Here is a 112,755-nt window from a genome sequence, read left to right on the forward strand (position 1 = left end):
TCCTGCAAGGCCAACGACGAGCGATGTGACGACAGTGGCGAGGGTGGCGTGGGGTGGTGGATCGGATTCCCACAATGACGTCATGATCGGCAGACCCGCCCAGAAGGCGCCGCCAAACGCCGCGCCCGCATAGATGCTCACTATCCAATCTCTATGCGTCATTCCGGCAGCCTACTTTCGGGGGAGGATGATTGGATCTGTGACGGGGATGGTCGGCGCGCTCCCCAAGGGGCCAAGGGCCGTCGTTCCTAGAGGCGATATGACCAAAGGCGGCATGCCTCCGGAGGCGACCGGACCGCGTGGAATGTCGGGTATGCCGGCCGGCTCGCTCATCCCGGGAACAGCGGGGAGCACGTTGTTGAACGCGTAGGGCAATTGCAGATCGCCGATACCGCGTTCGGGAAAAGTGAGAAGTGCTGGATTGTCAACCAGTGGTGGCCTGGGCTGCCTTTGCAGCAGCGTCGTCGGTCATGTATCCGGTATCGGCGGCGACAACAGAGTTAGTGCTCATATCGATGTCCATAGCCGGCTCACCCCCATCGGACGCGTGGGCGTCCGCGGAAAGTTCATCGATCATCCGTGCTATGCGCAACGCTTCCTGATGTGCCTCATTGGCGCCGGCCGCCAAGGCCAGCGCCTGTAAGCCGGATTTTTCGAATTTGGTCACCGAACGTGTCATGGCGTCACGGGCAGCATCACAGGCGCCGCCCTCCCATGTCGAAATGTCGACTATGGACTCAGCCCTTGATGGATCCGGTGCGCTTGTCCTCGGTGGTGGCGATGCAGACGATGGCCCGGTCGCCCTGACCCCAGGTCTCGGCGGTGGGGTAGAGCACGAACACGCCGACCGACGAGTCCTCCATGGCGGACGGGGAGTACGACTCGAGTTCGGCGGGGCACTTGTTCTGCCAGTCCGTGATGACCGCTTCACCGGGGTAGGCGCCGTCGGGCATGGTCAGGACCGCGTATGCCTCACCGGCGTGCGGCTTGCTGCAGTCGGTCTTGGGCACCAACTGGACCAGCGAGGCGTCCGGGATCTCGGTGAGGCAATCGCCGACGGCCAGATCGGTGGCGATGACCTTGTCCTTGGTGGCGACGATGAAGAACACCGCGGCTCCCGCCACGCAGGCGGCGAGCAGGAAGGCGGCCACCGACAGCCCGATGATGAGGCCCTTGCGCGACTTCTTCGGTGGTGGGGCATAGGGGTAACCGGGCTGCGGTTGGCCGTACTGCCCCGGCGGCGGACCGTAGGGATTCTGCTGATAGGGCAGAGGTGGCGGCGGCGGGTACTGCGGACCGGGGTGCTGATACGCAGGCGGCTGATTCGGGTCTCCCGACGGCCAGGTCATCCCCGGAAGATAGCAGGATCAGGGCTGCAATGACCGGAGTGCGGCGTCGACGGCCAACGCCGGGACGTTCAGCGTCTTGGAGCCGAGGTCGTGGCGGGCACCCGTCACCTCGACGACCTCGGTGGGACCCGCGACAAGGGCCGCGGCCGACCGAATTTCGTCGATCGCGCCGAACGGGTCGGAGGTGCCGTGGGTGAACACCGTCGGAACGGTGATGCGGGGAAGGTGTTCGGTGCGTGCGCGTTCGGGCTTGCCTGGCGGATGCAGCGGATAAGAGAACAGCGTCAGCACGTCGACCGCCAGCCCGTCGGCGACTGCCATCGAGGTCATCCGGCCACCGTAGGAATGGCCACCGACGAGCACGGGTCCCGTGGTCAGCGAGCGGGCCAACGCAACCGCCTCACCGACACCGGCCTGATCGGAGGCCGCCGAGCCCGACGGCGGACCTTTGGGGCGACGCCGACGGAACGGGAGGTCGTAGCGCACCGCCAGCCAGCCGCGCGTCGCCCACTCGTCGCACAGCCTGACGAGCATCGGTGACTCGCGATTGCCGCCCGCGCCGTGGGTAAGCAGGACGATGCCGGTGGCCTCACCCGCCGGTGCGTGGGTGACGCCCGCGATGGCCTCGAAGCTCACGTGGTGAGCCGGAAGAGTGCCGACACCGGGCCGTGCCCATGCCCCAACGGGTATGCGGCGCGCAGACATTCGGTGATCCAGCGCTTGCCGAAGGCCACCGCATCTGGCACCGAGTAGCCGTGGGCCAGCGCCGTGGCCGTTGCGGCGGCCAGCGTGTCACCCGCGCCGTGATCGTGGGGGGTGTCGATGCGCTCGGCGTCGAATTCGTGAAAGTCGGTGCCGTCGAACAGAAGATCGGGGCTGTGCGACGACGACCGAAGGTGCCCGCCCTTGACCAGCGCCCACTTCGGCCCGAGGGCATGAAGGGCCTTGGCCGCGTCGCGCTGGGTGGTGGCGTCCACGACCTCGATTCCGGTGATGAGGAGCACCTCGTCGAGGTTCGGGGTGACCAGCGTGGCCAACGGGAAGAGCTCGTTGCGCATCGCGTCCAGCGCCGAGGGATGCAGCAGCGGGTCGCCGTGCATCGAGGCGCAGACCGGGTCCACGACCAGCGGTGGCGCCAAGCCCTCGGCGGACAGGTCGCCCCACGTCTCGGCGACGGCGCCGATGATCTCCGAGGACGCCAGCATGCCCGTCTTGGCGGCCTGGAAGCCGATGTCCTCGGCCACGGCCCTGATCTGCCCGGCCACCACGTCGACGGGGATCTCGTGAAAGGCCTTGACGCCCACCGAGTTCTGCACCGTGACGGCGGCGACCGACACGCAGCCGTGCACGCCGAGCAGGGCGAACGTGCGCATGTCGGCCTGAATGCCCGCGCCACCACCGGAATCGGATCCGGCGATGGTCATCACACGCAGCGGGGCCTGCCCCGGCGGGGTCAGCGGAAGGAAGTTCACGTGCTCAAGGGTAGATAGATGCGGTTGCCGTGGTCGGCGAACTCCTGGGATTTGGCAGCCATGCCCTTCTCTCGGGCATCTAGGGCGTCCCGCACGTCGTGGCTGATCCGCATCGAGCAGAACTTGGGACCGCACATCGAGCAGAAGTGCGCGGTCTTCGCCGGCGCGGCGGGCAGTGTCTCGTCGTGGAACTCACGGGCGGTGTCCGGGTCCAGCGACAGGGCGAACTGGTCATGCCAGCGGAATTCGAAGCGCGCCTTCGACAGGGCGTCGTCACGCTGCTGGGCGCGGGGATGTCCCTTGGCCAAATCGGCTGCGTGAGCGGCAATTCGGTACGCGATGACGCCGTCCTTGACGTCCTTGCGGTCGGGCAGCCCGAGGTGTTCCTTCGGGGTGACGTAGCAGAGCATCGCCGTGCCGGCCTGGGCGATGACGGCCGCACCGATCGCCGAGGTGATGTGGTCGTAGGCGGGCGCGATGTCGGTGGTGAGCGGGCCGAGCGTGTAGAACGGCGCCTCCTCGCACAGCTCCTCCTCGAGCCGGACGTTCTCGACGATCTTCTGCATCGGCACGTGGCCAGGACCCTCGATCATCACCTGGACCCCATGGCACTTCGCGATCTTGGTCAGCTCGCCGAGGGTCTGCAACTCCGCGAACTGCGCCTCGTCGTTGGCGTCGGCGATCGACCCGGGACGCAAACCGTCACCGAGGGAGAACGTCACGTCGTAGCGGGCGAGGATCTCGCAGAGGTCGGCGAAGTGGGTGTAGAGGAACGACTCGGTGTGCCGGGCGAGCATCCACGCCGCCATGATCGACCCGCCTCGGCTGACGATGCCCGTCACCCGGTTCACCGTGAGCGGGATGTGCCGCAGCAGCACCCCCGCGTGCACGGTCATGTAGTCGACGCCCTGCTCGCACTGCTCGATTACGGTGTCGCGGTAGGCTTCCCACGTCAGCGCGGTCGGGTCGCCGTTGACCTTCTCCAGGGCTTGGTACAGCGGAACGGTCCCGACGGGAACCGGCGAGTTGCGCAGAATCCACTCGCGGGTCGCGTGGATGTCGCTGCCGGTGGACAGATCCATGATGGTGTCGGCACCCCAGCGGGTGGCCCACACCATCTTCTCGACCTCTTCGGCGATGGACGACGTCACCGCCGAGTTGCCGATGTTGGCGTTGACCTTGACCCCGAAGGCCTTGCCGATGATCATCGGCTCGCTCTCGGGGTGGTTGTGGTTGGCGGGGATCACGGCTCGGCCTGCGGCCACCTCGGCGCGGACCAACTCGGCCGGGACGCCCTCGCGTTCGGCGATGAAGGCCATTTCGGCGGTGACCTCGCCGGCGCGGGCCCGCTGCAGCTGGGTGCCACGGTCGGCGACCACTCCGGGCCGCCCCGGCAGGCCGGCCGACAGGTCGATCACGGCCGTCGGGTCGGTGTACGGGCCGGACGTGTCGTAGAGGTCGAGGTGCTCGCCGTTGGTCAGGTTGACCCGGCGAAGGGGCACTCGGCCCCCGTCGGGCAATTCTCGGTAGACCTTCGTGCTTCCGGTGATGACACCGGAGGTGACGGAAACGGGGTCGGAAACAGAATTCATCGCAGACACTCCCTACGCCGGCATTACCCGGTCAGGTTCATACGGTCGACGGCGCTTGTTCCTAGCCGTCCTCTCAGCGCACTTGCGTGCGCTCCCGCGCGGACGGAAGTCAACGTACCTCAGGATCTGGCCGGTGCGCGAGGGGAGTGGGAATAGGAATTGCCACGAGATGTTTTGTATAGCTAACATATGTGTTTTGGGCAATGTGGCCCGCTGGAGCGGATGTCGCCGCCGGGGCGGCTCCGTGCACCGATTTGTCGATACGTGAAGCGAACTGATGACGACTGAGATCGAGATGACGAAGACCGACGAAGCGCTCGCCCAGACCGCCACCCGACGGCGTCGGATGGATCACGACCACCCGCACTACAAGTGGGTTGTGCTGTCCAACACGACACTTGGCACGCTGCTGGCGACCATCAACGCGTCCATCGTGCTGATCTCGCTGCCCGCGATCTTCCGCGGCATCGGGCTCAACCCCCTGGCGCCCGGCAATGTCAGCTACTTGCTGTGGATGCTGATGGGGTACCTGGTGGTCACCGCGGTGCTGGTGGTCCCCTTCGGTCGGCTCGGCGACATGTTGGGCCGGGTGAAGATCTACAACTGGGGCTTCGTGGTGTTCACCGTCGCCGCGGTCGCGCTGTCGTTCGACCCGTTCCACCTCGGCGGTGGCGCCCTGTGGCTGATCGCCTGGCGCGTGGTGCAAGGCGTCGGAGGCGCGATGCTGATGGCGTCGTCGTCGGCGATCCTCACCGACGCGTTCCCCGCCAACCAGCGCGGCATGGCCCTCGGCGTCAACATGGTCTCGGCCGTCGCCGGCTCGTTCCTCGGCCTGCTGATCGGCGGATTCCTGTCCGAATGGCACTGGAAGGCCATCTTCTGGGTTGGCGTGCCGATCGGCATCCTCGGCACCATCTGGAGCATCCGGTCGCTGCGCGAGCTCGGTGCCCGCACGCCAGGAAAGTTGGACTGGCCGGGCACGCTGACCTTCGGGCTCGGACTGACGGTGCTGCTGGCAGGCATCACTTACGGCATCCAGCCCTACGGTGACAACACCACCGGCTGGACCAACCCAATGGTGCTCGGCGCCATCGGAATTGGCCTGCTGTTGCTGGTGGCATTCTGCTTCATCGAGCTGCACGTGGACTCGCCGATGGTCGACATCCGGCTGTTCAAGTCCGCCTCGTTCGGCATGGGCAACCTCGCCGGCTTGATGTCGTCGATGGGTCGCGGCGGCCTGCAGTTCATGCTCATCATCTGGCTGCAGGGCATCTGGCTTCCGTTGCACGGCTACAGCTTCGAATCCACCCCGCTGTGGGCGGGCATCTATCTGCTGCCCATCACCGTCGGCTTCCTGGTGGCCGGGCCCATCGCGGGCTCGCTGTCGGACCGCTTCGGCGCCCGGCCGTTCACCGTCGGCGGCATGCTGCTGATGGCCGCGACGTTCATCGCGCTGGTGCTGATCCCCGTCAACTTCGACTACTGGGTCTTTGCGGTGTTGGTCTTCCTCAACGGTCTTGGCGGCGGCATCTTCACCGCCCCCAACACCGCGGCGATCATGTCGAGCGTGCCCGCCGCCCAGCGCGGTGCGGCGTCCGGCGTGCGTGCGACGTTCTTCAACGCGGGCTCGTCACTGTCGATCGGCGTGTTCTTCTCCCTGATGGTCGTCGGCCTGGCCAACACCTTGCCGTCGGCGATGAGCAATGGGCTTCAGGCGCAAGGGGTTTCGTCCTCCGTCGCCAACGACGTGGCGAGTCTCCCGCCGGTCGGCAGCCTGTTCGCGGCATTCCTCGGCTACAACCCGATGGGTGAGTTGCTCGGGCCGTCGGGCGCGCTGACCCAGCCAGGCGTCAACGCCGACGTGCTGACCGGAAAGACGTTCTTCCCGCAGCTCATCACCGAACCGTTCCACTCCGGGCTGAGCGTGGTGTTCATCGCCGCCGCGGTGATGATGCTGCTCGGCGCGGCGGCGTCGCTGTTCAACCCGGGCCGCTACGGCTCGGAGGCGGGCGCCGACAACGCGGCGTGACCTATCCGGAGAGATCCACCCACACCGGTGCGTGATCACTCGGCGCGGGGGTGCCCTTCTTGCCGGGCTTGCGTTCGTCGCGCGCGATCTCGGCGTGGCTCACCTGGGCGGCCAGCGCCGCCGAACCGAGGATGAAGTCGATGCGCATGCCTTGGCGCTTGGGGAATCTCAGCTGCGTGTAGTCCCAGTAGGTGAAGTTGCCCGGCGGCGGCGTGAACGGCCGGACCACGTCGGTGAACCGACTCTCGATGGAGCGGAACGCCGCCCGCTCTTGTTCGGTGACGTGGGTGCTGCCCTTGAACACCTCGACGTCCCACACGTCGTCGTCGGTCGGCGCGATGTTCCAGTCTCCGACCAGTGCGATCGGCGTCGACGGGTCGTCGGCCAGCCAGCCGGAGGCGGTGTCGTCAAGTGCGGCAAGCCATTCCAGCTTGTACGCATAGTGCGGGTCCTCGATCGTGCGCCCGTTGGGCACGTACAGGCTCCAGACCCGCACTCCGCCGCACGTCGCGCCGATCGCCCTGGCCTCGTCGGCCTCGTTGAACGCGGGCTGGCCCGCGAAGCCGAGCGCGACGTCGTCGAGCCCGACCCTCGACGCGATCGCGACGCCGTTCCACTGGTTGTGCCCGACGTGCGCCACCTCGTAGCCCAGCGCGGCGAACGGCATCGTCGGGAACTGGTCGTCCTTGCACTTGGTTTCCTGCATGGCCAGCACGTCGACGTCGGCGCGCTCCAGCCAGCTGGTGACCCGATCGATTCGGGAGCGGATAGAGTTGACGTTCCAGGTGGCCAGTCGCACGCGGTTACCCTAGCGACACGTAGCGGGACCGGTGGTGCACCCCGAAGCCCGTCGACTCGTAGAGCCTGGTCGCGGGGGCATTGTCGGCCAAAACTTGGACGTAGGCGCGGGTCGCCCCCTGCTCGAAGGCCCATGCCAGCAGCCCGTCGCACAGCGTTCGCGCGAGCCCCCGGCGGCGGGCATCCTCGGCGACGTGCACCGATGACAGCCCGGCCCAGCGGGTGCCGTCGGGCGCCGCGGTGACGGCCACCCGACCGACCGCGGCGTCCTCCAGGGTCCCGAACGCGACGACGCCGTCGACGACCGCGGTGAGCACGTCGACTGGCACCTGCCGGGGATGCAGGCGCAACCACGCGTCGTCCGGCCGTGGCGTCACCCACAGTGATGCGCCGACGGCGCCATCGGTCAATTGCCGTGCCATGACCACGTTCTCGCCGTCGGTCGGCTTATCTGTCGGGAGGCGGAAGAGCCGGTCCGGCACGGCGAGCAGTGCCCGAGCTCCGCGGGCGGCGTACCAGTTTGCGATCTCGTCGAGGTGCTCGCCGGGGGTGGGCAGCAGCGGCACCGCCGAGTTCGCCCGCCTGGTGACGCCGTGGCCGAACCGCAGCAGCCAGCCGTCGAGCCACTCGTGCTCGACCCCGGGCCAGCCCAGCGCCGCTGCGTGTTCGAGGTTGCGGATGTCGCGATTGCGTACCGGCGCGGTGGACAGCGGCCTGATCGACACCACGTCGGCCGTCGAGACGGTCACCACGTCGCCGGCCTTGGTCTCGACCAGAAGCGTCGGTCCGACCTCGCGCAGATGCCCGACGGCGTCGCTCATCGGCGGCACCGAACCCGCAGGCAGGCGGTAGCGCAGGCTGACCCTGGTGCCGACCTCCGGAAGCTCAACCACGGTGGAACATCAGTGTCCGAACGGGTCGGGATCCTCGCCCGGCGTCCACGACAGCCCTGGCACACCCCACCCGTTGGACTTCACGGCCCGCTTCGCCGCACGGGCGTGCCTGCCGATCAACTTGTCGACGTAGAGGAACCCGTCGAGGTGTCCGGTCTCGTGCTGCAGCATCCGGGCAAACAGGCCGTTGCCCTCCAGCGTGATGGGCGTCCCGTCGGCGTCGAGTCCCGTCACGCGCGCCCAACTGGCCCGGCCCGTCGGGAACGACTCGCCGGGAACCGACAGACAACCCTCGTCGTCGTTGTCGGGATCGGGCATCGTCTCCGGCACCTCGGAGGTCTCGAGCACCGGGTTGACGATCACGCCACGACGGCGGGTCGCGCGACCGCGCTCGTCGGCGCAGTCGTAGACGAACACGCGCTTGGAGACCCCGATCTGGTTGGCGGCCAACCCGACACCGTTGGCTTCATCCATCGTGTCGTATAGATCTTGGATGAGATCTGCCAGCTCTGCGGGCAACGACCCGTCGTCATCGACGGGGATCGGACTGGTCGCAGTGTGCAGGACGGGATCTCCCACGATGCGGATGGGTACGACGGCCATGCGGAGAAGATTAGTGGGCGAGCTCTCGGCTGCCGACTCGCGGGCAAGGGTCACGGCTCCAACGGGTCTGCCGTGGTTGAATGTGGGCCGTCACCACCGGAATGTCTTGAGTGTTTGGAAGGGTCCACAGAGCAAATGGACGGCGCCATTGCGCGGACTGAAAAGTCCGGGGACGACGAGGCTCTCGCCGACGGCCTGAACCGCCGCGAACATGACATCCTTGCGTTCGAACGGCAGTGGTGGAAGTACGCGGGTTCCAAGGAAGACGCGATCAAAGAACTCTTCTCCATGTCGGCGACGCGCTACTACCAGGTGCTCAACGCACTTGTCGACCGTCCCGAAGCCCTCGCTGTCGATCCCATGCTGGTGAAGCGACTCCGACGCGTGCGGGCCAGTCGCCAAAAGGCCCGGGCCGCGCGCCGCCTCGGCTTCGACGTGACGTGATCGGTACCTAACGGTTTTCGCCCTTCGGGGGCGGCTCGATACAGTGAGTGCGATGAATCAACGAGACTCCTCCGGGTTGCCGCTGCGCGCCATGGTCATGGTGCTGCTGTTTCTCGGTGTCGTGTTTCTGTTGGTTGGCTTCCAAGCCCTCGGCTCCGGTGACGACGACGACGCCAGCTCGTCGGGTGCCACCACCACCGTGACCACCACCACGGCTCCGACATCGGAGACCTCCGAACCGGCCGCCGCCAAGCCCGACGTCCGGGTGTTCAACACCTCCGAGATCGCCGGCCTGGCCGATCAGACCGCCACCCGACTGCGCGACGCGGAGTGGAACGTCACCGAGACCGGGAACCTCACCCTGGAGGGCGTCACCGCGACGACCGTGTACTTCGGCGAGGCGCCGGGGGAGAAGGAAGCCGCCGACGAGATCGGCACGCTACTCGGCGCGGCCGTTGAACCCAGGACACCCGCGGTCGCAGAACAACCGCCCGGCGTGATCGTGGCAGTCACCGGTTAGGCTTTCCGGCATGCCGATCTCTGCCCCGCTCCGCCTTCTCGCCGCCGCGGCACTCATCGTTCCCATCGCGGCCGCGTGCTCCCCGTATGAGCCCGTCGCCACACAGCCTGGAACCACTCCACCGGTGTGGACCGGTTCGCCGCCCCCGTCGGCCGCGGGCGAGGCAGGAGAGGGCGCCGAAGGCACCACGACCACGACCGGCGAGACGCTCACCGCCGACCTGAAGACCGCGGACGGCACGTCGGTGGCAACCGCGGAGTTCGTGTTCTCCGGCGGGTACGCCACGGTCACCGTCAAGACCACCGCGTCGGGCCAGCTGACGCCCGGTTTCCACGGCATGCACATCCACTCGGTGGGCAAGTGCGAGCCGGCCTCGGTCGCCCCGACCGGCGGCGCGCCCGGCGACTTCAACTCCGCGGGTGCGCACTTCCAGGTCGGCGGCCACTCCGGGCATCCGGCCAGCGGCGATCTCTCGTCGTTGCAGGTGCGCACCGACGGTTCGGCGATGTCGGTGACCACCACCGACGCCTTCACCGCAGCCGATCTGGAGGCCGGCACCAAGACGGCCATCATCATCCACGAGAAGGCCGACAACTTCGCCAACATCCCGCCGGAGCGCTACCAGCAGGTGAACGGCACGCCCGGCCCCGACGAGACGACGATGGCCACCGGTGACGCCGGTAAGCGGGTGGCGTGCGGTGTCATTTCCCCCGAGTGAGTCGACGGTTGGTCCGAGACCCCAACGGATCGACTTCAAGGGGTCGGCCCGGCCAACCATCGGGGTTGAGTGGGAGTTCGCGCTCGTCGACCGCGAGACGCGTGAGCTGAGCAACGAAGCGGCGGCGGTGATCGCCGAAATCGGCGAGAGTCCGCACGTCCACAAGGAATTGCTCCGCAACACCGTCGAAGTCGTCACGGGGATCTGTGACAACGCGAATGAGGCGATGGACGATCTGCGGGCGACCCTCGCGCCGGCCCGTCGGATCGTGCGGGCCAGGGGGATGGAGCTGTTTTGCGCGGGCACCCATCCGTTCGCCAAGTGGTCGGCCGAGCAGTTGACCGACGCTCCGCGCTACGCCGAGCTGATCAAGCGCACTCAGTGGTGGGGCAGGCAGATGCTGATCTGGGGCGTGCACGTGCACGTCGGGGTTTCCTCTGCGCACAAGGTCATGCCGATCATCACCTCGCTGCTGAACCACTACCCGCACCTGCTGGCGCTCTCGGCCTCGTCGCCGTACTGGGACGGTGGCGACACCGGGTACGCCAGCAACCGAGCGATGATGTTCCAGCAGTTGCCGACCGCCGGCCTGCCCTTCCACTTCCAGGAGTGGTCGCAGTTCGAGCAGTTCGTTCATGATCAGAAGAAGACCGGCATCATCGATCACATGAACGAAATCCGTTGGGACATAAGGCCTTCGCCTCATCTGGGCACCATCGAGGTGCGCATCTTCGACGGAATCTCCAACATCGCCGAACTCGGTGCGTTGGTGGCGTTGACCCACTGCTTGATCGTCGACCTGGACCGCCGCCTCGACGCAGGCGAACACCTGCCGACGATGCCGCCGTGGCACGTGCAGGAGAACAAGTGGCGGGCCGCGCGATACGGCCTCGACGCGGTCATCATTCTCGACGAGGACAGCAACGAGCGTCTGGTCACCGAGGATCTCGACGACCTGCTGAACAAGTTGGAACCGGTGGCGAGGTCTTTGGGCTGCGCCGACGAGTTGGCGCAGGTGTCCAGCATCTACCAGACGGGCGCGTCGTATCAGCGCCAGCGGCAGGTCGCCGATGACAACGACGGCAATCTGAAGGCCGTCGTCGACGCGCTCATCGCCGAGCTGGTTCTGTAGCTTCGCGGGCGGGTAACCGACACCTGTGACGATCAGCCCGATGTTCCCGCTGGAGTCCGTGCGCCTGCCGGGTGAAGATCTGCCGCTACGCATCTTCGAGCCCCGCTATGGCGCGCTGGTCCGCGAATGCCTGAACGGTGCACGTGAGTTCGGCGTCGTCCTGATCGCCGCTGGGCGTGAGGTCGGCGGCGAGGACGCCCGATGCGACGTGGGCTCGATGGCGCACATCGTGGACTATCAGGACCTTGGTGAGGGCCGTTACCTCTTGGCATGCGAGATGCGCCAGCGGATCCGCGTGACGTCGTGGCTCGACGACGACCCGTACCCGCGCGCCGACGTCGAGGTGTGGCCCGACGAGCCGGGTCCGACGATCACCGGTGACGACATCGCCGCGGTGGAGGACCGTCTGATGGCGATCTTCGAACGGGTCGCCGCCGCGCAGGAGGCGACACTTCCGTCGCGTTCCGAACTGCTCGGCGAGCCGGAGCCCGGAGACGACGCCGGAAAGCGGTTGTACGCGTTGTCGTCCCGCGTACCGATGGGCCAAGCCGACCGGTATGCGGTGCTCGCGGCACCCTCTGCGGCCAAGCGGTTGGACGCATTGCGGGACGCCGTCGAAACCGTCGCCGCGATGATCGAGTTTCAGCTCGCCGAAGGTGAATAGTCCCACGTCACCGTCGGTCTGACAGCTGATTGCCAGCAACGTCCCGGCAAATTGACTGGCCCGAGGTGAGAGGCTTTTTGGGTTGCTGCGGGAAGGAGCAAGCCAATGGTCGCGCACAGTCTGGAAGTGGACGTGACGCATCTGCATGCCGGTGCAGACCGGTGCGTCGATGCGGCCGGGATCGCGTTGTCCGGCGCCGGCAATCTCGAATCCAAGAGCCCGACAGCGGGGATGTTCGGTGACTTTCCCGCAGCCCATGCATTTCACGGGGCACTCGCGACGGCTCACCAGTCGCACGTCGAGCGGTTGCGAGAACACCACCGGTCGCTGACCGGAATCAGTGACAAGAGTCGTTCTGCGGCAGATGAATTCACGGCTCAGGACGCCTCTGGAGCCGAGTACCTTCGGGCGACCGAAGCTCGTATTGACTCGGTCTGATGCCGCAGCCAACGGGATTCGTCAACTTCTCCGCCGGTGAATTGACCAGTGCGGCTGGCGGTGATCCGTGGCAGGTGAACGACGAACTTCAAGCCGGTGACGCAGATGCGATCAACGCCCAGGCCGACGCCTATCACGCCGCCGCAGGTTGTGTCGCGGAGGTCGAAGACGATTTCGTCTCTGCCAAACAACGTTTCGAGAAAGGGTGGCGGCGCAACGGGACCGAACATCCGATCAACGACTCCCCCGAGGCAACCCAGGCTGCCGCAACCATGAACCTGCAGAAGCCGCAACTGGCGAAGATCGCAGTCGACTTGGAGGATGTCGCGGCGGCGTTGGCGACGGCGCAGCGGACCTCCGACGGTGACATCGCCGGGCTGGACAACCTGCTGCACGGAATCGACGACGCAATCAGCCGCGCGAAGGCCGATAAGCAGGACCCCCAGCATTTGCACGACACTGCGGTCGCCGCGGTGCGGACGACTCTGGGCTCCGTGCAAGGCATTCGCAACACCTATGTGGGCACGATGGCTTCGGCCGAGGCGGCGATGAACGCCGTGACGGGTCAAGCGCCGGCCGCCGCGCCAGGTGGCGAGCCGGACGCAGGCAAACCGTCTGAGGAGGGCAAGCCTCCGACGGTGACGAAGGGAGACGTAGCGATCACGGCCGCGGGTGCAGTGGCAGGAGGCACCGCAGACGGCGTACGTCAGACGACACTGCGGCTGATCGACCAATCGCCAGGAACAGGGCCCGGCAAAGCCGACCCGGGATTGCTGAAGTGGCTGGAGGATCCGAAGATCGGCGGCGTCGAGCTGAAGGGCTTCTCGCGCGTCGGCGGGCTGACCGCCGCGGCCAGCGCCGTGCCCGCCGTCTTGTCCGACGTCCACGACGGCAACTCGGTGCCAGAGGCTGTGACGCGGGAGGGTGCCGGGACCGCCGCGGGCTTATACGCGGGTGCGGTGGGCGGTGGCTTCGTGGCGGATCTCGTCGCGGGTGGGGCAATCGGATCGGTGATCCCGGGGGCTGGAACAGCGGTTGGTTTGGTCGTGGGCGCCGGGGTCGGGGCGGCGACGGCCTTGGGTGCGTCCAAGGCGGTCGAGTGGGCCTGGAACCCTGTCTCGGACGCCGTGGGCAGCGCCGTCCACGGCGTGGAATCACTGTTCGGGTCCGGCTAGGCGCGGGCCGATGCGATTCGACGAGTTCATGCAGGAGTCCGGCGTCGGCGTGCACCCGGCGGACGTGCTCCCCGGTTTGGTCGTCGACGTTGGAGCGCAACCGGGCTGGACACTGTTGAACTCGGCTGTCGGGTTCCGGGTCTGGATTTGCCGTACCGATCCGTGCTTCGACGAGTTCTGCGCCAACGCGGTGCTGACGATGCATCGCGTCGAGGCGGTATTGGATGCGGGTGAGGTGTTCGGCATGCTGGTCGACCAGCAGGTGCAGGGAGTGCCAGGATGTCGAGAGGTGCAGCGCGGACTGGTGGCGGCGACCGAGGGCCCCGGCGTCATTGGTTCGCTCGACATGGAGATCGTCCACGAGCGAGGCGTGATCGACGGCTCGTCGCGATCGCGGATCGTCACGGCTGGAGAGGAGACGCTCATCGCGCAGCTCACGGTGACCGCCCTTCGCCGTTCACCAATGGAGCGGGACGGCGTCTGGCTGACGGTCCGAACTGGCGTTCCGCCGGATCGCGTGCGCGAGGTCAGCGATGTCGGGTAGCAAGTCGAAGGGCCGTATGAGACGGGTGGCACGATTCGCCGTCGGTGGTGTCACGGGTCTGCTCGCGGTGGTGGCAACGGCCACCGGGATCCAGTGGTACTGGTCTGCGATCGTGTTCAGCGCGGCGATCGTCATCATGTTGGGCAGGCGGCGGATCTTCCGCGCAGGTGTCACCCGAAGGCCGGACGAACTCGTCTGCCGATACATTCCCTGGTTCGAGTCGAACGCATTGTTCGGTTTCGTGTTGCTCCCACTGATTGGAATCTCTGCTCTCGCAGCGGGGAACGCTCCCGACAATCCAACGTGGGTGCGCTACGTCGGCTTGGCGTTGCTGATCGTCACGCCGGTGATCATGTTCAGCGTCGTCAGCATGTGGCGGCGGTGCATTCTTGTCTTCTCCCCGTCGGCGTTGACGATTCGCACGGCCGCGCCCAAGGACTTGCTGACCGAGGTTCCGCGCCACCGCGTCCGGACCATCACGCCAAAGATCGTCCCCAACGGGGTCAGCGGCGAGTCCTTGCAAGTCGAGATCGTCTACGAGACATCGGATTCGAACCCCGACACCAAGACGGTTCTGCTGGGTTTGCAACTGACCGTGCAGCCAAGCAACCTTCTCGACGCGCTCGTCGCGTGGAAGGACGCCACCGGCGACAACCCTGACGAGCTCTTGGATCGGATCGAGGGGATCCTTCACGGTCGCTCGTCAGCCGTCGTCTGACGGTGCGTGTGCACTCACGCCACCTGGTCGGCGGGCGGTGCCGGTCCACCAGGTTGATCGGGATCGTCGTTGTGCCACAGCGCTTCTGCATCGTCTGTCGGATACAGCAGCCGTTCAGGGCGATGGTAGTGGTTGATCCGCGCCTGACCGGTGTCCAGCTGTGGCGGCGGCGCCCACTCGACGTCGCCACGGGCGTTGACGGTGGTTGTCCAGCCGCCCTTGGCGTCGACCAGGCGGTTGTCGGGCCCGCAGGCCAGTGCCAGATCGTCGACGTTGGTGAGTCCACCCGCAGCCCAGTCGCGCCGGGCGTGATGGATCTGCGAGCCATACGCTCCGACCGTGCAGCACGGTTTGGTGCAGCCGCCGTCGCGGGCGATCAGCATGATCCGCTGCGCCGCTGACGCCACCCGGCGGGTGCGAAACAGATCCAGAGCCGATCCGGTGGCGCCGTCGAACACCGCCAGGTAGTGGTTGGCATGGCCGGCGAGCCGGACGACGTCGCCGACCGGCACGACCGTGCCACCGCCCGTCACCCCCACCCCGGCGCGGGACTCCAAGTCTTGCAACGTCGTTCGGATGATCACCGACACCGGCAGCCCGTTGAGCCGACCAAGATTGCCGCTCATCAAGGCGATGCGGCCGACGGCGACCATCGCATCGTGCTGACGTTGGGCGAGACTGCGGTGGTCGTTGTCGATCTGCTCCTGTGACGGTGTCCCGGAGGTGCAGGGTTCGGCATCGGCGGGATTGCACATCCCTGGTGCGGCGTACTTCGCGAAGATCACCTCCCAGACGGCCCACGCCTCGGGGGTGAGGTTGGCGGAGATCGGCGTCATTCCGTCGTGACGCTGTTTACCCTTCGACATCCCGCGCTTGCGGTCGCGCTCGGTCTCGTCGGGTGGGGGACCGTCCTGGTCGAGCAGGAAGAGTGTCAGGTCGGCGGAGTCCTTCAGTTCCTTGGGGCCCACACTGGTTGCCGTACGAACCAGGTCCACTTCGATCTGTCCGCGAGTTTGCGGGTCGACGAAGCCTGGCATGCGCGCCATTGCCTTGCGGATTACCTCGACGTGCTCGGAGTTGAGAAGTCCCAGCGCCTGCCCCTTGGCGGTCGCGGGGAGCACCGGCTCGAGCGGCTCGCCGCTGAGTGCGCCCCGCGGTCCAAGCAGCGCGGCATCGCTCAGTCGACGACCGGCCTCGGCGCTCGAGATGCGCCACCGGATCCTGAGCACGTCCCGCCAGGACTTGGCGCCGAGTTCCTTCGCCGTGGTCTCCAGCTGGAGCCGGGCCAGCAATCGGTGCGATTGGGTGGGCAGCTGGCAGGTCAGCGTCTCGAGCTCGTCGAGGGTCTCCAACAGCTCTTGGCGGGTGAGCAGGTCTACGTCGCAAGCCGCCAGCGCGTCGTAGGCGACGCGCAACGCCGCCAACGCCTCTCGCACGGCCACTCCGGACATGGTTCGAACATACATTCGACCACTGACAAGCCTTAGTCTTCGGTGCGCTCCGCCATGTCGTCCTTGGTCAGCAGGTCGTCACGGAAGCTCTGCTCCCGATACGCGAGTTGCCCAACCCGGTTGGCAACAACCGGAGCGGTGATGAGGGTGAAGAGGCCGGCCAGGATCAGCATTCCGACGTCCGGATGGCCGCGCAGGCGCAGTGCGGCACCCATGAGCACCAGCAAGAGCCCGAGGACCTGCGGCTTGGTGGCGGCGTGCATACGCGACAGGGTGTCGGGGAACCGCACCACACCGATCGCCGCGGTCAAGGCCAACGTCGAACCGGCCAGCACCAGCACACCGGCCAGTACGTCGAGGATGCCGCTCATTGGGGCTCACCGTCCGCCCGGTCGGTGTCCCGAACGCGGAAGCGGGCGACGCTGACCGAGCCCACGAAGCTGATCAACGCCAGCGCCGTCAGGCTGTAGGTCACGGTGGTGTCCAGGCTGTAGGCCGCCCACGTGCCGATCGAGCACATCGTGACCGCGACGAAGGTGTCCAGCGCGACGAGGCGGTCCAGGGTTCCAGGGCCGGCGAGCAGTCGGAACATGGTGATGGCGATGGCGGCGATCAACATCACCGCCGAGATGGTCCACACGGTGTTCATTCGGCGCCCGCCTCCCTCTCCGCGCTCGGCCGCCAGTCGGCGTCCTTCTCGAAAGCCGCAATCATCAAGCGCTCGATGTCGGCGACCTGACGGTAGAAGCGTCCAACGGCCTTGTCGGTACCCGCGTCGATCACGTGCACGTAGATCATCCGTCGCGTCTGATCGATCTCCAGGACGATGCCACCGGGAATGAGGTTCAGCACGCTCACCGTCAACGCCAGCACCAGGTCGGACTTGATCGCCACGTGCGCACGCAGCACGGCGCTGTGCGGTGGCGGCCCCGGCTTGATCGCGAGCCAGGCCACCTGAACCGACGACAGCACCAGGTAGTAGGCGATCAGCACGACCAACCGGACCAGTGACAGTGGATGCAGCTTGCCCTCGACGGGCACCTGCGGCAGCGGCAACAGCAGCGTGATCACCAACGCGACGGCAACGCCACCCAGCACGTTGGCCGCAGACACGTTGCCCCACAACAGGACCCACACCAGCGTCAGCCAGCACACCACCCAGGCCCGCAGCAGTACGGTTCGCATCACGGCTTCAACACCGCCGATACGTACTGACCACGGTCGACCACCTCGGCCGCCGCCCGCTCGCTGAAGGCGAAGATCGGACCGGCGAACACCGTCAGCGCCAAGCCGACGGCGATGAGCGCCGCGGTCGGCACCAGCATGCCGACCGGCATGCGCCCGACGTCGTCGCGATCGGCGTGGGCGATGTCAACCTCGGAGTCGTCGATCAGGGACGACGGAGACACGTCAGCGAGATCGCCCTCTGGGGCGTCGGCGCGGGCCCGCCAGAACGCCTTGGTCCACACCCTTGCCATCACGTAGAGCGTCAGCAGGCTCGTCACGACGCTGCCCCCCACCAGGATCCACGCGAGCACCGAGGCGTCCTGGGTGCCTGCCTCGAGCAGGGCGACCTTGCCGATGAAACCCGAGAACGGGGGGATGCCACCAAGGTTGAGCGCGGGTATGAAGAACACCAGGGCCAGCAGCGGGCTGGCTGCCGCCAAACCGCCGAGACGCTGCAGCGTCGACGCCCCCGCCTGCCGCTCGATCAGGCCGACGACGAGGAACAGCGTCGTCTGCACGACGATGTGGTGCGCGACGTAGTAGATCGCACCGGACATGCCGAGCGCACTTCCCAGCGCGATGCCGAACACCATGTACCCGATGTGGCTGACCAACGTGAACGACAGCAGCCGTTTGATGTCGCTCTGGGCGATCGCGCCGAAGATGCCGACCAACATCGTCACCAACGCCGCGACCATCAGCACGTTGTCGAGCGCGCCGCCGGGGAACAGCAGCGAGTGGGCCCGGATGATCGCGTAGACGCCGACCTTCGTGAGCAAGCCCGCGAAGACGGCGGTGACCGGCGCGGGCGCGGTGGGGTAGGAGTCGGGGAGCCAGGTCGACAGCGGGAACACCGCGGCCTTGATGCCGAACGCGACCATGAGGACGGCGAACATCGCGTTGCGGGTGCCGGACGGGATGTCCTCCAGTCGCAGGGAGAGCTCGGCCATGTTCAGGGTGCCGGTTGCCGCGTAGATCATGGCGAGGCCGATCAGGAAGATCAGCGACGACACCATCGACACCATTACGTACGCGATGCCGGCCCTGACCCTGTCGGTGCTGGCGCCGATGGTCAGCAGCACGAAGCTCGCCGACAACAGCACTTCGAAGCCGACGAACAGGTTGAACAGGTCACCGGCGAGGAACGCCGTGCACACGCCCGCGGACAGCACCAGGTAGGTCGGCAGGAAGATCGACACCGGTTGCCGCTCGTCGCCGTCGCGGATGCCCTGGCCGATGGCATAGAACACGACGGCCAGCAGCACGATGGCCGACACCAGCAGCATCAGCGACGAGAGCCGGTCCACCACCAGGGTGATGCCCAGCGGTCCCATGCCGGGAACCGACTGACCCCACCCGCCGACGTGGAGCGCGATGGTGCCGTCGCGGTCGGCCAGATAGACCAGCGCCGCGCAGACCGCGACGACCGCGGACAACGCCGCCACCGCGATCGAGCGTTGCAGCCGTGGCGTGCGGCCCGCGAACAGCGTGACCGCCGCGGCGAGGGTGGGAATCAGGACGGGAAGCGGGGTGAGTACCGCGGACAGACTCGTCATCGGGAGCCCTCGTGTCCGGGCAACGCGTCCAGTTCGTCGGGCGCGTCGGTGTCGCGGTGCGGATCGTGGGTGACGAGGTCTTCGTCGATGGCGACGGCCGACTTGTCGGACAGCTCGGAAACTCTGGTGTCCTCTGGGTCGTCGGCGACGTCCTCGTCACGCGACAGCCGATACGAGCGGTAGGTCAGGGCCAGGACGAACGCGGCGATGCCCATCGTGATGACGATGGCGGTGAGGATCATGCCCTGCGCCAACGGGTCCGCGGTGGCAGTCTGTCCGTCGGAGACTCTGCCGCGGATGGGCGGATTGCCGGCTGGCCCACCGACGGTCAGGATCAGGATGTTCACGGCGTTGCCGACGAGCAGCAGCCCCAACAGCATTCGCGTGAGGTTGCGCTCGAGTAGGAGGTACACCCCTGCCGTGGTGAGCCCGCCGATGAGGATCAGCGGCACGATGGCGGTCATCGGCGGGCCGCCTGATTCTGCTGCGCCATCTCCACGTCGACCCGCGCGCCGAGGCTGCGCAGGACGTCCAGAACCAGGCCGACGACGATCAGATACACCCCAAGGTCGAAGAAGAGTGCCGTGACGAGCTTGATGTGGCCGAGCACGGGGACGTCGAATTCGAAGACCGCAGAAGACAACACCGGCGCACCCAAGAACAGCGACGTGACGGCCGTACCCGCCGACAGGGCCAGGCCAACCCCGAGCACCTTGCCCGCGTCGACGGGGAGCGCCTCGCCGAGCTCGAATCGACCACCGGCCAGATAGCGCAGCACCAGCGCCAAGCCCGCGGTCAACCCTCCGGCGAAACCGCCGCCGGGGGTGTTGTGGCCTGCGAAGAAGAAGTAGAACGACAGCACCATGATGAGGGGGAAGATGATTCGCGTCGCCACCTCGAGCACCAGTGACCGGTACCGGGGGTCGCGAAGCTCGCTGCCGCGCAGCCAGGTGATGTCGCCGACGGCGGGGCTGGTCGGCAGCACCGGGATGCGGCCGATGTCGGGTTGGCCAGCATCTCGAAGGTCCCTCGGCACTCGCGGCGCACTACCGAACCGCCTGTTGCGGAACACCATTGACGCCACACCGGTTGCCGCCACCAGGAGTACCGAGATCTCGCCCATTGTGTCCCAGGCGCGGATGTCGACCAGCAGCACGTTGACGGTGTTCGAGCCCTGGCCGCGGTAGTAGGCGGCATCGGGAAGGAGGTCGGCGATCGGACGGGTGGTGCGCGCCGCCATCGCGAACACGGCGAGCGTGCTCACCGCGGCGCCGACCGCGAGCGACAGCGCCAGGCGTGGCAGCCGATGCCGGTTGATGTTGCCCTGGTCGGCTTCCGCGGGAAGCGTTCGCAGCACCAGGACGAAGATCACCAAGGTCAGCGTCTCAACCAGGAACTGGGTCAGGGCGAGGTCGGGTGCGCCGTGGAAGACGAAGATCGCGCCGCAGCCGTAACCCGTCACGCCCACGACCAGTACGGCGGCGAGCCGGTTGCGCAACACCGTCGCGCTGATCGCCGCGGCCAGGATGATGAGGCCGACGACCGCCTGCAGTGGCGAGTCCCACAACTTGAGTTCAGGACGATTCCGCGCGCCGAGCACCAGCATGACGGTCGGCAGCAGCACCAACGTCGACAGGATGACGGCCTGGGTGGCGGGGATCGAGCCGCGCTGCGTGAGCGCGGTGAGCCGGACCGCGAAGACGTCGGTGCCTCGGATTACGGAGTCGTAGATCCGGTCGGCGTTGCCAAGGGGGAGGTATCCCAACCGTGCGCGCCGCAACCGGTTCCTGGCGAAGAACGCGACGACGCCCGCGGCCAGCACCAGGATCGACAGCAGCAGTGGCACGTTCACGCCGTGCCACAGTGCGAGGTGGTAGTCGCCGTCGCCGGGCAGCGTGCCCGAGTAGTCGTCGAGCACGTCGTCGAGCCCGCTCGGCCAGACCCCGAACACCAGCCCCGCCAGCGCCAGGATCGCCGGCGGTACGAGGAATGTGATTGGCGGACGGTGCATTTCGGCGACGCGCTGACTTGGCTCGGTCCGACCCTTGCGTGCGAACGCGCCGTAGATGAAGCGCAGGCTGTAGATGGTGGTGAACACCGACCCGAACACCACGCCGCCAACGACCCAGTAGGCGGAGACGCCCAGCGCCGCACTCTCGGCCAACGTCGCGAGGTCGGCTTCCTTCGCGACGAACCCCAGGAACGGAGGTAGTGCGGCCATGCTCGCCGTCGCGCAGACGGCCACGATCAGCAGTGGCCGATGGCGGTCGCCGAGCCAGGCCAGGCGGCGGATGTCGCGCGTACCGGTGGCGTGGTCGACGATGCCGACCACCATGAACAGGGCCGCCTTGAACATCGCGTGAGCACAGAGCATGGCGAGGCCGGCGAGCATCACGTCGCGACCGCCGACGCCGACCATCAGGGTGATGAGCCCGAGCTGGCTGACGGTGCCGAACGCGAGGATCAGCTTCAGGTCGTACTCCCGCACGGCCCGCCACCCGGCAAGCAGCATGGTCCCAAGGCCGAGCGTCACGATGATCGGCCGCCAGGCGGGCGAGTCGGCGAAGCCGGGGGCCAACCTCGCGACGAGGTAGACGCCCGCCTTGACCATCGCTGCGGCGTGCAGATACGCGCTGACCGGTGTCGGCGCGGCCATGGCGCCGGGTAGCCAGAAGTGGAACGGCACCAGGGCGGACTTCGACACCGCGCCGATCAGGACCAGGACGACGGCGACGCTCGCGGTCAGGCCGGTGGGCGGCGCCTCGACGAGTTCGGAGAGCCGGTAGGTGCCCGAAAGCTCGCCGAGCATGATGATGCCGACGAGCATGGCCAAGCCGCCGGCGGTGGTGACCAGCAGGGCTTGCGTGGCGGCCCGACGGCTGGTGGCGCGTTCGGCGTAGTGACCGACCAGCAGGAACGACAACACCGTCGTCAGCTCCCAGAACAGGTACAGCATCAGCATGTTGTCGCTGATGACGAGCCCGAACATGGCGCCGGAGAACGCGACGAGTTCGGCGGCGAAGCTGGGCAGCCTGCGTTCGGTGTGGCCGTCGTGGTGGTGGAAGTATTCGGCGCAGTAGAAGAGGACCAGTGCGCCGACGGCGAGGACGAGCACGCTCATGATCGCGGCAAGCGCGTCGAAGCGGAACGTGATGTCCATGGAGAGCTCGGGGACCCACTGGAGGTGGACGGTCTGCTCGCCGCGGCCCGGCCAGTTCATCGCGACCCACGGCAGTGACCCGAGCGGCACCAGCGCCAGACCGTAGAAGGCGTGTCGTCCCCAACGCTGCACGAGAACGGGCGCCACGAGGGCGGCCACCGCGTGGGCGTAGAGAATGGCGAGCATGGCACTCCGGTTCTGGCGGGCGCCAACGAGCGCATCCGACAAGTGGGGTGTCAGCCGTCTAAGGCTATGTCTTCGCCTAGTTTACGTGGGCGGTCATCCCGCTCGCCCCGGTGTTCGCGTGCAGTGACCGCGGGCGGACGTGCTAAGAGAAATGTCGCGTAACCCGTCCGACGGAAACCTCGATTGATCGTGCAAAAGTTCAACGCCCGACCGACCTGGTGATCATGCTGAGAACAGCAGGAATACCGCTATGTCGGGACGAGGCATGATCATGACCGTTGACGAAGGCAAGCTGAACGACTTCCTCGGCAAGGCGGTGGGTGATCTCGGCGCGGCGATCAGCGCGACCCTGATCCTCGTCGGCGACCGCCTTGGCTTGTACCGCGAGCTGGCAAAGGGCGGGCTGACTCCGGCCGAGCTGGCGGAGCGCACCGGCACCAACGAGCGCTACGTCCGAGAATGGCTCGGCAACCAGGGTGGCGGCGGATACGTGCAGTTCGACGCCACATCCGGGCAGTGGTCGCTGAGCCCAGAGCAGGCGCTGTGCCTGACCGACCCGAACGGCCCGGTCGACATGCCCGGCGCCTACAACATCGTCGAAGCGACATTCCACGCACTCGGGCGCACGCTCGAGAACTTCACGTCCGGAAGCGGCACGGAGTGGGGCGAGCACCATCCCTGCCTGTTCGAGGGGACCGAGCGGTTCTTCCGTGCCGGCTACAACGCCCACCTGATCGAATCGTGGCTACCTGCGCTGGACGGCGTCGTCGACAAGCTGCAGAGCGGCGCGAAGGTGGCCGACGTGGGCTGCGGCCACGGTGCCAGCACCATCTTGATGGCGAAGACCTACCCGAACTCGGAGTTCATCGGCTACGACTACCACGCGGAGTCGGTCCGCGTCGCCACCGAGAAGGCCGCGGCGGCGGGGGCGGCCAACGCTCTCTTCGAGGTGGCGGACGCGAGCAGCTACGAGGGCGACGGGTTCGACCTGATCGCGTTCTTCGACTGCCTCCACGACATGGGTGATCCCACCGGCGTGTCCAGGCACGCCCGCCAAGCGATCAAGGACGACGGCACGGCGATGATCGTGGAACCCTTCGCGAACGATGAGGTGCAGGACAACCTGAACCCGGTGGGCCGGGTGCTGTACGGCGCGTCGACGCAGATCTGCGTTCCCGTTTCGCTCGCCCGTAACGGGCCTGCGCTCGGCGCTCAGGCAGGTGAGGCGCGGCTGCGGAGCGTCGTCGTCGACGGAGGCGGCTTCACGCGGTTCCGCAGGGCTGCCGAGACGCCGTTCAACCTCGTGCTCGAGGCCCGGCCCTGAGTTGGACGTCGAGACGGTAGACGGTTCAATGGGGCCATGGGACAGGACGGCAAGGTGGCCAGCGCGACCCTCGAGATAGACGCACCGGCCGACCGGATCTTCGAGCTCATCGCCGACCCGGCCGAGCAACCGAGCTGGGACGGCAACGACAACCTCGCCGAGGCGGCCACGGGTCAACGCGTGCGCGGAGTCGGGGACGTCTTCCTGACGACGCTTAGCCAAGGCGGCGTTCGGGAGAACCACGTCGTCGAGTTCGAGGAGGGGCGGCTCATCGCCTGGCGGCCCTCTGAGCAGGGCTCGCCACCACCCGGGCATCTCTGGCGGTGGGAGCTGACACCCGTCGACGACGCGCACACCCGCGTCACCCACACCTACGACTGGACGCAGCTGACCGACGAGAAGCGGATGGTGCGAGCCCGCGCCACCGGCGAGGACGCGCTGATGTCGTCGCTGAGGCGTCTTGCCGCGGTCGCCGGACGGGTGTGAGGTCAGCGCTTGTCGGCGGACGCGCGGAACGCTCCGTCGGCGACTTCAGAGTCCATGCTCGGCTTTGATGGACTCGGCCGCTCGCTCTCCTATCACGACGCAGGGCGCCATGGTGTTCGCCGTGGTAATACGGGGCATGATCGAGCCGTCGGCGATTCGGAGTTTCTCCACGCCGTAGACCTTGAGGCTGCCGTCGACCACCGACATCGCGTCGCGTCCCATTTTGGCTGTTCCAACCTGATGCCAGTACGTAGTGGCCGCGTTGCGGATGAAATCCTCCAGCGCCCCGCCTTTCAGGCAGCCCGGCATGACTTCTCGTTTGACGTGTGGCCGGACCGGCGCAGCATTGCCGACTTCACGGATGAACTCGACGCAGGCGGTGGCGGCCCGTAGATCGTCCGGATGCGACAGTGCGTTCACGTTGATCTCGATTGGGTCGTCTGGGTCGGCGCCGGTCAATCGAATTCGCCCGCGGCTCTGTGGACGCGACAGCGCGCCGAACAAGATCCAACCGGCGTCGGGGATCCCGTATCGCGCGGCGTTCTCCGGCGTCGTCTTGACAATGGCGCCCGCGCACGCGAATAGGTCCGGGGCGTCGAGTTCAGGCTTACTCGTCCACGTCATCGTCGCCTCAGCCCTGAAGTTTGGTGGTGGCGGCTCCTTGAACTCCCACATGCAGTCGAAACCGATGTGGTCCTGGTAGTTCTGTCCGACACCGGGCAGGTGTTGGCGCACGGGCACCCCGACACGGCGCAATTCCGTCTCGTCGCCCACGCCCGATTGCATCAACAGCTTGGGGGTGTGGATGGCACCGAGTGAGAGCACCACCTCGGTGCCCGCCGTGAAGTGACGGGTCTGCCCGCCGTGGGACACCTCTACGCCGGTGACCCGGTTGCCCTCCCAGGCAAGCTGTTTCACCATCGCGTGCGTGAGGACCGTCAGGTTTGGGCGGTCCATGTAGGGATAGGTGTATGAGCGGAACACCGATTCCCGTGAGCCGTCGTCGTGCACCCGCAGATCGGTAATGGATGCGCCGGCCTTGGCTTCCATCATCGAGCCGTTCGCGCTCGCGAAGGTGGGGATGCCCAGTGAGCCCGCCGCGTCGACCACCGCTGCGGCAAGTGGGTGGCGATTGGGCGCCGGCTGGATGAACACCGGACCGGAGGTGCCTCGATAGCGCGGATCAGGTTCGCCACGCCAGTCCTCGATTCGGCGATAGATGTTCAACACCGATTCGTAGTTCCAGGCTGGCTCGCCGCTTTCGGCGGCGAAGAAGTCCCAGTCGCTGCGGTGTCCGCGCGCCCAGATCATCACGTTGATGCTGGAGCCGCCGCCGAGCACCTTGCCCATCGACAATGGCAGAGTGCGGCCGTACAGGTTGGGGTCAGGAGCGCTTTGGAATCCCCAGTCCCGAGGGCTGCCCAGATTGGTGGGCCATTGGTCCGCCGACCACACGCTCGGGAGGTCGTCGCTGCCGCCGGCCTCCAGCAGGAGCACACTGGCATCGGGGTTCTCAGCGAGGCGGCGAGCGACCACCGAACCTGACGAGCCGGCCCCGCAAACGATGAAGTCGTATTGAGGCATCAAATCGGCGGTCAATCGTTTCTGGTTGGTCCGAACCCGTTCGGCTAGCTCGAAATCCGCCGTTGTGTCGTTGTACGTGGGGGTGTTCACAACCGAACCTTTCGTAGCGGTGATATGCCATTCCAGTATCGAGGATACGCTCAACGTATCAGTGTCACGCTCCTGTGATATCGCTGATAACATCACTCGGATGGACATCCGGATCCGCATGTTGAAAGCGGCTGAGGCCCAGCTCGCCGCGTCACCGCACGGCGACATCTCAACGCGTGAGGTGTGTGACGCGGTCGGCGTCGGATCTCCGGTGCTCTACCGGCTGTTTGGAGACAAGAGCGGCTTGCTGACCGCGGTCATCGACCACGCATTCGAGCGGTATCTCAGCGCGAAGCGTGCCGAGCCGCCGTCCGACGATCCGGTAGACGACCTCTACACGGCCTGGGACAACCACGTCGCGTTCGCGGTGGACAACCCCACCGTGTACCGGCTGGTGTACGCCCCATCGCTGACGGAGGTGCCGGCGGCCGCCGAAGAGGCACGGCAGCTGCTTTACGACCGGCTGATCCGCTGCGCGGAAGCCGGCACGCTGAAAGTCACTCCGGACGAGGCCGCCCAGGCCATCATGGCCGCCTGCTCCGGCGTCGCGCTGAACGTCCTGTCGCAACCCGCCATCTACGACGACCCCGGCTTGTCGGCGCGGGTTCGGGACGCGGTCCTTCACGAAGTGGTGGTCGGAGCCGCAACGAAACCCACCACGAAGCGAATGCCCCAGGTGAAGCCTGTTGCGCTGCAGTTGGCGGCCCTCATTCGACGCACTGGCACACCGTTGACGGACGCGGAGGCCGGTCTCATGCTGCAATGGCTCGACGCCATCGCCACCGCAGACCACCCGGACGACGGTTCGACACGGTGATTGGCAATCTGATCGACACCCAAGAGGTGACTACGCCGATGACGATTCTCGGCGGGGAGAAAGCCAGGTTTGCAGCTTCGACGAGGTAGCGCAGACGGCACGTGCAGATTGAATCCTGGCTGCGCCAAAGGGGACTCGAGAGCCCGAACCTATCGGCCAGCGGCGAATGCGCGGAGCGCGTCGACCTGTGCCGGATCGAGTGAGGGGCGCACTGTCGCCCTGGCCTTCGCGACGTCGGCGGCGGTGACGTCCGCGGTGTCGATCGAGCGCCGCATCGCCGTCAGCGCCGATTCCCTGAGCAGCGCAACGCAATCGGCGGCGCTGTAGCCGTCGAGGGTGTCGGCGAGTTCGTCGAGGTTCACGTCGGCGCTCAGCGGAATGTTCTTCCCTGCGGTGCGCAGAATCTCGCGGCGCGCGTCGGCGTCGGGTGGCTCGACGAACACCGACTTCTCCAGTCGTCCCGGCCGCAGCAGGGCCGGGTCGATGAGGTCGGGTCGGTTGGTCGCACCGAGCACGACGACGTCGCGCAGCGGGTTGATGCCGTCGAGCTCGGTCAGCAGGGCGGCCACGACGCGATCGGTCACGCCGGAGTCGAAGCTCTGACCGCGCCGCGGTGCGAGTGCGTCGATCTCGTCGAGGAAAACCAGCGACGGCGCGGAATCCCTTGCGCGGCGGAACAACTCGCGCACCGCCTTCTCCGAGGAGCCCACCCACTTGTCCATCAGTTCGGCGCCCTTGACGGCGTGCACCGACAGTCGCCCGCTGCTGGCCAGCGCACGGACGACGAACGTCTTTCCGCATCCCGGCGGACCGTAGAGCAGGACGCCACGCGGCGGTTCGACGCCGAGTCGTTCGAAGGTGTCGGGATGCTGAAGGGGCCACAGCACCGCCTCGGTGAGCGCCTGCTTCGTCTCGACCATGTCGCCGACGTCGTCGAGCGTGATCGACCCGACTGCGACCTCTTCGGTGGCCGATCGCGACAGCGGGCGGATCACCGACAGCGCGCCGGTGAGGTCGTCCTGCGTCAAGGCTGGTGTCTGACCGTCCGAACTGGCACGGCCGGCGGCCCGCAGGGCAGCCTCCCGAACCACCGCGGCAAGATCGGCGACGACGAAACCCGGTGTCCGATCGCCGATTTCGCCTAGGGTCAGATCCTTGGCGGGTACGCCGCGCAGCAAAACCTCGAGAAGCGCCTTGCGCGTCGCCCCGTCGGGAAGGCTCAGCCCGAGCTCACGGTCACACAGGTCGGGTGCCCGCAGCCTGGCATCGATCGCGTCGGGCACCGCAGACGTCGCGACGAACGCCACCCCTGGCGTGTCCACCGCTGTGCGCAATTCGGTGAGGATCAGGGTCGCGACGGGTTCGGTCGAACCAGGCAACAGGGCGTCGACGTCGGTGATGAGCAGAACGCCTCCGCCGTCGCGAACGGTCGCCACCGCCGACGCCACCCTGGCCAGTCGGTCCTCGGCGCGCAACGAGCCCACCTCGGGCCCGTCGAGTTCGACGAGGCGTCGCTCCGCGCACACGGTGCGCACCAGCGTGGCCTTGCCGACGCCCGCAGGACCGGAGACCAGAACGCCGAGACGGGGTTTCGCGCCGAGCGTTTCGAGGAGCTCGGGCTGGTCGATGGCGAGCTTCAACCACTCCGCCAGGCGGCCTGCCTGGGTGTGGGCGCCGCGAAGGTCGTCGAACGACACCGGGGGTCCTGCGGACGGCTGCGGGCGGGGCTCTGAGATCGTGTGCGCACCGGAGCCAGCGTCGGAAAGCGCAGTGCCGTCACCCCAGGCCACCACTGAATTTGGCTGCACGCTCACCGGACCGGCGGGATCGACGCCCGTCACCGTCAGCAGCTCCGAGGTCCAGGTGATGCCCACCGACGACGTCAGCGCCGAGGACGCCTGCGACGTCGAGGTGCCGGGCCCGAGGTCACGCGGCAGCAGCGACACCGTGTCGCCGACCGTCATCACCTTGCCGAGCAGCGCCAGCCGCAGGGTCGCCGACGAGATGGACTGGGTGGCCAGCTTGGAGCCGCTGACGGTCACCGACCGCGCGCCGTACACCGTCGCGGGCGCGACCAACACGGTGGTGTTCTCGCGCAGCCCGGCGTTGGACAGCGTGACGTCGTCGAGCAGCGCCGTGCCCGCCGGTGTCTCGGGACTCGCGACTCCGACGACGGCGGAGGTGGTGCGCGACCCCGTCAGCGACACCGCATCCCACTCCCGGATGCCCAGCGCGGCCAGCGCCTCGGGATGGAGCCGCACCACCCCGCGCCGGGAATCCGTCGCCGAGGTGTTCAGTCGGGCCGTCAGCGGGAGGCGACCACGTGGAGGCTCGTCGAAGGCATCGGACACTAGGTCGGTCACGCCTAGCCCCGCGAGCCGGGCTTGCGCAGGCCGAGGCGCGCCACCGAGCGCCGGTTGGGCGCTGCCCGCCGCGCGGCCCTGCGAACCGCCCGGCGCTGCTGCGGTTTGGTATCCCAGGCCTCGGGGCGCGCGGCCACCCAGCGCTGGCTGCGGATCGTGAACGGCATGATGGCGACGTATCCGGCGATGATCAGCAGCATCAGGATGTACGGGAACAGCAGCAGACCCGCCGCCCCCGCCGCCACCAGGATCAGCAGGATCGGCGCGGCGTTCTCGGGCACCGAGATTGCCTTCAGCGCCAGCGTCGGCACCCGGCTCACCAGCAGCGCCGCGTTCGCGGCCAGCCATGCGCACACGAACCAGTGCGACGTCCACCAACCGTGCCCGAATTGCATGTAGGCGACCAGCGGGCCAATCGCCCCGACGGCGCCGCACGGAGCGGGCATGCCGGTGAAGAACTCGCGCGTGTACGCGGGGCGAGTGTCGTCGTCGAGCAGTGCGTTGAACCGGGCCAGCCGCAGCACCACGCAGACCGCGTACAGCAGCACGAAGATCCAGCCGAGCTGAGAATTCGGGAGCAACGTCAGGTACACGACCAGTGCCGGTGCCACGCCAAAGTTCACCGCGTCGGCCAGCGAGTCGATCTCGGCGCCCATCCGCGACTGGGCGTTGAGGGCACGGGCGATGCCGCCGTCGATGCCGTCGAGGATGGCGGCGGCCCCGATGAGGGCCAGCGAAATCCACGGCTTCTCGTCGAGGGCGAACTTGATCGACGTCAGCCCCGCGCAGATCGCGAGAACGGTCGTCGCGCTCGGCAGGATGCGTAGACCACGGGCGGGTTGGCCCTTGGGACGGCTCACGAGAGCTCCGCGAGAACCGTTTCGCCGCCGATGGCGCGCTGGCCCAGCTCGACCATCACCCGGGAGTCCTGCGGAAAGTAGGTGTCCAGGCGCGACCCGAAGCGGATCAGCCCGTAGGTCTCACCGAGGCCGACCCTGTCCCCGGCGCTGACGGAGCAGACGATGCGGCGGGCGATCAGCCCGGCGATCTGGACGGCCGCCACGTCGACTCCCTCGGGGGTGCGGAACCACACCGCGTTGCACTCGTTGACCTCGCTCGCACTGTCCTTGTCCGCCGACTGGAACTGGCCGGGCCGGTACTTGACGGTGAGCACGTCACCGCCGACGGGCGCGCGCTGCACGTGGGCGTCGAAGATCGACAGGAAGATGCTGACCCTGGTCATCGGCACGTCGGGCATGCTCAGCTCGGCGGGCGGGCGGACCTGTTCGATCAGGGTGACGAGTCCGTCGGCCGGGGCGACGACGATGCCAGGCCTGGTCGGCGGCACCCGCGGCGGGTGCCGGAAGAACAGGGCACAGGCCCCGGCAGCAGTCAGGCCCGCATTGCGCAGCCAACGGTGCTTGCGACCGGCGGCGGCGACTCCCAGCCCACCTGCGATGAACGGCAGGCCAGCGGAATGAACGGGCGGAACGGTGGAACGGACCAACTCAACGAAACGGGAGAACTCGGACTCGTTGGCGGCATCGGCGGGTCGCGCGGGTCTGGCCATGGGGTTCCGATTCTACGGGTTCAGCTCAGGTCCCAAACCTGCACGGGTGATCCGGCCGCCAGTTCCGTGACGTCCTCGCCGATTTCCAGCAGGCAATCCGCCGACGCCAACCAGCGCAGATGATGCGACGCGGGCGGTCCGTAGCTGGTGACCGTCCCGCCGTCGTGGTCGACGACCCCGCGGCGAAACTGTCGCCGTCCGCGCGGTGACGTCAGATCCTCGAGCAGCGTCGCCGGACGACGGGGTCGGCCGGGGTGCGGCAGCCCCATCGCCGCCCGCAAGGGGGCTCGGATGAACACCTCGAACGACACGAGGGCGCTGACGGGATTCCCGGGGAGGGTGACGATCGGCGTCCCCCACACGACACCCGAACCCTGCGGCATGCCCGGCTGCATCGCGACCTTCACGAATTCGACCTCGTCGGCGAGGGAATCCTTGACCACCTCGTAGGCTCCCGCGCTGACCCCGCCGGTGGTGATCACCAGGTCGGCGTCGCCGGCGTGCTTCTGCAGCTCGGCCCTGAACAGGTCGACGTCGTCCTCGGTCGTCGACGACGTCACCACGTCGGCACCGGCGTCGCGCACCGCCGCGGCGAGCATGACGGCGTTGGACTCGTAGATCTGTCCCGGCTGCAGCGGCGTACCGGGAGCCACCAGCTCCGACCCCGTCGACATCACCAGAACACGTAGCCGTGGAACGACTCTCAACGAGCCGAGGCCAAGCGCGGCGGCGAGCCCAAGCGCCGCGGGGGTGAGCACCTGGCCGGCGTGCAGCACCGTGGTGCCCGGGGTGACGTCCTCGCCTGCGCGTCGCACGTGTTGGCCCGGCACCACACTGGCGCGGATCGACACGATCTCCGTCGAGCCGTCGGTGGCCTCCACCGGAATGACCGCCGTCGCCCCGGCGGGCAGCGGCGCGCCGGTCATGATCCGGTGCGCGGTGCCCGGTTCCAGGACCAGCGGATCGGTGCGGCCGGCCGGAATGTCTTCTGCCACCGGCAGTTTCACCGGGCGTTCTTCGGTGGCGTCCGCGATGTCCTCGGCGACGACGGCGTACCCGTCCATCGCCGAGTTGTCGAAACCGGGAAGTGCAAGCGGCGCAACGACGTCGGCGGCGAGAACGAGGCCGAGCGCGTCACCAATGGCGACGTCGACCGGCGCGCGCGCCGTGATCAGGCCCGCGACTGCCCGCTGGTGCTCGTCGACGGATCTCATAGCGGAAAGGTGACGCCGGTGAGTTCTTCGGACACCGTCCACAGGCGTGCCTGGACGTCCTGGTCGTGGGACTGCTTGCTCGACTGGACCCGCTTCGGGTGGCCGCGCAGTTCGCGGATGCCGTCGGGCCCGTAGTACTCGGCGCCCCGCACGCCCGGGTCGGTGGCCGCCCTCAAGGTGGCCAGCGCACCCACCTCCGCGCTGTTGGTGACCAGGCTGGCAAGTGCGCTGAAGCCGGGCAGGCTGGAACCGGGGACGTGGCGCATCAGTTCGGTGTTGGAGATGCCGGGGTGCGCCGCCACGGCGATGGTGGCCGCGTCGCGTGCGGCCAGCCTGCGGTTGAGTTCGTAGGTGAACATCAGGTTGGACAGCTTCGACTGGCCGTATGCGGCGACGCGGTTGTACTTGCGTTCCCACTGCAAATCGTCGAAGTGGATGGCGGCCTGGATGGTGTGCGCGATGCTGGCGACGGCGACGACGCGCGAGCCCTCGACGGGCAGCAGATTCTCCAGCAGCAGGCCGGTCAGGGCGAACGCGCCGAGGTGGTTGGTGCCGAACTGGAGCTCGAAACCGTCCGCGGTCAGCTGCTTCGGCGGATACATCACGCCGGCGTTGTTGATGAGCAGATCGACTCGCGGGTAGGCGCTCTTGAGCTCGTCGGCGGCCGCCCGCACGGACTGCAGCGACCCCACGTCGAGCGACTGCACCGTGACGTCGGCCCGCGGTACCCGACCCTGGATCCTGGCCGCCGCGGCCTTGCCCTTGTCGACGTCGCGGACCGCCATGACGACGTGCGCGCCACGGGTCGCGAGAACCAGCGCCGTCTCGTAGCCCAGGCCGGTGTTGGAGCCGGTGACGATGGCGACGCGGCCGGTCTGATCGGGTACGTCGGCGGCCGTCCACTTGGTGTTGGCGCTCATGGGCACGACCATACTCAGGGTGATGGTGACACTCGTCGACCCCGCCAACCCACCGAGCCGCAAGGCGCCGATGGTGTGGGCACTGGCCGCGGCGATCCCATGGGCCGTGCTGTCGGTGGCCCAAGCGGCGTGGCTGGTGTTCGACGGCAGCCGCGGGTGGTGGCACGCGCTCGCGGCCGTCGTCACCGTGTTCGGCATCGTGACCTTCGTGGTGGTCGCGCCGCTGTGGCGATACCGGGTGCACCGCTGGGACGTCTGCGTCGACGTGCCGACGCCCGCGGTCTTCACCAGGACCGGCTGGCTGGTACAGGAACGCCGCATCGCGCCGATCTCCCGGGTCCAGACCGTCGACACCCACCGTGGCCCGCTGGACCGCGTCTTCGGACTGGCCAACGTCACCGTGACGACCGCGTCGTCGGCGGGGGCGGTGCGCATCGTCGCACTGGACGTCGACGTCGCCGATCGGATCGTCGCGCAGTTGACCGACGTCGCCGCGATCGGCGACCGGGACGCCACGTGACCTCGCCCGACGTGCAGTGGCGCAGGCTCAGCCCCCGCATGCTGCTGGTCCACCCGGTGCACGAACTGCTGGGTCAACTGCCCCTGCTGATCGGCTCGGTGGTGCTCGGGTCGGCGACGGGCAACCAGATGTGGTCGGTTGCCGTGCTGGTGCTGCTGATCGTGTTCGGCGTTGCGCGCTGGTTCACCACCACCTATCGCATCGACGGCGAGCAGATCCAGCGCCGCGAGGGAGTGCTGCAGCGCACGGTGTCGTCGTTGCCGCGCAACAGGATTCGATCGGTGTCGACCGACGCCCGGCTGCTGCACCGGCTCCTGGGGTTGACCGTCGTCAAGGTCAGCACCGGCCAGGAGGTCAGGGGTGACGCGGAATTCGCCCTCGACGCCGTTCGGACGAGCGACGTGCCGGAGCTGCGGGCGATCCTGCTGGCCGACTCGCTGGCGGCGGACTCCCCAGCGGGGCCGCCGCTGGACCGGGTGATCGCCAGGTGGCAGCCGTCGTGGCTGCGCTACAGCCCCTTGAGCTTCACCGGTCTCGCGATGATCGCCGCCGCAATCGGGCTGGTGTATCAGACGGGAGCGGCTGTGGCACTGCAGGATTCGACGCTGGCCCGGGAGGGGGTCGACGCCGCCGAGCGCGTCGGGATCGTGGTCACCGTGGCGGTCGCCGTCGTCGTGGTGCTGGTGCTCTCGGTCGTGCTGTCGGTCGGCAGGTCCCTGGTGACGTTCGGCAATCTGGTGCTGTCACGGCGCGACGACCACGGCGGCGCGGGCGTCCTGCACCTCGAGCACGGCTTGCTGCGAGCCCGCGAGCACACCTTCGACATGCGCAGGCTGCGCGGCGGCACCATTCGGGAGCCGCTGCTGGTGCGAATGTTCGGCGGCGCCCGACTGGACGCGGTGATGACCGGGGTCAACGGATCGGGTGAGGCGTCGCTGCTGTTGCCGCCGTGCCCGGCGGACACGGTTGTGGGCGTGCTGACCGAGCTGATCGGACGACCCGACGTCGTCGGCGGTGACCTGCTCGGGCACGGTCGCGTCGCGACCCGTCGGCGGTGGACGCGAGCGCTGTCCATTCCCCTGCTGCTGGGGGTCGCCATGGCCGGGGCCACGTTCGTCGTCGCGATACCGCCTATCGCCTGGGTGGCGTGGGCGGTGGTGACGGTCGTCGCCGCGTTTCTGGCCGCCGATCGTGCGCGTGCGCTTGGTCACCGCAGCGGCGGTGGTTGGTTGGTGGCGAGGGCCGGGAGCCTGGAGCGCCGCCGCGACTGCATCGCCACGGCGGGCATCATCGGCTGGACGGTGCGTCAGACGTACTTTCAGCGGCGCGCGGGCGTTGCGACCTTGGTGGCGGCGACCGCAGCGGGCGTGAAGGGATACCGGGTGCTCGACGTTCCCGCGGAGCTGGCGTGGTCGGTGGCGGCGTCGGCGTCACCATGGCTCTACGACAACGACTGGGCCCGCGATCGACGGGGCCCGAGTTGCGCTGACACGTATGCCGTTTAACCTCGGCACCATGGCTATCGGTGGAGTGCTGTTCGACATCGATGGCGTCCTGGTGACGTCGTGGAAGCCCATCGAAGGTGCGGCGGACACGCTGCGGGTCCTCGCCGACCACCAGATCGCAAGGACGTACCTGACCAACACCACCACCAAGACCCGCGCTCAGATCGCCGAACTGTTGACCGAAGCCGGGATGGAGGTCGCCGCGGACGAGGTGATCACCGCGGCCGTGCTGACCGCCAACTACGTCAGAGACCGCTATCCAGGAGCCAAGTGCTTTCTGGTCAACAGCGGCCAGATCGCCGAGGACATGCACGGCGTCGACGTCGTCTACCCCCACCAGGTGACCGGTGCCAACCCGGACACCCCCGACGTCGTCCTGCTTGGCGGCGCCGGATCGGAGTACGACCACGTCACGCTGAGTCGGGTCTACGACTGGATGGCGCGGGGAGTTCCGGTCGTGGCGATGCACCGCAGCACGGCGTGGAACACCACCGAGGGGCTGCGCGTCGACACCGGCATGTACCTCATCGGCATGGAGCAGACGTCGGGTCGCAAGGTCACCGCCGTCGGCAAGCCCGCGCCGGAGGGCTTCCTCGCCGCGGCGGGCAGGCTCGGCGTCGACCCGGAGGAGATGTACGTCGTCGGCGACGACCTCAACAACGACGTCCTCGCCGGGCAGGTGGTTGGCATGGCCGGCGTGCTGGTGCGCACCGGGAAGTTTCGGCAGGACACGTTGGATCGTTGGGCGGCAGACGAATTCGCCATGCAGCCCAACTACGTCATCGACTCGGTTGCAGACCTGCCGGAGCTGTTGGGGCTCTAGGCCCGCAGCGAGCGGACCGCCTCGATGCGCGCCGTGATCTGGTCGGAGTTGGCCGCCGCCAACACCGGCCCGCCGCAGATCCGGCGCAGCTCGTTGTGAATCCAGCCGTGCGGCTTGCCGGTGCGATGATGCGCGAGGGTCACCAGAGCGTTGAGTTCACGACGCAGATCGCGCAGCTGACCATGGGTGGTTGACCGCACCGGAACCGTGCCGCCTGCGGCCGTCCGCTTGTCGAGCTGCTCTTCCTGCCTGCGCCGCAACAGATCTCGCATCTGCGTTGAGTCCAGGAGGCCGGGGATGCCGAGGTAGTCGGCCTCCTCGTCGCTGCCCGACGGCGTCGCCGTGCCGAATGACGAGCCGTCGAAGATGACCTGATCCAATTCGGCTTCCGCGCCGAGCATCTCGAAGCCGTTGTCCAGCTCGCTCGGCTCGTTCTTCTGCTTCTCTTCGTACTCCTCGTCCCACTCGTCGCCTTGGGACTCGCGATGCGGCTTTCCGAGCACGTGGTTGCGCTGCGCCTCCATCTCGCTGGCCAGCTGCAACAAGTTGGGCACCGACGGCAAGAAGATGCTCGCGGTCTCGCCGGGGCGGCGGGAGCGCACGTAGCGGCCGATGGCCTGGGCGAAGAACAACGGGGTCGACGCGCTGGTCGCGTAGACGCCCACCGTCAGCCGGGGCACGTCGACGCCTTCGGACACCATGCGTACCGCGACGAGCCAGCGGCTGGTGCCCTGGGAGTACGCGGTGATGCGATCCGAGGACCCGGGGTCGTCGGACAGCACGACCGTCGGCGCCTCGCCGGTGATGGTGGTGAGCAGGCCGGCGTAGGCCCTGGCCGCCGTCTGGTCCGAGGCGATGATCATGCCGCCGGCGTCCGGGACGTGCTGGCGCTTCTGCTGCAGTCGTTTGTCGGCTGCGGCGATCACGGCGGGCATCCACTCACCCGCCGGGTTGAGCACCGTGCGCCACGCGCGGGCGGTCTGTTCGGCGTTGAGCGGTTCGCCGAGGCGGGCGGCGTGTTCTTCGCCTGCGCTGTCGCGCCACCGAGATTCACCCGAATAGGCCAGGAAGACGACCGGCCGCACCACTCCGTCGGCCAGCGCGTCGGCGTAGCCGTAGACGTGGTCGGCCTGCGAACGTTCGAGACCGTCGGGCCCCCGCTCGTAGTTGACGAACGGGATGGGGCTGTCGTCGCTGCGGAACGGTGTACCGGTCAGCGACAGCCTGCGCGTCGCGTCGTCGAACGCCTCGCGAATCGCCTCGCCCCAACTCTTGGCGTCGCCGCCGTGGTGGATTTCGTCGAACACGACCAGGGTCTTGCGGTTCTCGGTGCGCACCCGGTGACGTCCCGGGTGGCTGGCCACCTGTGCATAGGTGACGACGACGCCGTGGTACTCGTCGGAGTTGTGGGCCGAGCTGTTGCTGAACTTGGGGTCCAAGTTGATGCCGAGCGTGGCGGCCGACTTCGCCCACTGAATCTTGAGGTGTTCGGTGGGCACCACGATCGTGATGCGTTCGACGGTGCCGTCGCCGAGCAGTTCCCCGGCAATGCGCAGCGCAAAGGTCGTCTTACCCGCGCCAGGGGTCGCCACCGCGAGGAAGTCCCGAGGCGCTGCCGTCAGATACTTCACCATGGCCCGACGTTGCCAGCCCCGCAACGCTTGGGTGCTGGGCGCTGCATAACCCTGCACCCGGAGACTCCTATCTGATCGAAGGGCAGTCTAGGGCAAGGGGTTACGTGATCGCATTCCCGCAGGGCGTGTCCTGTGGATAGCCAGGCGTGTCACCGTCGCAAAGCGCACGTGAACCCTGCGCCAGGAGGCGTGACTGCGACGGTCGCCGCGGCGAGTCCGACGGCGCCGAGCAAATTGGCCGGATGGTCGACAACGGTCGTCCAGGGGTTTGCCACCTCGCTGGCATAGAGGGCTCAGGCTGCCCGCCTACGGTTCGCCCATGGTCACCCGCAGGACGTTCCTGACGACGCTGACGGGCGCGGCTGTCGTGGTGGGGACGGGCGTCCATATGCCCGCGGCGGCCGCTGCGTCGGGCATGGGCCCCAGCGCGGTGCCTGTGGCGGATCTCGCCCGTCAACCGACGCAGTGGGGGATGTCCCTGCCGGGGATCGTGACGACGTTCAGTCCGACCGGGCGCCAGCTCGCCCTGACCTTCGACGCCTGCGACCGGGCGTGTGACGACGGGTTGCTGGACACCCTCCAACGCAACGGCGTCCCGGCGCTGCTGTTCGTGTGTTCGAAGTGGATCGACGCGAATCCGGGTCGAACCGAGCAGTTGGCCGCCAATCCACTGTTCGAGATCGGGAACCACGGCACTCGACACGTCCCCCTGTCGGTCACCGGGCGGTCGGCCTACGGCATCGCGGGCACGGGGTCAGCGAGCGAGGTGGTCGACGAGGTGTCCGGCGAACAGGCCCGGCTGACGGCGCTGACCGGCAAGGCGCCGACCTTCTTCCGTACGGGCACCGCGCACTACGACGACGTCGCCGTGCAGATCGTTCACGACCTGGGTCTGACCCCGGTCGGCTTCTCGGTCAACGCCGACGCCGGTGCGACGGCGCCTGCCGCCGCGGTGAGCGCCGCGATCGCGCACGCGGCGCCGGGGTCGATCGTGCTGGCCCACGTGAACCACCCCCGCTCGGGCACCGGCGCCGGCGTCGCCGCCGCAGTTCCGGCGATGCTGGCGGCCGGATGGCAGTTCGTCCCGCTGGCCGGCCAAGCGCTTCGGTGAGTTGACCGCTCAGACGAAGTGGTTGTCGTTGGCGAAGAACCACGCCGCGCGTTCCTCGTCGGTCAGCTCACCAAGGTGTGCCAGTCCCTCGAAGTATTGCTCCCGTGGTGCGCCAGGGGCGAACAACATCAGGATCGACGCCGGTTCGTCGGCCTCGTTGCGGAAGCCGTGGATGCCGCCGGGCGGCACGTAGAGGAAGTCGCCTTGGTGTCCGTCGACCCAGTCCTTGCCGTCGTGGAGCCGCATCCGCCCGGACAGGACGAAGAACGATTCGGACATGGCGCGGTGGAAGTGCGGCCCCGGTCCGCCCGCCTTGGCGGCGAGGTCGACGCGGTACAGCCCGTAGTCGCCGTCGGTCTTCTTCTGGTCGGCGAGGTAGTGGTACTGAACGAGCCCGAAGGAGTCGTGGTCGGCGGGTTGGTCGGCGCGGCGCAGCGACGCGGAGACCTCCGGTTCGTCCTCGGTGTAGCGGGCCGGGGGATAGGGCGGCACGATCAGCGACACGCCTGCCAGTCTGCTCGATCTCCGCCGGGGGTAGACAGGATTCGATGACCAACGCCGAACGACCGCTGAGCCCGCTACCCACCGCCGGCTACGTCTACCAGACGTCGTGGCCGGTGGCGACCGGTGACGTCGACGACCAGTTGCGGCTCCGCCTGGACGGGGTGGCCCGCTACATCCAGGAGGCCGGCGCGGAGAACCTCGTCGACGCCGGCGAAGCCGAAGCCCACCCGCACTGGATCGTCAACCGCACCGTCGTCGACGTGCACGAGGCGATCGAATGGCCCACCGAGGTCACCCTGCGGCGGTGGTGTTCGGCGCTGTCGTCGCGGTGGTGCACCATGCGCGTCGACCTCGTCGGCGCCGAGGGAGGGCGCATCGAGACCGAGGGATTCTGGATCGCGATCAACGAGAAGACCCTCACCCCGTTGCGGGTCTCGGACAGCCTGATCGCGAAGTTCGCCACCACGACCACCGAACACCGGCTCAAGTGGGGCAAGTGGCTCGCCGACCCCGGCGACGTGGACACCACCATGGCATTTCCGTTGCGCCGCACCGACGTCGACGTCTTTCAGCACGTCACCAACACCGCGTACTGGCACGCCATCCACGAGGTGATGGCGCTTGAGCCCGACGTCTGTGTCCCGCCCTACCGGGCGGTGGTCGAATACCGCCGACCCATTCAGTACGGGGAGGACGTCACCATCGGCTACGTGCGGCGCGGCGACGACGTCCACATCGGCTTGAGCGTCGGCGCGGACGTGCGCGCCGCGGCGCTGTTGCGCAAGCTGTAGACGGGGCTAGACCGGGAAGGTCACGCCCGTCAGCTCCTCGGACACCGTCCACAGTCGGCGTTGCAGGGCGAGGTCGTGTGAGCGGTCGCTGGAGGAGACGATCTTCGGGTAGCCGCGTGTCTCGCCGAAACCGTCGGGACCGTAGTACTCGCCGCCGAGGACGCCGGGATCGGTTGCCGCCCGCAGCGTGGGCAGCGCACCCATCGCGGGCGACTGCCCGATCAGCGGGACGACCAGATTGAAGATCGGCAGCAGCGGGGCAGGCACGTTGCGGCCCAGTTCGGTATTCGAACCGCCGGGGTGAGCGGCCGCGGCAAGCGTCGTGCCGTGGTGGGCGAGCCGTCGCTGCAGTTCGTAGGTGAACATCAAATTGGCGAGTTTGGCCTGGCCGTAGGCCCGGACCCGGTGGTAGCCGTTGTCCCACTGCAGGTCGTCGAAGTGGATGTCGGCGAGGATGCGATGGCCGAGGCTACTGACCGTGACCACACGCGAACCCGCCACCGGGAGGAGCCGCTCGAGTAGTAGTCCGGTCAGCGCGAAGTGCCCGAGATGGTTCGTGCCGAACTGGAGCTCGAAGCCGTCCTTGGTGGTGGCTTTCGGTGTCCACATGACCCCGGCGTTGTTGACCAGCAGGTCGAGGTGGTCGAACCGGGACTTCAGTTCGTCGGCGGCGGTGCGGACCGAGGCCAGGGACGTCAGGTCGAGCTCGACGACCGAGACGTCGCCACCGATGCGTGCGGCGGCCTGCTTGCCCTTCTCGAGGTTGCGTACGGCGAGGACGACGTGGGCGCCGTTGGCGGCGAGCGCCGCAGCTGTCTCATAGCCCAGGCCGGTGTTGGCTCCGGTGACGACGGCGATGCGACCGGTCTGGTCGGGGATGTCAGCGGTGGTCCAATTGCTCATGAGTGGTTCCTCGAGTCGGGGTGGATGTAGGGGTTTTAGGACGCGGGCGGCAGGTCGAACGTCACGCCGGTGAGTTCCTCGGACACCGTCCACAGCCGGCGTTGAACGGAGGTGTCGTGCGAGCGGCGGTTCGACGAGACCACCTTGGGGTTGCCGCGCATCTCCATGAACCCACCTGGGCCGACGTACTGGCCGCCGGTGATACCGAGGTCGGTCGCCGCGCGCAGGGACGGCAGGGCTCCCGTCTCGGTGTCCTGCTCCAATGCCCCGAAGGCCGCCTTCAGTGGGCCAGGGAGGTGGCGGCTCAGTTCCGAGCTTGAGCCGCCGGGATGGGCGGCGACGGCGACGGCGTTGCCGCCTGCCAGCCTGCGCTGCAGCTCGTAGGTGAACAGAAGGTTGGCCAGCTTGGACTGTCCGTAGGCGCTGAAGCGGTTGTAGCCGCGTTCGGACTGCAGGTCGTCGAAGCGGACGCGGCCGAAGCGGTGGCCGATGCTGCTGACGGTGACGACTCGGGAACCGGGGTTGACCAGCAGCAGGTCCAGCAGCCGGCCGGTGAGCGCGAAGTGGCCAAGGTGGTTGGTGCCGAACTGGAGCTCGAAGCCGTCCTTCGTCGTCCCCTGGGGCGTCATCATGACTCCCGCGTTGTTGACCAGGAGGTCGACGCGGTCGAGCGCGGCGTGCAGTTGGTCGGCTGCCTCGTGGACGGAGGCGAGCGACGTGAGGTCGAGCTGCTGCACGGTGACGTCGGCGCCGGGGGTGCGCCTGGCGATCAGGTCGGCGGCGGCCTTGCCCTTGTCCAGGTTGCGGACGGCGAGCACGACGTGGGCTCCCTTGGCGGCGAGTGCGGCGGCCGTCTCGTAACCGAGGCCGGTGTTGGCCCCCGTGATGACGGCGGTGCGACCGCCTTGGTCGGGAATGTCGCCGATGGTCCAACGCATGATGGCCTCCTGGGTAAGATCGAACCGGAACGTGCACTCCGGTTGTTGAGAACTATACGGAACGCACACTCCGTTTTGTCAACCGAAGGAGGCATGATGACCGAAACCGCTCGGCCGATGCGTGCCGACGCCGCCCGCAACCGGGCCCGGGTGCTCGAAGTGGCCTACGAAACCTTCGCCGCCGAAGGGGTGGCCGTCCCCATCGACGAGATCGCTCGTCGCGCGGGCGTCGGCGCGGGCACGGTGTACCGGCACTTCCCCACCAAGGAAGCCCTCTTTCAGGCCGTCTTCGAAGACCGGGTGCGCCACATCGTCGACGACGGACGGGCGCTGGTGGCGTCCGAGGGGCCCGGCGAGGCGCTCTACGCCTTCATGCGGGGCATGCTGCAGACCGGTACCGCCGACCACGGCCTATTCGACGCACTGGCCAGTTACGGCTTCGACGTCGAGGCCGCCACGACGGGCGCGGAGAAGGAATTCCTCGGCGTGCTCGACGAGTTGTTGGCAGCCGCCCAGGCGGCGGGCACGGTGCGGGCCGACGTCGGCGTGCCGGAGGTCAAGGCGCTGCTGATGGTCTGCAAGTCCAACTACGAGTACGGCAACGGGGTCGCCGAGCGGGTCGTGGACGTCATCATCGACGGTCTGCGGGCATAAGCGAACCTTGCACTCGCCATGGCCGAGTGCTAAAAATGACGTTGGCACTCGCGATCGGTGAGTGCTAGGTCGGGACGGTGAGACTGGGGCCGCAACTGCGGTCGCACACTCCAGTCGTCCGTCGCGGGCACTGAGCCCGACCGAGATACGTGCCATCCCCAATCCGGAGGAACACTTCGCAATGGCCAAGACAATTGCGTATGACGAAGAGGCCCGCCGCGGCCTCGAGCGGGGCCTCAACGCCCTCGCCGACGCGGTAAAGGTGACGCTCGGCCCCAAGGGTCGCAACGTCGTCCTGGAGAAGAAGTGGGGCGCCCCCACGATCACCAACGATGGTGTTTCCATCGCCAAGGAGATCGAGCTGGAGGACCCGTACGAGAAGATCGGCGCAGAGCTGGTCAAGGAAGTCGCCAAGAAGACTGACGACGTCGCGGGCGACGGCACCACCACCGCAACCGTGCTGGCCCAGGCGCTCGTGCGCGAGGGACTGCGCAACGTTGCGGCAGGCGCCAACCCGCTCGGCCTCAAGCGCGGCATCGAGAAGGCCGTCGAGAAGGTCACCGAGACCCTGCTGGCTCAGGCCAAGGCCATCGAGACCAAGGAACAGATCGCTGCCACCGCCGGCATCTCCGCCGGTGACCAGTCCATCGGCGATCTGATCGCCGAAGCCATGGACAAGGTCGGCAACGAGGGTGTCATCACCGTCGAGGAGTCCAACACCTTCGGACTGCAGCTCGAGCTCACCGAGGGCATGCGCTTCGACAAGGGCTACATCTCGGGCTACTTCGTGACTGACGCCGAGCGTCAGGAAGCCGTCCTTGAAGAGCCGTACATCCTGCTGGTCAGCTCCAAGGTCTCGACCGTCAAGGACCTGCTGCCGCTGCTGGAGAAGATCATCCAGTCCGGCAAGCCGTTGCTGATCATCGCCGAGGACGTCGAGGGCGAAGCCCTTTCCACCCTGGTGGTCAACAAGATCCGTGGCACCTTCAAGTCCGTCGCCGTCAAGGCGCCCGGCTTCGGTGACCGTCGCAAGGCCATGCTGCAGGACATCGCCATCCTCACCGGTGGTCAGGTCATCAGCGAAGAGGTCGGACTGTCCCTCGAGACCGCCGACGTCGCGCTGCTCGGCAAGGCCGACAAGGTCGTCATCACCAAGGACGAGACCACTCTCGTCGGTGGCGCCGGCGACGCCGAGGCCATCGCGGGCCGGGTCTCGCAGATCCGTGCCGAGATCGAGAACAGTGACTCCGACTACGACCGCGAGAAGCTGCAGGAGCGCCTGGCCAAGCTGGCCGGCGGTGTTGCGGTGATCAAGGCCGGAGCTGCCACCGAGGTGGAGCTCAAGGAGCGCAAGCACCGCATCGAGGACGCCGTTCGCAACGCGAAGGCTGCCGTCGAAGAGGGCATCGTCGCCGGTGGCGGCGTGGCCCTGCTGCAGGCGGCCCCGTCGCTGGACGAGCTCAAGCTCGAGGGTGACGAGGCAACCGGCGCGAACATCGTGCGCGTCGCGCTGTCGGCACCGCTCAAGCAGATCGCCTTCAACGGTGGTCTCGAGCCTGGTGTCGTGGCCGAGAAGGTCTCCAACCTGCCCGCGGGTCACGGCCTCAACGCCGCGACCAACGTGTACGAGGACCTGCTCAAGGCCGGCGTCGCAGACCCGGTCAAGGTGACGCGCTCGGCGCTGCAGAACGCAGCCTCGATCGCGGCGCTGTTCCTCACCACCGAGGCCGTCGTCGCCGACAAGCCGGAGAAGGCGTCCGCTCCCGCGGGCGACCCGACCGGTGGCATGGGCGGCATGGACTTCTAAGTCCCAGTACGAAAGGGAGCCCGGCGTCGCGTGCGACGCCGGGCTCCTTCGTGTTCATCCACAGTGTGGGTCTCGTGCACAGCTTCGCCCCGATTGCCGTACGCGGGGCCCACAGTCGTCGGAGACCGCCGCGACGGTCTCGGCATGGAACCCTTCATCGGCAGCACGGCCATCCGCAACGGCGCCCTGACCCGTCGCTCCCTCGCCCGCGACAACGTTGCCATCCATCGCGACGTGTACCTGCCACGCGACGTCGAGATGACGGCCTTGATACGAGCTCGTGCCGCGTGGCTGGCTACCGGCGCGACGCTATGTGGGTCGTCAGCCGCCGCGGTGCTCGGCACGAAATGGCTCGACCCGTCGGAGCCGGCGGAGGTCGTCCGGGCGGATCGACACTCGCCCGTCGGCATCGTCGTGCACACGTGGGGCCTCATTCCTGCTGACGTGTGTCGCCTCCGCGGCATGGACGTCACGACACCCGCGCGCACAGCGTTCGACATCGGTCGCACGCGTCCGCTCGATCAGGCGATCGCCGCCGTCGACGCCTTGCTCAAGGCCACGCGCATCACGCCGCCGGACGTCGTCGTGGTCGCCGACGCACATCCCGGCGCCCGTGGTGTGGCCCGGTTGCGTCGTGTGCTCGACCTCGTCGACGGTGGCGCGGAGTCTCCGCAGGAGAGCAGGGTTCGGCTGCTCATCGTCCGCGGCGGGCTGCCCCGACCCGAGACGCAGATCGAGTTTCCGACCCTGCACATTCGGGTCGACATGGGATGGCGTCAGTGGAAGGTCGCGGTCGAATACGACGGAGTTCAGCACTGGACCGACAGCAGACAGCGGGCCTGGGACATCGAGCGCATCGCCCTGTTGGAGGCGGCGGGCTGGGTGGTGATTCGGGTCAGCGGCGGCATGTTGGCGCGGCCTCACGCCATCCTCGAGCGAATTCGCAGCCAGCTGCGCGCCCGTGGCTGCCTCGTCTAGGGCCGACTGTGGTGGTTGCGTACGCCTTCGGCGCGATCGGCGTACGCAACCCCCACACTCGCGCTAGAGGTCGGCGAGTGCCCGCGGCTTGAGTAGCAGCGTTGCGACGACGGCGATCGCCGCGGTCGCGACCAGGTAGCCGCAGGCGAGCCACGGCGCACCGCCCGCAACGCCGATCAACGCCGTGAGGATCAGCGGCGTCAACCCTGAGGCGTACACGCCGGACAGCTGATAGACCGTCGACAAGCCGGTGTAGCGGATCCGGGCCGGGAACAGCGACGCGTACAGCGTGCCCTGCGCGCCGTAGAAGACGGCGTGGACGACGCCGAACACCGCCACCATTCCAAGCGCGTAAAGCCAGATGTCCCTGGTGTCGAAGAGGGCGAAGACCGGAAACACGGCAACACCGTAGGCGCCAATTCCGATGGCGTAGATCCGCTTCGGGCCGAATCGATCGGCCAACAAGCCCGACACGGGGATGAGGACCGCCATCAGCAGCGCGGCGACGGTCACCGTGACCAACACCGGAATCTTGTCGAGCTTCAAAGTGCCGGTCGCATAGGAGATGGCGAAGACGCCCCAGGTGTTGAAGGCGGCACCCTCACCCCAGCGCGACAGCATTCCCAAGACGGTCGACCGCAGCGCCGGCGGCTTGAACACCTCTCGCAGTGGCACCGCGGCCCGGTCGCCACTGTCGCGCACCTTCTCGAAGGCGGGTGTCTCGGTGGCCTTCAGCCGGACCACGATGCCGAAGACGACCAGCACGATGCTGAACAGGAACGCGATACGCCACCCGTACGCCAGGAAGGCGTCGGCGGGCAGCGCGTACTGCAGGAGTGCGAAGACGCCTGTGCCCAAGGCCAATCCGAGGGCAAGCCCGACCTGCGGGATGCTGCCGAACAGGCCACGCCGCCGCGGCGGGCCGTGCTCCACGGCGAGAAGGACCGCACCCGCCCACTCGCCGCCGAGGGCAAAGCCCTGCACGATCCGCAGGAGGAGCAACAGGATGGGCGCGAGGACGCCGATCTGGGCAGCCGTGGGCAGCAGGCCCATCAGTGCGGTCGCTGCACCCATCAGGAACATGGTGAACGCCAGCGTCTTCTTGCGTCCGATGCGGTCGCCGACGTGGCCGAATACGAAGCCTCCGATGGGGCGCACCAGGAAGCCGACGGCGAAGGTGGCGAACGACAGCATGGTGCCGACGAAGGTCGTCTGATCCGGGAAGAACGCCTTGTTGAACACCAGGCTCGCGGCGGTGGCGTAGAGGAAGAAGTCGTACCACTCGATGGTGGTGCCGACCAGGCTGGCCCACAGCGCGGTGCGCGCCTGCGGTGAGATGGCGGGGGCCTCGTCGTCGGCCGCCGGGGCGTTCATGACAGTCACGGGGGTCAATCACCTCACGCCTGACGAGCGGCGGCCACCGTTGCGCGCACGGTGATCCGAAGTCGGGGTGAAAAACAAGATCAAAGAATCTTCGTGAACGTCAGTAATGCACGCGTTGGCGTCGTACGATCCGGTCGGCGGCAGGGGGCCGTCGGCTTGCGGTGTGGTGCCGCGGGTGACTTTTCGGGGGAAAACTCGTCATGAACGCATCCGTTCGTCCTTTGCCAACCAAGCTTGCCGCCGCGTTCTTGGCCGCCGGCGTGATCTCGACCGGCGCCCTCATCGCGCCGGACAAGGCGCCGCTGCCCGTCGTCTCAGCCGACGTGGCGAACGCGTCGGTGATCACCGACGCGTTGTATCGACTCGGTGACGCCGTGGTCGGCGGGGCCTACGGCTACGCGATCACGCAGGACGCAGGTTCGTCGCTTTCGTTCGACGTTGCGACGGCCTTTACCATCGCCGCGCAGAACCCGTCGCTGGCGCCGAGCCTGCTGAGTTGGTTGGTCAACCGATACTCCAACCCGTCCTACGGCTACGGATACTTCACGTACCCGTCAGACTTCAGGGAGTACTCGCTCGACGTAATCGCGGGTGCGTTGCCGTTCCCGCTGGGCCCGGCGGGCGCCGATCCGGGCGTGATCATCAACGCCGCCAACGCGATTGCCGAGGCGGTCGGCGGGTTCCTCGGCGGCGTGCTGCCCAACCCGGCTGCGGGTCTCGCCGCGACGGACGCGTTCTGGGCAACAGACGCGGGCAAGACGGTCGTCGCCGCCAACCTCGCCGTCACCGCGCCGGTGTGGGCGTTGTACAGCACCGCCTACTACCTCGGATACCTGCCGGCCGATCTCGAGGCGACGATCGAGTCGGCGATCCAGAATCCCACCGAGATTCCGGGATTGCTGAGCAACCTGGTCTACGGCTTGGTGTCGTCCGACGGACTCGTTGGTGATCTGATCGCGAACTTGTCGGCACCGATGCGCGCGCTGCCCGGTCCGGTCGGAGTGCTGGCCCAAAACGTCGTCGCCTCGGTGAACGCCGGCATCGACAACCTGCTGTCGGTTCTGCCTGCGCCGATCGAGCCGACGCCATTCCCGTCGGCGTCATCCAACGTGAACAGGGTGGTGGACACGAGCGCCGAGCGGAAGGTGAGCTCGCTACCGGACTCGTCGGTGACGCTCGACAACGTCGTGACGCTGAATACGCCTGAGTCGGTAGACAACCCGGTGGCGCCCTCGAGTGAGGATTCGCAACTGCCGAACGCGGGCGGCACGACCACCGGCCTCGTCAAGACCAACGATTCCGGACCACAGCTCAACGTCGTGCGGGACTCCGTGAAGGTCAAGCCCGGTGACACGTTTGCGGGCGCAGGCACCGTCACGGGGGCCGACCCCGAGGCCGAGACCGTCACCACCGACACCGATCCTGACACCACGACCACACCGAGCGATCCGCAGGGCTCCGCGGACGTCGGTGCCGGTACGGAGTCGGGCGCCGGCGACGCCTCGGCAAGCGCTTCCTGACACGCCTCGACGGGCCCGGCCGCCGCGGTGACCGGGTTCGGTCGGCCGGTGGTCAGATTTCGCAGCCCGTGACCGCGCGGGCATAGGAGTACAGGCACAGCTTTACCTCGTCACGGCTGCGGCGCCCGGACAGCACCTCCATCTGGTAGCCGTCCTCCATGGCGACGACGTTGCCTGCGAGCATCCGTGGGGGATCGCTCAGGATGAAGTGCCCCTGGGTCTCACCGAGGGTGAAAATTGCGCTGTAGACCGCGATCTGGCGTTCGGAGAGAGATGAGTCCAACGCGGCGGCCTTGGGATCGCGCAATGAGCGTGGCCAGAACTCGAACAGTAACCGCACCAGTTCGTCGTCGGGGCCGGTGGCCACTCCGTGGTCGATGCTGGCGCGCAACCGGTCGCGGGCGTCGGGGAACCGTTCGGCAACGCGTTCGCGCTCCTGGCTGAAGCGCTCGATGGCCTGCTTGTAGGTGTCGTATGTCAGCGCGTCCACGTCGCCGTAGTAAAGCACTGCCGCCGGAGTGACGCCTGCGTGCTCGGCGATGTCGCGCAGGCGCACCCCCTCCAGGCCGCGAGTCAGCACGGCCCGCCGCACGGCATCGCCGAGCTCGACTCGACGGGCTTCCTGGTCCTTCTTCCGTGCCACTGGCTATGTCCTTCGCCGCAGGAATCGTTATAGCGAGGTTCAAAGCATACCTGTGCAGCTCTTGACACCCCGATCACACTTTAGTTAAATCGTGATTTAACGAATAGTTTTCTCGCAAGGAGCGCCAATGTCCCTTCATCCGTCTGCCGCCCGCGCGGAATCCCCGTCGGACCCAACCGGCAAGGGTCTGCGCACGAATTCGGTCGGACTGCTCGCCGTCGTCGCGCTGGGCCTGGCATCGGTGGCGCCCGCTTACAGCATCGCTGTCACGCTCGGCTTCGTCGTCATGGTCGTCGGGCACCTTGCACCCGCCGCCCTCTTGGTCGGCTTCATACCGATCCTGTTGACGGCGTTCGCGTTTAGAGAACTGAACAGGGAGATGCCAGACTGCGGCACCACGTTCGTATGGAACACCAGGGCCTTTGGTCCATATGCGGGCTGGCTGTCCGGAGGTTGGGTCGTGCAGGTCGCGACACTCATCGCGATGGCCGCACTCGCCCGCGTCGGCGCCGGTTACCTGCTGACGTTGATCGGCTTGGAGTCGTTGGCGGACAACGACGTTGCGGTGATCTCCACCGCCGTGCTGATTCTCGCCGCCGTCACGGCGATTGCCTACCGTGGTCTACAGATTGCCGCCGAAGTCCAGTACGTGCTGCTCGGTCTGCAGCTGGTCGCGCTGTTCGGTTTCGGTGCGGCGGCATTCGCCCGCCCGGGGGCCGAGGCGCCCAGCCTGTCCTGGCTCAACCCGCTGGCGTTCGACGGCTTCGGCCCGTTCGCCGAAGCCGTGTTGCTGTGCCTGTTCATCTACTGGGGCTGGGATGCGCTCATCACCGTCAACGAGGAGACGAAGGACAGCGACCGAACTCCTGGCCGGGCAGCGGTGCTCTCCACCGTGCTCCTCTTGGGCACCTACCTGTTCACCGCCTTCGCTGCAATCAGCTTCGCGGGCACGGGAACCGACGGTCTGGGGCTCGGCAGCGCCGACAACGCAGCCGACGTGCTCAAGACCCTCGGACCACCGGTGCTCGGCGCCGCGCTGGCGAAGGTCGTCGAACTGGCGATCTGCGTGTCGGCGATCTCGGCACTGCTCACCTGCGTGATCAGCAGCCCGCGCACCACGCTTTCGATGGGAAGTCACGGAGCACTTCCCAAGGCGTTCAGCCGAATTCACCCCACGTTCCGCACCCCCGCCTTCGGCACGGTGTTCTTCGGTGCGGCCGCCGCAGTGCTGCTCACGGTGTTGGCGACGGTGTCCGACAACTTCCTCGGCGACGCCATCCTCTCGGTCGGTCTGCTCATCGCCTTCTACTACGGGGTTACCGGGCTCGCCTGCGTCTGGTACTTCCGCCGCCGGTTGACGGCTTCCGTGCGCGACCTGTTCCTCCGGGGCATCCTGCCTGCCGTCGGCGGCCTCATCATGCTGGCGGCGTTCGGCCGCAGCGCGCACGACATGCTCGCGCCGACCTACGGCGCGACGTCGTTCCACGGCGTCGGCGGGGTCTTTCTGCTCGGCGTCGGCGCCATCGGCGTCGGGGTGGCGGCAATGATCGTGGTGCGCACCCGATTCCCCGGCTTCTTCCACGGCGGACGCGAGGCCGTCACCACCCTGACACCAACCGAGGACAACTGATGCGAACACTCACCATCGCCGCCATCCAGACCGCTCCGGTGGCCTATGACACTGCAGCCAGCTGGGAGCAGTTCCGCGACCAAGTCCATGCTGTGCGCGACACCTTCCCCCACGTCGAGCTGATCGTGGTGCCCGAGCTGATGCTCGCTGCCGAGGCGCCGCTTCTGAAGGCGCGCGCGGGATGGATGCAGGAAGCGGCCGAGCCCATCCCCGGGCCTACCACCGACCGAATGTGCCAGCTGGCCAAGGAAACCGGACTGTGGCTGATACCCGGCACGCTTTACGAGCGAGGTGACGACGGCGAGGTCTACAACACCGCGGTCGCCGTCTCCCCGCTCGGTGAGATCGCCGCGACCTACCGCAAGGTGTTCCCCTGGCAGCCGTACGAACAGACGACCCCAGGTGGAGAGTTCGTGGTCTTCGACGTCCCCGGCGTGGGCCGGATTGGCCTCGCGATCTGTTACGACGGGTCGTTCCCCGAGACCGCCAGGCAGCTGGCCTGGCTCGGTGCCGAGGTGATCATCCAGCCGACCTTGACGACGACGCGCGACCGCGAGATGGAAGTGGTCTGCGCCCGTGCCAACGCGTGGGTCAACCAGCTGTTCGTCGTGAACGTGAACGCTGCGGATCCCGCAGGTGTTGGGGGCAGCTGCATCGTCGATCCCGAGGGCACCGTGCGTCAGTCGGCCGGCAGTGGCGAGGAGGTGCTGATCGACTGTCTGGATCTGGACACCGTGACCCGGGTGCGGACTCACGGCTCCTTCGGTCTGAACCGGCCGTGGGATCAGCTCGCTCGCCACGGCGCGGACGTCCACCTGCCGATGTATGGAGGGGCCATCTCGACCCCCGCTTGGCATCAGACTGGTGCGGACTGCCTGCCCCGCACCAGCTTGCCCGGACGTGCCGACGTCGGCACGCCGTTCTCGGCGATGACCTCACCGGACACGACCGTCGCGACGTAACCGTCGGCGGTCTGGTCGAGTCGACGACCACCCGCGGGCAGATCGCGGACGATCACCGGCTTGTGCAGTGTCAGCGCGGTGTGGTCGACGACGTTGAGGTCCGCCTTGTAGCCGACGGCGATGCGGCCTCGGTCGGCAAGGCCTGCCACCAGGGCCGGCGCCGACGTCAACTCGCGTACGGCTTCGGCCACCGTCAGCCGGCCCGATGGGCGGTCCCGTGCCCAGTGGGTCAGCATGTACGTGGGAAAGCTTGCGTCGCAGATCATTCCGTAGTGCGCGCCGCCGTCGCCGAGGCCCAGCACGACGTCGTCGCGCTTCACGAGATCGGCCACGGTGTCCAGTGAGCCGTCGCGAAAGTTGGCGAGGGTGATCAGCAGCATGGCGTGTCCGTCGTCGTCGAGGACCCGGTCGTAGGCCTCTTCCAGCGGGCTGACGCCTCGGGCCCGCGCGCGCGAGGCGATGCTGTCGGCGCGGTCGGGCTCGTAGTTGGGCGGCTCGCCGAGGGGGAACATCCACTCCCAAGCCTGCGCGGCGAACATCAACGGATGCCCGTCGGATGCCGGTGTGTCGGACAGAATGCGTTCCCGCACTTCGGGTTTGCGCATCTCGGCGACTCGCTCGACGAGGGGGAGTGCCTCGAGCTCGCGGTAGCTCGGGTAGAGGATGAACGGATTGCCGGACAGTTCGAGGCCGATCACCAGGCCGATTGGTCGCGGAAAGACCTGCGCCGACACGTCACCACCGTCGGCATTGGCCTTCTCGACCAGATCGAGGCCGTCGAGGAAGAACGGGTCGCCTGCGTTGCCGATCGCCAGCGTGAACGTCACCGGCAGGCCGACGTCCGCCGCGACGCCGAACACCGTCTCCAGGGCAGGGCCGAAGTCCCCGGCGATCAGGTCGGGCACGAACTGGATGAGTCCCCCTCCGGCGTCCTTGAGGCCGCGGGCGATCGCCTCGATCTCGTCGCGTCCGGCGTCGAAACTCGGTATGGGCTGGCCGCTTTCGCTCTTGTGAAGCGTCAGCCGTGACGACGCGAAGCCGAGGGCTCCGACCTCGACGGCCTCGGCGGCGATCGCGCGCAACTGGGCGAGGTCGTCGGCGGTGGCGGGCTCGCGGTCGACGCCGCGCTGCCCCATCACGTACACCCGCAGTGGTGAATGTGGAAGAAGTGCGGCCACGTCGATGTCCCTGGGACGGCCGTCCAGTGCGTCGAGGAACTCGGGGAACGTCTCCCACGTCCACGGCAGACCGTCGGTCATGACGACGCCAGGAATGTCCTCCACACCTGCCATCAGGTCGACGAGGGTGTCGTGGTCCTCCGCGCGGCACGGCGCGAAACCGACGCCGCAGTTGCCCATCACGGCGGTGGTGACGCCGTGCGCCGAGGACGGCGTCATGCGGTCCGACCAGATCGCCTGGCCGTCGTAGTGCGTGTGAAGGTCGACGAACCCGGGCGTGACGAGCAGGCCAGTCGCGTCGATCTCCCGCGTCGCGTCGCCGTCGACCGTGCCGATTGCGGCGATCACACCGTCGGACACCGCGACGTCGGCGACGAACGGCTCACCGCCGAGACCGTCGACGATCGTGCCGTTGCGGATGACCAAGTCGAAGCTCATATGCCGAATCTACGGCGGTGTCGGTGGTTCATGCCACGATGAAATCCATGATCGACCACTTCGGAATCGTCTGTGCCGACTACGCGAAGTCCGCGTCGTTCTACGACGCGGTACTCGCGACGATGGGCTACACCCGGCAGATGGAGTTCGGGCCTGCCATCGGCTACGGCCGCGACGGCAAGCCGGACTTTTGGATCGAGGACGGCGCCGACCGGCAGGTGGGCGCCGCAATCCACTTCGCATTTCAAGCCGCCGGAGTCGACGAGGTCACGGCCTTCTACGCCGCCGCGACAGCGCTAGGTGCGGAGTCCCTGCACGCGCCGCGCCTCTGGCCCGAGTACCACCCCGGGTACTTTGGCGCCTTCGTCAGGGACCCCGACGGCAACAATGTCGAGGCCGTGTTCCACGGGGCGCCGCCGGCGGACGGCTGACGTCACCGGCACCGAGTAGCGTCGCAACCATGTCTGATTCCGACATCTCCGTTGCCCGTGAGCTGCTGCGCGATTCGTTCACCCGGCTGGCCGAACACGTCGACGACCTCGTCGACGTGTTGACCGACGACGTCGCCTACTACCGGCCCACCCCGAACGCCAACACCGTCGCCTGGCTCTTGTGGCACAGCGCGCGGGTGATCGACGCCCAGCTCAGCGAGATCGCCGGCGCCGACCAGGTGTGGTTCCGCGACGACTGGGCCGGCAGGTTCGACCTCGACCTGCCCAAGGACTCGAGCGGCTACGGCCACGACGCCGAACAGGTCGCCAAGGTGCGCGCGTCGGCGGATCTGCTCGGCGGGTACTACCGCGCCGTGCACTCAATGGCGCTGTCGTACGTCGCCTCGGCCACCGCGAAGGATCTCGAGGCGATCGTCGACAAGCGATGGACGCCACCGGTGACCGCGAGCGCCCGCATCGTCAGCATCGTCGACGACTGCGCGCAGCACCTGGGTCAGGCTGCCTACGTTCGGGGTCTCGTCGGCGACAGATGAGTCCGGTGCTGAAGTGGTGGCCGGCCGTCGGCCTTCCGCTGATGGTGGCGCTTGGGCTGGGGGTCGGCGACCGTTCGACGCGCGTCGACGACTGGTTCGTCCGCAACGGGTGGAACGCGCACCCCGTTCTCGGCAAGCTGCTGTTCTTCACCGAACCGCTGCTGCTTCAACTTCTGTTGGTCGCCGCCGTTGCGGTGGCGCTCTATCGGCGGCGCTGGCGGCTGGCCGCGGTGGCGGCGCTGACGCCCGTGGCAGGGGTCGTCGCGGTGCGGGTGCTCAAGCGTCTGTTCGGCCGCGAGCGAGAGGGCGCACTTGCCTACCCGAGCGGGCACGTCACGGTGATGATGACGGTGCTCGGTGTGGTCGTCTTGGTGTGGGGGGTGCGGCGATGGTTGCTGCTGGCGGCTGCGGTGTTCGCCGCGCTTGGCGCCGCAGGTCAGGCGCTCACGTACCACTACTTCACCGACGCGATCGGTGCGGTGCTTCTCGGTAGTTTCCTGGTGGTGCTGGCCGCAACGGCGGCCAAACTTGACGGGTGTCAACCCCGCTGCGATCTAGATCACAGCAACGGTTAGCATGAGGTCATGACTGCTACGCCCGAAGTCGACGCCGTCGCGAAGATCCTCAACCCCGCCACCGGTGAGGTCGCCGGCACGGTCCGGTGGTCCGACCCCGCGGACGTCGCCCGTGTGGCGGCTGGACTGCGCCAGTCGCAACGCGAGTGGGAAGCCCGCGGCGCCGCGGGTCGCGCCAAGGTGATCGCTCGTTACGCCGTGTGGCTTGGTGAGCACCGCGACGAAATCGAGTCGCTGCTGATCGCCGAAACCGGCAAGTCGGCGACCGACGCGGCGCAGGAAGTGCCGCTGCTGATCATGATTGCGTCCTACTACATCAAGACGATGGAGAAGGCGCTGGCGCCCGAGACCCGACCGGCGTCGCTGCCGTTCCTCTCGGTCAAGAAGATCGCCGTGCACTACCGCCCGCGGCCGATCGTGGGGATCGTCGCGCCGTGGAACTACCCGGTCGCCAACCTGCTGATGGACGGCATCGCCGCGCTCGCAGCAGGGTGCGCCGTACTGCTCAAGCCGTCCGAGCGCACGCCACTGACCGCTGAGCTGCTGCTCCGCGGCTGGCTCGACTCCGGCGCTCCCGAGGTGATGGCGATCGTCCAGGGCGCGCGCGAGGCGGTCGAGGCCGTCGTCGACAACTCCGACTACATCCAGTTCACCGGCTCCAGCGCCACTGGCGCGAAGGTGATGGAGCGCGCCGCCCGCCGGCTCACCCCGGTCAGCCTCGAGCTCGGCGGCAAGGACCCCATGATCGTGCTCGAGGACGCCGACGTCGAGCTGGCCGCCAACGCCGCCGTGTGGGGCGCGATGTTCAACGCCGGCCAGACGTGTGTCTCCGTCGAGCGGGTCTACGTGCTGGAGCAGGTCTACGACGAGTTCGTCGAAGCCGTCGTCAGTGCGGTGAAGAACCTGAAGATGGGCGCCGGGGAGGGCTTCGACTTCGGAGCCCAGATCGACGACAGCCAGGTGGACGTGACGGCCAAGCACGTCGACGACGCCATTGCCAGGGGTGCCAAGGCGCTCACCGGCGGCGTGCGGCCGACCGGCCCCGGCAGCTTCTACCCGCCGACCGTACTGGTCGACGTCGACCACTCGATGGCGTGCATGACCGAGGAGACCTTCGGTCCGACGCTGCCCATCATGAAGGTGGCCTCCGTCGCCGAAGCGGTGCGGCTTGCCAACGACAGCCCTTACGGACTCAGTGCTTCGGTGTTCTCCCGCGACGTCGAACGTGCCAATGACGTTGCGCTGGAACTCGATTGCGGCGCCGTCAACATCAACGACGTGATCTCCAACCTGATGTGCACCACCGCACCCATGGGCGGCTGGAAGACCTCGGGCATCGGCGTGCGCTTCGGCGGTGCGGAGGGTCTGCGCAAGTTCTGTCGCCAGGAAGCCATCGTCGCCCCGCGGACCAGTGCCGGCGCCGGCGGCAACTACTACAACAACTCACTCAAGTCGTTGAAGCGGATGAACGCGATGATGACGAAGTTCGCGTTGATCCGCCCGAAGCGAACGGCCAAGTAGCGGCCCACCCAACGCCGTCGAGCGTGGGCGCTGAGGCACCGTCCGTTCACCTTGGCGTCACCCCCAATTGGGTCTGGGTCGCTACGTTTCGCCGGTGACCCTGGACGCCTCTGCCCTCAACGGCTACGCCGTGCGCGACGACGACGACGACGATCCCGAGCTGATCATTCAGCCCACCGGCGAAGTCGTCGACACCTGGCGCGAGAACTACCCGTACGACGAGCGCATGAAGCGCGAGGACTACGAGGAGCAGAAGCGGCTGCTGCAGATCGAACTGCTGAAGCTCCAGAAGTGGAGCCAGACCAACGGTCTGCGGCACGTCATCGTGTTCGAGGGGCGCGACGCCGCGGGCAAGGGCGGCACCATCAAGCGGTTCATGGAACACCTCAACCCCCGCGGTGCCCGCGTCGTGGCGTTGGAGAAGCCCACCGAACGCGAAACCACGCAGTGGTACTTCCAGCGGTACGTCAAGCACCTTCCGGCCGCGGGCGAGATCGTCATGTTCGACCGGTCTTGGTACAACCGCGCCGGCGTCGAGCGCGTGATGGGCTATTGCACCGGCAGGCAGCACGCGGAGTTCATCAGGCAGGCGCCGCTGTTCGAGCAGATGCTCGTCAACGACGGCGTCAGCCTCACCAAGCTGTGGTTCTCCGTCACCCAGGCCGAGCAGCGCACGCGGTTCACCATTCGTCAGGTCGACCCGGTGCGGCAGTGGAAGCTCTCGCCCACCGATCTGGCCTCGCTGGACAAGTGGGAGGCCTACACCGCGGCCAAGGAGGACATGTTCGCGTGGACGGACACCGAGGTGGCGCCGTGGACCGTGGTCAAGAGCAACGACAAGAAACGCGCCCGCATCAACGCGATGCGCTACGTCCTAGGTAAGTTCGACTACGACAACAAGGATCACGAGGTGGTCGGCCGCGCCGACCCGCTCATCGTGGGACGCGCGCTGGCCGACTGACCGGCCCGCGAGCCGGACGGAAGGACGCACGCATGCGATTGCTCGCGGCCTTCCTGCTGTGGGTTCTCGCCACCGTCGCCCTGGCCGTCGCAGTCCCCGCAACCTGGGCTCAGCACAACCTCGTCGACCGGGACGGCTACTCCGCTCTCGCCACGTCCGCAGCCAAGGACCCCGCGGTGCAGCAGGCGATGGCCGCCGCGCTGACCTCACAGCTGATGACGTTGTCCGCCAACGCCGGTTACTCGAGTGCCGACGTCAACGAGACCCTGCTGAACGGAGCGGCCCGGGCCTACACCAGCGGTGACGCGTTCCCCGGCCAATTCGCGCTCGCCAACCAGGTCGCCCATCGCTGGCTGTTCACCGACTCCGTCGGCGTGTCCGACGCGTCGGGACGGTGGGAGATCGACCTGTCACCGATGTTGGCGGACAGCTCATTTCAGCAGACCCTCGCCGACTACGGCATCAAGGCGCCCGAGACACTGCAGATACCCCTCACCGAGAACATCTCCCAGTCGTTGCGCCCCGGCAAGTTCCGCGAGGTGGCGAAGTGGGGTCCGTGGGTGAGCGTCGGCACCGCGGTCTTGGCTGGCGTGTTCGCCCTGTTGACGTTGGCCGTGGCCAAGCGGCGAGGTAAGGCCCTTGGCGCCCTTGGCGTTTCGGGACTCGTCGTGGGGGCCGCCGGTTGGGCCGGAATCGAGGTGGGTAGGCGGTACGTCGACGACGGGCTCGCCGCCACCTCCGACGACGTCAGGAACGTGGCCGGCGCCATGGTCGACCACGCGATCGGCAGTTTGCACCTGTGGCTGAATCTGACCATCGCCGCAGGCGCCGCGCTGGTGTTGTTCGGCGTGCTGGTGTCGATGCTCGGCGGGCTGCGGCGCACCTAACCGTCGGGCCGGACGATCCTGCCCAACTCCTCGCGATCAGTGACGTCGAGTTTGATGCAGGCGCGGTAGATGTGGCCCTCCACCGTGCGCACCGACACCACCAACCGGTCGGCGATCTCGCGGTTGGTCAACCCAGCCGCGACCATGGCGGCGATCTCGCGTTCCCGCGACGTCACCGGCAACGGGGCGGCCGCCGCACGGATGGCGGGGGTAACTGCGCCGCCGCACAGCGCCGCTAGACGAAGCGCCCGCGCGGCGGACTCCGAGTTGCGGCGACGGTCCCCCGCGCGGTGGTGCACGGCCGCCGCCTGGGCGGCCGAATCGGCGGCGGACAAGAGGAATCCGGCGTCCTCGAACGCTGCGCTGACGGAGTCCAACTCCGCCCCGTCGGAGGTGGCGACGGCTAGTGCGTGCCGGGTGTACAGGTCGGCCAGCGGCCCGGCTATGCGGTTCTGAAGCGAGCGCAACCGTCCGGCGACCCCGCGGTCGCCGAGGCGGGCAAGGTGGTGCAGGGCCTCACCCTCGACGGCGTACTGGCCCACCCGGTGGGCCAGTTCTGCTGCCGCCCTTGCCAAGTCGAGGGAGGACCGCTCGGCTCCCTCGGCGGCGGCCAGCCACGATCTGGCGATCAACGCCTGCGGCTCGTGGATTGCGACGCTCGGGCCGCTGTGCTCGGCCGCCTCGGCAAGCACCCGTGCGGCCCGCTCGACGTCGCCGAGTGCCGAATAGCTCTTGACCAGCAACAGCCGCGCGGGCAGCCGCCACGGCAGCGAGGCTTCCGCCGCCAACGCCGCGAGTGCCTGCTCGATCGCGCTGATGGCGTCGGGGAATCGACCGCGGTACGTGGCGACGACGCCCGCGGTGATCCTGGCGATCGCCCACCCCAGCCGCTGCCCCGACGACGAAAAGGTCGCGTAGTCCGCCGCCCGTTCGTCGGCCAGGTCGAGCTGGCCAACGGAGGTCAGCGACAGCACGTCGCCGTAGCGCACCATCACCTTGATCATGCCGTCGGTGGACTTCTGCTGCGCGCGGCTCTTCGCGGCGATCGGTTCGAACTCGTCACCGCGGCCAGCCACCGGCATGGCCAATCCCGCACTGAACGCGGCGAACTCGAACGCCTGCTTGGGTGCGTCGGGATCGGACAGCACCGCCTCGGCGATGGCCAACCCCTCGTCGATTCTGTTCTCGTGGACGGCAAGTGCGGCCGACGTCGCCTGGACGACGAGGCGAAGCGCGGGGTGCTCGACCCGGTCGGCGAGGATGCGCATCACCGAATGTGCCTCTGCGACGGCGCCCATCGACCAGAACAGGATCGACACTCGCGGGATGCCCCACTGGACCAGTTCGAGTTCGTCGAGGCCGGCGGGATCGAACCCGGCCAGAATGGCGTCGGCCTCGGCGGGGCGACCCTGCCACATCAGTGCCCGCGACAGCACCTCCGCGGCCCTGAGCCCGCCGTCGTGCTCCAGCGCGGTGCGGGCGAGCTGCTCACCGAGCGGAATGTTGGACAGCGATATCGCGTCCTTGGCGGCGGTGATCAACAAGTTCGTGTCCGGCACCTGATCACTGCCGACGAAGAGCTGGGCCAACTTGATTCGGGCGGCGCTTGTGTCGGCCGGGCGATCCCGAAGTGCTGTGACGATCGTGCCGCGCAGTCGCCGGGCCGACGCCGTGCCGGTGCGCTGCCGGACGACCTCGCCGTACAGCGGGTGGCTGAAGCGCGCGTTCAGCTGAACGCCGTCGCGCGTGACCCGGATCAGGCCCTGTTCCTCGGCGGCGTCGACCGCCTCTTCGCCCGCAAGTGCGCACAGGGTGTCGATGTCGCATGGCTCGCACAGCGACAGCAGTTTCAGGGTCGTCATCACCTCGGCGGTGGCGCGGTCGAGACGATTGGCGAGCAGCGACGCCAGGCCCGAGGAGATGACGGTCGACCCGCGGAGCTGCCATACGCCGGAGACCTCGGTCAGCGTGCCCGCGTCGACCGCCCCCTCCACCAGGTGGCGCAGGAACAGTGGATTGCCGCCCGAGGAGTTCCACATGACGTCGGCGCTGAGGCCTTCGAGGCGACCACCGAGCACCGTTTCGACCAGCGCGACGCTTTGTTGTTTGGACAGCGGGGCGAGTTCGAACCGCTTGAGGTAGCCGTCCTTCCACAGTGACGTGACCGCATCGGGGACGGGCTCACCGCTGCGGACCGTCGCGACGAAGCGGGCGGCCCCCTCGACGGCGAGCTGGTGCACCAGGGTGGCAGACAGGTCGTCCAGCAGATAGGCGTCGTCGACTCCGATGGTCGTGTTCGGTTGCCCGAGAAGCGATTCCCGGGCCGAGGCGATCAGCGCCAGCGGGTCACGCGAGCCCGACGGGGGGACTTGGTGGGCGAACACGCCGAGCGGGATGCTGCGGGCCGACTCGGTGCAGGCGATCCAGTGCACCTCTGACGGCAACGTCGCGACCACGCTGCGGGCCAGGGTGGTCTTGCCGACACCGGCCGGGCCGACGAGCACGACGCCGCCACTGCCCGGGTCGGTGAGCGCACGGCTGATCGCGTCGAACTCCCCCGGGCGATCCAGCATCTGCCATTGGCGCGCCATGCTCAGCGAGTCTAAGTGGCAGGTCTGCGGCGCGTCGCCTATTCAGCAGGTCCCGCCACGAGCCGCCGCGGCACTGAGATTGCCTGCGCCACCGATCATTTGCTGGGCGGTGTTCAGTCGGGGAGTTCGGAGACGTTGGCCGGCTCGCGACGCTCCACGCCGTTGCGCGCGTGCCGGAAGTCGCTGGAGGCGTCGTAGACGAGCTTCTTGAGACGGTTGATCGAGCCCAGCGGACGGTGCGCGGCCAACCCTCGCCACGAGTTGAACGAGAGTACGTCGTCGCCGTACTGCCGCCGCTCCTTGGTGTCCGGGTTCTGGGCGGGAAAGGTGAGCTTCGCGACGCCGCGGTGAGGCGAGAGTTCCTCTGGCCAGTCGACGGAGGCGTCCTCGACGGGCATGGCGTCGAGGTCGGTGCACAGCTGAATTTGGAACTCGTACTCGGCCCCGTCGGTGCGGAAGTAGTCCACCACCATGTCGCGGTGGGCGTCGTCGCCTGCCATGGGCGGAACCACCTGGTGCTGAATTGATTTCACCGACTCCGACAGCGGGACCACGGCGAATCTTGCGATGTAGTCGCCGTACCGCAATGCCGATGAGGAGAAGTAGGACTCCCCGAGCACCGGTGTGTTCGGTCTGGCGAACAGCTGCAGCGCCATGGGCAACTGCAGCCCGACGCGCGGCAGTATCCGGTTGCCGAGAAATGCGAAGATGCGGCTCGCGAACTGCAGTACTCCGTCGGGGGTGCGTGCCAGCAGCTTCGCCAGCGGCATGCCGCGCTTCAGGTAGGCCGCGGCGTCGGCGAACGGAAACTCGCGGTGGGTGACCAGGATGAAGTCCTGAACGGCGGTGTCGTCGTCGGGCAGGATCTTGGCGCCGGGGACGCCGATGACCTTGATTCCAAGACCCCTGATGCCCTTGGTCTGGTCGCTGCGCAGCGCGCCCGCAGTGCTCGACAACCGGGCCACGACGGGGTAGCTGGCCGGCTCGGCGAACAACCCCTGCCTGAGCTCGTCGGGCAGGTCGGGGTAGACCGTCAGTTCGCCGCGCAGCAGCCCGTGGCCCTTGGCGTGGGCGTCGCGGATGCCGTGGCGGTACTTCTTGAAGGCCCACACGTTGTTGTCGTGCAACGAGGCTGCGATCGCGTCGACCAATCCGGCTTCGTCGACGCCGGGTCGTTCCACGTCCTCGCGGTAGCGGACGTACGTGGCGTCGGTCACGGGTGCTCCGTCCTCGCGGACCGCCGGGGTCCACGGCGCAAAGGGATTCTTCACTCCCGCCAGTGCGGGTTCCAGTTCGGGAAAGTGCCGGAGCAGTACGGTTCGCATCGAGTTGTCGGCGATCCAGTCCATTCCGGCCGGTGTGTACACCTCGGGTCGGAAGTCCCTGGTGAAGAAGCGGTCGCTTTCCAGTCGACGCGACGCCATCAGGATGAAGACGCGAAAGGCCGTGTCGCTGAAACCGAATCCCGGTGGCTTCGGCTCGGCGTACATGCCGACCATGAGGTCGACCCGTTCGACGTCGCCGTAGACCTCTTCGAGCTCGCGGGCCCACACCGGGTCGTCGGTCAAGTCGGCGAAGGTGGCGGCCGGCTTGAGCCGGAACAGGCGGCGAAACTCGTTGTAGCGCGGCACTCCTCGCTCGCGAACCCGCAGCACGTCCACCGCGGCGAGGTCGATCTCCCGACCGTCGCGCACCATCGCGGTCAGCTGGACGGGGTAGTTGTGCAGCGTGATGGCGCCGGGGTGCGACCGCCCGAACGAGTAGAGCAAGTCGGCCATCGGTGTCTCCGCCAGCCGTTCGCGGACCTTCGCGAACTCGAGGTCGACGAGTTGGTGCTTGGCGAGCACGCGATCGTCGGTCGCGGACCGGAACTCGTAGTCGTCGGGCAGCAGGGGATGCATGCGGTACACGGCGACGAACTCCTCGGTCAGGGAGTAGGGGACGTCGTGGTGGTCGGTGGGCGAGCCGGGGATGCCGGTGAACACCTCGTTGTCGGTGAACCGGCGGACGAACGGGTTGAGCCGCTCGCCGAAGAGGCCAAACCAGTTGGCGCGCATCGCAAATGTCGTCGTGGGGTGGGAGATGATCGCAGGCGTCCAGTCGATGGTGTGGATCTTGGCCATCAGCGCCGCGTTGACAAGGCGGGCCCTGTCGTACAACTCCTGGTCGGTCAGGTGGGGATAGTGCCCGGCGAGGACGTCGCAGATCGCGTTGTGTTCACGCATGAACAGTGAGTGCAACAGTGCCAGCCCGACCCAGAAGTTGCCGACGACGCCGGTGGGGTCGAGGGTCGCCTCCAGCGCGGCGGGCGGGAGGCCGAGCTCGTCGACCAGCAGCTTGCCATTCTCGAACGAGCGCAGCGCGTCGGCGAATTCTGTTGAACCGCCGTAGATTTGGGACCCATCCCACCAGTGGGTGTCGTCGGTGACGAAGGTCGGCGGACCGTGGGGGTCGGCGTCGGGATCGGTCTTGGTCCGCTTGATCTCCATCTGGTGCTCGTCGCCGTCGTCGTCCTGCGTCGCGATCCGCCAGGGATCGTCGTCCGAGGTCGGATGGCTCAGCCAGTCGTGGACCTCGAATTGAATCCAGGCCGCTGCCAGCAGGTTGAGCGTGGTCGCCGGCTGAAATTCGTTGCGGCGCAACAGGCGGCGGCTGATCAGGCTGGGGCTGGGGCTCAGCAGCGCGTCGTCGTCCTCCCGGTGCACCTCGGCAAGGGGCACGTTGCGCCCGAACCGGCAGCCCTGAGCTCCCATGAGCGGGTCGACCAAGTCGTTGTAGGTGCCGTCGACGGTGCGGGCGGTGCGGTAGCGGCCGTCGCGTACCGGTGGCGGCGCCTTGCCAGGGTCGCGCCCGGTGTCGTACAGGTTCTCCGCGCGCAGTCGGTACCGCAGACCCACCAGCACCGGGATGCCGAGCGCGGTGGGCAGTCGCGACCACCCGATCGTCGCGTCGACCCGCTCGGCGGCGCGGCCCAGCAGCTGAGCCGACCGTCGTCGCAGAGGAGGCCTGACACCTGCCATTCCCGAACGCTACTGCCGCTGGCCCCGTCGTCGGAGAGTTTTCGACCGCGTCAAGGGTGTGCGAGGTGCAGGGCGGAGTCAGGGTCTCGTCGAGCGCTTACCTATGAGGTACGCCGTGACATAGGCAAGCACGGGTAATAGGAGTAGCGGAATCGAAGCGATGGTGGTGACTACCAGCTGGACGTATTGGCGCCGCGCCACCGAAAAGCCCTCGTAGCCATCAATGTAACCGGTGACCGCGATCGACGCCGCGACGAACAATCCTGCCCCAACCGTTGCCGCCGTCGCCCCTTGCGCCATCGCGACCGCCGCCGCGGCCAATGCGAAGAGGGCGATGGTCCACCAGAACTTTGGCGCAGTGAGAACGTTGCCGTAGGCGTCTGGAGGTGGCGGGGTTACGACCGCTGCGCCGTCCGGGCGGTTGCGATACAGCGTGTAGGTATGGATCCGGCCGTCGATCTTGATGTAGCTGGTGCGTAGGTAGGCGTAGAGGAGTGCCGTTCCGGCGCATGCACAAGCTCCGACAACCGTTGATCGCCAGCCACGTTCCGTGAGCGAAACCGAAATGAACAGCGACGTGAGCAACCAGCTGCCCCAGTACACGCGGCGTTCGAGGCGAATGTCTTTAATGAAGATAATTGAGAGGCCCCCGACGACACCAAATGCCATTCCGACGAGAAGGAGGGCGTCGGCCGGAAGACGGTCCGTCAAACGACGCTCACGGCAGGGGATCCGCTCCGCGGTGCGACGGGTCGGCGGTCAGGATGCGACCGTCGATCTTGATGTTCGGGGTGCGGAAGTAGGCCCAGCCGCCCATCAGGACGACGGCCATGGCGGTGAACGCGATCGAGCTCTGCACGTCCGGCCAACCCGCGGCGAACAACACCGGAAGGGCGATGATCGTCGCGCCCCAGTAGACGCGACGCTTCACCGCGCGCTTCGGCAGTGCCGCGGTGTTCCAACCCGGAAGGAACATGCCGACGAGGAGGATCGCCAGACCGGCGAAGAACAGGCTCAGCGACAGGGTGCTCACGCCGTCCAGCCTATTCGTGGCCGCGAACCGCTAGCGCCAGTCCCGGAAGGCTTCCATCAGACGGCTGCGGAACGCCGGGTCGACGTCGTCGCCACCGGTCTTGCCGAGGGCGTTCACGGTGACGCGGAACTGCTGCAGGTAGTTTTCGCAGCCGTCGCAGTCCAACAGGTGCAGGTCGAACCGGGCCCGGGTGTCGGGGTCGAGCGAGCCGTCGAGATAGGCCGTGACCAGTTCGACGAGGTCGCGGCAGTCCATCGGTTCGGTGCTCATCGTGCATCCCCCAGGTAGTCCTCGAGCTGGGCCCGGACGGCGGCCCTGCCCCGGTGCAGCAGCACCCGTTGGTTCGCGACGCTGATGTCGAGCAGTTGGCACACCTCGGCCGAATCGAAACCGAGCATGTCGCGCATGGTCACCACGACGCGTTGGCGTTCGGGCAGGTCTTCGAGTGCACGTCGCGTCACGGTCACCAACTCCTTGCCGAGGGCCGAGCCCTCGGGGGTCTCCGGGAACGGTGACGGCTCCTCGTTCTCGCGCCAATGCCCCGACCACTGCTGCCCGGCGGCACGGAAACGGGCGGGGTCGACGGTCCCGCCGGTGAAGGCAGTGATCGCGACGTCGGCGTCGCGGCGTTCGCGGACGCCGCGACGCTTGGCGATGTTGATCATCACGGCAAAGAGCCACGTGCGCAGCGTCGACCGCCCCTCGAAGGCGTCGATCCCCTTGAGCAGCGCGATCCACGTCTCCTGCACCACTTCCTCGGCGATGGCGGCGTTGGGCACGTAGCCCCGAGCCACACTCAACATCGACGCAGTGTGGCGGTCCACCAGCTCGGCAAAGGCCACCTCGTCACGGGCACGCAACGCCGTGATGAGGGTGGCTTCGTCGGGTGTCGCGCAGGTCACCTGACGGAGCGTAGCCGTTCATCCGCGCTCACCGCCGCCGTAGCGCATCGCTGAGCGTCCACACCGAGATCCCCAGCAGGGCTGCGTCCTTGATGAGGAACTGACCCGTCGAGCCCAGCATCGGGAAGCCACCTTCAGCCGCCTCGAACACACCCGGTGCGGTGAACAGGAAGCTGAGCGTGGCGACGAACAGCCCGACGGCGATCACGCTGCCGACGGCCGAAATCCTCGGCCACCACGGTCCGAGGGCGAGCAGCACTGCGGCCGCCACCTCCACCACGCCGAGCAGCGTCGAGAACGCGGTGACCGAGAAGAGGTCGTACATCCAGCTCATCAGGGGGCTGGTGGCGACCAGGGGTTCGATGCCCTTGGCCTCGTAGGTGGTGAACTTCAGCAGCCCGATCCAGCCGATCACGACGGCGAGGCCGTATCGGGCCAACAGCCCGCCGACCTGGTCGATGCTCGCCACGGCGGGCGCACGGTGCTCGTTTACGGTGGTCATGACTTGTCCCTTCGATGAATTGCACTTCTTCGATGAAGGGGAGTGTCGGGACCGACGGCGACCGTTACGGTGCTGGCGACTCGTCGCCAAGCATGCGGTGCAGGAACTCGTAGATCAGCGCCGACCGAAACGCCGTCTGCGCGTTGTCCGCTGCGCCGGCGTGCCCGCCCTCGACGTTCTCGTAGTACCGCACCCGGTGCCCGGCCGCCTCGAGTGCGGCCGTCATCTTCCTGGCATGACCGGGATGGACGCGGTCGTCGCGGGTGGAGGTCGTCATCAGAAGGGCGGGATAGTCCCGGTCGGCCGAGATGTTCTGATACGGCGAGTATTCGCGGATGAAGGCCCAGTCGTCGGGATCGTCGGGATCGCCGTACTCGGCCACCCACGACGCCCCGGCCAGCAGCAGGTGGTAGCGCTTCATGTCGAGCAGCGGCACACTGCACACCAAGGCGCCGAACAACTCTGGGTACTTGGTCAGCATGATGCCCATGAGCAGGCCGCCGTTGCTGCCGCCCTGGGCGCCCAGCTGCTCGAACGTGGTGATGCCGCGTGCCACCAAATCGGCTGCGACGGCGGCAAAGTCCTCGTGTACCAGGTGCCTGCCCTCGCGCATCGCCTGGGTGTGCCACGTCGGCCCGTACTCTCCGCCGCCGCGAATGTTGGCCAGCACGTAGGTGCCGCCCCTCGACAGCCACAGCTTGCCGAGAACGCCCGCATACCCGGGGGTGTTGGAGGATTCGAATCCGCCGTACCCGCCGAGCAACGTCTTGCCGGGTCCCGTCGAATCGCGATGGCCCACCACGAAATACGGGATCATCGTGCCGTCGACGGACGCGACGAAGTGTTGCTTCACCTCGACGTCCGAGGCGTCGAAGAAGGCAGGTGCACTCTTGATCTCGGTGAGCTCTCCGCCGACGCGGCCCCACAGAAGGCGTGACGGACTGTCGAAACCGCTTGAATCCAAGAAGATTTCGTCACCGAGTTCGTCGGCGTCGACGATCACCGTCGTCGCGTTGGCGGGCAAGCCCGCCACGGGCTCTCGGTGCCACGAACCCGGGGTGACGACCTCGACGTGGGTGGCGACGTCGACGAGGGTGCCCAGAATCAACCGGTCCCGGGTCCAGGTGAACGTGTCGAGGCTGGTGTGCGCGTCCGGCTCGAAGACGACGGCCAACGAGACCGTGCCGGAGACGAAGTCGACGTACTTCGCGGCCAGCAGCGTGCCCGCCGGATAGGTCGCCGTACCGACCGTCCACGGGGAGCGCGGCCGGATCAGCAGCCACTCGCGGTGAATCGAGATCCTGGCGTCGGTGGGGACGTCGATCTTCACCAGCTCGCCATCGCGAATCTCGAAGTACTCGCGGTTGAAGAAGTCGACGGACCGCGCGGCGATCAGCCGTTCGAACCCGGGCGTCGGGTCGAATCCGACGCCGACGCTGACGTCGGATGCGATGCCCTCGAACACCGTTTGGGCCTCGTCGAGTGGCTGGCCCCGCCGCCAGCGCTTCACGACGCGCGGGTAACCGGACTCCGTCAGGGAACCTGGGCCGAAGTCCGTTCCCACCAGGACGGTGTCGTGGTCTTCCCAGGAGATGCTGGTCTTCGCCTCGGCCACCTCGAACCCACCGACGACGAATTCCCGTGTGGTCAAGTCGAATTCGCGCACGACGGTGGCGTCGGACCCGCCGCGGGACAGCTCCACCAGGGCGAGGGTGTAGTCGGGTTCGATGACCTCGGCGCCCGCCCAGACCCACTTCTCGCCGTCTTCGGTGGCCAACGCGTCGAGGTCGACGAGGACGTCCCAGTCGGGATCGTCGGTCCGGTACTGCTCCAGCGTGGTGCGCCGCCACAGCCCGCGGGGGTGCGTGCCGTCGCGCCAGTAGTTGTAGAGGTAGTCGCCGCGACGCCGCACGTAGGGGATGCGGGCATCGGTGTCGAGGATCTCGAGGGCCTCGGCGCGCATCTGCTCGAACCGCTCACCGCCGAGCTCGGCGAGCGTCGGCTCGTTGTGGCGTCGCACCCACTCGAGCGCGTCGTCGCCGGTGATGTCCTCGAGCCAGAGCTGGGGGTCGTCGTCCACGAGGTCCATTGTGGCCGTCGGCGTACTGTGAGCTGTGCAACACCTGGTCGACGGACCGTGAGAGGGGATGACGATGGCGGACGTACCCAACCGCGCACTGATCACCGAGGCTGCGGCCGAATTGCTGCGCACGCTGCAAGGTCGCCACGGCGCGTTGATGTTTCACCAGTCCGGTGGTTGCTGCGACGGGTCGTCGCCGATGTGTTACCCCGACGGCGAGTTCCTGGTGGGTGACCGTGACGTCCTGCTCGGCACGCTCGACGTTGGCGACGGCGTGCCGGTGTGGATATCGGGCAGCCAGTTCGAGGCGTGGAAGCACACCCAGCTGGTCATCGACGTGGTGCCCGGCCGCGGTGGCGGCTTCAGCCTCGAGACGCCGGAGGGCATGAGGTTCCTCAGCCGCGGACGCGCCTACACCGAGGAGGAGAACCGGTTGCTCGACGGCGATCCGCCGGTGACCGGGTCGCGGTACGAACGCGGCGAGCGGCCGCGTGACGGAGGCACCCACGTCGTCGCGGAGGCGTCGGACGCCTGCCCGATTCCCGCGGCTCGCCCCGCGATCGCGCACAGCTGAAGCATCGACCGCAGGCGGCGTAGCCGCGACCATTAGGCTGGGGTCGTGACTCACTATGACGTCGTCGTACTCGGTGCCGGTCCCGGCGGTTACGTGGCCGCCATTCGCGCTGCCCAGCTCGGCCTCAGCACTGCCATCGTCGAGCCGAAGTACTGGGGTGGGGTGTGCCTCAACGTCGGCTGCATCCCGTCCAAGTCGCTGCTGCGCAACGCCGAGCTGGCGCACATCTTCACCAAGGAAGCCAAGACGTTCGGCATCAGCGGTGACGTGTCGTTCGACTACGGTTCGGCGTTCGAGCGCAGCCGCAAGGTCGCCGACGGCCGCGTCGCGGGCGTGCACTTCCTGATGAAGAAGAACAAGATCACCGAGATCCAGGGCCGCGGTACCTTCACCGACGCCAACACGCTCTCGGTGGAGCTCAACGACGGTGGCACCGAATCGGTCACCTTCGACAACGCCATCATTGCCACCGGCAGCCGCACCCGGCTGGTGCCAGGCACCGAACTGTCGGAGAACGTGGTCACCTACGAAGAGCAGATCATGGAGGGTGAGCTCCCCAAGTCGATCGTGATCGCCGGCGCCGGCGCCATCGGCATGGAGTTCGGCTACGTGATGAGCAACTACGGCGTGGACGTCACCATCGTCGAGTTCCTGCCCCGCGCCCTGCCCAACGAGGACGCCGAGATCTCCAAGGAGATCGAGAAGCAGTTCAAGAAGCTGGGCGTCAAGATCCGTACCGGCACCAAGGTCGAGTCGATCACCGACGAGGGCTCGTCGGTCAAGGTCGTCGTCAGCAAGGACGGCAAGACCGAGGAGCTCGTCGCCGACAAGGTGATGCAGTCGATCGGGTTCGTGCCCAACGTCGAGACCATCGGCCTCGACAAGGCCGGCGTCGAGCTGAACGACCGCAAGGCCATCGCCATCGACGACTACATGCGCACCAACGTGCCGCACATCTACGCCATCGGTGACGTCACGATGAAGCTGCAGCTTGCCCATGTCGCCGAGGCGATGGGCGTGGTCGCGGCCGAAACCATCGCCGGCGCAGAGACATTGCCGCTGGGCGACTACCGCATGCTGCCGCGGGCCACGTTCTGCCAGCCGCAGGTCGCCAGCTTCGGACTCACCGAACAGCAGGCCCGTGACGAGGGGTACGACGTAAAGGTCGCGAAATTCCCGTTCACCGCGAACGGCAAGGCGCACGGGCTCGGCGAACCAGGTGGCTTCGTCAAGATCATCGCCGACGCCAAGTACGGCGAACTGCTCGGCGGACACCTGATCGGACACGACGTGTCCGAGCTGCTGCCCGAACTCACGCTCGCCCAGAAGTGGGACCTCACGGTCAACGAGCTGACCCGCAACGTGCACACCCATCCGACGTTGTCGGAGGCGCTCCAGGAGTGCTTCCACGGCCTTGCCGGCCACATGATCAACTTCTGAGCGACGACACGTGAGAGGCACGGTCGTCGCGGGTGTCGGCGGCTTGATCGTTGGCCACATGCTGTGGCTGACTGCGATCTCCTTCGCGACGAAGACGACCACCGTCGACGTCTGGGTACTCGTCATCGCGGCCGCGACGCTGATCCTCGGCGTCGCGTGCGTCCTGCTGGGCCGGACGTTGCACCGCCGCAAGGCGTTCGCCAAGGCGGCGTTCCTGTGGTGTCTTCCCGTCTCGCCGCTGCTGTTCTCGCTCAGCGTGCTCGCGGTGACCTACCTGTAGCGCCAATCAGTTCGGGAAGTCCAGCGGGATCTTCAGCGTCGCCATCGTGGCGGCCAACCCGTCGTATTGGCTTGCCAGCATGCAGAATTCGATCAGTTGCTTCTTCGTGAGGTACGTCGACAGGGCCGTCCAGGTCTCGGCCGACATGGACCGCGTGATGACGAACTCGTCGGTCGCGGTGATCAGCACCCGCTGCCGGTCGGTGAGCCCCTCTGCGTCCGGGCCCTCGAAGATCCGAGCTTGAGTCTCGAGGTCGACGCCACGGCTGCGCGCGAGGCGCCGGTGCTGCTGTAGTTCGTACTCGCAGTCGCGGAGATGTCCGACCCGCAGGATGACCAGCTCGGCCTCTTGACGGGGCAGCTTGCCGAGGCCGAGCAGCATCCCCGAGTACGGCAGCCAGGCCAGGAACAGCAGCTGGTGCTGCCCGATCACGTTGAACAACGCGAATCGGGGGGCGCGGATGGCCCTGGCGCCCAGCTTGGCGATGATCCAGTTCAGGGGTCCGAGTTCGCGGAAACCTCCTGGCCGGATACGGGCGGGGACAGTCTCGGAAGCGCTCACCTCTTGGAGTGTAGGTGGGGTCAGGTGCGCCTGACCGGATACGGCGACACCGTGCTGCGGTGCTCGTCGAGATCGAGGGCGCGGCCGAGCGCGGGGAATGCCCGTTGCGGGCAGTTGTCCCGTTCGCACACCCGACAGCCCGCACCGATCGGCGTACCCACTTCGCTGGACAGGTCGAGCCCGTCGGAGTACACCAGCCGCTGCGCGTGCCGCAGCTCGCAGCCGAGGCCGATCGCGAATGTCTTGCCCGGCTGGCCGTACCGCGACGCTCGGCGCTCGACGGTGCGGGCCACCCACATGTAGTGCCGGCCGTCGGGCATCTGAGCGATCTGCACCAGGATCTTGCCGGGGTTGGCGAACGTCTCGTAGACGTTCCACAGCGGGCAGGTGCCGCCACTGGAGGAGAAGTGAAAACCCGTGGCGGACTGGCGCTTCGACATGTTCCCTGCGCGGTCGACACGGACGAACGACAGCGGAACGCCCCGCATCGACGGCCGCTGCAACGTGGACAGCCGGTGGGCGATGGTCTCGTAGCTGACCGAGTAGAACGCCGAGAGCCGCTCGACGTCGTAGCGGAAGTTCTCGGCCACGTCGTGGAACTGGCGATACGGCAGGATCGTGGCGGCCGCGAAGTAGTTGGCCAACCCCAGGCGCGCCAGGGTGCGGGACTCGTCGCTGGTGAAGTTGCCCTCGTCGGCGAGGGTGTCGATGAGGTCGCCGAACTCGAGGTAGGCCAATTCGGCGGCGAGCTTGAACACCGTCTGTCCGGACGGTAGGTGCCCGCCGATCTCGAGTGTCTTGGTGGCGGGGTCGAAGCGGTGCAGCACGGTGTCGCCCAGATCGATCCGCTTGACGATGTGAACGCCGTGCACCCGGACGAGGCGGTCGGACAGTTCGGCCGCGAGGTCGGCGCGGTTCATCCGCATCCGGACGGTGAGGTCTTCGGCGGCGGTGTCGAGCTCGTGCAGGTAGTTCTGCCGTTGGTAGAAGTAGTCCCGCACCTCCTCGTGCGGCATCGTGATGGATCCCCACCCGGAGCTGGCGCCGCTGCCGTCGGAGAATCGGCCCTCGGTGGCCGCCGCCAGCTGGGTGATGGTCAGCCGGTAGCGCCGGTGCAGGTTGACCATCGCCTGAGCCAGCGCAGGATGGGCGTTGACGACGTCGGCGACCTCGGAAGGGGCGACGTCGACGCCGACGTCGCTGTCCATCGTCACCTCGCGCAGTTCGGCCACCAGGCGGGTGTCGTCCTGCGAGGCGAAGAACGTCGCGTCGACGCCGAACACCTCGGTGATGCGCAGCAGGACCGCGACGGTCAGTGGGCGGACGTCGCGCTCGATCTGGTTCAGGTAGCTGGGGGAGATGTCGAGCATTTGGGCCAACGCGGCCTGGCTGAATCCGCGCTCACTGCGGAGCTGGCGCACTCGTGATCCGACGTAGGTCTTGGCCACGCCGACCAGCATAATGAGCCTGCGAAGGCGCTCTTCGCAGGATTGGCACAGGCATCGCTCGTGGCATCATTTGGACTCGTGAGTACCACGGTCGGGTTGGGCACTGGTCTGTCGAAGTCGATGATGCCGGTCCCCGATCCGCATCCCGACGTCTTCGACGTCGAATGGCCGCTGCGGGTCGCCGACGTCGACCGGACGGGCAGGCTGAAGTTCGACGCCGCGACCCGGCACATCCAGGACGTCGGGTCAGATCAGCTGCGTGAGATGGGCTTCGAGGAGACCCATCCCCTGTGGATCGTCCGTCGCACCATGATCGACATGATCGAGCCGATCGAGTTCAAGGACATGCTCAGGTTGCGCCGGTGGTGTTCGGGCACATCCAACCGGTGGTGCGACATGCGGGTGCGCATAGAAGGTAGACGGGCGGGCCTCGTGGAGTCAGAGGCGTTCTGGATCAACATCAACCGCGAGACGCAGGGGCCGGCGCGCATCTCCGACGACTTCATCGCGGGGTTGCAGAAGACCACCAGCGTCGACCGGCTGCGCTGGAAGGCCTACCTGAAGGCGGGCGCCCGCGAAGATGCGGTCGCCGTTCGGCGATATCCCGTCCGCGTCAGCGACATCGACATCTTCGACCACATGAACAACTCGGTGTACTGGAGCGTCATCGAGGACTACCTCTACGACAAGCCGGAGCTGGTGGCCAAGCCGCTACGGGTCACCATCGAGCACGACCTGCCGGTGGCGTTGGGGGACCAGCTCGAGATCATTCAGCACCAGTATCCGGCTGGCTCGACCGACAGGTTCGGCGAGGAGCTCGTGGATCGCACTGTTACAACGCTCACATTTGTGGTCGGCGATGAGGTCAAGGCCGTCGCCAGTCTCTTCTCGCTCTGAATCGATCGGGTTTAACAGTACGAGCGTACTGACCTGCGCCGTTGCGTTACCGCGCGGTAACTTCTGAACCGTTTCAGTCGGCGGCACCTTCGCAATCTTCGCAAGATGCGCGTAATGCTTGGCGAAAATTGGCACGCGAAACGGGTGGACCTGCGACTATGGGCTGTGTCATGGTCGTGTCAGCAGAAAAGCTAATGCGCGGTGGCGTTAACAACGAACGAAGGCAACGTCGCCGGCACTCGTAATCGAAGGAGCCCGATGTCCACCGTTGGCACGCCCAAGTCACCCGAACAAATCCAGCACGACTGGAACACCAACCCCCGCTGGAACGGCATCGAGCGCACGTACTCCGCCGAGGACGTCGTCGCTCTGCAGGGTCACGTCGTCGAGGAGAGCACGCTGGCCCGCCGCGGTGCCGAGGTGCTGTGGGAGCAGCTCCACGACATGGACTACGTCAACTCGCTTGGCGCACTGACCGGCAACCAGGCCGTGCAGCAGGTCCGCGCCGGCCTCAAGGCCATCTACCTGTCGGGTTGGCAGGTCGCCGGGGACGCGAACCTCTCCGGTCACACCTACCCCGACCAGAGCCTGTACCCGGCCAACTCGGTGCCGCAGGTGGTGCGCCGCATCAACAACGCGCTGCTGCGTGCCGACCAGATCGCCAAGGTCGAGGGTGACCGCTCGGTGGAGAACTGGCTGGCTCCGATCGTCGCCGACGGTGAAGCCGGCTTCGGTGGCGCGCTGAACGTCTACGAACTGCAGAAGGCCATGATCGCCGCCGGTGTCGCCGGTTCGCACTGGGAGGACCAGCTGGCCTCGGAGAAGAAGTGCGGCCACCTCGGTGGCAAGGTGCTGATCCCCACCCAGCAGCACATCCGCACCCTGACCTCGGCGCGCCTGGCGTCCGACGTCGCCGACGTGCCTACGGTCGTCATCGCCCGCACCGACGCCGAGGCAGCCACGCTGATCACCTCCGACGTCGACGAGCGCGACCAGCCGTTCATCACCGGCGAGCGCACCAAGGAAGGCTTCTACCGGGTCAAGAACGGCCTGGAGCCCTGCATCGCCCGCGCCAAGTCCTACGCGCCGTACTCCGATCTCATCTGGATGGAGACCGGCACCCCGGACCTGGAGCTGGCCAAGAAGTTCGCCGAGGGCGTCAAGAGCGAGTTCCCGGACCAGATGCTGGCCTACAACTGCTCGCCGTCGTTCAACTGGAAGCAGCACCTGGACGACGCGACCATCGCGAAGTTCCAGAACGAGCTCGGCGCAATGGGATTCAAGTTCCAGTTCATCACCCTCGCCGGCTTCCACGCCCTCAACTACTCGATGTTCGATCTGGCCCACGGCTACGCCCGCAACCAGATGAGCGCCTACGTCGAGCTGCAGGAGCGCGAGTTCGCCGCCGAGGAGCGTGGCTACACCGCGACGAAGCACCAGCGTGAGGTCGGCGCCGGCTACTTCGACCGGATCGCCACCACCGTTGACCCGACGTCGTCGACCACCGCGCTCGCGGGCTCGACCGAAGAGGGCCAGTTCCACTAATTCACTACCGCCGAGTGCACGGTTGTTGAACGCAAACGTCGAGAAGACGCGTCCACCTTCCGTGCACTCGGCGTATGTAAGGGTGACGGTATGACTATCGAGCGGGTGGGCGTCGTCGGCGCCGGACAAATGGGCGCGGGCATCGCGGAGGTGTCGCTGCGCGCGGGTGCGGACGTCCGCATCTACGAGCCCACCGAGGCGTTGGCCGCGGCGGGCCGCGACCGCATCACGAAGTCCCTGGAGCGGGGTGTCAGCAGGGGCAAGCTGACCGAGGCCGAACGTGACGAGGCGCTCGCCCGGCTGAGCGTCGCCACCGACATCGGCGACCTGGCCGATCGGGACCTGGTGATCGAGGCCATCGTCGAGGACGCCGCGGTCAAGGCGAAGGTCTTCGCGCAACTCGACGAGGCGATCACCGATCCCGACGCCGTGCTGGCGTCGAACACGTCGAGCATCCCGATCATGAAAATCGCTGCGGCGACGAAGAATCCGGGCCGCGTGCTGGGGTTGCACTTCTTCAACCCGGTTCCGGTGCTACCGCTGGTCGAGCTCGTCCCGACGTTGGTCACCACCGACGCGGCGTTGGCCCGCGTCGAGCAGTTCGCCGGCGAGCGGCTCGGCAAGAAGGTGGTGCGCTGTACCGACCGCTCCGGCTTCGTCGTCAACGCGCTGCTGGTGCCGTACCTGCTGGCGGCGATCAGGATGGCCGAGGCCGGTGTCGCCACCGTCGAGGACATCGACACCGCCGTCGTCGCCGGGTTGTCGCACCCGATGGGCCCGCTGAAGCTGAGCGACCTCGTCGGGCTGGACACGCTGAAGTTGATCGCGGACTCGATGTTCTCCGAGTTCAAGGAGCCGCTCTACGGGCCGCCGCCGCTGCTGCAGCGGATGGTCGAGGCGGGCCAGCTCGGCAAGAAGTCTGGTCGGGGCTTCTACACGTACTGATCGCCTCGCCGAGACTGCAGAAGTTGACGCGTCCGATGCGAATTCTGTCATCTTCTGCAGTCTCGACGAATCGTGAGGGAACCGAGCGGCGGGCCGCTGCGCCTAACGAGGTGTGGAGCAACTCGTACTGGCGTCGGAAGCCCTCGCCTCTGGAGCCGTCACTCGACACCAATTGCGGTCGGAGTACGTCAAGCTCCATCGCGACGTGTACGCGCCGCGTGGGCTCGAGCTCACCGCACGCCATCGGGCGATAGCGGGCTGGCTGTGGTCACGCCGGGAAGCAGTCCTGGTCGGCAATTCAGCGGCGGCGCTGCTCGGTACCAAGTGGATATCCGTCGACGAGTCAGCCGAACTCGGGAGGTCGCGATACACCTCGGCGCGCGGCATCGTGGTCCGCAGCGGTGCGATCGCACCCGATGAGCTGTGCACGGCCCGCGGCATCCCGTGCACGACGGCGCCGCGAACGGCGTACGACGTCGGCCGAACCATGTTGCCGGACAAGAGCATCGTGCGCATCGACGCGTTGCTGAACGCAACTCGCCATATCGTCGCCGACGTCGAGGCGATCGCCGGACGGTATCCGGCGCCTGCGGGCCGCGCTCGCACTGGCCGACGGCGGCGCGGAGTCCCCACCGGAGACCCGGTTGCGGTTGCTACTCGTGCGCTCCGGATTGCCGCGGCCGACCACCCAGATTCCGGTTGCCGACGATCACGGTCGGATCGTGCGGCGGATCGACATGGGATGGCCGGAATGGATGGTGGGCGTCGAGTACGACGGCGCGCAGCACTTCACCGGCCCCGACGACTATGTCGCCGACATCGAACGGCTGGAGTTCCTCGCCCATCGCGGCTGGCTCATCGTTCGCGTCGGCGGTCGCCACATGCGTGCACCCGGTGTGGTGGCGGAGCGGGCGCGACGCGCATTGCTGACCCGCGGTTATCGCCGAGACTGCAGAAGATGACGGAAATCAGCTGATCCACGTCATCAAGTGAAGTCTCGGCGCAAGGCTAGGCGCCCGCCAGCCGCTTCTTCTCCGCCTCGACGTCGAAATCGGCTGCAGGCCACGACAAGTCGAGCCCCTCGAGCGCCTCGATCAGCAATTCGGTGACGGCTAGCCGCGCGTACCACTTGCGATCGCACGGGATGACGTGCCACGGCGCGAGGTCGGTCGACGTGCGTTCCAGCATCGCCTGATACGCCTCTTGATACCGGGGCCACAGCAGCCGCTCGTCGACGTCGGCGGGGTTGTACTTCCAGAACTTGTCCGGCCTGTCGAGCCGCTCGGCCAACCGCTTCTTCTGCTCGTCGAGCGAGACGAACATCGCCACCTTGATGATGGTGGTGCCGTCGAGGGTCAGCCGCTTCTCGAAGTCGTTGATGGTGTCGTATCGGGTGCTCCACACCTCGGGCGCGACGAGGTCGTGCACGCGAACGATCAGCACGTCCTCGTAGTGCGAGCGGTCGAACACGCCGACGTGTCCCGGCGTCGGCACCTTGCGCTCGATGCGCCAGAGGAAGTCGTGGGCGAGTTCCTCCTCAGTGGGCTTGCCGAAGTTGGCGTACTGGATGCCCTGCGGATTGCCTGCTCCGACAACGTGTTTGACGATGCCGCCCTTGCCTGCGGTGTCCATGCCCTGCAGCACCAACAGCACCTTGCGGGTGTCGCCGGAGAGGCTGTTGGCGTACAGCATCTCCTGCAGCTCGGCGAACCTCTCGGAGCGCTCGAGCAGCAGGTCTGGCGCGTCGCTCTTGCTGCCCTTGAAGCCGGGCGTGGCGTTGGTGTCGATGGCGGCGACGGAGTCGCCGGGTTTGAACGCGAGGTGGACGTGTGGCTCGTGGGTCCACAGCTCGGGCAGATCGGGCGAGTCGGAGGCGGTCACGCTCTCAGTCAAGCAGGCGGGAGGGCAGTATCGGGGAGGGATGCGGCGCCGAGTTGAACTTCTCCAGCGATCCGTTGGCTTCGACTATGCCCCGCAACGCGTTCCACGACAGCATCGTCAGGTAGTCGATCAGCTCGTCGGCCGTCATCCGCGGATGCGACATCCACGAGTGGGTGGCCAACTGCACCCCGCCGACGATCATGAACGCCCACGGCTGGGCGCCACGGGTGTCCATCCCGACCGAGGCCATCCGCCTGCGGAGCATCACGCCGAGCATGCGCGCGATGATCTGCTCGGACTCTGCGACGGCCTTGCTCTTGCTCGCCGAGCTGTTCGCCATCACGAACGGGTAGATCTCCGGCTCGGCGGCCACGGTGGCGACGTACACGCGGATGATCTCTCGCGTCAGGTCGTACCCGTCGAGGTTCGACGACAGCGCGGCAGCCATGTTGGGGATCAGGGTGGTCTGCGCGAAGCGCATCATGACCGCAGTCGTCAGGTCGTTCTTGTCGGCAAAGTAGCGGTACAGGACCGTCTTGGAGACGCCGATCTCGGCAGCGATCTCGTCCATGCTGACGTTGCTGCCGCGGAGACGAATGGCATCCAGCGTCCCGTCGACCAGTTCGTTGCGCCGGTCGACTTTGTGTTGGTGCCAGCGCCGCTTGCGCCCGTCGGTCTTCACCGGTCCGGCCGGACCGTCCCCTGCCACTTCCGCCGTCATTCCATTCCCTCGTCCGGAGTAGATGATACGGCCGAATTTCGTCGGTTGCCTCGACGGGACGGGGCTACCCCTGGCGACATGCAGGATGATGGTGGTGTGGTGACCACGTCCGGCCAGCGGCCGAGCTTCGCAGAATCGATTGCAGGCGTCGACTCCGCGGCTGACGCCGAGCGTCGGCGCGGACTGCGCAGGATGAAGGTCGTCGCCGTCGGCTTCCTGCTCGGCGCGACCGTCGTCTTCTTGGCGTCGACGTGGGCGCAATCTCAGGGCGCCCCGGGTTGGGTCGGTTACGTCCGAGCGGCCGCCGAGGCCGGCATGGTGGGTGCGTTGGCGGACTGGTTCGCGGTGACCGCGCTGTTCAAGCATCCGCTGGGCATTCCGATCCCGCACACGGCGATCATCAAGCGCAAGAAGGACCAGCTCGGTGAGGGCCTCGGCGACTTCGTCCGGGAGAACTTCATGTCGCCCGAGGTGGTCGCCACCAAGCTGAGTGACGCGCACGTCGCCGAGCGGACCGGTAAGTGGCTGGCCGATCCGAGGAACGCGGAGCGGGTGGCCGCGGAGGCGTCGACCGCGTTGCGGGTGCTCGTCGAGATGCTGCGCGACGACGACATCCAGCAGGTGCTGGACAAGATGATCGTCAAGCGCATCGGTCAACCTCAGTGGGGTCCGCCAGCGGGGCGGGTGCTGTCCAGCCTATTGGCGGAGCACCGCCAGGAGGCGCTGCTACAACTGCTCGCCGACCGGGCCTTCGAGTGGTCGCTCAACGCCGACGAGATCATCGAGCGCGTGATCGAGCGGGACTCGCCGACGTGGACGCCGCGGTGGGTCGACGGCCTGGTCGGTGACCGGATCCACCGGGAGCTGATGGACTTCACCGACAAGGTGCGCCGCAATCCCGACCACGAGCTGCGCAAGTCGGCGACGAAGTTCCTCTTCGAGTTCGCCGACGACCTGCAGAACGACGAGGCGACCATCGCCCGCGCCGAGAAGGTCAAGGACCAGATCATGGCCCGCGACGAAGTGGCGAAGGCTGCCGAGACGGCGTGGACCACAGCCAAACGCATCTTCCTCGAATCCGTCGACGACCCGACCTCGACGTTGCGCACCAGGATCGCCGACTCCGTGGTGCACATTGGTGAGTCGTTGCGCGACGACGCGCACCTGCGCGAGAAGGTCGACAACTGGATCGTGCGGGCCGCGCAGCACCTCGTCTCGCAGTATGGGACGGAGATCACAGCGATCATCACCGAGACCATCGAGCGTTGGGATGCGGACGAGGCCAGTCGGAGAATCGAGCTGCACGTCGGCCGTGACCTGCAGTTCATCCGAATCAACGGCACCGTGGTTGGTTCGCTCGCGGGGCTGATCATTTACTCAGTGGCGCAAATTCTGTTCTGATCCGTCGGCAAGTGCTAACAAGTGCTTGCAATAGCTAGCACCCCGTCCTACCGTTGTGTTCGAAGCAATTCCTTGGGCCGACGCGAAGGGGGACGGGCATGCCGCAGGACGAAAACCTTGCCGCTGTCGTGTCCACCGCAGCGCAGGACATCGGAGGCTTCATCCGTAGCCAGCGCGAATTGGCGCAGGTTTCGGTGCGGCAGTTGGCCGAGAAGGCCGGCGTCAGCAATCCCTACCTCAGCCAGATCGAGCGGGGACTGCGGAAGCCATCCGCTGAGGTTCTCAACCAGATCGCCAAGGCGCTCAGGGTCTCCGCGGACGTGCTCTACGTCAGAGCTGGACTTCTCGAACCCAGCGAGCCGAGCGAGGTCCGCGACGCCATCGTCATGGACACCGCGATCACCGAGCGGCAGAAGCAGGTGCTGCTCGACATCTACACCTCTTTCCGGGAGCAGAACGAAGCCCTGGACGAGGCGCGTGACGTGGATGAGGAGCCAGCCACTGACTGACCTCCGATCAACTGCTGACCAGCCACACCCAACCCGAATTTCGAAGGGAATGAACACCATGGCCGAGAAGAACCAGCCCACCGTCGAAGACCTGAAGGCCCCGCTGCTCGCCGCCGTCGGCGCCGCGGACCTCGCGCTCGCCACCGTCAACGAGATCGTGGCCAGCCTCCGTGAGCGTGCCGAAGAGGCCCGCACCGACGCGACCGCCCGTGTCGAAGGTCGCCGCGCGCAGCTGACCAAGCTGCAGGAAGAGCTCCCGACGCAGGTCGGCGAACTCCGCGAGAAGCTGAGCTCCGAGGAGCTTCGCAAGGCCGCCGAGAGCTATGCCGAGGCTGCCACCGCCCAGTACAACAAGCTCGTCGAGCGTGGCGAGGAGGCGCTGACCCGGCTGCGTAGCCAGCCCGCCATCGAAGACGCCGCCAACCGCGTCGAGAACGTCACCGACCAGGCCGTCGAACTCACGCAGGACGCGTTGGGCACCGTGGCGACGCAGACCCGCGCCGTCGGTGAGCGTGCCGCCAAGCTGGTCGGCGTCGAACTGCCGAAGCGCACTGAGCAGGCTGCCGCCCCGGTGAAGAAGGCCGCTGCCAAGGCCCCCGCCAAGAAGGCGCCCGCCAAGAAGGCTCCGGCCAAGAAGGCGCCCGCCAAGAAGGTGACCCAGAAGTAACGGTTCCGACCGCTTGCCAGGCGCAAGTCGACTGAGGGGACGTAACCCGCATAGGCTTGAAGCGTGATGCTTCAGGACCTTGCGAGTTACGTCCTCTTCGCCATTCAGGTGGGCGTACTTCTGATGGGGTTGTACGCGTTCGTCCACGCCGCGCTCCAGCGGACCGATGCCTTCCCCGCCGCCGAGAAGCTCAGCAAGCCCATCTGGTTGGCCATCCTCGGTGGCACCGCTCTCGTCGGACTCTTCTTGCCGCCTCCGGTCGGCTCGGCGATCGCCGCGTGCGCCGTCGGCGTCTACCTCGTCGACGTGCGACCGAAGGTGCTCGAAGTCCAGGGAAAGTCGCGATAGCGAATGCGCAGACTGCTCGCCGCAGCTACGGCTGCCGTGATCGTGGCGTGCACCTTGGCGACCGCCGGAACCGCCGCCGCCGATCCGGTCGCAACTCCACCTTTCGTCGACCATGCGCAGTGGGCGCACTGGGGTGACCTGTCCAGCCTTCGCGTCTATCCCACCCCGGCGGGACGCCAGGCCTCCGGTCAGCTGAACAACGCTGCGCAAGGCGGTGAGGCATGGGGTGAGGTCCTCGCCCTTGCGCCCGACGCCGACATCCCCGGCATGCGTGACCAATTCATGTGCCATTGGAGCTTCGCGGAAATCGCCCAGCCCGGGAAGACGAGCTGGAACCTGGAGCCGTGGCGGCCCCTGGTCGACGACGCCACCATGGTCGAAACCCATTGCAATCCCGGTGGCACCGAGGAGCCGTTCTGATGATCTGGACCCGGGATTTGGTTGCAGGCATGGTCGACCACACGCTGCTGAAACCGGAGGCCACCGTCGACGACGTCGCCGCCCTCCTCGAGGAGGCGGCCGACCTCGGGGTGTACGCGGTGTGCGTCTCGCCGTCGATGGTCGCGGCGGCCACGCGAGCCCGGTCGGCGGGAACTCTGATCGCGACGGTCGTCGGATTCCCTTCCGGCAAGCACGTTTCGGAGATCAAGGCACACGAGGCCGCGCTCGCCGTCGCAGCGGGCGCCGCCGAGGTCGACATGGTCGTCGACGTCGGCGCGGCGATCCGTGGCAACCTGGACGCCGTTCGCTCCGACATCGAGGCGGTGCGCGCGGCCGTGCCCGATTCCGTGCTCAAGGTGATCGTGGAGTCGGCGGCCCTTCTGGAGCTCGCCGGTGAGCAGACCTTGGTCGACGTGTGTCTGGCGGCAGCCGAGGCGGACGTCGAATTCGTCAAGACCTCGACCGGATTTCATCCCGCAGGCGGAGCGTCGGTACGTGCCGTCGAGATCATGGTCGCGACCGTCGGCCCGACCGTCGAGGTGAAGGCCAGCGGCGGCATCCGCACCGCCGAGGCCGCCGTCGCGATGCTGAACGCCGGCGCGACCCGGCTGGGGTTGTCCGGGACGCGCGCGGTGCTCGACGGATTGGGTTCAGCGGCCTCTTAGAACCCGGTGATGCAGGGCTGCCCTTGGTTGCCGCCGGGGATCGAGGCGTTGCGGGCCGAGAGCTTCGTGACGACACCGGTGTCGGTGACCTGGACGTCGTCGACCTTCAGCGCCAGCGGGGAGTTCTTCGTCAGCTGCGAGCTGACCGCGTCCAGCGCCGGCTGGACGGCCTCGCGCGGCAGCGTGAAGCCAAGGCCCGTCAACTTCTGAACCTGCAGCGACAACTCGTCGTCGACGATCTGAGGCTTGGTCACGATGCTGCCAAGCGGGCCCTGAATGTCGACCGTGCCGTCGGCGGCGTTGGTGGTGACGCCGTTGACGAGGCCGCCGAGCAGGGGGATGGCGTTCTGGATCGTCTCCTTCATGCCGTCGGTCGACCAGGTGGCCGTGACGTCGATCGCCTCGAGGGTGCCCTGCGAGCTGGGGTCGCTCGAGGGGCGGGCGCCGTCGATGTCGATCTGGACCTTCATGCCCTTCATGTCGCGGATCTGATTGCCGGCGGACGTGATCGAGACGTGTTGGTAATCCTTCGTCAGGTGCTGCCAGAGAAACGGCGGGAAGGCCCCGAAGGACACGGTGACGTCATCTTGGAGGACGCACTTCAACGTGCCCTCCACGATCGTGGCGCCGCGCTGGCGCGCGTAGATTTCGCCGCCGACCAGGCCTGCCGCGGCGAGGGCGAGCACGATGACGAAGACCAGTGCGATCGACATGGGGTCGCGGACCAGGCGCCCGAACTTCGATCCCGACGGTTCGGACGGTTCGCTGGGGTCGGCGCCGGGTGGCGGTCCCTGTGGGGGTCCCTGAGGTGGCGGTCCGACGTACTGCGGCCCAGCCTGGTACGGCTGTGGCTGGTACGGCTGAGGCGGCTGCGGAGGCTGTTGGCCTTGGCGGGCCCAGGGATCGGAGGGGTCGGTCACCCCAGCGATTGTGCCCTACTGGACGGAGCGAACTCGGTTCGGTTGCGCAGCACGGCGACGGTGTCGCGGGCCGTCTCGACGGAATCGAGGTCGACGTCCACCACCAGAAGGCGTGGATCGTCGCCCGCGGCGGCCAGCACGTCACCGGTCGGCGAGCAGACCAGGCTGCCGCCCACTCCGGTCGGACCGACGGCGGCGACCTCGTCGCCCGGGTAGGCCTGGCCGACGGCGGCCACGACGCTGGTGGCGTCGATCGCGCGGGCCCTGGCGAGCAGGGTCCACTGGTCCAGCTTCCCCGGGCCCGACCCCCACGACGCGTGCACGGTGAGGACCTGGGCGCCTCGCTGGGCGAGTTCGACGAACTGTTCGGGGAACCGAACGTCGTAGCACGTGGTGAGCCCGACGCCAACACCGTCGACTGTGATCACGACCGGATCGAAACCTGGTGCCACGGAACGTGATTCGGTGAAACCGAACGCATCGTAGAGATGAATCTTGTGGTAGTGCGCGTCGACGCCGCGGCCCGTGGCCACCAGCGTGTTGGTGACCCGACCGTCGTCGCTGGGGCAGAACATGCCCGCCACGACGACGATGCCGTATCGCTCGGCGACGGCCCGAACTCCCGACGCCCACGGACCGTCGAGCGGTTCGGCGACGGGCTTCAAGGAGACCCCGAACCGGCACATCGTGGCTTCGGGGAAGAGCACCATGGCGGCGCCGGCGTCGGCGGCTCGTCGGCTGTAGTCCTCGACCAGCTCGAGATTGGCCGACGGATCGGTGCCGCTCTTGATCTGCGCAAGGGCAATCCGCATGGCCACAGCCTAGTGCCGCGCCGGTCTTACCGGGGAGCGACCGCCGACCACGGAACGGTCAGCACACCGTCGCGCAGGCGGCGGCGTGGCGGCTCGACGGGATACCCGGCGGCGGCCAGCGACTCCACCATCGCCCGCCAGCGCACCCGGGGGCCGAACACCCCGTGTCCCGCGGCCGCGGCCCAGGCCCGGTCCGCTGCTGTCAGCAGGGCATGAATCGGTTGACCTGGCACGTTGTGGTGGATCAGCACCTTGGGCAGCCGCTCGGCCAGATCCGACGGCTCGTCGATCGCGAACGGATCGCATGCCAGCGTCAGGCTCACCGGGCCAGATGCGTCGAGAAGCACCCAGCAGCAACGTCTTCCGAGTTCGTCGCACGTTCCGTCGAGGATCATCCCGCCGGGCGCCAACCGCGTCTGCATCTGCGACCACGCGTCGGCCACGTCGTCGACGTGGTACTGGCGCAGCACGTTGAACGCCCGCACCAGAACCGGTTGCAGCCCAGCCAGTTCGAAGCCGCCCAGCCCGAAGTCGACACCCTGCTGCGAGGGCACGACGCGATCGGGATGAATCTCCAGGCCGACCACCCGCAGGTCGGGCCGAACCGTCCGCAGTCGCGCCGCCAACTCCAACGTCGTCACGGGAAGTGCGCCGTACCCCAAATCCACGACGATGGGCTCGGCGGTCGACAGCAGAGCCGCCCGCACCCGAGGCGCGTGAACGAGCCAACGGTCGCTGCGGCGCAACCGGTTGTACCCGGTCGTCCCCCTGGTTGGCTGCCCGATGGGCACGTCAGGCGTTGGCCTTGATCCACGCCGTGGTGAAGTTCTGTTCGGCGGCCAACAGCCCCACCAACTGGCTGCCGATGAAGCTCTCCACCTTGCCGCCTACGAGCGGGATGCGAACCTCCACGGTCGCCATGAACTCCAGCCGCGACCCGCTGCCGGCGGGGGAGAGCACCGCCGTTCCCGACAGCGTCGCCGGGGCGCCGGGGATCATCCCCTTGACGGTCGCGGTGGCCTTGCCGTCGCGAACCGGGGTCCAGACTTCCTCCCGCACGAAGCTCAGGTCGCCGCGGTGAAACTGTGCGACGACGCCGGGCAGGCGGTCGGCTCGCATCGTCTGGGTGGTGACGACGTCGACGCCACCGTCGGCACCGGAGGTGATCGAATCCAACGTCGCCTCGTCGGCACCCGACTCGGCAAGTCGTTCAAGCCAGTAACTCTGGTCGCCGAGGGCGCGGTGGATCTGTTCGACGGTGCCGTCGTAGTCGACTTCCATGTCGAAGGAACGCGGCATAGCCGACCACGCTACCGTTAGCGCCCGTGGTCAGTTCGGATATCGGTGGCGTCGAGGTGGCGGTGTCCGTCCCCGTCGCGCCCATGACCACACTGCGGCTCGGACCCGTTGCCAGCAGGGTCCTCGTGTGCGACACCACCGCCAAGGTCGTCGACGTCCTGCGCGAACTGCCCGTGGGTGACCCGAGGGAACGCACCCTGATCCTGGGCGGGGGCTCCAACGTCGTCATCGCAGACGACCTGGCCGACCTGACGGTCGTGCGGCTGGCCAACACCGATGTCACGGTCCACGAAGACGTCGTACGCGCTGAGGCGGGCGCGTCATGGGACGACGTGGTCGTGACGTCGCTGGCCCATGGGCTTGGCGGCCTGGAGTGCCTGTCGGGAATCCCCGGCTCGGCCGGCGCGACCCCGGTCCAGAACGTCGGCGCGTACGGCGTCGAGGTGTCCGACGTCATCCACCGCGTCCGGTTGCTGGATCGGCGCAGCGGCGAGGTGCGGTGGGTGCAACCCGACGAGCTGCGCTTCGGTTATCGCACCAGCATCTTGAAGAACTCGGTCGACGCCGTCGTGCTGGAAGTCGAGTTCGCGCTCGACGCCGAGAATCGCAGCGCGCCCCTGCGGTACGGCGAGTTGGCAAAGGCGCTCGGCGTCGAACCCGGCACGCGAATGGTGCCGACCCAAGTTCGGGAGGCGGTGCTCGCCTTGCGGGCCAGCAAGGGCATGGTGCTGGCCGACGGTGACGCCGACACCTGGAGCGTCGGATCGTTCTTCACCAATCCCGTCGTGTCACCGGCCGAGTTCGCGAGAGTGAGCGCGCAGGCCGACGGGCCGGTGCCGAATTACCCGGCGCCGGACGGGGTCAAGCTTGCTGCGGGGTGGCTGGTGGAGCGGGCCGGCTTCGGCAAGGGATACCCCGGTGACGGCGCGTCCGCCCGCCTGTCCACCAAGCATGCGCTGGCTGTGACCAACCGGGGGTCGGCGACGACCGCAGAGCTGTTGGCGCTGGCCAGAGACGTGCGGGACGGCGTCTTGATGGCATTTGGGGTACGGCTCGTACCAGAACCGATTCTGGTTGGGTGCGAACTCTAGGTACCGTGTGTACACGTGACCCTCAATCGGCGCCAAGCGCTGACCGCCATCGCCGTGGGCGCCTCCGGCGTACTCGCCGCGTGTAGCGGTAGGACCACGACCGGTTCGCCGGCATCCACCGAGCCGCCAGCCAAGGCGGAGGTGGCCTTCAAGCCCGCCAAGGACGCCACCAACGTGGCACCGACCGACCCCGTGGGCGTCGAGGTCACCAACGGATGGTTGCAGCGCGTCACGCTGACCAACGCCGAAGGCGGTGTCGTCCGCGGCGTGCTGAACCCAGACCGCACCGCGTTCAAGACCACCGAGCCGCTCGGCTACGGCGTCGAGTACACCTGGGGCGGGTCGGCGGTCGGACGCGACGGCAAGGCGATCCCGTTGACCGGGAGTTTCACCACCGTCGACCCGCAGACCAAGGTCAACGGTCAGTTCCAGCTGGCCGACGGCCAGGTCGTCGGTGTCGCGGCGCCCATCATCATGCAGTTCGACGCCTCCATCGGCGACGACGCGAAGGCAGCCGTCGAACGGGCACTGGTCGTCACCACCACCCCACCCGTCGAGGGCAGTTGGGCGTGGTTGCCCGACGAGGTCGGCGGCTCGCGACTGCATTGGCGCACCAAGGACTACTACCCGCCTGGCACCAAGGTGCACGTGGCCGCCAACACCTATGGAATCCCCTTCGGCGACGGGGCATTCGGTGCCGCCGACTCCACCTTGGACATCGAGATCGGCCGTCGGCAGGTAGTCAAGGCCGAGGCGTCGTCGCACCAGATCGAGGTGATCACCGACGCCGGTGTAATCATGACCCTGCCCTGCAGCTACGGCGAGGGCGATCTGCCGCGCAACGTGACCCGCAGCGGCATCCACGTCGTCAGCGAGAAGTACGAAGACTTCTACATGTCCAACCCGGCCGCCGGTTACTCGAACGTGCACGAGCGGTGGGCAGTGCGGATCTCCAACAACGGCGAGTTCATCCACGCCAACCCCAACAGCGCTGGCGCCCAAGGCAACACCAACGTCACCAACGGCTGCATCAACCTGTCCACGTCGGACGCCGAGCAGTACTTCAACACCGCCATCTACGGCGACCCGGTCGAGGTGACCGGCACGTCGATCGAACTGTCCTACGCCGACGGTGACATCTGGGACTGGGCCGTCGGGTGGGACGAGTGGAAGTCCATGTCGGCACTCAACGACGCGACGCCCCCGTCCAACGTCCCAAGCAGCGCCCCGGCCACCCCCACCGACGCTCCGACGCTGTCGGGTACGCCGACGACCACGCCGCCGTCGGCGGTGACGGTCACCCCAACGGAGACCACGGAGACCACGACGGTCACTCCGGGCGGGTGAACTTCCTCGTCGCCGTGGCCTGATCGCGCGGCCGGATGACGATCTGGTCCAGGTTGACGTGCGACGGTCGTGACGCGGCGAACCCGATCACCTCGGCGACGTCCTCGGCGGTCAGCGGAGTCATGCCCGCATACAGGGCGTCCGCTCGGTCCTGATCGCCGCCGAAACGCACGACGGAGAACTCCGTCTCGACCATTCCAGGCGCAATCTCGGTGAGTCGCACCGGCTTTCCCAGCAGCTCGCCGCGCAGCGTCTGATGCAGTGCGGCCTGGGCATGCTTGGCCGAGGTGTAGCCGGCGCCCCCGTCGTAGATCTCGAACGCCGCGATGGAGGTGACGGTGACGATCAACCCGTCACCGGAGGCGACCAGCTTGGGCAGCAATGCCCTCGTCACGCGGAGGGTGCCCAGCACGTTGGTCTCCCACATCCAGCGCCAGTCGTCGAGGTCGGCGTCGGCGACCGATTGCACGCCCTTGGCGCCGCCGGCGTTGTTCACCAGCACGTCGACCCGTTCGAGGCCGTCGGCCAACTTCTGCACAGAAGTCTCGTCAGTGACGTCCGCCACAATCGCGGTGCCCGCGATCTCCGCAGCGAGGGCCGTGACGCGATCCTCGCGGCGTGCCACGCACACCACGTGAAAGCCAAGTCCCGCAAGTGTTTTCGCCGTGGCCTCGCCAATGCCGGAGCTGGCACCCGTGACGACCGCGACGGGCTGAGGGGATTCGAGTGACGTCATTCGTCCAACATTAGTTGTCGTGCTAAATTCGCAACGTGTCCTCCGGTCAGGGTTTCAACGTCGCCGCATCGCGTGCGTGTTGTTGTCGTCGCCAGCTTCGCCGCGCCTGACTGAACCCCGGACACATTCGTCCTGCTGAGTCGCCAGGTGAGGCAATCACCCACCGGCCGACCTCACGCAAGGACTCTCATGAGTACTCCCACCGCCATTCGCAAGACCCCTGCCGTCATCGCCACCCCCCGCACGAAGCGGGCGTTGCTGGCCAGGCACCACATCGTCGCCCCGTCGCTGCGCGTCGCCGAAGCGGCGGCAGCCTCGGTGTTCGGAGCGGCCAGACTTCGCGGCCCCATCGCCCGTGACGTCATCGCCCAGACCACCGGCCTGAGCATCGCGACGGTGAACCGGCAGGTCACAGCCCTGCTCGACGCCGGCGTGCTTCGCGAGCGAGCCGACCTGGCCGTCTCCGGCGCCATCGGGCGACCGCGGGTGCCGGTCGAGGTCAACCACGAACCGTTCCTCACCCTCGGCATCCACATCGGCGCCCGCACTTCGATCATCGTGGCCACCGATCTCTTCGGCCGCACGCTCGACGTGGTGGAGACGCCGACGCCGCGGGGTTCGCAGAACTCGGCGCTGGCGGCACTCGCGGGCAGCGCGAGCCGATACCTGAGCCGCTGGCATCGTCGCAGGCCACTGTGGGTGGGCGTGACCGCGGGCGGAGTCGTGGACAGCGCCACCGGGCACGTCGACCACGCCCGACTCGGCTGGACGGACGCTCCGGTGGGCCCCGTTCTCGCCGAGACCCTCGGGCTGCCGGTGTCCCTGGCCTCCCACGTGGACGCGATGGCAGGTGCGGAGTTGCTGCTCGGCACGCGCCGAGTGAACGGTTCCGCCGCGTCGAACGCTGCTTCGAGCGCGGCTCCGGTCACGAGCCTGTACGTCTACGCCAGGGAGACCGTCGGCTACGCCCTGTCGATCGGCGGCCGGGTGCACTCGCCGACCAGCGGACCCGGCACGATCGCGGCATTACCCGCACAATCCGAAATGCTAGGCGGCAGTGGGCAACTGGAGTCGACAGTGAGCGACGAAGCGGTGCTGACCGCCGCGCGCAGGCTCCGGATCGTGCCCGCCGACGGCCCGTCCTCGACCATCGGCGCGGTGCTGCGCGCGGCGCGACAGGGCAACCAGGCCGCCGCCGACCTGCTCGGTGAACGCGCGCACGTGCTCGGTGAGTCGGTGGCGCTGCTGCGGGACATGCTCAACCCCGACGACCTGGTCGTCGGCGGCCAGGCGTTCACCGAGTATCCGGAGGGCATGGCGGAGGTCGAAGCCGCCTACGCCAAACGTTCGGTTCTCGCGCCGCGCGACCTCCGTCTGACCTCGTTTGGCAACCGGATTCAGGAAGCGGGCGCCGGTGTCGTGTCCCTCGGCGGTCTCTACGCCGATCCGATCGCCGCGATGCGCCGCGCGGCCCGGGACAAGACCGCCTGACGCCGTCCGGCGACCCGGTGTAAGTATGAAGTCGTGCGCGTAGCCGTTTTGTCGGTCCATACCTCCCCGCTGGCTCAGCCCGGGACGGGTGACGCCGGCGGCATGAACGTCTACGTGCTGCAGACCGCGCTGGAACTGGCCCGCCGTGGCGTGGACGTGGAGATCTTCACCAGGGCGACGACCTCGTCGGATGCCCCCGTCGTACGGGTGGCGCCGGGGGTGCTGGTCCGAAACGTGGTGGCGGGCCCCTTCGAGGGCCTCGACAAGCACGACCTGCCGACGCAACTGTGCGCGTTCACCGCAGGCGTCCTGCGCGCCGAGGCGACCCACGAACCCGGCTACTACGACGTCGTGCACTCCCACTACTGGCTCTCGGGTCAGGTCGGCTGGTTGGCGCGGGACAGATGGGCGGTGCCGTTGGTGCACACCGCCCACACGCTCGCCGCGGTGAAGAACGCATCCCTTGCCGTCGGTGACCAGCCCGAGCCGCCACTGCGGTCGGTGGGTGAGCAGCAGGTCGTCGACGAGGCGGACCGGCTGATCGTCAACACCGAATACGAAGCGCGCGAACTGGTTTCGCTGCACCGGGCCGACCCCGGTCGCATCGACGTCGTGCATCCCGGGGTCGACCTCGCGACGTTCACGCCCGGCGACAGGATGCAGGCGCGGCGGGCACTTGGCTTGGGAGCCGACGAGAAGGTGGTCGCGTTCGTCGGCCGCATTCAGCCCCTCAAGGCGCCCGACGTCCTGCTGCGCGCGGCGGCCAAGCTGCCGGACGTCCGCGTCGTGATCGCCGGCGGGCCGTCGGGCAGCGGGCTGGCCAATCCCGACTCGTTGGTTCGGCTGGCCGAGGACCTGGGTATGTCCTCACGCGTGACCTTCCTACCTCCCCAATCCCGCGACCAGCTCGTCGGCCTGTACCGGGCCGCCGACATGATGGCGGTGCCCAGCTACGCCGAGTCGTTCGGTCTCGTCGCCGTGGAAGCCCAAGCCTGCGGGACGCCGGTGGTGGCGGCCGCGGTCGGCGGACTACCCGTCGCCGTGCGGGACGGGATCACCGGTGTCCTCGTCAACGGGCACGATCCCGACGACTGGGCAGCCGCCATGGGTGGGCTGTTCGACCGCGGGCCCGACACGATGCGCGCCGCAGCCGTCGAACACGCCGCGACGTTCTCGTGGGCCAACACCGTGGATGCGTTGCAGGCCAGCTACGGCCGGGCGATCACCGACTATCACGCCCGCCACCAGCGCACCGAGGTGCCGTCGCGACGCAACGGTCGCCGGTTCTCGATCCGACGCGGGATCCGGGCATCGTGAACGCGGGCACCGTGAATCCGGCACTCGACGTCATCGAAGCCACCCTCAAGGAGTCCGACCTCGAATACGCCTTTCACGAGGGCTCCGACGGCGCGCCGTCGGGGGTCGTGGTCGCAGTTCCCGGTGAGCGGCGGTTGATCACCAACACGATCTTCACGGTCGGCGACCACACCGTTCGCGTCGAGGCGTTCATCTGCCGCAAGCCCGACGAGGACTTCGAGAAGGTCTACCGCTATCTGTTGCGGCGCAACCGCCGATTGTTCGGCCTCGCGTACACCCTCGACAACCTCGGTGACATCTACCTGATCGGCAGGATTGCGCTGGAGTCGGTGAGCCCCGACGTGATCGACGGTATCCTCGGCCAGGTGGTCCAAGCCGTCGAAGCCGACTTCAACATGTTGCTGGAGTTGGGCTTTCACTCGTCGATCCAGAAGGAGTGGGAGTGGCGGGTCAAGCGGGGCGAGTCGCTCAAGAACCTGAAGGCCTTCGAGCACCTTATCGACGACGGCGACGACGACTGAGCGTCGGCCGCCGAGTCGGGGCGTAACCGTCTCGAACGCCGCGCCCACAATCGCGGCGGGATAGCATCGTCGCCATGGCGACACTGGTGCTACTGCGTCACGGCGAAAGCGAATGGAACGCGCTCAATCTCTTCACCGGCTGGGTTGACGTCAACCTCACCGAGAAGGGTCGCGCCGAAGCCGTCAGGGGCGGCGAGCTGATGAAGTCCGTGGGCGTGCTGCCCGACGTGCTCTACACCTCGCTGTTGCGGCGTGCCATCACCACCGCCAACCTCGCGCTCGACGCCGCCGACAGGCACTGGATCCCCGTGGTCAGGGATTGGCGGCTCAACGAACGGCACTACGGCGCGCTGCAGGGCCTCGACAAGGCCGAGACCAAGGCCAAGTACGGCGAAGAGCAATTCATGGCGTGGCGCCGCAGCTACGACACGCCGCCGCCGCCCATCGAGAAGGGCAGCGAATACAGCCAGGACGCCGACCCCCGCTACGCGAGCATCGGCGGCGGCCCGCTGACGGAGTGCCTCGCCGACGTCGTGGCCCGCTTCGTCCCCTATTTCACCGAAGTCATTGCGCCCGACCTGGTGGCGGGCAAGACCGTGCTGGTCGCCGCGCACGGCAACTCGTTGCGGGCGCTGGTCAAGTACCTCGACGGGATGTCCGACGCCGACGTGGTCGGGTTGAACATCCCGACGGGGATCCCGCTGGTGTACGAGCTCGACGATGCTCTCAAGCCGACCGTCCCCGGCGGCAAGTATTTGGATCCCGATGCCGCCGCGGCTGGCGCTGCCGCCGTCGCCGCCCAGGGCGCCAAGTAGTCGACGGGGGCAGGCGGGGCGAACAATGGGTGAACTCCGGTGAACGGAGCCCGAACTCCTGTGTTTGTCTTTGTGACTTGCCCCGATTTGGCCGCACGCTGCTGGGATGACGTTCACCCAGTGCGTACGATTTTCGCGTGAGTGGGGTAGCGGCGCTGCTGTTGACGGCAGTCGTGTCCCTTGTCGCGTTGGCACTTGGCGTGGCGCTCGGTCTGTCGCTGGCGCCGCGGATCGCCGAACGTCGGAAGCGACGGTCGACCGACCAGGACGGCATCACCGTCTCCCAGATGCTGCAGCGGATCGTGTCGTTGTCACCGGTGGGAACCGTGGTCGTCGACAACTACCGTGACGTCGTCTTCATGAACGACAAGGCGCGCGAGCTCGGCCTGGTGCGCGACCGACTGCTCGACGACCGGGCCTGGGCCGCCGCGCAGCGCACGCTGGCCACCGGTCACGACGTCGACTTCGACCTGGCCCCGGTGCGACGCCCGATCCCCGGTCGCTCGGGGTTGTCCGTCGGCGGGCACGTTCGCCTCCTCAGTGAGGACGACCGACGTTTCGCGGTGGTCTTCGTCGACGACCAGTCCGAGTTCGCCAGGATGGAGGCCACCCGGCGGGACTTCGTGGCCAACGTCAGCCACGAGCTCAAGACCCCGGTCGGCGCGATGGGCGTGCTGGCGGAGGCCCTTCAGGCGTCCACCGACGACCCCGCGACGGTCAGCCGGTTCGCCGAGATGATGATCACCGAGTCCAATCGGCTGGCCAACATGGTCGGCGAACTCATCGAGCTGTCCAGGTTGCAGGGGGCCGAACCGCTTCCGGATCTGGAGGCCGTCGACGTCGACTCCGTCGTGAGTGAGGCGTTGTCGAGGTACAAGGTGGCGGCCGACAACGCCGACATCGCGATCACGACCGACGCCCCGACCGGTTTCAGCGTCCGCGGTGACCAGGGCCTGCTGGTGACGGCGATCGCCAACTTGGTGTCCAATGCAATTGCTTACTCGCCCAAGGGTTCTCCAGTGTCGATCAGCAGGCGCAGTCGCGGTGACAACATCGAGATCGCGGTCACCGACCGCGGCATCGGCATCGCACGCGACGACCAGGAGCGGGTCTTCGAACGGTTCTTCCGCGTCGACACGGCGCGGTCCCGGGCCACCGGTGGCACGGGGCTCGGATTGGCCATCGTCAAGCACGTGGCGGCCAATCACAACGGATCCATCCGGCTGTGGAGTCAGCCCGGTACCGGCTCGACGTTCACCCTGTCGATCCCGGCCCATCCCGAAACCGACGACGAGTCGGATGAACGAGAGGACCAGACTGCGCTATGACCAGTGTGTTGATCGTGGAAGATTCCCAGACGGAAGGCACGAGGAAGTCGTGACCAGCGTATTGATCGTGGAAGATGAAGAGTCACTGGCGGATCCGCTGGCGTTCCTGCTCCGCAAGGAGGGCTTCGAGGCCACCGTCGTCACCGACGGGCCCTCTGCGCTCGCCGAGTTCGAGCGGTCGGGCGCCGACATCGTCCTACTGGACCTGATGCTTCCCGGCATGAGCGGGACCGACGTGTGCAAACAACTGCGCTCGCGTTCGAGCGTGCCGGTCATCATGGTGACAGCCAGGGACAGCGAGATCGACAAGGTCGTCGGGCTGGAGCTGGGTGCCGACGACTACGTCACCAAGCCGTACTCCGCGCGAGAGCTCATCGCCCGCATCCGTGCGGTCCTTCGCCGCGGCGTCGACAACGACGATTCGGGGATCGGTGACGGCGTGCTCGAGGCGGGACCGGTCAGGATGGACGTCGAGCGGCACGTCGTGTCCGTCAACGGCACGTCGATCACCTTGCCGCTCAAGGAGTTCGACTTGCTGGAGTACCTGATTCGCAACAGTGGCCGGGTGCTTACCCGCGGCCAGTTGATCGACCGGGTGTGGGGCGCTGACTACGTCGGCGACACCAAGACTCTCGACGTGCACGTCAAGCGGCTCCGGTCGAAGATCGAGGGCGACCCGGCCAATCCGGTTCACCTGGTGACGGTGCGCGGGCTGGGCTACAAGCTCGAGGGGTAGCTCTCTCGATCTCTCACTTGCGCACGACGGTGCAATTTCAGCAATTGCCCGCGGAGTGGCCAATCGTGTTACGCTCCTTCCAAATCGTACTTTCGGTATGGAGCTGACCAGTTGTCCAACTCTTTGCATGGCGTTGTCCGCGAGTCGGATCGCCAGCTCAGCGCCCTGGACGGCGTCGTAACACCGCTCGGTGAGCCTGCCCCGAAGTTCGATGCGCTGAATCGACCCGAGCAAACGACCCCGCTCAATCTGCGGCGGTTCGCCGAAGCGCTCGTCATGCAGAAGGTCAGACTCGCGGTCGGAAGGGACTCACGTAGATGAAGGTGTTGGTCACAGGTCACCAGGGCTATCTCGGGACGGTCATGGTGCCGCTGTTGATCGCCGCGGGCCACGACGTGGTCGGCTTGGACAACGGCTACTTCGCCGACTGCGTTCTCGGCATTGCGCCGACCGAACCGCCTTGTCTCGCAGTCGACCTGCGGGACGTCACCGTCGACCAGTTGCGTGGTTTCGACGCGGTCGTCCACCTCGCGGCGCTGTCCAACGACCCGCTCGGCGCCTTGGCGCCCGACATCACCTACGACGTCAACCACCACGCGTCGGTGCGTCTTGCGGTGCTGGCCAAGGAGGCGGGCGTCCGACGATTCCTCTATGCGTCGACTTGCTCGGTGTACGGCGCGGCGGGAACCGATCTGGTGTCCGAGGACGCCGAGCTGCATCCGATCACGCCGTACGCGATCAGCAAGGTGCGTGTCGAGGCCGACGTCGCCGCGCTCGCCGACGCCGACTTCACGCCCGTGTTCCTGCGCAACGCAACGGCTTTCGGATTCTCTCCACGCTTGAGGGCCGACATCGTGTTGAACAACCTGGTCGGGCATGCCGTCCTCACCGGCGTGGTGCGGGTGATGTCCGACGGCACGCCGTGGCGTCCTCTGGTGCACGCTCAGGACATTGCGCGGGCCTTCGAGACGTGCCTGACCGCGCCCGCCGAGATCGTCAGCTGCCGCGCGTACAACGTGGGAGCCGAGGACAACAACGTCACCGTCGCCGAAATCGCCCAGACGGTCGTGGACACGGTGCCCGGCTCGACCCTGCTGATCACCGGGGAGACCGGGTCCGATCCGCGGTCCTACCGGGTGGACTTCAGCCGCGCGCGGGCCGAGCTGAACTTCGAGGCGACGTGGTCGGTGGCCGACGGTGCCGCCGAACTCTACGAGGCGTATCTCGCGAACGGCTTGAACAGCCACGACTTCGACGAATCCTTCACGCGACTCAAGCGGCTGGAATGGCTCACCGCCCAAGGCGTCCTCGACCAGACGATGCGCCGGGTCAGCGCAATTGCGTGACCAACTGAGCCCAGCTGCCCGCCGCCCGGTCGCGCGCCGAGACGACGCCGACGGGCAACGGCCAGTCGATTCCTAGGTCGGGGTCGTCGTAGGCGACGCCGAGGTCCTCGGCGGGGTCGTGTGGCCGGTCGATTCGATAGCAGACGTCCGCGGTGTCGGTAAGTGCTTGGAACCCGTGCAGCAGGCCGGGTGGCACGTACAGGTGGCGGAACTCGTCGTCGTCCAGCAGGAACGCCTCGTGCTTGCCGAACGTCGGTGACGAGGGCCGCGCGTCGACCAGCACGTCGTGCACCGCGCCGTGGGCGCACCGCACCAGCTTGGCCTCACCGCGGCCACTCCTGCCGTGCATGCCGCGTACGACGCACTTGGCGGATCGGGACTGCGAATCCTGTAGGAACGACGCCGCCGTGCGGGGAACGCCAGCCCACTCGTCGAAGATCTCCGCGTCGAAGGTCCGCGTGAACAGACCGCGGTCGTCGTGAAACGGTGTCGGGACGAAGGTTACGACGCCGGCGAGGGTGGATTCATCGATGCGCACGCGGTCATGCTTTCACGAACGCGCGCCGCGGTGGCCCCGACAGTCTCGGGCACGCGCTTGGGTCGTCGTGCGTCACCGGCGGTGAAACGCGCTGCCCGGGGTCACTTCCCACGGACGACTGCCAGGATGAACCGGGCGCTGCCAAGAAGGTGGCGACGCCGAAATGGCTTGGAAGTGAACAACAGTCGGTAGACCCGGGCGAGGCCAACGTCGTTGATCCACGTCGGTGTTGGGCGTACCGCGCCGGCCACGACGTCCAGATCTACGCCGACGTCGACGAAGACGCCGGGCAAGCGGTCCGCGAGCGCTGCGGCGGCGAATTCCCGCGCCGGTGAATCCAGGCCAATCCACACGATGTCGGGGTTGGCCTCGGCGATGCGCTCGACGCAGTCGTTGTTCACGCCGTTCTCCGCGGCGCCGGGTGGTGGTGCGTACGTGCCCGCGAAGTTCACGCTCGGGTAGCGGATCGTGGCGTCGTCGACGAATTTGGTCAGCGTGTCATCGCTGCTGGCGATCACGAAGTGACGCAGGTCGTTGTCGCGGCCGTGGTCGAGAACCTCGACGACGAACGACGGCCCCCGCACGGGGGCGCCCTTCCGTGGGAAGCGGGCGCGGACGCGCATCGCCCATGCCACCGGTGCTCCGTCGGGAAGTGTCACGCCGGGCCTGGCGAACAGATCTCGGTACTCGTGGTCATGGCTGGCCCGGGTTACGCAAGACGCGTTGGACAGTCGCACGACCAGACCCTGCTCCGACGACCCCGCGGCGATCGTGACGACGTCGCGGACCGCCGTGTCGAGGTCCGTCACCTCGAACGGCAGGCCGCCGATCAGCACGGACTCTCGGCCGTTGCACAGGTCGATCTCTTTGAAGTCGGTCACCTTAGGCCCCGTCGGTGTTCGTCATTCGCTGCCTCCGCAAACTTTGGCGCATTTGACGCGCGGTCGATGGGCGGCGGGCTTCCGGACCTGAAATCGGGGCAATCCGGCGGGCATTGGTGGGCTGACATGTGCCAAATACCTGAGTCTGTTCGTTTTGTCGATTTCAGAGAACATTCATATGCCTACGCTGTCGTTGCCATCGCAGCACGTGAAGAAGGTGACGCGCTGATTCGTACTAGGAGTATGAATCTCGAACTTAACGTTGTCTAGCGATTCTGGCAAACGCTAGACCCAAGCCTGGGCGGTCTGCCGACCAGGCGCGGAGGACCTGATGGACCAGCCGGAACCCGGCGGCCTCGACCTCTGCGAGAGTCAGGCGGCTCGGCGCGCTTCCATGTAGAGGTAAATCCCGGCGGAGACGCCGAGCCGCGGCTACTGCGCAGCGCGGGTCGCGGGATGGATCGCGATCAGTCCCAAGCTGCTGCGGCGCTTGCACATCGCCGCGAGCTCCGCATAGGCCTTGGCGCCGAGAAGCTCGGTCAGTTCCGGGGCGTAGGACTGCCACACCTGACGGGCGCCGACGTGGGCCTTGGGGTCGCCGGTGCAATACCAGTGCAGGTCGGCGCCGCCCTCACCCCAGCCGCGGCGGTCGTACTCGGTGATGGTGGTCCGCAGAACCTGGGTGCCGTCGGGCCGCTCCACCCATTCCTGACTTCGGCGGACCGGCAGCTGCCAGCAGATCTCGGGTTTCATGGTCAGCGGTTCCACGCCCAGCTTGAGCGCCTTCGAGTGCAACGCGCAGCCAATGCCGCCCTCGAAACCGGGCCGATTCAGGAAGATGCAGGCGCCCTTGTACTTGCGGGTCCGCAGATTGTCCTTGCCGTCGTATTCGTCCATCTCGAGGTAGCCCTTGCGGCCTAGGCCCTTGTCGCGGAACTGCCAGTCCTCGTCGGTGAGCTGCTTCACGGCGTCGTCGAGTTTGGCGACGTCGTCGTCGTCGGACATGAAGGCGCCGTGGCTGCAGCAGCCGTCGTCGGGGCGGTTCTCGACCGTGCCCTGGCATGCGGGCGTGCCGAACACGCACGTCCACCGCGAACACAGCCAGGTGAGGTCGGCCAAGATCAGATGTTCGGGGTTGTCGGGGTCGAAGAATTCCACCCATTCTCGGGCGAAGTCCAAGTCGACCTCACCGTTCTTGGCACCGGGGCGCGATCCGCTCACGGAACGCAACGGTAGACCCGATAACGTGGGTCTCGTGCGATTGGGCGTGCTCGACGTGGGTAGCAACACGGTTCATCTGCTCGTCGTCGACGCCCGGCGAGGTGGACACCCGACTCCGATGAGCTCGACGAAGGCCGCGTTGCGCCTCGCCGAGGCGATCGACGGCTCGGGCAAGCTGACCAGGAAGGGCGCCGACAAACTCGTCGACACCATCGACGAGTTCGCCAAGATCGCCGCCAGTTCGGGGTGCATCGAACTCATGGCGTTCGCCACCTCGGCGGTGCGCGACGCAACGAACTCCGAAGACGTGCTCGCGCGGGTGCTTGCCGAAACCGGTGTGGCGCTCAAGGTTCTCTCGGGAGTCGACGAGTCCCGTCTCACCTTCCTCGCCGTCCGACGTTGGTACGGCTGGAGCCCCGGCCGCATCATCAACATCGACATCGGCGGCGGCTCGCTCGAACTGTCCAGCGGCGTCGACGAGGAACCCGAGGTGGCGCTGTCGCTTCCGCTTGGCGCGGGCCGGCTGACCAGGGAGTGGTTGCAGGACGACCCGCCGGGCCGCCGTCGGGTGGCGATGCTTCGAGACTGGCTGTCAACGGAGATGGCCGACGCTGGCGCGAGGGTGCTCGATGCGGGTGCTCCCGACCTGACCGTGGCGACCTCCAAGACCTTCCGATCGCTCGCGCGACTCACCGGTGCGGCGCCTTCCGGTGCTGGGCCCCGGGTGAAGAGGACACTGACTGCATCGGGGCTTCGTCAGCTCATAGCTTTCATCTCTAGGATGACGACGGCCGATCGAGCGGAGTTGGAAGGGGTGAGCGCCGAGCGAGCGCCACAGATCGTGGCGGGAGCGCTGGTAGCTGAAGCGAGTATGAAGGCCCTTGCGATCGATACCGTGGACATTTGCCCCTGGGCGTTGCGAGAAGGGTTGATCTTGCGGAAACTCGACAGTGAGGCCGACGGGACCGCCTTGTTCGGAACGTCGGCGGGCTTGCCAAGAGCCAGAGGCGCGAGACGATGACTGATCCAGACGACACCACCTCCACTCGACCGATTTCGGTCGCGGAGCTCCTCGCCAAGAACGGCACCATCGGTGCGCCACCGGCAGGCGGTCGACGTCGCCGCCGTCGCGGCAACAGCGACGCGGTGACCGTCGCGGAGCTCACCGGCGAGATTCCGATCGTCAACACGGGCTCGATGCGCGCGTTGCGGGAGCCGGTCGCAGAACCCGTCGCGAAGGTCGTCGAACCGCCGGTCGTCGAACCGCCCGTCGAGGAGCCCTCCGTCGAGGAGCCGGTCGCCGAAGAGGTCGAACCGGACCTCGAAGTCGAGCCGGAGCCAGAAGCCGAGGTCGAGGCTGAACTCGAACTCGAGCCAGAAACCGAGGCAGAGCCCGAGCCCGAACTCGAGCCCGAGCCCGCTCTCACCGAGGCGGAGCTGGACTACCAGGCGCACCTCGACCGCCGTGACGTCGAGCCCGACCCCGTCGACTTCGTCCCGCGGCCCCGTCGTCCGAAGGCGTCGACCACCGGCGCCTTCGCCGCCCAGAGCGGCGCCGAGCAGATGAGCCCCGACCCTGTCGTCGACGACGACGAGATGCTGGACCTCGGCCCGGACGTCGACTTCGGCGAGGTTCTCGACAAGCACACCTCGGACGAGGACGAGCTGCGCCAGCAGACGCCGTCGTACCTGCGATCGAACACCGACACCCTCTTCGGCGGTCAGTCCGTTGCCGACGACCTGGCTCGCCGGGGACGCACACCGGGCCCCGAGGACATCGATCTCGGGGACGACGAGTCGACGTCGGCGGAAACCGTCGCCGTCACAGTCGACGAGGGCACGGCAGAAGCAACGGCGGAGGCTCCCGAGCGGTCCGAAGACGAGAGCTCGGCGTTCGTCAGAGGCGTGTGGGTGGTGGTGCAGTGCATCCTCGCCGTCGCGTTCGGTGCCGGCCTGTTCATCGCGTTCGACCAGCTGTGGCGGTGGAACACCATCGTCGCGCTGGTGTTGTCCGTCCTCGTCATCCTCGGCCTGGTGGTCGGCGTCCGCGTCGTCCGCAAGACCGAGGACATCGGCAGCACCTTGATCGCGGTTGCGGTCGGTGCGCTCGTCACGCTGGGTCCCCTGGCGCTTCTTCAGTCGCACTGACGCGTCACACTGTCGGCTAGTGCGCCCCGCAATCAAGGTCGGTCTTTCGACTGCCTCGGTGTATCCGTTGAGGACCGAGGCGGCCTTCGAGTACGCCGCCCGCCTCGGGTACGACGGGGTGGAACTGATGGTGTGGGCCGAGTCCGTCAGTCAGGACATCGCGGCAGTCCGGCGAATGTCCGAGAGCTACGGCATCCCGGTGTTGAGCGTGCACGCGCCGTGCCTGTTGATCTCGCAGCGGGTGTGGGGCGCCGATCCGGTCTCCAAGCTCGACCGCAGCGTTCGCGCCGCCGAAGAACTCGGGGCGCAGACCGTCGTCGTCCATCCGCCGTTCCGTTGGCAGCGGCGCTACGCCGAGGGCTTCACCGATCAGGTCGCCTCCCTCGAGCAGTCCAGTGACGTCATGGTCGCGGTGGAGAACATGTTTCCGTTCCGGGCCGATCGCATCTTCGGCACGGGCCAGCCGTCGATCTCACGGATGCGCAAGCGCGGGGGCAGTCCGGGCATAGCGGTGTCGGCGTTCGCGCCGTCATACGACCCGCTGGACGGCAACCACGCCCACTACACACTCGACCTGTCCCACTCGGCGACCGCTGGCACCGACGCGGTCGAGATGGCGGGCCGGATGGGTGACGGGCTGGTGCATCTTCATCTGTGCGACGGCAGTGGCGCGTCGACCGACGAGCACCTGGTGCCGGGGCGCGGAACCCAGCCCACCGCCGAGATCTGTCAGATGTTGGCCGCGAGCAACTTCGCCGGCCACGTCATCCTCGAGGTCACGACCTCGGGTGTGCGGACGGCGATCGAACGTGAGCAGTTGCTGACCGAGTCGCTCGAATTCGCGCGACGTCACTTGTTGCGTTAGGAGTTTGGTCGTCGTGGGTGAGTCAACGTCGTTCGTCGACGCGATGAAGCTGACGCAGGTGTCCAGCGAGAGTGACGGCGGTGGCTCCGCGGTGTTCGACGGAGAGCTGAACGAGCACTGGACCATCGGCCCCAAGGTGCACGGCGGCGCGATGCTGGCGCTGTGTGCGAACGCCGCCCGGACGGCGTTCGGTGCCGGAGGGCAGGAGCGCAGCGACCGGGGAAGCGGTTCAGGGGGAGAGGGCGTCGAGCCGATCGCGGTGTCGGGCAGCTTCCTGTGGGCGCCCGATCCGGGGCCGCTGCGCGTGGTGACCACGATCCGCAAGCGGGGGCGCCGCGTCAGCCTGGTCGACGTGGAGCTCAACCAGGGCGACCGGACGGCCCTGCGCGCAGTGATGACGATGGCCGAACCCGAGCACCACGCCCCGCCCCTGCTGTCGGTCAACCCGGTGGTGCCGCTGATGACGCCTGAGCCGCCGCCAGGACTCGAGCCGATCGGGCCAGGACACCCGATGGCCGACGTGGTGCATCTGGCGCACGGGTGCGACATCCGGCCGTCGCTGACGACGATGGAGCCGAGGGCCGACGGGGGGCCACCGGTGATCGAGTATTGGGTGCGGCCGAAGGAGGGTTCGCCGGACGTGTTGTTCGCGTTGCTGTGCGGCGACGTCTCGGCACCGGTCACGTTGGGCGTAAACCGATCCGGTTGGGCCCCAACGGTTCAACTCACCGCGTATCTGCGCGGCATGCCCGCCGACGGCTGGCTGCGGGTGATGTGCACGACGATGCAGATCGGCCAGGAGTGGTTCGACGAGGACCACGTGGTGGTCGACTGCGAGGGTCGCATCATCGTGCAGTCCCGACAGCTCGCCCTGGTGCCTCAGGCGTAATGACCAGGCCGCCGACTGCACGCTTGACGTACGCGAATCGCGAGTAGGGGTGCGAACAACCGTACTTTCGGCGAGGCACCACGGTCGTCGGTTACCCCACCTCGCGTGCAATGCTTGCCGGCGTGGCGAGAATTGCGATCATTGGTGGCGGAAGTATCGGCGAGGCACTGCTTTCCGGGCTGCTCCGCTCGGGTAGACAGGCCAAGGACATGGTCATTGCGGAACGACACCGCGACCGTGCCAAGTATCTCTCCGAGACGTATTCGGTCTTGGTGACGACGGTGGCCGACGCCGCCGAGAACGCGGCCTACGTCATCGTGGCGGTGAAGCCGTCGGACGTCGAGCTGGTCATCGGTGACATTGCCGAAGCCGCGGCGCGCGCCGAGAACAGCAGCGCGGAGCAGGTCTTCGTCACCGTCGCCGCAGGCGTCAGCACGGCCTACTACGAGGCCAACCTCCCGGCCGGCTCGCCCGTCATCCGGGTGATGCCAAACGCGCCCGTCGTCGTCGGTGGCGGCGTCAGCGCCCTCGCGGCCGGCCGGTTCGCGACCGCCGATCAACTCAAGGAGGTCTCGGCGATCTTCGACGCGGTCGGCGGGGTCCTCACGGTGCCGGAGTCTCAGCTCGACGCCGTCACCGCGGTCTCGGGTTCGGGTCCGGCGTACTTCTTCCTGATGGTCGAGGCGCTCGTCGACGCCGGAGTCGCAGCGGGCCTGCCGAGGGCCGTGGCCACCGATCTGGCAGTCCAGACGATGGCCGGCTCGGCGGCGATGTTGCTGGAGAGCCTCGATCGGGCCAACCCGTCCGGGGACGGCGCCATGGGCACCGCGATGGACACCAGCCCCGCCCAGCTGCGGGCCACGGTGACCTCACCGGGTGGCACCACCGCCGCTGGGCTGCGGGAATTGGAGCGCGGTGGTCTTCGCGCTGCGGTAGCCGAGGCCGTTGCGGCGGCAAAAACACGCTCTGAGCAGCTAGGAATTACACCGGAGTAGTTCAGGCAATCTAAACGGATTAGCCCACACCCGTCGCAATAACCCCAGTGGCCACGCTATTCTCCCTGAGGTATGCGCGCTCCTGCGCCAGCGGTGGGGAAGCCGTTGGACAAGGCGTGCCTGATTGATTGGGTTGCGATGACGTCTATGAACGGGCCATCGGCACGTGATTCCGTTAGTGGTAAATCGTCGCGCGACGGCTCCGGTGGCGAGCCAGCACGACAGCAATTCCTCACCGTCGCCGAAGTGGCGAGTCTGATGAGGGTCAGCAAGATGACGGTCTACCGACTCGTGCACAACGGCGAACTGCCCGCGGTGCGCGTCGGTCGCTCGTTCAGGGTGCACGCCAAGGCCGTCCACGACCTCCTGGAGACGTCGTACTTCGACGCAGGCTAAGTCTCCCGGTCGGTTCGACCACCCGGGTCGTCAGCATGGCGACCCGGGAAAACACGGCCGTTTTCGTCCCCCCGGGCATCCCGGGTAAGGTGACGATTCGGTTCTCCTGGCACAAATGTCGGGAGCTGTCTTAGGTAGCGGAGTTCATGGGTTCAGTCATCAAGAAGCGGCGCAAGCGCATGTCGAAGAAGAAGCACCGCAAGTTGCTTCGTCGGACCAGGGTGCAGCGTAGAAAACTCGGTAAGTAGCCTCTCAGGCTTCTGGCGTTAGTCTGTGCCGATGGATGCCACGGGTGACGCGAAGGATGCCGTCGAGCATCCGAAGGTCGTCTTGGTCACCGGTGCTTGCCGGTTTCTCGGCGGTTATCTGACGGCCAGGCTGGCGCAGAACCCGGTGGTCGACCGCGTCATCGCGGTCGACGCCGTCTCACCGAGCAAGGACATGCTTCGGCGGATGGGGCGAGCCGAGTTCGTGCGCGCCGACATCCGAAATCCGTTCATAGCGAAGGTAATTCGCAACGGGGACGTCGACACCGTCGTGCATGCCGCGGCGGCGTCGTACGCACCGCGAGCGGGCGGTAGGGCTGCGCTCAAGGAGCTCAACGTGATGGGCGCGATGCAATTGTTCGCGGCCTGTCAGAAGGCTCCTTCGGTGCGGCGGGTCATCCTCAAGTCCACGTCCGAGGTGTACGGGTCGAGTGCACGAGATCCAGTCATGTTCACCGAGGACGGTAGTTCGCGCCGACCACCCGGTGAAGGCTTCGCCCAGGACAGCGTCGACATCGAGGGTTACGCACGTGGTCTGGCGCGTCGACGCCCGGATCTCGCCGTCACCATCCTGCGGCTCGCCAACATGATCGGTCCCGCGATGGACACCGCGCTCTCGCGGTTCCTCGCCGGCCCGGTGGTGCCGTCGGTGCTCGGTTACGACGCGCGATTGCAGCTGCTGCACGAGCAGGACGCCCTCGGCGTACTCGAGCGGGCGACCATGGCGGGTAAATCGGGGACGTTCAACGTCGGTGCCGCCGGAATCATCATGATGTCGCAGGCAATTCGCCGATCGGGGCGGGTCCCGCTTCCGGTGCCGCGTTCGGCGTTGTCTGCCGTTGATTCGCTGAGGCGCGCGACCAGCCACACGGAGCTCGATCGAGAGCAGCTGAACTACGTGAGCTACGGGCGGGTGATGGACACCGCGCGCATGCGCAAGGACCTAGGTTACAACCCGAAGTGGACCACGGCGGAGGCTTTCGACGATTACGTCAGGGGCCGAGGTTTGCAGCCGATCCTCGATCCGCGCTGGGTACGCTCGGTCGAGAGTCGAGCCATTTCAGCGGCACAGCGCTTGCGGGGCTAGTCTTGTGCTTTGAAGCGGGGGAAGGTAGGGACGTGGCGGGCGAGTCAAAAGCGAAAGTCATTCCGCTACATTCGAATTCAACTCGAGCGTCAGCTCAGCGGCGGGCGGCGGCACGCGAGGGGGCCAGAAGGCATCCGTCGCTGCTCGACGATCCGGGGTCCCGAGCGTCAGCCGAACAGATTGCTGCGGTAGTCCGCGAGATCGACGACCGGCGAGGTTTCGCGGGCGGTGTGGCAGACGTCGACGAGGGCCCCAACGAGCTGGCCCAACGCATCGCCTCGGTTGCCGAATTCGTTCGCAAACGGATGTCGGGTGACTACGTCGTCGACGAGTTCGGCTTCGACAAGCACCTCAACGAAGCAATCTTCTTGCCTTTGCTGAGAGGGTTGTTCCGCAACTGGTTCCGCGTTGAGGTCAGCGGTATCGAGAACCTGCCGGAGACCGGCGCGGCCCTCGTCGTGGCCAACCACGCCGGCGTCCTGCCGATCGACGGGTTGATGGCGTCGGTCGCCGTCCACGACAACCACCCGGGCAACCGGGATCTGCGGCTGCTGGCCGCCGACATGGTCTTCGACATGCCCGTCATGGGACAGGCGGCGCGCAAGGCGGGGCACACGATGGCGTGCACCGCCGACGCGCACCGGCTGCTCGCAGCCGGAGAGCTGACGGCGGTCTTCCCCGAGGGGTACAAGGGGCTGGGCAAGAACTTCCGGGACCGCTACAAGCTGCAGCGCTTCGGCCGTGGTGGCTTCGTCTCCGCCGCGCTTCGCGCCGGGGCGCCGATCGTGCCGTGCTCGATCGTCGGGTCCGAGGAGATCTATCCGATGCTCGCCGACGTGAAGCTGCTGGCCCGACTGTTCGGTCTGCCGTACTTCCCGGTGACGCCGCTGTTCCCGCTCGCAGGCCCGCTCGGCCTGGTTCCGCTGCCGTCGAAGTGGCACATCCAGTTCGGCGAGCCCATCTCGACCGACGACTACGACGAGTCCGCGGCCGACGATCCGATGGTCACCTTCGAGCTGACCGACCAGGTGCGCGAGACCATTCAGCAGACGCTCTATCAGCTGCTGGCCAACCGAAGGAATCCCTTCCTCGGGTGACGCCCGTCAGGCGCCGGTCTTGCTTTGCCCGGCAATCATCCGCTTCATCGCGGCGTCGCGCCCGGCGGCGATCTGCGCCGTGACTTCGTCGTGCTCGTCGGTGTTGGTCGACTCGCCGAAGAGGGTGACGATGCTCGTCAGGATCGGGGTGCCGTCGTCGGAGGTCACCTCGCCGCGCACCTCGGTGATGATGGCGCCGTGGGATTCGATGACCGAATCCAAATAGGAGTCGAACCACAACTTGTCGCCGACCAGGATCGGGCGGTGGAAGATCAGCTTTTGGTCGCGGTGCAGTACCCGCTCCATGTTGATCGGCACGTCGAACTGGTTGAAGATTTCGTCCTGAACACGACGTCCCGCGACGGCGACGAAGGTCAGCGACGCGATGAGCGCATCCTGGCCGCACTCGGCGGCGGCGGCCTCGTCGTAGTGGGCCGGGTGGTCGTCCTTCACCGAACGGGCGAATTCGCGGACCTTCTCGCGGTCCACCAAGAAGTAGTCGGGATACCGGAAATGGGTCCCGATGATGTCTTGGGCGATGCTCATGGTTCGGTTCGGCTCCCCGCTTGGTACCTGGCTCTGCGGCGCCGAGCCTATCAGCGGACCGTCAGCCGCCATTTCCACGACGGGACACGACGGCGGCCAGCGCGCCACCGGCGGCGCCGAGGGCCAACGCCGACGGAACGCCGATCCTGGCGGCCTTGCGGGCGGTGCGGAAGTCGCGGATCTCCCAGCCCCGCTTGCGGGCGACGTCGCGCAGGGCGGCGTCGGGGTTGATGGCGACCGCGGTTCCGACCAACGACAGCATCGGGACGTCGTTGATGCTGTCGGAGTAGGCGGTGCAGCGGCGCAGATTGAGTCCCTCGCGGATGGCAAGCGAGCGCACCGCGTGGGCCTTGCCAGCGCCGTGCAGGATCTCTCCGACGAGCCGTCCGGTGAACACCCCGTCGACGGATTCGGCGACGGTGCCCAGCGCTCCGGTCAACCCCAGCTTGCGGGCGATGGTCGCGGCGAGCTCGTAGGGCGTCGCGGTGACGAGCCACACCTGCTGGCCGGCGTCCAGGTGCATTTCGGCAAGCGCACGCGTGCCCTGCCAGATCTTGTCGGCGATGATCTCGTCGTAGATCTCCTCGCCGACCTCGGTCAGCTCGGAGGTGGGCCTGCCCTCGATGAACGCGAGCGCCTTGCTGCGCCCGGCGGCGACGTCGTCGCTGTTCTCCTTGCCGGTCAGCTGAAACTTGGCCTGCGCGTAGCCGAACCGCGCCAGGTCGCCGTAGGTGAAGTACTTGCGTGCCGCCAACCCGCGCGCGAAGTGCACCAGCGACGAGCCCTGGACCAAGGTGTTGTCGACGTCGAAGAACGCGGCGGCCGTCAGGTCGGGCGGTGGTGGTTCGGTGGCGGACGCCTCGTCGGACACGATGTAGTCGACGGCGTCGGCTACATCATGAGCCCAGTTGCCGGCCCCCGGATCTTCCTCAGCCCCTGACTCGGACACCCTTCAACAGTAGGGCACGGGATACTCGGTTCCGTGGAGCACGTTGCGAGCAGACACACCGTGGAGTTGTTGACCCGCGCCGGGTGCAGCATGTGCGAGAAGGCCGGGGCGATTCTGACGCGGCTGGCGGGGGAGTTGGGCTTCGAATTCTCCAGCACCGACGTCGACGCCGCGGCCGCTGCCGGGGACCCGTCGCTGCGGGCCGAGTACGGCGATCTCTTGCCCGTCGTGATGCTCGACGGGGTGCAGCACGGTTACTGGGAGGTGGACGAAACGCGTCTGCGAGCCGATCTCGCGAGCTAGTGACCCTCACCTCGAATTTGGTCGGCGAGCAGATGGCCGACTATCTTCGATGTCATCCGGGGCGGCGAGGCGACGGGAAAGTAGCACGGTGACGAGGCCATGAGCGTTCTTCTCTTCGGGGTTTCGCATCGCAGTGCACCCGTGTCCGTCCTCGAGCGTCTCAGTACGGACGAGTCCGATCAGGCCAAGATCGTCGACGAAGTGCTGCAGTCCCCGCTCGTCACCGAAGCCATGGTCCTCTCCACCTGCAACCGGGTCGAGATCTACGCCGTGGTGGAGGCCTTCCACGGCGGGCTTTCCGTCATCGGGCAGGTCCTGTCCGACCATTCGGGATTGTCGCTCGGCGACCTCACCAAGCACGCCTACGTCCGGTACGCAGAAGCCGCCGTCGAGCACTTGTTCGCGGTGACCAGCGGTTTGGACTCCGCGGTCATCGGCGAGCAGCAGGTCCTCGGCCAGGTGCGCCGGTCGTACGCCTCGGCCGAAGCGCACCAGACCGTCGGTCGCACGCTGCACGAGCTGGCGCAACGCGCGCTGCAGGTCGGCAAGCGCGTGCATTCGGAGACCGACATCGACGCGGCGGGCGCCTCGGTGGTGTCGGTGGCGTTGGACATGGCCGATGACAAGCTCTCCGGTCTGGCCGGTCGGTCGGCCGCGGTGATCGGCGCTGGGTCGATGGGATCGTTGGCAGCCGCACATCTGGTGCGGGCCGGCATCGGCCGGGTGCACGTGGTGAACCGCTCGCTGCCGCGCGCCGAGCGGCTCGTCCAGAATCTGAGGGCTCAGGGCGTCGAGGCGCAGGCCTTCCCGTTCGACCACATCCCCGCCGTGCTCGCCGACGCCGACGTCGTGGTGTCGTGTACCGGGGCCGTGCGCCCGGTGGTGTCGCTTGCCGACGTGCACCGTGGTCTCGCGCACGGCCAGGAACCCAAGCAGCTGGTGGTGTGCGATCTCGGCATGCCCCGTGACGTCGACCCGGCCATCGCCGGTCTGCCAGGCGTGTACGTCGTGGACATGGAGCGCATTCAGCGTGAGCCCGCCGCCCGCGCCGCCGCGTCGGACGCCGAGGAGGCCCGCGCGATCGTTGCCGCAGAGGTTGCCAACTACCTTGCCGGGCAACGGATGGCGGAGGTGACGCCCACCGTGACCGCCCTTCGGCAGCGTGCCGCCGACGTCGTCGAGGCGGAGCTGCTGCGGTTGGACAACCGACTGCCCGGCCTTGAGGCGGCCCACCGCGACGAGGTCGCAAGGACCGTGCGCCGCGTCGTCGACAAGCTCCTTCACGCTCCGACCGTCCGGGTCAAGCAACTGGCCAGCGCGCCGGGAGGCGACAGCTACGCTGAGGCGCTGCGCGAGTTGTTCGAACTGGACCCGCAGGCGGTCGACGCGGTTGCCGGAGGCGAAATGCCGCTTGTGGCAACGGATTTGATTCCGGGCAACACCCGGTTCGACCTTGGTCAGGCTGAGTAGACACTTGTCATTCTCGCGCGATACGGCCATCCGAATCGGCACAAGGGGCAGCCTTCTGGCTACCACCCAGGCCGGCCTCATCAGAGACGCTCTGATCGCCAAGGGCCACGCCGCCGAACTCGTCATCGTCTCGACCGCCGGTGACCGATCGAGCGGCCCCATCGCCGACATCGGCATCGGCGTGTTCACGGCGGCCCTTCGAGATGCGATCGCCGACGGCACGGTCGACGTGGCGGTGCACTCCTACAAGGATTTGCCGACCGCCACCGACGACAGATTCGTGATTGCCGCCATCCCGCCACGCGAGGACGCCAGGGACGCCCTGGTGGCGCGCGACGGGCTGGTGCTTGGGGAGTTGCCAGCCGGTTCGGTGATCGGAACGTCGAGCCCGCGGCGGACGGCACAGCTTAGAGCACTGGGTCTCGGTTTGGAAATTCGCCCCCTAAGAGGCAACCTAGACACCAGGTTGAACAGGGTAAGCAACGGTGATTTCGACGGCGTCGTCGTCGCCCGGGCGGGGTTAGTCCGCATCGGACGTCAAGACGCCGTCACCGAGACTCTGGAGCCGGTGCAGATGTTGCCAGCGCCGGCCCAAGGTGCGCTCGCGGTGGAGTGTCGCGCGGGCGATTCGGAGCTCGTCGCGCTGCTGGCGGAGATGGACCATTCCGACACGCGCGTCGCAGTCACCGCGGAGCGAGTCCTGCTCGCCGAGCTCGAAGCGGGGTGTTCAGCGCCGGTGGGTGCGATCGCGGAAGTGGTCGAGTCCATCGACGAGGAGGGCAACGTCTTCGACGAGCTGTCGTTACGCGGCTGCGTGGCGACGCTGGACGGATCCGACGTGATCCGGGCGTCCGGTATCGGTAGCCCCGAACGGGCCAGAGAGCTAGGGCTCTCGGTCGCCGCGGAGCTGTTCGACCTGGGAGCACGGGAGTTGTTGGATCAGCGGACGACAGAGCGGGAGTGAAGGATGACGACCCGAGGGCGCAAGCTGAAGCCCGGCCGCATCACGTTCGTCGGTTCAGGCCCCGGTGATCCGGGCCTGCTGACGACGAGGGCGCGCACGGTTCTAGCCAACGCGGCACTGGTCTTCACGGACCCTGACGTACCCGAGGCGGTGCTCGCCATAGTTGGCTCCGAGCTGCCGCCCACGTCGGGGCCTGCGGAGGCGGCCGCAGCGGTGGACGACACCGCGACCACCGCTGCCATACCAGCCGCGGCCACGATCCCCGGCGGCGCGGATATCCGCCCCGCACTAGGCGATCCGACCGAGGTCGCCAAACTTCTGATGCACGAGGCGCGCACCGGGGTGGACGTCGTGCGACTGGTGGCGGGGGACCCGCTGTCGGTTGACTCCGTCATCACCGAAGTCAGCGCGCTGTCGCGCACGCAGGCGCAGTTCGAGATCGTGCCGGGCCTCTCGCCCGCCGCCGCGGTGCCGACCTATGCGGGTCTGCCGCTCGGCTCGTCGCACACCGTTGCCGACGTTCGTGGTGACGTGGACTGGGCTGCCCTCGCGGCGGCGCCGGGACCACTGATCTTGCACGCCACCGCATCTCACCTTCCGGATGCGGCGCGCACCCTGATCGAATATGGGCTGACCGAGTCGACGCCATGCGTCGTCACCGCCAATGGCACGACGTGCCAGCAGCGTTCGGTCGAGTCCACGCTGTCGGGGTTGCTCGACAAGGCCACGCTGGTCGCCGCCGAGTCGACGGGACCGCTCAATGGCCCGCTGGTCGTCACGATCGGCAAGACCGTGTCCAACCGCGCCAAGCTGAACTGGTGGGAGAGCCGCGCACTGTACGGCTGGACCGTGCTGGTGCCGCGCACCAAGGACCAAGCCGGCGAGATGAGTGACCGACTGGTCGGCCACGGCGCCCTGCCGATCGAGGTGCCGACGATCGCCGTCGAGCCGCCCCGCAGCCCCGCGCAAATGGAAAGGGCCGTCAAGGGTTTGGTGGACGGCCGGTTCCAGTGGGTCGTCTTCACCTCCACCAACGCCGTGCGTGCGGTGTGGGAGAAGTTCAACGAGTTCGGCCTCGACGCCCGCGCGTTCTCCGGGGTGAAGATCGCCTGTGTCGGACAGGCGACGGCCGACAAGGTCCGCGCCTTCGGCATCAACCCCGAGTTGGTGCCCTCCGGTGAGCAATCGTCGCTCGGCCTGCTCGACGAATTCCCGCCGTACGACGACATCTTCGATCCGGTGAACCGGGTGCTGCTGCCCCGTGCAGACATCGCCACGGAGACCCTCGCCGAGGGGCTGCGCGAGCGTGGCTGGGAGATCGAGGACGTCACCGCCTACCGCACCGTGCGTGCGGCGCCGCCGCCAGCGCAGACGCGCGAGATGATCAAGACCGGCGGCTTCGACGCGGTGTGCTTCACCTCGAGTTCGACCGTGCGGAATTTGGTTGGCATCGCGGGCAAGCCGCACGCGCGGACCATCGTCGCGTGCATCGGGCCCAAGACCGCTGAGACCGCAGCCGAATTCGGGCTCAGGGTCGACGTCCAGCCGGAGACGGCTGCCGTCGGTCCACTGGTCGAGGCGTTGGCCGAGCACGCCGCACGACTCCGTGCCGAGGGCGCCCTGCCACCACCGCGCAAGAAGAGTCGCCGGAGGTAACGGAGGCCGGCATGCCGTACCCCAACCACCGCCCGCGCCGTTTGCGGTCGACACCTGCAATGCGTCGACTCGTCGCGCAGACGTCCCTCGAGCCGCGGCACCTGGTGCTTCCGATGTTCGTCGCCGACGGCATCTCCGAGCCGCGCGCAATAGAGTCGATGCCGGGAGTGTTTCAGCACACCCGTGATTCGCTTCGCAAGGCGGCTGCCGAGGCCGTCGCCGCCGGTGTCGGCGGGCTGATGCTGTTCGGTGTGCCGACCGACGGCGACAAGGACGCGACGGGGTCTGCCGGGGTTGCCGAGGACGGCATCCTCAACGTGGCGCTGCGCGATCTGGCGTCCGATCTCGGCTCCGACACGGTGCTGATGGCCGACACGTGCCTCGAC

Annotated in this window: 115 protein-coding genes, 3 pseudogenes and 1 riboswitch (2 of these 119 running past the window's edge); of the genes and pseudogenes, 66 read left to right on the forward strand and 52 right to left on the reverse strand. The window is 67.4% G+C overall.

Translation table 11 applies throughout. The annotated features are described in order from the left end of the window. The 6 genes from B1790_RS21790 to thiC all read right to left on the reverse strand — a co-directional run. A protein-coding gene (locus B1790_RS21790; protein ID WP_079925338.1) for a hypothetical protein crosses the window boundary here: on the reverse strand, nt 1-141 show its 5' portion. 111 nt of this gene lie to the left of the window's left edge; the window shows 141 of its 252 coding nt (coding positions 1-141); the start codon lies at nt 139-141; its stop codon lies beyond the left edge, outside the window. 283 nt (nt 142-424) lie between these two features. Continuing rightward, the gene (locus B1790_RS21795) at nt 425-667 is read right to left on the reverse strand and encodes a hypothetical protein (RefSeq protein ID WP_079925339.1); all 243 of its coding nucleotides are present in this window, start codon (nt 665-667) and stop codon (nt 425-427) included. A gap of 70 nt (nt 668-737) precedes the next feature. Further along, nucleotides 738-1,349, reverse strand: coding sequence for a septum formation family protein (locus B1790_RS21800; protein WP_079925340.1), 612 nt, complete (start codon nt 1,347-1,349; stop codon nt 738-740). An 18-nt stretch (nt 1,350-1,367) separates the two neighbouring features. Then, on the reverse strand, nt 1,368-1,985 hold the full coding sequence (locus B1790_RS21805; protein ID WP_079925341.1) for an alpha/beta family hydrolase: 618 nt from the start codon (nt 1,983-1,985) through the stop codon (nt 1,368-1,370). Then, the gene (gene thiD / locus B1790_RS21810) at nt 1,982-2,821 is read right to left on the reverse strand and encodes a bifunctional hydroxymethylpyrimidine kinase/phosphomethylpyrimidine kinase (protein WP_142271444.1); all 840 of its coding nucleotides are present in this window, start codon (nt 2,819-2,821) and stop codon (nt 1,982-1,984) included. Before thiD ends, B1790_RS21805 begins: the two co-directional genes overlap by 4 nt. Then, nucleotides 2,818-4,413, reverse strand: a complete 1,596-nt coding sequence (gene thiC, locus B1790_RS21815) for a phosphomethylpyrimidine synthase ThiC (protein ID WP_079925342.1) — start codon at nt 4,411-4,413, stop codon at nt 2,818-2,820. The genes thiD and thiC overlap by 4 nt, the downstream gene beginning before the upstream one ends. Then, nucleotides 4,406-4,521: riboswitch (TPP riboswitch) on the reverse strand. It overlaps the preceding gene by 8 nt. A 169-nt stretch (nt 4,522-4,690) precedes the next feature. Here thiC and B1790_RS21820 point away from each other — a divergent pair. After that, a complete protein-coding gene (locus B1790_RS21820) occupies nt 4,691-6,442 on the forward strand; it encodes an MFS transporter (RefSeq protein ID WP_198952082.1) in 1,752 nt (583 codons plus the stop codon). Nucleotide 6,443: 1 nt separating this feature from the next. Here the strand turns inward: B1790_RS21820 and B1790_RS21825 are convergent, their stop codons facing one another. The 3 genes from B1790_RS21825 to B1790_RS21835 are packed head-to-tail and all read right to left on the reverse strand — an operon-like array spanning nt 6,444 to nt 8,736. Further along, nucleotides 6,444-7,241, reverse strand: coding sequence for an exodeoxyribonuclease III (locus B1790_RS21825; RefSeq protein ID WP_079925343.1), 798 nt, complete (start codon nt 7,239-7,241; stop codon nt 6,444-6,446). A 4-nt stretch (nt 7,242-7,245) separates the two neighbouring features. Then, entirely contained in the window at nt 7,246-8,133 is an 888-nt protein-coding gene (locus B1790_RS21830) for a GNAT family N-acetyltransferase (protein ID WP_079925344.1), read from the reverse strand. Between the two features lie 9 nt (nt 8,134-8,142). Further along, entirely contained in the window at nt 8,143-8,736 is a 594-nt protein-coding gene (locus B1790_RS21835; RefSeq protein ID WP_079925345.1) for a peptide deformylase, read from the reverse strand. Between the two features lie 135 nt (nt 8,737-8,871). On the opposite strand from B1790_RS21835, the gene B1790_RS21840 reads away from it, so the two are divergent. From B1790_RS21840 to B1790_RS21880, 9 genes are all read left to right on the forward strand, one after another. After that, nucleotides 8,872-9,180, forward strand: coding sequence for a DUF3263 domain-containing protein (locus tag B1790_RS21840; protein WP_056550817.1), 309 nt, complete (start codon nt 8,872-8,874; stop codon nt 9,178-9,180). A 52-nt stretch (nt 9,181-9,232) separates the two neighbouring features. Further along, complete coding sequence (locus tag B1790_RS21845) at nt 9,233-9,700, forward strand: LytR C-terminal domain-containing protein (protein ID WP_079925346.1); 468 nt, start codon at nt 9,233-9,235, stop codon at nt 9,698-9,700. 10 nt (nt 9,701-9,710) lie between these two features. After that, nucleotides 9,711-10,418: a superoxide dismutase family protein gene (locus B1790_RS21850; protein ID WP_079925347.1), complete on the forward strand. Its 708-nt coding sequence runs from the start codon at nt 9,711-9,713 to the stop codon at nt 10,416-10,418. Continuing rightward, nucleotides 10,399-11,550: a glutamate--cysteine ligase gene (locus tag B1790_RS21855; protein ID WP_079925348.1), complete on the forward strand. Its 1,152-nt coding sequence runs from the start codon at nt 10,399-10,401 to the stop codon at nt 11,548-11,550. The genes B1790_RS21850 and B1790_RS21855 overlap by 20 nt, the downstream gene beginning before the upstream one ends. 40 nt (nt 11,551-11,590) lie before the next feature. Next, complete coding sequence (locus tag B1790_RS21860; RefSeq protein ID WP_079925474.1) at nt 11,591-12,214, forward strand: LON peptidase substrate-binding domain-containing protein; 624 nt, start codon at nt 11,591-11,593, stop codon at nt 12,212-12,214. Between the two features lie 105 nt (nt 12,215-12,319). Beyond that, a complete protein-coding gene (locus B1790_RS21865) occupies nt 12,320-12,652 on the forward strand; it encodes a DUF2563 family protein (RefSeq protein ID WP_079925349.1) in 333 nt (110 codons plus the stop codon). Continuing rightward, nucleotides 12,652-13,827, forward strand: coding sequence for a hypothetical protein (locus B1790_RS21870; RefSeq protein ID WP_233165259.1), 1,176 nt, complete (start codon nt 12,652-12,654; stop codon nt 13,825-13,827). The genes B1790_RS21865 and B1790_RS21870 overlap by 1 nt, the downstream gene beginning before the upstream one ends. 10 nt (nt 13,828-13,837) lie before the next feature. Then, a complete protein-coding gene (locus B1790_RS21875) occupies nt 13,838-14,371 on the forward strand; it encodes a hypothetical protein (protein ID WP_233165260.1) in 534 nt (177 codons plus the stop codon). Next, nucleotides 14,361-15,089: a hypothetical protein gene (locus B1790_RS21880; protein ID WP_079925353.1), complete on the forward strand. Its 729-nt coding sequence runs from the start codon at nt 14,361-14,363 to the stop codon at nt 15,087-15,089. The genes B1790_RS21875 and B1790_RS21880 overlap by 11 nt, the downstream gene beginning before the upstream one ends. Before the next feature lie 14 nt (nt 15,090-15,103). On the opposite strand, the gene B1790_RS21885 is transcribed toward B1790_RS21880, so the two are convergent. From B1790_RS21885 to B1790_RS21915, 7 genes are read right to left on the reverse strand one after another with little or no spacing between them, the layout of a single operon-like run. After that, a complete protein-coding gene (locus B1790_RS21885) occupies nt 15,104-16,555 on the reverse strand; it encodes a DUF222 domain-containing protein (protein WP_079925355.1) in 1,452 nt (483 codons plus the stop codon). A gap of 17 nt (nt 16,556-16,572) precedes the next feature. Continuing rightward, complete coding sequence (gene mnhG, locus B1790_RS21890) at nt 16,573-16,911, reverse strand: monovalent cation/H(+) antiporter subunit G (RefSeq protein WP_079925356.1); 339 nt, start codon at nt 16,909-16,911, stop codon at nt 16,573-16,575. After that, the gene (locus B1790_RS21895; protein ID WP_056550810.1) at nt 16,908-17,189 is read right to left on the reverse strand and encodes a monovalent cation/H+ antiporter complex subunit F; all 282 of its coding nucleotides are present in this window, start codon (nt 17,187-17,189) and stop codon (nt 16,908-16,910) included. The genes mnhG and B1790_RS21895 overlap by 4 nt, the downstream gene beginning before the upstream one ends. Next, nucleotides 17,186-17,725 (reverse strand): Na+/H+ antiporter subunit E, encoded by a 540-nt coding sequence (locus B1790_RS21900; RefSeq protein ID WP_079925477.1) that lies wholly within the window; start codon nt 17,723-17,725, stop codon nt 17,186-17,188. Before B1790_RS21900 ends, B1790_RS21895 begins: the two co-directional genes overlap by 4 nt. After that, nucleotides 17,725-19,323, reverse strand: a complete 1,599-nt coding sequence (locus B1790_RS21905) for a Na+/H+ antiporter subunit D (protein ID WP_079925357.1) — start codon at nt 19,321-19,323, stop codon at nt 17,725-17,727. The genes B1790_RS21900 and B1790_RS21905 overlap by 1 nt, the downstream gene beginning before the upstream one ends. After that, nucleotides 19,320-19,787, reverse strand: coding sequence for a Na(+)/H(+) antiporter subunit C (locus B1790_RS21910; RefSeq protein WP_079925358.1), 468 nt, complete (start codon nt 19,785-19,787; stop codon nt 19,320-19,322). The genes B1790_RS21905 and B1790_RS21910 overlap by 4 nt, the downstream gene beginning before the upstream one ends. After that, nucleotides 19,784-22,669, reverse strand: coding sequence for a Na+/H+ antiporter subunit A (locus tag B1790_RS21915; RefSeq protein ID WP_079925360.1), 2,886 nt, complete (start codon nt 22,667-22,669; stop codon nt 19,784-19,786). Before B1790_RS21915 ends, B1790_RS21910 begins: the two co-directional genes overlap by 4 nt. Before the next feature lie 271 nt (nt 22,670-22,940). Between B1790_RS21915 and B1790_RS21920 the strand changes: the two genes are divergently transcribed. Together B1790_RS21920 and B1790_RS21925 are read left to right on the forward strand one after the other, a co-directional pair. Beyond that, nucleotides 22,941-23,993: a methyltransferase domain-containing protein gene (locus B1790_RS21920; RefSeq protein WP_079925478.1), complete on the forward strand. Its 1,053-nt coding sequence runs from the start codon at nt 22,941-22,943 to the stop codon at nt 23,991-23,993. Between the two features lie 36 nt (nt 23,994-24,029). Further along, complete coding sequence (locus tag B1790_RS21925) at nt 24,030-24,479, forward strand: SRPBCC family protein (protein WP_079925361.1); 450 nt, start codon at nt 24,030-24,032, stop codon at nt 24,477-24,479. 45 nt (nt 24,480-24,524) lie between these two features. On the opposite strand, the gene B1790_RS21930 is transcribed toward B1790_RS21925, so the two are convergent. After that, nucleotides 24,525-26,063, reverse strand: coding sequence for a GMC family oxidoreductase (locus B1790_RS21930; protein WP_079925479.1), 1,539 nt, complete (start codon nt 26,061-26,063; stop codon nt 24,525-24,527). Nucleotides 26,064-26,253: 190 nt separating this feature from the next. On the opposite strand from B1790_RS21930, the gene B1790_RS21935 reads away from it, so the two are divergent. Beyond that, entirely contained in the window at nt 26,254-26,970 is a 717-nt protein-coding gene (locus B1790_RS21935) for a TetR/AcrR family transcriptional regulator (protein WP_079925362.1), read from the forward strand. A gap of 149 nt (nt 26,971-27,119) precedes the next feature. On the opposite strand, the gene B1790_RS21940 is transcribed toward B1790_RS21935, so the two are convergent. Genes B1790_RS21940 through B1790_RS21960 form a run of 5 tightly spaced genes read right to left on the reverse strand, consistent with a single transcriptional unit; the run spans nt 27,120 to nt 33,037 of the window. After that, the gene (locus B1790_RS21940) at nt 27,120-29,321 is read right to left on the reverse strand and encodes an AAA family ATPase (protein ID WP_079925480.1); all 2,202 of its coding nucleotides are present in this window, start codon (nt 29,319-29,321) and stop codon (nt 27,120-27,122) included. Between the two features lie 14 nt (nt 29,322-29,335). Next, nucleotides 29,336-30,193, reverse strand: coding sequence for a phosphatidylcholine/phosphatidylserine synthase (locus B1790_RS21945; protein WP_079925365.1), 858 nt, complete (start codon nt 30,191-30,193; stop codon nt 29,336-29,338). Next, nucleotides 30,190-30,903 carry a phosphatidylserine decarboxylase gene (locus B1790_RS21950; protein WP_079925366.1) on the reverse strand — a complete coding sequence of 238 codons (714 nt, stop codon included), beginning with the start codon at nt 30,901-30,903 and terminating at the stop codon, nt 30,190-30,192. The genes B1790_RS21945 and B1790_RS21950 overlap by 4 nt, the downstream gene beginning before the upstream one ends. Before the next feature lie 20 nt (nt 30,904-30,923). Then, the gene (gene glp / locus B1790_RS21955; protein ID WP_079925367.1) at nt 30,924-32,117 is read right to left on the reverse strand and encodes a gephyrin-like molybdotransferase Glp; all 1,194 of its coding nucleotides are present in this window, start codon (nt 32,115-32,117) and stop codon (nt 30,924-30,926) included. Continuing rightward, nucleotides 32,114-33,037 (reverse strand): SDR family NAD(P)-dependent oxidoreductase, encoded by a 924-nt coding sequence (locus B1790_RS21960; protein WP_079925368.1) that lies wholly within the window; start codon nt 33,035-33,037, stop codon nt 32,114-32,116. The genes glp and B1790_RS21960 overlap by 4 nt, the downstream gene beginning before the upstream one ends. Between B1790_RS21960 and B1790_RS21965 the strand changes: the two genes are divergently transcribed. Genes B1790_RS21965 through B1790_RS21975 form a run of 3 tightly spaced genes read left to right on the forward strand, consistent with a single transcriptional unit; the run spans nt 33,036 to nt 35,885 of the window. Beyond that, entirely contained in the window at nt 33,036-33,557 is a 522-nt protein-coding gene (locus B1790_RS21965) for a PH domain-containing protein (protein WP_233165261.1), read from the forward strand. The two genes, B1790_RS21960 and B1790_RS21965, sit on opposite strands and share 2 nt — an antisense overlap. A 38-nt stretch (nt 33,558-33,595) precedes the next feature. Next, complete coding sequence (locus B1790_RS21970) at nt 33,596-35,062, forward strand: PH domain-containing protein (RefSeq protein WP_079925482.1); 1,467 nt, start codon at nt 33,596-33,598, stop codon at nt 35,060-35,062. A gap of 10 nt (nt 35,063-35,072) precedes the next feature. Next, complete coding sequence (locus B1790_RS21975) at nt 35,073-35,885, forward strand: HAD-IIA family hydrolase (protein WP_079925483.1); 813 nt, start codon at nt 35,073-35,075, stop codon at nt 35,883-35,885. Here the strand turns inward: B1790_RS21975 and B1790_RS21980 are convergent. Then, complete coding sequence (locus B1790_RS21980; RefSeq protein WP_079925370.1) at nt 35,882-37,576, reverse strand: DEAD/DEAH box helicase; 1,695 nt, start codon at nt 37,574-37,576, stop codon at nt 35,882-35,884. The genes B1790_RS21975 and B1790_RS21980 overlap by 4 nt on opposite strands. Before the next feature lie 262 nt (nt 37,577-37,838). On the opposite strand from B1790_RS21980, the gene B1790_RS21985 reads away from it, so the two are divergent. Then, on the forward strand, nt 37,839-38,630 hold the full coding sequence (locus B1790_RS21985) for a polysaccharide deacetylase family protein (RefSeq protein ID WP_079925371.1): 792 nt from the start codon (nt 37,839-37,841) through the stop codon (nt 38,628-38,630). A 9-nt stretch (nt 38,631-38,639) separates the two neighbouring features. On the opposite strand, the gene B1790_RS21990 is transcribed toward B1790_RS21985, so the two are convergent. Then, nucleotides 38,640-39,134, reverse strand: coding sequence for a cupin domain-containing protein (locus tag B1790_RS21990; protein ID WP_079925379.1), 495 nt, complete (start codon nt 39,132-39,134; stop codon nt 38,640-38,642). Between the two features lie 44 nt (nt 39,135-39,178). Here B1790_RS21990 and B1790_RS21995 point away from each other — a divergent pair, with 44 nt between their 5' ends. Beyond that, nucleotides 39,179-39,925, forward strand: a complete 747-nt coding sequence (locus B1790_RS21995; protein ID WP_079925381.1) for an acyl-[acyl-carrier-protein] thioesterase — start codon at nt 39,179-39,181, stop codon at nt 39,923-39,925. Between the two features lie 6 nt (nt 39,926-39,931). Here B1790_RS21995 and B1790_RS22000 read toward each other — a convergent pair whose 3' ends face one another. Further along, nucleotides 39,932-40,828 (reverse strand): SDR family NAD(P)-dependent oxidoreductase, encoded by an 897-nt coding sequence (locus tag B1790_RS22000; protein WP_079925382.1) that lies wholly within the window; start codon nt 40,826-40,828, stop codon nt 39,932-39,934. Nucleotides 40,829-40,863: 35 nt separating this feature from the next. Next, nucleotides 40,864-41,766: an oxidoreductase gene (locus B1790_RS22005; RefSeq protein ID WP_369832393.1), complete on the reverse strand. Its 903-nt coding sequence runs from the start codon at nt 41,764-41,766 to the stop codon at nt 40,864-40,866. A 96-nt stretch (nt 41,767-41,862) separates the two neighbouring features. On the opposite strand from B1790_RS22005, the gene B1790_RS22010 reads away from it, so the two are divergent. From B1790_RS22010 to B1790_RS22020, 3 genes are all read left to right on the forward strand, one after another. After that, nucleotides 41,863-42,420, forward strand: coding sequence for a TetR/AcrR family transcriptional regulator (locus B1790_RS22010; RefSeq protein ID WP_079925485.1), 558 nt, complete (start codon nt 41,863-41,865; stop codon nt 42,418-42,420). A 181-nt stretch (nt 42,421-42,601) separates the two neighbouring features. Further along, nucleotides 42,602-44,227, forward strand: a complete 1,626-nt coding sequence (groL, locus tag B1790_RS22015) for a chaperonin GroEL (RefSeq protein WP_056550795.1) — start codon at nt 42,602-42,604, stop codon at nt 44,225-44,227. A 144-nt stretch (nt 44,228-44,371) separates the two neighbouring features. Continuing rightward, entirely contained in the window at nt 44,372-45,205 is an 834-nt protein-coding gene (locus tag B1790_RS22020; protein ID WP_079925384.1) for a DUF559 domain-containing protein, read from the forward strand. 63 nt (nt 45,206-45,268) lie between these two features. Here B1790_RS22020 and B1790_RS22025 read toward each other — a convergent pair whose 3' ends face one another. Further along, complete coding sequence (locus tag B1790_RS22025) at nt 45,269-46,579, reverse strand: MFS transporter (RefSeq protein ID WP_079925386.1); 1,311 nt, start codon at nt 46,577-46,579, stop codon at nt 45,269-45,271. Between the two features lie 209 nt (nt 46,580-46,788). Here B1790_RS22025 and B1790_RS22030 point away from each other — a divergent pair, with 209 nt between their 5' ends. Then, on the forward strand, nt 46,789-48,108 hold the full coding sequence (locus B1790_RS22030; RefSeq protein ID WP_142271445.1) for a hypothetical protein: 1,320 nt from the start codon (nt 46,789-46,791) through the stop codon (nt 48,106-48,108). A 52-nt stretch (nt 48,109-48,160) separates the two neighbouring features. Here B1790_RS22030 and B1790_RS22035 read toward each other — a convergent pair whose 3' ends face one another. Beyond that, on the reverse strand, nt 48,161-48,751 hold the full coding sequence (locus tag B1790_RS22035) for a TetR/AcrR family transcriptional regulator (RefSeq protein WP_079925390.1): 591 nt from the start codon (nt 48,749-48,751) through the stop codon (nt 48,161-48,163). 127 nt (nt 48,752-48,878) lie between these two features. Here B1790_RS22035 and B1790_RS22040 point away from each other — a divergent pair, with 127 nt between their 5' ends. After that, entirely contained in the window at nt 48,879-50,381 is a 1,503-nt protein-coding gene (locus B1790_RS22040; protein ID WP_079925393.1) for an APC family permease, read from the forward strand. Next, nucleotides 50,381-51,343, forward strand: a complete 963-nt coding sequence (locus B1790_RS22045) for a carbon-nitrogen hydrolase family protein (RefSeq protein ID WP_079925395.1) — start codon at nt 50,381-50,383, stop codon at nt 51,341-51,343. The genes B1790_RS22040 and B1790_RS22045 overlap by 1 nt, the downstream gene beginning before the upstream one ends. On the opposite strand, the gene B1790_RS22050 is transcribed toward B1790_RS22045, so the two are convergent. Then, nucleotides 51,238-52,959 (reverse strand): amidohydrolase family protein, encoded by a 1,722-nt coding sequence (locus B1790_RS22050; protein ID WP_079925398.1) that lies wholly within the window; start codon nt 52,957-52,959, stop codon nt 51,238-51,240. The two genes, B1790_RS22045 and B1790_RS22050, sit on opposite strands and share 106 nt — an antisense overlap. A 47-nt stretch (nt 52,960-53,006) precedes the next feature. On the opposite strand from B1790_RS22050, the gene B1790_RS22055 reads away from it, so the two are divergent. The 6 genes from B1790_RS22055 to B1790_RS22080 all read left to right on the forward strand — a co-directional run bounded on the left by B1790_RS22055 (nt 53,007) and on the right by B1790_RS22080 (nt 57,888). Beyond that, entirely contained in the window at nt 53,007-53,390 is a 384-nt protein-coding gene (locus B1790_RS22055; protein ID WP_079925486.1) for a VOC family protein, read from the forward strand. A gap of 29 nt (nt 53,391-53,419) precedes the next feature. After that, on the forward strand, nt 53,420-53,944 hold the full coding sequence (locus B1790_RS22060; protein ID WP_079925400.1) for a mycothiol transferase: 525 nt from the start codon (nt 53,420-53,422) through the stop codon (nt 53,942-53,944). Beyond that, complete coding sequence (locus B1790_RS22065; RefSeq protein ID WP_198952083.1) at nt 53,941-54,519, forward strand: PA-phosphatase; 579 nt, start codon at nt 53,941-53,943, stop codon at nt 54,517-54,519. The genes B1790_RS22060 and B1790_RS22065 overlap by 4 nt, the downstream gene beginning before the upstream one ends. A gap of 9 nt (nt 54,520-54,528) precedes the next feature. Continuing rightward, the gene (locus B1790_RS22070; protein ID WP_079925401.1) at nt 54,529-56,040 is read left to right on the forward strand and encodes an aldehyde dehydrogenase family protein; all 1,512 of its coding nucleotides are present in this window, start codon (nt 54,529-54,531) and stop codon (nt 56,038-56,040) included. A gap of 94 nt (nt 56,041-56,134) precedes the next feature. Continuing rightward, complete coding sequence (gene ppk2 / locus B1790_RS22075; protein ID WP_079925402.1) at nt 56,135-57,001, forward strand: polyphosphate kinase 2; 867 nt, start codon at nt 56,135-56,137, stop codon at nt 56,999-57,001. Between the two features lie 32 nt (nt 57,002-57,033). Beyond that, nucleotides 57,034-57,888: a hypothetical protein gene (locus B1790_RS22080; protein ID WP_079925403.1), complete on the forward strand. Its 855-nt coding sequence runs from the start codon at nt 57,034-57,036 to the stop codon at nt 57,886-57,888. On the opposite strand, the gene B1790_RS22085 is transcribed toward B1790_RS22080, so the two are convergent. The 9 genes and pseudogenes from B1790_RS22085 to B1790_RS22120 all read right to left on the reverse strand — a co-directional run bounded on the left by B1790_RS22085 (nt 57,885) and on the right by B1790_RS22120 (nt 68,025). Then, nucleotides 57,885-60,479 carry a LuxR family transcriptional regulator gene (locus B1790_RS22085; RefSeq protein ID WP_079925404.1) on the reverse strand — a complete coding sequence of 865 codons (2,595 nt, stop codon included), beginning with the start codon at nt 60,477-60,479 and terminating at the stop codon, nt 57,885-57,887. The genes B1790_RS22080 and B1790_RS22085 overlap by 4 nt on opposite strands. Nucleotides 60,480-60,592: 113 nt before the next feature. Further along, entirely contained in the window at nt 60,593-61,696 is a 1,104-nt protein-coding gene (locus B1790_RS35055; RefSeq protein ID WP_198952087.1) for a catalase family protein, read from the reverse strand. Nucleotides 61,697-61,720: 24 nt separating this feature from the next. Beyond that, nucleotides 61,721-63,499: pseudogene (locus B1790_RS35060) on the reverse strand (peroxidase family protein); the annotation flags it as partial. Between the two features lie 78 nt (nt 63,500-63,577). Further along, a complete protein-coding gene (locus B1790_RS22095) occupies nt 63,578-64,168 on the reverse strand; it encodes a hypothetical protein (RefSeq protein WP_079925408.1) in 591 nt (196 codons plus the stop codon). A 49-nt stretch (nt 64,169-64,217) separates the two neighbouring features. After that, nucleotides 64,218-64,532, reverse strand: coding sequence for a hypothetical protein (locus B1790_RS22100; protein WP_079925410.1), 315 nt, complete (start codon nt 64,530-64,532; stop codon nt 64,218-64,220). Nucleotides 64,533-64,562: 30 nt separating this feature from the next. Further along, the gene (locus B1790_RS22105) at nt 64,563-64,802 is read right to left on the reverse strand and encodes an anti-sigma factor (RefSeq protein WP_198952084.1); all 240 of its coding nucleotides are present in this window, start codon (nt 64,800-64,802) and stop codon (nt 64,563-64,565) included. Next, nucleotides 64,799-65,434, reverse strand: a complete 636-nt coding sequence (locus tag B1790_RS22110; RefSeq protein WP_079925411.1) for an RNA polymerase sigma factor — start codon at nt 65,432-65,434, stop codon at nt 64,799-64,801. Before B1790_RS22110 ends, B1790_RS22105 begins: the two co-directional genes overlap by 4 nt. A gap of 28 nt (nt 65,435-65,462) precedes the next feature. After that, a complete protein-coding gene (locus tag B1790_RS22115) occupies nt 65,463-65,936 on the reverse strand; it encodes a YkgB family protein (protein WP_079925412.1) in 474 nt (157 codons plus the stop codon). A gap of 64 nt (nt 65,937-66,000) precedes the next feature. Then, nucleotides 66,001-68,025, reverse strand: coding sequence for a prolyl oligopeptidase family protein (locus B1790_RS22120; protein ID WP_079925413.1), 2,025 nt, complete (start codon nt 68,023-68,025; stop codon nt 66,001-66,003). 64 nt (nt 68,026-68,089) lie between these two features. Here B1790_RS22120 and B1790_RS22125 point away from each other — a divergent pair, with 64 nt between their 5' ends. The 3 genes from B1790_RS22125 to B1790_RS22135 are packed head-to-tail and all read left to right on the forward strand — an operon-like array spanning nt 68,090 to nt 70,310. Further along, on the forward strand, nt 68,090-68,590 hold the full coding sequence (locus B1790_RS22125) for a DUF779 domain-containing protein (protein WP_079925489.1): 501 nt from the start codon (nt 68,090-68,092) through the stop codon (nt 68,588-68,590). Between the two features lie 45 nt (nt 68,591-68,635). Next, nucleotides 68,636-70,030, forward strand: coding sequence for a dihydrolipoyl dehydrogenase (lpdA, locus tag B1790_RS22130; RefSeq protein WP_079925414.1), 1,395 nt, complete (start codon nt 68,636-68,638; stop codon nt 70,028-70,030). Nucleotides 70,031-70,040: 10 nt separating this feature from the next. Then, complete coding sequence (locus tag B1790_RS22135; protein WP_079925415.1) at nt 70,041-70,310, forward strand: hypothetical protein; 270 nt, start codon at nt 70,041-70,043, stop codon at nt 70,308-70,310. Between the two features lie 6 nt (nt 70,311-70,316). Here B1790_RS22135 and B1790_RS22140 read toward each other — a convergent pair whose 3' ends face one another. Next, a complete protein-coding gene (locus tag B1790_RS22140) occupies nt 70,317-70,871 on the reverse strand; it encodes a carboxymuconolactone decarboxylase family protein (RefSeq protein ID WP_056550774.1) in 555 nt (184 codons plus the stop codon). A 20-nt stretch (nt 70,872-70,891) separates the two neighbouring features. Continuing rightward, nucleotides 70,892-72,319 carry an acetate metabolism transcriptional regulator RamB gene (ramB, locus tag B1790_RS22145; protein ID WP_079925490.1) on the reverse strand — a complete coding sequence of 476 codons (1,428 nt, stop codon included), beginning with the start codon at nt 72,317-72,319 and terminating at the stop codon, nt 70,892-70,894. A gap of 120 nt (nt 72,320-72,439) precedes the next feature. On the opposite strand from ramB, the gene B1790_RS22150 reads away from it, so the two are divergent. The 4 genes and pseudogenes from B1790_RS22150 to B1790_RS22165 all read left to right on the forward strand — a co-directional run bounded on the left by B1790_RS22150 (nt 72,440) and on the right by B1790_RS22165 (nt 76,668). Continuing rightward, entirely contained in the window at nt 72,440-73,216 is a 777-nt protein-coding gene (locus B1790_RS22150) for an acyl-[acyl-carrier-protein] thioesterase (RefSeq protein WP_079925491.1), read from the forward strand. Nucleotides 73,217-73,474: 258 nt separating this feature from the next. Further along, the gene (aceA, locus tag B1790_RS22155; RefSeq protein WP_079925416.1) at nt 73,475-74,761 is read left to right on the forward strand and encodes an isocitrate lyase; all 1,287 of its coding nucleotides are present in this window, start codon (nt 73,475-73,477) and stop codon (nt 74,759-74,761) included. 90 nt (nt 74,762-74,851) lie between these two features. After that, nucleotides 74,852-75,706 carry a 3-hydroxybutyryl-CoA dehydrogenase gene (locus B1790_RS22160; RefSeq protein WP_079925417.1) on the forward strand — a complete coding sequence of 285 codons (855 nt, stop codon included), beginning with the start codon at nt 74,852-74,854 and terminating at the stop codon, nt 75,704-75,706. Nucleotides 75,707-75,818: 112 nt separating this feature from the next. Continuing rightward, nucleotides 75,819-76,668 (forward strand): annotated as a pseudogene (locus B1790_RS22165) (endonuclease domain-containing protein). Between the two features lie 46 nt (nt 76,669-76,714). On the opposite strand, the gene B1790_RS22170 reads toward B1790_RS22165, so the two are convergent. Together B1790_RS22170 and B1790_RS22175 are read right to left on the reverse strand one after the other, a co-directional pair. After that, nucleotides 76,715-77,587 carry a polyphosphate kinase 2 family protein gene (locus B1790_RS22170; RefSeq protein ID WP_079925418.1) on the reverse strand — a complete coding sequence of 291 codons (873 nt, stop codon included), beginning with the start codon at nt 77,585-77,587 and terminating at the stop codon, nt 76,715-76,717. Nucleotides 77,588-77,591: 4 nt separating this feature from the next. After that, complete coding sequence (locus B1790_RS22175; RefSeq protein WP_056550767.1) at nt 77,592-78,308, reverse strand: TetR/AcrR family transcriptional regulator; 717 nt, start codon at nt 78,306-78,308, stop codon at nt 77,592-77,594. 78 nt (nt 78,309-78,386) lie between these two features. Between B1790_RS22175 and B1790_RS22180 the strand changes: the two genes are divergently transcribed. The 6 genes and pseudogenes from B1790_RS22180 to deoC all read left to right on the forward strand — a co-directional run bounded on the left by B1790_RS22180 (nt 78,387) and on the right by deoC (nt 82,339). Next, nucleotides 78,387-79,709, forward strand: a complete 1,323-nt coding sequence (locus B1790_RS22180) for a DUF445 domain-containing protein (RefSeq protein ID WP_079925419.1) — start codon at nt 78,387-78,389, stop codon at nt 79,707-79,709. Between the two features lie 98 nt (nt 79,710-79,807). Then, nucleotides 79,808-80,218, forward strand: a complete 411-nt coding sequence (locus tag B1790_RS22185; RefSeq protein WP_079925420.1) for a helix-turn-helix domain-containing protein — start codon at nt 79,808-79,810, stop codon at nt 80,216-80,218. A 568-nt stretch (nt 80,219-80,786) separates the two neighbouring features. Further along, a pseudogene (locus tag B1790_RS35920) lies at nt 80,787-80,867 on the forward strand (hypothetical protein); the annotation flags it as partial. An 84-nt stretch (nt 80,868-80,951) separates the two neighbouring features. Continuing rightward, nucleotides 80,952-81,233 (forward strand): DUF2516 family protein, encoded by a 282-nt coding sequence (locus B1790_RS22195; RefSeq protein ID WP_198952088.1) that lies wholly within the window; start codon nt 80,952-80,954, stop codon nt 81,231-81,233. A gap of 3 nt (nt 81,234-81,236) precedes the next feature. Further along, complete coding sequence (locus B1790_RS22200; protein ID WP_079925421.1) at nt 81,237-81,653, forward strand: DUF2599 domain-containing protein; 417 nt, start codon at nt 81,237-81,239, stop codon at nt 81,651-81,653. After that, nucleotides 81,653-82,339, forward strand: coding sequence for a deoxyribose-phosphate aldolase (gene deoC / locus B1790_RS22205; RefSeq protein WP_079925422.1), 687 nt, complete (start codon nt 81,653-81,655; stop codon nt 82,337-82,339). The genes B1790_RS22200 and deoC overlap by 1 nt, the downstream gene beginning before the upstream one ends. Here the strand turns inward: deoC and B1790_RS22210 are convergent. Genes B1790_RS22210 through B1790_RS22225 form a run of 4 tightly spaced genes read right to left on the reverse strand, consistent with a single transcriptional unit; the run spans nt 82,336 to nt 85,370 of the window. After that, nucleotides 82,336-83,259 carry a DUF2993 domain-containing protein gene (locus tag B1790_RS22210; protein ID WP_079925423.1) on the reverse strand — a complete coding sequence of 308 codons (924 nt, stop codon included), beginning with the start codon at nt 83,257-83,259 and terminating at the stop codon, nt 82,336-82,338. The genes deoC and B1790_RS22210 overlap by 4 nt on opposite strands. Continuing rightward, nucleotides 83,256-84,071 (reverse strand): carbon-nitrogen hydrolase family protein, encoded by an 816-nt coding sequence (locus tag B1790_RS22215; protein ID WP_079925493.1) that lies wholly within the window; start codon nt 84,069-84,071, stop codon nt 83,256-83,258. Before B1790_RS22215 ends, B1790_RS22210 begins: the two co-directional genes overlap by 4 nt. A gap of 26 nt (nt 84,072-84,097) precedes the next feature. Next, nucleotides 84,098-84,856: an SAM-dependent methyltransferase gene (locus tag B1790_RS22220; RefSeq protein ID WP_079925494.1), complete on the reverse strand. Its 759-nt coding sequence runs from the start codon at nt 84,854-84,856 to the stop codon at nt 84,098-84,100. A 7-nt stretch (nt 84,857-84,863) separates the two neighbouring features. After that, the gene (locus B1790_RS22225) at nt 84,864-85,370 is read right to left on the reverse strand and encodes a DUF2505 domain-containing protein (protein ID WP_079925424.1); all 507 of its coding nucleotides are present in this window, start codon (nt 85,368-85,370) and stop codon (nt 84,864-84,866) included. Nucleotides 85,371-85,396: 26 nt separating this feature from the next. Between B1790_RS22225 and B1790_RS22230 the strand changes: the two genes are divergently transcribed. Both B1790_RS22230 and B1790_RS22235 read left to right on the forward strand, forming a co-directional pair. Beyond that, nucleotides 85,397-86,461, forward strand: coding sequence for a UDP-N-acetylmuramate dehydrogenase (locus tag B1790_RS22230; protein ID WP_079925425.1), 1,065 nt, complete (start codon nt 85,397-85,399; stop codon nt 86,459-86,461). A 15-nt stretch (nt 86,462-86,476) separates the two neighbouring features. After that, nucleotides 86,477-87,808 (forward strand): Ig-like domain-containing protein, encoded by a 1,332-nt coding sequence (locus B1790_RS22235; RefSeq protein WP_198952085.1) that lies wholly within the window; start codon nt 86,477-86,479, stop codon nt 87,806-87,808. Here the strand turns inward: B1790_RS22235 and B1790_RS22240 are convergent. Beyond that, nucleotides 87,792-88,544, reverse strand: coding sequence for an SDR family NAD(P)-dependent oxidoreductase (locus tag B1790_RS22240; protein WP_079925426.1), 753 nt, complete (start codon nt 88,542-88,544; stop codon nt 87,792-87,794). The two genes, B1790_RS22235 and B1790_RS22240, sit on opposite strands and share 17 nt — an antisense overlap. A gap of 189 nt (nt 88,545-88,733) precedes the next feature. On the opposite strand from B1790_RS22240, the gene B1790_RS22245 reads away from it, so the two are divergent. The 7 genes from B1790_RS22245 to B1790_RS22275 all read left to right on the forward strand — a co-directional run bounded on the left by B1790_RS22245 (nt 88,734) and on the right by B1790_RS22275 (nt 96,098). After that, nucleotides 88,734-90,035 (forward strand): ROK family protein, encoded by a 1,302-nt coding sequence (locus tag B1790_RS22245; protein ID WP_079925427.1) that lies wholly within the window; start codon nt 88,734-88,736, stop codon nt 90,033-90,035. Between the two features lie 33 nt (nt 90,036-90,068). Beyond that, nucleotides 90,069-91,352 carry a D-inositol-3-phosphate glycosyltransferase gene (mshA, locus tag B1790_RS22250; protein ID WP_079925428.1) on the forward strand — a complete coding sequence of 428 codons (1,284 nt, stop codon included), beginning with the start codon at nt 90,069-90,071 and terminating at the stop codon, nt 91,350-91,352. An 11-nt stretch (nt 91,353-91,363) separates the two neighbouring features. Next, entirely contained in the window at nt 91,364-91,873 is a 510-nt protein-coding gene (locus B1790_RS22255; protein ID WP_079925496.1) for a YbjN domain-containing protein, read from the forward strand. A gap of 74 nt (nt 91,874-91,947) precedes the next feature. After that, nucleotides 91,948-92,688 (forward strand): phosphoglyceromutase, encoded by a 741-nt coding sequence (locus B1790_RS22260; RefSeq protein ID WP_079925429.1) that lies wholly within the window; start codon nt 91,948-91,950, stop codon nt 92,686-92,688. Between the two features lie 137 nt (nt 92,689-92,825). Further along, nucleotides 92,826-94,016 carry a cell wall metabolism sensor histidine kinase WalK gene (locus tag B1790_RS22265; protein ID WP_079925430.1) on the forward strand — a complete coding sequence of 397 codons (1,191 nt, stop codon included), beginning with the start codon at nt 92,826-92,828 and terminating at the stop codon, nt 94,014-94,016. A 49-nt stretch (nt 94,017-94,065) separates the two neighbouring features. Continuing rightward, complete coding sequence (gene regX / locus B1790_RS22270) at nt 94,066-94,752, forward strand: two-component sensory transduction protein RegX (protein ID WP_079925431.1); 687 nt, start codon at nt 94,066-94,068, stop codon at nt 94,750-94,752. A gap of 317 nt (nt 94,753-95,069) precedes the next feature. After that, entirely contained in the window at nt 95,070-96,098 is a 1,029-nt protein-coding gene (locus tag B1790_RS22275; protein ID WP_079925432.1) for an NAD(P)-dependent oxidoreductase, read from the forward strand. Here the strand turns inward: B1790_RS22275 and B1790_RS22280 are convergent. The 3 genes from B1790_RS22280 to B1790_RS22290 all read right to left on the reverse strand — a co-directional run bounded on the left by B1790_RS22280 (nt 96,082) and on the right by B1790_RS22290 (nt 98,738). Then, nucleotides 96,082-96,636: a dTDP-4-dehydrorhamnose 3,5-epimerase family protein gene (locus tag B1790_RS22280; RefSeq protein WP_079925433.1), complete on the reverse strand. Its 555-nt coding sequence runs from the start codon at nt 96,634-96,636 to the stop codon at nt 96,082-96,084. The two genes, B1790_RS22275 and B1790_RS22280, sit on opposite strands and share 17 nt — an antisense overlap. A 101-nt stretch (nt 96,637-96,737) precedes the next feature. After that, nucleotides 96,738-97,517, reverse strand: a complete 780-nt coding sequence (locus B1790_RS22285) for a WecB/TagA/CpsF family glycosyltransferase (protein ID WP_079925434.1) — start codon at nt 97,515-97,517, stop codon at nt 96,738-96,740. Nucleotides 97,518-97,949: 432 nt separating this feature from the next. Then, nucleotides 97,950-98,738: a hypothetical protein gene (locus tag B1790_RS22290; RefSeq protein ID WP_079925435.1), complete on the reverse strand. Its 789-nt coding sequence runs from the start codon at nt 98,736-98,738 to the stop codon at nt 97,950-97,952. Between the two features lie 34 nt (nt 98,739-98,772). Between B1790_RS22290 and B1790_RS22295 the strand changes: the two genes are divergently transcribed. From B1790_RS22295 to B1790_RS22335, 9 genes are all read left to right on the forward strand, one after another. Next, complete coding sequence (locus B1790_RS22295; RefSeq protein ID WP_079925497.1) at nt 98,773-99,759, forward strand: Ppx/GppA phosphatase family protein; 987 nt, start codon at nt 98,773-98,775, stop codon at nt 99,757-99,759. Beyond that, nucleotides 99,756-100,886, forward strand: coding sequence for a hypothetical protein (locus B1790_RS22300; protein ID WP_079925436.1), 1,131 nt, complete (start codon nt 99,756-99,758; stop codon nt 100,884-100,886). The genes B1790_RS22295 and B1790_RS22300 overlap by 4 nt, the downstream gene beginning before the upstream one ends. A 19-nt stretch (nt 100,887-100,905) precedes the next feature. Then, complete coding sequence (locus tag B1790_RS22305) at nt 100,906-101,751, forward strand: sugar phosphate isomerase/epimerase (RefSeq protein ID WP_079925437.1); 846 nt, start codon at nt 100,906-100,908, stop codon at nt 101,749-101,751. Between the two features lie 13 nt (nt 101,752-101,764). Beyond that, nucleotides 101,765-102,640: a thioesterase family protein gene (locus B1790_RS22310; RefSeq protein ID WP_369832396.1), complete on the forward strand. Its 876-nt coding sequence runs from the start codon at nt 101,765-101,767 to the stop codon at nt 102,638-102,640. A gap of 122 nt (nt 102,641-102,762) precedes the next feature. Then, the gene (gene proC / locus B1790_RS22315) at nt 102,763-103,635 is read left to right on the forward strand and encodes a pyrroline-5-carboxylate reductase (RefSeq protein ID WP_198952086.1); all 873 of its coding nucleotides are present in this window, start codon (nt 102,763-102,765) and stop codon (nt 103,633-103,635) included. Nucleotides 103,636-103,773: 138 nt separating this feature from the next. After that, nucleotides 103,774-104,031 carry a helix-turn-helix domain-containing protein gene (locus tag B1790_RS22320; RefSeq protein WP_056550728.1) on the forward strand — a complete coding sequence of 86 codons (258 nt, stop codon included), beginning with the start codon at nt 103,774-103,776 and terminating at the stop codon, nt 104,029-104,031. A gap of 146 nt (nt 104,032-104,177) precedes the next feature. Then, nucleotides 104,178-104,279, forward strand: a complete 102-nt coding sequence (locus B1790_RS22325) for a 30S ribosomal protein bS22 (RefSeq protein WP_003402602.1) — start codon at nt 104,178-104,180, stop codon at nt 104,277-104,279. A gap of 31 nt (nt 104,280-104,310) precedes the next feature. Continuing rightward, on the forward strand, nt 104,311-105,384 hold the full coding sequence (locus B1790_RS22330; RefSeq protein WP_079925499.1) for an SDR family oxidoreductase: 1,074 nt from the start codon (nt 104,311-104,313) through the stop codon (nt 105,382-105,384). Between the two features lie 2 nt (nt 105,385-105,386). Then, nucleotides 105,387-106,481, forward strand: a complete 1,095-nt coding sequence (locus B1790_RS22335; protein WP_233165262.1) for a lysophospholipid acyltransferase family protein — start codon at nt 105,387-105,389, stop codon at nt 106,479-106,481. A gap of 6 nt (nt 106,482-106,487) precedes the next feature. Here the strand turns inward: B1790_RS22335 and B1790_RS22340 are convergent, their stop codons facing one another. Both B1790_RS22340 and B1790_RS22345 read right to left on the reverse strand, forming a co-directional pair. Beyond that, the gene (locus B1790_RS22340) at nt 106,488-107,027 is read right to left on the reverse strand and encodes a MaoC family dehydratase N-terminal domain-containing protein (protein WP_079925440.1); all 540 of its coding nucleotides are present in this window, start codon (nt 107,025-107,027) and stop codon (nt 106,488-106,490) included. A gap of 61 nt (nt 107,028-107,088) precedes the next feature. Further along, nucleotides 107,089-107,901 carry an HAD family hydrolase gene (locus B1790_RS22345; protein ID WP_369832400.1) on the reverse strand — a complete coding sequence of 271 codons (813 nt, stop codon included), beginning with the start codon at nt 107,899-107,901 and terminating at the stop codon, nt 107,089-107,091. Nucleotides 107,902-108,009: 108 nt separating this feature from the next. Here B1790_RS22345 and B1790_RS22350 point away from each other — a divergent pair, with 108 nt between their 5' ends. The 5 genes from B1790_RS22350 to hemB all read left to right on the forward strand — a co-directional run. Further along, nucleotides 108,010-108,279 (forward strand): glutaredoxin family protein, encoded by a 270-nt coding sequence (locus B1790_RS22350; RefSeq protein ID WP_255407297.1) that lies wholly within the window; start codon nt 108,010-108,012, stop codon nt 108,277-108,279. Between the two features lie 99 nt (nt 108,280-108,378). Next, complete coding sequence (locus B1790_RS22355; RefSeq protein ID WP_079925443.1) at nt 108,379-109,749, forward strand: glutamyl-tRNA reductase; 1,371 nt, start codon at nt 108,379-108,381, stop codon at nt 109,747-109,749. Between the two features lie 28 nt (nt 109,750-109,777). Beyond that, on the forward strand, nt 109,778-110,713 hold the full coding sequence (gene hemC / locus B1790_RS22360; RefSeq protein WP_198952090.1) for a hydroxymethylbilane synthase: 936 nt from the start codon (nt 109,778-109,780) through the stop codon (nt 110,711-110,713). 3 nt (nt 110,714-110,716) lie between these two features. Beyond that, the gene (locus B1790_RS22365) at nt 110,717-112,369 is read left to right on the forward strand and encodes a bifunctional uroporphyrinogen-III C-methyltransferase/uroporphyrinogen-III synthase (RefSeq protein ID WP_079925445.1); all 1,653 of its coding nucleotides are present in this window, start codon (nt 110,717-110,719) and stop codon (nt 112,367-112,369) included. 11 nt (nt 112,370-112,380) lie between these two features. Beyond that, nucleotides 112,381-112,755, forward strand: partial view of a porphobilinogen synthase gene (gene hemB / locus B1790_RS22370; protein ID WP_079925446.1) — the beginning only. The gene runs 606 nt beyond the window's last position; the window shows 375 of its 981 coding nt (coding positions 1-375); it begins with the start codon at nt 112,381-112,383; its stop codon lies off the right edge, out of view.

The sequence above is a fragment of the Mycobacterium sp. AT1 genome (assembly GCF_002043095.1).
Classification (GTDB): Bacteria; Actinomycetota; Actinomycetes; order Mycobacteriales; family Mycobacteriaceae; genus Mycobacterium.

Coding starts and splice junctions, on each gene's coding strand:
- B1790_RS21800 (WP_079925340.1), bottom strand. CDS start 1,349: ATGACCTGGCCGTCGGGAGACCCGAATCAGCCGCCTGCGTATCAGCAC.
- thiC (WP_079925342.1), bottom strand. CDS start 4,413: ATGAATTCTGTTTCCGACCCCGTTTCCGTCACCTCCGGTGTCATCACC.
- B1790_RS21820 (WP_198952082.1), top strand. CDS start 4,691: ATGACGACTGAGATCGAGATGACGAAGACCGACGAAGCGCTCGCCCAG.
- B1790_RS21835 (WP_079925345.1), bottom strand. CDS start 8,736: ATGGCCGTCGTACCCATCCGCATCGTGGGAGATCCCGTCCTGCACACT.
- B1790_RS21840 (WP_056550817.1), top strand. CDS start 8,872: ATGGACGGCGCCATTGCGCGGACTGAAAAGTCCGGGGACGACGAGGCT.
- B1790_RS21845 (WP_079925346.1), top strand. CDS start 9,233: ATGAATCAACGAGACTCCTCCGGGTTGCCGCTGCGCGCCATGGTCATG.
- B1790_RS21850 (WP_079925347.1), top strand. CDS start 9,711: ATGCCGATCTCTGCCCCGCTCCGCCTTCTCGCCGCCGCGGCACTCATC.
- B1790_RS21860 (WP_079925474.1), top strand. CDS start 11,591: ATGTTCCCGCTGGAGTCCGTGCGCCTGCCGGGTGAAGATCTGCCGCTA.
- B1790_RS21865 (WP_079925349.1), top strand. CDS start 12,320: ATGGTCGCGCACAGTCTGGAAGTGGACGTGACGCATCTGCATGCCGGT.
- B1790_RS21870 (WP_233165259.1), top strand. CDS start 12,652: ATGCCGCAGCCAACGGGATTCGTCAACTTCTCCGCCGGTGAATTGACC.
- B1790_RS21875 (WP_233165260.1), top strand. CDS start 13,838: ATGCGATTCGACGAGTTCATGCAGGAGTCCGGCGTCGGCGTGCACCCG.
- B1790_RS21880 (WP_079925353.1), top strand. CDS start 14,361: ATGTCGGGTAGCAAGTCGAAGGGCCGTATGAGACGGGTGGCACGATTC.
- B1790_RS21885 (WP_079925355.1), bottom strand. CDS start 16,555: ATGTATGTTCGAACCATGTCCGGAGTGGCCGTGCGAGAGGCGTTGGCG.
- mnhG (WP_079925356.1), bottom strand. CDS start 16,911: ATGAGCGGCATCCTCGACGTACTGGCCGGTGTGCTGGTGCTGGCCGGT.
- B1790_RS21895 (WP_056550810.1), bottom strand. CDS start 17,189: ATGAACACCGTGTGGACCATCTCGGCGGTGATGTTGATCGCCGCCATC.
- B1790_RS21900 (WP_079925477.1), bottom strand. CDS start 17,725: ATGCGAACCGTACTGCTGCGGGCCTGGGTGGTGTGCTGGCTGACGCTG.
- B1790_RS21905 (WP_079925357.1), bottom strand. CDS start 19,323: ATGACGAGTCTGTCCGCGGTACTCACCCCGCTTCCCGTCCTGATTCCC.
- B1790_RS21910 (WP_079925358.1), bottom strand. CDS start 19,787: ATGACCGCCATCGTGCCGCTGATCCTCATCGGCGGGCTCACCACGGCA.
- B1790_RS21915 (WP_079925360.1), bottom strand. CDS start 22,669: ATGCTCGCCATTCTCTACGCCCACGCGGTGGCCGCCCTCGTGGCGCCC.
- B1790_RS21920 (WP_079925478.1), top strand. CDS start 22,941: ATGACCGTTGACGAAGGCAAGCTGAACGACTTCCTCGGCAAGGCGGTG.
- B1790_RS21925 (WP_079925361.1), top strand. CDS start 24,030: ATGGGACAGGACGGCAAGGTGGCCAGCGCGACCCTCGAGATAGACGCA.
- B1790_RS21930 (WP_079925479.1), bottom strand. CDS start 26,063: ATGCCTCAATACGACTTCATCGTTTGCGGGGCCGGCTCGTCAGGTTCG.
- B1790_RS21935 (WP_079925362.1), top strand. CDS start 26,254: ATGGACATCCGGATCCGCATGTTGAAAGCGGCTGAGGCCCAGCTCGCC.
- B1790_RS21950 (WP_079925366.1), bottom strand. CDS start 30,903: ATGGCCAGACCCGCGCGACCCGCCGATGCCGCCAACGAGTCCGAGTTC.
- glp (WP_079925367.1), bottom strand. CDS start 32,117: ATGAGATCCGTCGACGAGCACCAGCGGGCAGTCGCGGGCCTGATCACG.
- B1790_RS21965 (WP_233165261.1), top strand. CDS start 33,036: ATGGGCACGACCATACTCAGGGTGATGGTGACACTCGTCGACCCCGCC.
- B1790_RS21960 (WP_079925368.1), bottom strand. CDS start 33,037: ATGAGCGCCAACACCAAGTGGACGGCCGCCGACGTACCCGATCAGACC.
- B1790_RS21970 (WP_079925482.1), top strand. CDS start 33,596: ATGCTGCTGGTCCACCCGGTGCACGAACTGCTGGGTCAACTGCCCCTG.
- B1790_RS21975 (WP_079925483.1), top strand. CDS start 35,073: ATGGCTATCGGTGGAGTGCTGTTCGACATCGATGGCGTCCTGGTGACG.
- B1790_RS21985 (WP_079925371.1), top strand. CDS start 37,839: ATGGTCACCCGCAGGACGTTCCTGACGACGCTGACGGGCGCGGCTGTC.
- B1790_RS21995 (WP_079925381.1), top strand. CDS start 39,179: ATGACCAACGCCGAACGACCGCTGAGCCCGCTACCCACCGCCGGCTAC.
- B1790_RS22000 (WP_079925382.1), bottom strand. CDS start 40,828: ATGAGCAATTGGACCACCGCTGACATCCCCGACCAGACCGGTCGCATC.
- B1790_RS22005 (WP_369832393.1), bottom strand. CDS start 41,766: ATGCGTTGGACCATCGGCGACATTCCCGACCAAGGCGGTCGCACCGCC.
- B1790_RS22010 (WP_079925485.1), top strand. CDS start 41,863: ATGACCGAAACCGCTCGGCCGATGCGTGCCGACGCCGCCCGCAACCGG.
- groL (WP_056550795.1), top strand. CDS start 42,602: ATGGCCAAGACAATTGCGTATGACGAAGAGGCCCGCCGCGGCCTCGAG.
- B1790_RS22020 (WP_079925384.1), top strand. CDS start 44,372: ATGGAACCCTTCATCGGCAGCACGGCCATCCGCAACGGCGCCCTGACC.
- B1790_RS22025 (WP_079925386.1), bottom strand. CDS start 46,579: ATGAACGCCCCGGCGGCCGACGACGAGGCCCCCGCCATCTCACCGCAG.
- B1790_RS22030 (WP_142271445.1), top strand. CDS start 46,789: ATGAACGCATCCGTTCGTCCTTTGCCAACCAAGCTTGCCGCCGCGTTC.
- B1790_RS22040 (WP_079925393.1), top strand. CDS start 48,879: ATGTCCCTTCATCCGTCTGCCGCCCGCGCGGAATCCCCGTCGGACCCA.
- B1790_RS22045 (WP_079925395.1), top strand. CDS start 50,381: ATGCGAACACTCACCATCGCCGCCATCCAGACCGCTCCGGTGGCCTAT.
- B1790_RS22050 (WP_079925398.1), bottom strand. CDS start 52,959: ATGAGCTTCGACTTGGTCATCCGCAACGGCACGATCGTCGACGGTCTC.
- B1790_RS22055 (WP_079925486.1), top strand. CDS start 53,007: ATGATCGACCACTTCGGAATCGTCTGTGCCGACTACGCGAAGTCCGCG.
- B1790_RS22060 (WP_079925400.1), top strand. CDS start 53,420: ATGTCTGATTCCGACATCTCCGTTGCCCGTGAGCTGCTGCGCGATTCG.
- B1790_RS22065 (WP_198952083.1), top strand. CDS start 53,941: ATGAGTCCGGTGCTGAAGTGGTGGCCGGCCGTCGGCCTTCCGCTGATG.
- B1790_RS22070 (WP_079925401.1), top strand. CDS start 54,529: ATGACTGCTACGCCCGAAGTCGACGCCGTCGCGAAGATCCTCAACCCC.
- B1790_RS22080 (WP_079925403.1), top strand. CDS start 57,034: ATGCGATTGCTCGCGGCCTTCCTGCTGTGGGTTCTCGCCACCGTCGCC.
- B1790_RS22085 (WP_079925404.1), bottom strand. CDS start 60,479: ATGGCGCGCCAATGGCAGATGCTGGATCGCCCGGGGGAGTTCGACGCG.
- B1790_RS22095 (WP_079925408.1), bottom strand. CDS start 64,168: ATGGCATTTGGTGTCGTCGGGGGCCTCTCAATTATCTTCATTAAAGAC.
- B1790_RS22105 (WP_198952084.1), bottom strand. CDS start 64,802: ATGAGCACCGAACCGATGGACTGCCGCGACCTCGTCGAACTGGTCACG.
- B1790_RS22115 (WP_079925412.1), bottom strand. CDS start 65,936: ATGACCACCGTAAACGAGCACCGTGCGCCCGCCGTGGCGAGCATCGAC.
- B1790_RS22120 (WP_079925413.1), bottom strand. CDS start 68,025: ATGGACCTCGTGGACGACGACCCCCAGCTCTGGCTCGAGGACATCACC.
- B1790_RS22125 (WP_079925489.1), top strand. CDS start 68,090: ATGGCGGACGTACCCAACCGCGCACTGATCACCGAGGCTGCGGCCGAA.
- B1790_RS22150 (WP_079925491.1), top strand. CDS start 72,440: ATGATGCCGGTCCCCGATCCGCATCCCGACGTCTTCGACGTCGAATGG.
- aceA (WP_079925416.1), top strand. CDS start 73,475: ATGTCCACCGTTGGCACGCCCAAGTCACCCGAACAAATCCAGCACGAC.
- B1790_RS22160 (WP_079925417.1), top strand. CDS start 74,852: ATGACTATCGAGCGGGTGGGCGTCGTCGGCGCCGGACAAATGGGCGCG.
- B1790_RS22175 (WP_056550767.1), bottom strand. CDS start 78,308: ATGACGGCGGAAGTGGCAGGGGACGGTCCGGCCGGACCGGTGAAGACC.
- B1790_RS22180 (WP_079925419.1), top strand. CDS start 78,387: ATGCAGGATGATGGTGGTGTGGTGACCACGTCCGGCCAGCGGCCGAGC.
- B1790_RS22185 (WP_079925420.1), top strand. CDS start 79,808: ATGCCGCAGGACGAAAACCTTGCCGCTGTCGTGTCCACCGCAGCGCAG.
- B1790_RS22195 (WP_198952088.1), top strand. CDS start 80,952: ATGCTTCAGGACCTTGCGAGTTACGTCCTCTTCGCCATTCAGGTGGGC.
- B1790_RS22200 (WP_079925421.1), top strand. CDS start 81,237: ATGCGCAGACTGCTCGCCGCAGCTACGGCTGCCGTGATCGTGGCGTGC.
- deoC (WP_079925422.1), top strand. CDS start 81,653: ATGATCTGGACCCGGGATTTGGTTGCAGGCATGGTCGACCACACGCTG.
- B1790_RS22215 (WP_079925493.1), bottom strand. CDS start 84,071: ATGCGGATTGCCCTTGCGCAGATCAAGAGCGGCACCGATCCGTCGGCC.
- B1790_RS22225 (WP_079925424.1), bottom strand. CDS start 85,370: ATGCCGCGTTCCTTCGACATGGAAGTCGACTACGACGGCACCGTCGAA.
- B1790_RS22240 (WP_079925426.1), bottom strand. CDS start 88,544: ATGACGTCACTCGAATCCCCTCAGCCCGTCGCGGTCGTCACGGGTGCC.
- B1790_RS22245 (WP_079925427.1), top strand. CDS start 88,734: ATGAGTACTCCCACCGCCATTCGCAAGACCCCTGCCGTCATCGCCACC.
- B1790_RS22260 (WP_079925429.1), top strand. CDS start 91,948: ATGGCGACACTGGTGCTACTGCGTCACGGCGAAAGCGAATGGAACGCG.
- B1790_RS22275 (WP_079925432.1), top strand. CDS start 95,070: ATGAAGGTGTTGGTCACAGGTCACCAGGGCTATCTCGGGACGGTCATG.
- B1790_RS22300 (WP_079925436.1), top strand. CDS start 99,756: ATGACTGATCCAGACGACACCACCTCCACTCGACCGATTTCGGTCGCG.
- B1790_RS22320 (WP_056550728.1), top strand. CDS start 103,774: ATGACGTCTATGAACGGGCCATCGGCACGTGATTCCGTTAGTGGTAAA.
- B1790_RS22325 (WP_003402602.1), top strand. CDS start 104,178: ATGGGTTCAGTCATCAAGAAGCGGCGCAAGCGCATGTCGAAGAAGAAG.
- B1790_RS22330 (WP_079925499.1), top strand. CDS start 104,311: ATGGATGCCACGGGTGACGCGAAGGATGCCGTCGAGCATCCGAAGGTC.
- B1790_RS22340 (WP_079925440.1), bottom strand. CDS start 107,027: ATGAGCATCGCCCAAGACATCATCGGGACCCATTTCCGGTATCCCGAC.
- B1790_RS22355 (WP_079925443.1), top strand. CDS start 108,379: ATGAGCGTTCTTCTCTTCGGGGTTTCGCATCGCAGTGCACCCGTGTCC.
- B1790_RS22365 (WP_079925445.1), top strand. CDS start 110,717: ATGACGACCCGAGGGCGCAAGCTGAAGCCCGGCCGCATCACGTTCGTC.